Source organism: Chryseobacterium sp. RU33C, from assembly GCF_900156015.1.
Taxonomy (GTDB): Bacteria; Bacteroidota; Bacteroidia; order Flavobacteriales; family Weeksellaceae; genus Chryseobacterium; species Chryseobacterium candidae.
On record NZ_FTMT01000010.1, the window covers coordinates 1 to 115,343 of the forward strand.

The window sequence follows — 115,343 nt, forward strand, 5'->3', positions numbered from 1 at the left end:
CCTACAGATGATGCCGTCATGAAATCAGTGTATCTCGCTTTAAAAGAAGCTACTAAAAAATGGACAATGCCAATTCAAAATTGGGGTATTGTTCTCAACCAATTTATGCTTATTTTTGAAGAAAGGCTCAGATTATAAAATCCAAGCCCTGACTTTTTAACTTACACACTTTGTGGGATAGTGTCCTTTAATCAAAAATCAATCACATGGATTTTATAAATTAAATATCCAAACCCCACCTATCAGGACAAGGATTTCCTGAAGTAGAATCTTAAATTTCAGATTTTGAACTATTAAATAATAAAAGCAAGACTTCATGTAAGTCCTGCTTTTGTTTTATGATCTGTTCCTGAAAATTATTCAGGTTTATAAGAATCTTTCAAAGTTACTGTTCGGTTAAATACCAATGTATCATCTGTAGAATCCTGATCTTTTGTAAAATATCCGATTCTCTGGAACTGTAATGGTTCTCCCACAGCAACGTCTTTCAAGCCTGGCTCAGCAAATCCTTTTACCGTTGTTACAGACTCAGGGTTGATGAAGTTTAAGAAATCTACATCTTTTTCCGCATCAGGCTGTTCCACTGTAAACAGTTGGTTGTAGATTCTTACTTCTACAGGAATAGCATGTTTTGCAGATACCCAGTGTAAAGTTCCTTTTACTTTTCTTAAACTTTCCTCTGTTCCGCTTCCCGATTTACTCTTCTCATCATAAGTAGCATAGATGGTTGTTATCTCACCATTTTCGTCCTTCTCTACTCTTTCAGCTTTGATGATATAGGCAGATTTCAAACGAACTTCTCCACCCAGTTTAAGTCTGAAGAATTTATTGTTAGCTTCTTCTTTGAAGTCTTCACGTTCAATATAGATTTCTCTTGAGAATGGTACTTCTCTTGTTCCTGCATTTTCCTGTTCAGGATTATTCTCAGTTTCCAACCATTCTTCTTTGTCTTCCGGATAGTTTTCGATCACCAATTTCACGGGATCTACAACTGCCATCACACGCTTGGCAACCTTATTCAGGTCTTCACGCACGCAGAAATCAAGCAACTGAATTTCGATAAGGTTTTCTCTTTTTGCTACTCCTACTTTCTCAATAAAGTTTCTGATAGAAGCAGGAGTAAATCCTTTTCTTCTCATCCCTGAAATGGTAGGCATTCTAGGATCATCCCATCCGGTTACAACCCCTTCAGCTACCAGTCTCTGAAGCTTTCTTTTGGAAGTAATCATATAGGAAACATTCATCCTTGCAAATTCTCTCTGCTTGTTTTTAACTCTTCCTTCTTCGTAAACCTGATCTAAATACCAGTTGTACAAAGGTCTGTGGTTTTCAAACTCCAAAGAACATAATGAATGCGAAATTTGTTCGATATAATCAGATTCACCATGAGCCCAGTCGTACATTGGATAAATTTTCCAGGCTGTACCTGTTCTGTGGTGAGGCTTATTCAAAATTCTGTACATCACAGGGTCACGCATATTCATATTGGGCGAAACCATGTCGATTTTTGCACGAAGAGACATTGAACCACTTTCAAATTCTCCGTTTTTCATCCTTTCGAATAAATCCAACGATTCCTCCACAGGACGGTTTCTGTATGGAGATTCAATTCCCGGTTCTGCGGGGTTCTTTCTTTGCTCAGTAATCACTTCAGACGGCTGCTCATCTACGTAAGCTTTTCCTTCTTTAATTAACTGAACTGCCCAATCGTAAAGCTGCTGGAAGTAATCGGATGCGTACAAAACTTTATCCCATTTGAAACCTAACCATTCAACGTCTTTCATGATAGAATCTACGAATTCCTGTTCTTCTTTTTCAGGATTCGTATCGTCAAAACGAAGGTTTACGGGAGCATTGTATTTTTCACCAAGACCGAAGTTGATGCAGATAGCTTTTGTATGCCCTACATGCAGATATCCATTCGGTTCAGGTGGAAAACGGAAACGGATCTGATCTCTTTTCAGACCGTTTGCCAAATCATCTTCTATAATTTGCTCAATAAAATTGAGTGATTTTTTTTCTTCTTCCATTAAAGTAGCTTTTATTTTTTAGCAAAAAAAGTTTCACAAAGTTACGGAAAAATAAGCTTTTGTAAAAGTGATAATTTAAAAGCCTCATTGATTGTAATTCAATACTTTTCACTAACTTGGGAAAGCTAATACCATTTTAACCCATTACCCCTTATGGCCGTTTATATCTTAAGCAACCGGAAAATTATCCGGCATAAAGGCGAAAAAGCAGACTCTTTTTCCAATGAAGAATACTCAATTCCTAATTTCAGAATCGCTAAATGTGATTTTGACAATTATAAAGAACCAAGCGCTCAGGCCAAAAAGAAGAAAGATTACACCAACAGAAATATTTTAAATTACCAACTTTTTTCTGAACCCGAAAAACCTGGTTATGAGGAAGTTTTAGACGTTCTGTTGAGTGAAAAAGGAATTAAAAAATCCGCTCTTACAGCCAATAATCTTGGCGGAACCCAAAGGATGTTTTATGAACTGTACAAAAACATGTCTTCTACCAAAGACAGAAGTGATGTAATGATATTCATCCATGGTTATTTGTATGATTTTGATGATGAATTAAAGGCTATCCTTGATCTTAAGAAAATATTCATTGATAATCCCGCGTCTCCTGTAGAGCATATCTTATTTGTGAGCTGGCCGGCCTCCGGCAGTATCATCCCATTGAGCTATTTTGATGATAAGGCTTCCAGTATCAATTCCGGAACATCTCTGATGAGAATGTTTTATTTCTATACTCAATTTTTAAAAGATATTTTTTCCAACCGGAATCTTACTCCCTGCAATCAAAGAATACATTTAATGGCACACTCTATGGGAAACAGAGTGCTTCAAAGCATGTTATACAGCCTTAAAAGGGAAAATATCCTTCGTGTCATTGACCAGGTTGTACTGCTGAATGCTGATGTGAGCTATAAAGTATTTGAAGATTCAGAGGACTCATTTAATAAACTTCCTTTATTGGCCAACAGGATTTCTATTTACTTGAACAGACAGGATATTATTCTGGGGGCTTCTCAGTTTACAAAAAACATTCTCACCCCAAGACTTGGCAAAAACGGTCCCAGCGGAATTGATCAGTATAAAGATATTGTGTCTGTTATTGATTGTACCTTCGTAAAAGATGATCTTCTGGACAGCTTTAAATATGAAGTGGGAAACCATTGGGGATATCTTTCAAGCTCGCAGGTACAAAATGATATCTTCCAGAATTTATACGGAATTGACAGAAATCTTATCACCAGCAGAACAAAAGATAACGAAAATATTTTCACAATTATTTCTTAACAAATAATTAGAAGAATTCTTAAAAATAAACCCTATGTTAAAATCAGCTCTCAATTACAGTATGGCACAGAGATTGCTAATTCATACATTAGGGAAATATAATTTTTTATTATGGGACAGATTAAAAAAAGGGTTTCTTTTATATTAAATTATTTAAAGAAAGCCATCTTTGTAAAAGATGTGATTTAATTGAGTAAGAACCTTTAAATCAAAAAAATATCCGAACCACAACTACCAGGTCTCCCCTACAGACCGGATAAAAAAAATTTATATATTCTGAACAGGAAGGGATTGCCATGCTAAAAGAATGCAACCAACCAAACTCATATTCAAAACTATTCAAACATTTCAGAGGAATTGTTAAATGTTACTAAATAATTCTCCACATATTGTATAATTAAAAAAAGTTATCGACATTTACTTAACAATCAAATAAAATTATTATCACGAAAAAAGAGGGAGAATTAAAAACCATCAAAGGAGGAAGACCGCCTCTTGGGTGTAACAGCTGGAATCCGTCTGTAATGTGCTGCAGATCATGGCAGCCGGATTATTGTGGGCAGACGACCTGTCCAGATTCACCTGCACCGTTATGTTAATTACTTTTGTTATATTTGAACCATAGCAGCTCATTTCTGAGCTCCAGATCAGATTCAAAATTATTGACAAATAAAGCTCCAGTGCCTAAACCTTGAGGCATTGGATTTTTTTTGGTAAATGTATACTGAGCAATGGCATTCAAGCCGATATTACTCTCCAGAGCTGAGGTAATCCACCAGCCTGTATTCTGATTTTCAGCCAGGGAAATCCACTCATCAGATCCTGAAAAGCCTCCTACCAGGGCAGGTTTTAAAATAATATATTGAGGCTTAATTTTTTCTAAAAGCTGTCTCTTTTTTTCAGGATCAGTAATTCCGATCAGTTCTTCATCCAATGCAATCGGAATAGGCGTTTTTGTACATAACTCTGCCATATCATCCCAATTTCCGGCTTTGACAGGCTGCTCAATGGAGTGGATATGAAGATCGGCAAGCTGATGTAAAATAATTAACGCTTCCTCTTTACTGAATCCTCCGTTAGCATCCACACGAAGTTCCAGCTGATCTTTGGAGAACTTTTCTCTTAGTTTCTGAAGAATAACATGCTCAGATTTCCAATCAACACCAATTTTTAATTTAATGCAATGAAATCCTTTATCCAGCTTCTCCTGAATCTGTTCTTCCATAAATCCCGCATCGCCCATCCATATCAGGCCGTTAATGGTAATGGCAGATTTTCCTTCGGTAAATTCACTTGGAAAATAAAGACTGCCACCATATTTCAAATTCTGAATGGCCTGCTCATAACCAAACCAGATCGAAGGAAACTCTTTCAGTTCCTTCTTCAAAAAAACACTGTCCTGATTGATATTTTCACAAAGCCATTTCAGTTTTTCTTCATAATCAGGCCTGTCATCAAAACTCAGTCCTCTGAAAACAGCACATTCCCCTACTCCTTTTCTTCCTTCTTCGGAAATAGTCAGAATAAAGGTCTCTTTATCAAGCAAAACGCCTCGAGATGTTCCACTCGGGCGTTTAAATTGTAATAAATATTGTAAATACGTTGCTTCCATTTACTTCACGCTGTCAATACGCATAAATTCTTCAGCTTTTTCTACCATTTCAATACTTCCACAGAAGAAAGGAATTCTCTGGTGAAGTTCTGTAGGTTCTACTTCAAGAATTCTTCTGAATCCGTCTGTTGCTTTTCCTCCTGCCTGCTCTGCAAGGAATGCCATTGGATTACATTCGTATAAAAGTCTTAATTTACCATTGGGAGCCTGTGAATAAGATGGATAAATATAAATTCCTCCTTTCAGCATATTTCTGTGGAAGTCTGCAACCAAAGAACCAATATATCTTGAAGTATAAGGACGGTCACCTTCTTCCATCTGGCAGTATTTAAGATAATTTTTTACTCCCTGCGGAAATTTGATATAGTTTCCTTCATTGATAGAATAGATTTTACCTGTTTTTGGGAAAGTCATGTTAGGATGAGAAAGATAATACGTTCCTAAAGATGGATCTAATGTAAATCCGTTTACTCCGTTACCAGTTGTGTAAACAATCATGGTAGATGAACCGTAAATAACATATCCCGCAGCAATCTGATTGACACCTTTTTGTAAAAAGTCTTCAAGCTGCACAGGCGTTCCCGGTTCTGTAACTCTTCTGTAGATGGAGAAAATAGTTCCTACGGAAACATTGACATCAATATTGGAAGATCCATCCAAAGGATCAATTAATACCACATATTTGCTTAAATGTCCGTTTTCACCACATTTAATATCAATAAAATCATCATTTTCCTCAGAAGCAATACCACAAACAACCTCTCTCTGAGATAAAGCCGTAATAAAAATTTCATTAGCGATCACATCCAATTTCTGCTGCTCTTCCCCTTGAACGTTCTGGTTTCCTGCAGCTCCTGTTATATCTACAATTCCGGCTTTATTTACTTCTCTGTTTACCACTTTCGAAGCCAATCTTATTGCACTTAGAAGACGAGAAAATTCACCTGTAGAATACTGAAAATCGTCCTGTTTATCTATAAGAAATTCTCCTAAAGTCTGTAATGGTTGATTTGACATATTTTTCTTTTTACGTTTTGCCCAAATTTCGGAAAATTTATCGCATTAAGAAAATTTAATTAAAAAAGAGATTAACTACTGTATTTCAGGGAGATACAAGCAAAACACAACGTAATATCAGGGTTTTATTGAAAATATGACCTCCAAATTTGCTGCTTAATGTCTGTAAAAAATTCAGATTATTTCATGAATTGTTGATTTTAAGGAAATCTTAATTCTATCTCCGCACATGGCTATTTCATATCTCGTTGTAAATTTATAATTTTGACGTCCGTAAAAAACTCATGTAATTTTTTATCTAACAATTTTATTTTTAACAATTTAATGAAAATTTTCAAGTTTGGTGGAGCATCAGTAAAAGATGCCGACAGTGTAAAAAACGTGTCCATGGTTCTAAAAAGCCAGGGATTTGCCAAATGCTTGCTGGTAATTTCAGCAATGGGTAAAACGACCAATGAGTTGGAAAAAGTTGTAGAACTTTATTTCAAAAAAGATAACTATCAAACTGAGATTGAAAAGATAAAACGAAAACACATTGAGATTGCGGAAGGACTTTTTCCTGAAAATCATGCTGTTTTTACTGAAATCAAAGTCTTTTTTGATGATATTGATTCTTTTTTAAGAAGAAATAAATCGCCAAACTACAACTTCGTATACGATCAGGTGGTAAGCTGCGGCGAAATGATCTCAACAAAAATAGTGAGTGAATACCTGAATGAAATTCAGTTTACAAATCAATGGCTGGATGCCAGAGATTATATAAAAACCGATAATTCTTACAGAGAAGGTACGGTAGACTGGAAAAAAACGGAAGAATTTATTTCTCATCTTAATCCTGAAATATGCTATGTAACTCAGGGATTTATTGGTTCAGACGACAACAATTTTACGGTAACCTTAGGAAGAGAAGGTTCTGACTACTCTGCTGCTATTTTTGCTTACTGCTTAAATGCTGAAGCAATGACAATCTGGAAAGATGTACCGGGAGTAATGACCGGAGATCCGAGAAAGTTTAGTGATGTAACTCTTCTTTCCAATATTTCTTATGAGGAAGCTATTGAAATGGCTTACTATGGTGCAAGTGTTATTCACCCGAAAACCCTGCAGCCACTACAGCAAAAAAACATTCCTTTTTATGTAAAATCTTTCGTAGATCCTACCAAAGAAGGAACAAAAGTAGGTGCTTCCGACAAAAATCAACAGGAAGAATCTTATATTCTAAAAGAAAACCAGGATCTTTTGAAAATCTCTACCAGAGACTTCTCTTTTATTGCAGAAGATCATATGAGCCTGATTTTCGGATATTTATCCAAATATAAGATCAGAGTTTCCCTGATGCAGAATTCTGCGATCTCTCTGGCACTGTGCCTTGAGGATAAATTTAATCATATTGATGAGCTTAACGACGAGCTTCAAAAAATTTTTAAAACCGAAGCAATTAAAAATGTATCTTTATTCACAGTAAGAAATGCGAAGAAGGATCACATTGATAAATTTTACCATGAAAAAAATGTATTATTGGAACAAATCTCCAAGAATACGCTTCAAATGGTAACACAATAATATTAATTGCGACTAAACACACATGAGTTTAATTTCGAAAAACGATCTGATCAAAGCTTCCGGCTTAAATAAAATTGGGTTTCTCAAGAACCCGGTAGCATCTGCTGTGATGAGCATTGCTAAAATAAACGAAGTAAATAAATTATACGACAAACTAAAAGACAAGGAAGGCAAAGACTTTTTCGACTCATTTGTGAGAGAAAGAAACCTAAGCTATGTAGCTTTTGAAGAAGATCTGGCAAAGATTCCGAAAACGGGGCCATTTATTCTGGTTTCCAATCATCCGCTGGGTGCTATTGACGGAATCCTGATGTGCAAGGTTCTCACAGAGGTTCGTCCGGATTTCAAGGTAATGGGTAATTTCCTTTTGGAGAAGATCAAACCGATGGAACCTTATGTGATCGCTGTAAATCCTTTTGAAAACAGAAAAGAAGCTTACAGCAGTTCTTCGGGAATGCGTGAAACACTCAAGCATTTGCAAAACGGAGGCTGTGTAGGTATTTTCCCGGCAGGAGAAGTTTCCAACAAGAATAATCCTTACGGAGAAATTTTAGATAAGGAATGGGAAAAAACGGCACTTAAGCTGATCAGAATGGCTAAAGTGCCGGTAGTTCCTATGTATTTCCATGCCAAGAACAGCAGACTTTTTTATCAGGTGGCTAAGCTTCACCCGAATTTACAGACACTGATGCTTCCTGCGGAAATGATGAATGACAGGGAAAAACCTATCAGAATCAGGATCGGGCGTCCTATTACTGTGAAGGCAATGGATGATATGGAAACAATTGAGGAATTGGGAGAGTTTCTGAAACGTAAGGTTTATATGATGAAATCTTATTATGAAAAAAGAAAATCTCTTGCTCAAAGTATCAATCTTCAGAATTTATCTGTAAAATTTCCTTTATTGAAGGAAGAAAATATTGTTCAGAATATCATTGATGAAACGCCTCTCGAAGATATCATTAAAGATGTCGACAAATTAAGAGGAACTGATAAAATGCTTTTCAGTAATGGGAATTATGAGATCTATTTCACGACTTACGAGGAAATTCCATCTATTATGAGGGAAATCGGACGCCAGAGAGAGCTTACGTTCCGTGCGGTAGGTGAAGGAAGTAATCTTCCGTTTGACCTTGATGAGTATGACAAGCATTACCACCACCTTTTCCTATGGGATAACGGTGAGAAAAAACTGGCTGGTGCTTACAGAATGGCATTGGGTAGAGAAGTGATGAAAAAATATGGTGTCAAAGGCTTTTATACAAGCTCTTTGTTTGAGTTTGAGCAGGACATCCACCCTTTCTTTAAAAAGGTGATTGAAATGGGACGTGCCTACATCTGCCAGGAATATCAGCAGAAACCGCTTCCACTCTTCCTTTTATGGAGAGGGATTGTGCATGTATGTCTGAGAAATTCTGATCATAAATTTCTTATGGGTGGTGTAAGTATCTCTAATAAGTTCTCTGAGTTCTCAAAATCGCTGATGATTGAGTTTATGCGTTCTAATTATTTTGATTCTGCAGTAGCTCAATATATCACTCCGAGAAACGAATACAAGGTAAAGCTTCGCGACAGGGATAAAAACATTTTCTTTGAGGAAATGGAATCTGACCTGAATAAGCTGGACAAGATTATTGATGATCTTGAACCTGAATTGAGACTTCCTGTTCTGATCAAAAAATACATTAAACAAAATGCCAAAGTAATTGCTTTTAACGTTGATCCTAACTTCAATGATGCGATTGACGGATTGATGTATATCAGAATCAGTGATCTTCCGGAAAACACGATCAAACCGGTATTGGAAGAGATGAGTGAGCAGATCAGAAAAGAACAGGAAAATAATCCGGCTGATAATCAGTAGGTTTTTAACTTTACGCAAAAAAAGTATGATGAATACTTGCTTTGTATACTAAAACTTACTACTTTTGCATCACTTTAAAACAACGAAGTAAGTCAAACAAAAATATAATGGTTTCTTAGCTCAGTTGGTAGAGCAATGGATTGAAAATCCATGTGTCCCTGGTTCGATTCCTGGAGAAACCACTTTAAAACCTCTGATTAGTCAGAGGTTTTTTTGTATTTTTGCGTATACCAGGGATCAGGAATGATATGGATTATGGGATATATAATTTCATTTTGTAATACCTTAATAGATAATCATAAATAACCATCTCAAACAAACGCTGATTAGAAACAAACAACCGGTTGATATTCATGTGAAAAATACTACTGAAAAAGCTTTGCAATGATATTCCTAAAGATTGATTTTTATGGTGGTCAATAATATTCCGCAACGCTAAATTACTCTCTTCAATATTAGACATAATCACATTCCGCTCTTCCAAAAAATCTACCGACCTAGTAAAATCTAAATATTTTGGTTTAAACTCCCGATATTTTTTATCCAATTGAGAATTTAATTTTTTATCAGCATTAAATTCCTGTTTAAAAGCTGTATTAAAATCTTTGATCCAATCTAGTTTCTCCTGAACTGAAAGGTTTAGCTTATTCAACATTTCATCAATATAGAAAAGAGAAACAATAATTTTTTCTTCATCATCATAGTGCAGACATTGAAAAGTAAATTCACTGTTTTTGCAAAATAAGGTTTCAGCATCTTCAATGGTATTTTCCCCGTAACGTTCAATTTCTCTATTATAAGTATCAAATATAATGTTTGAAATTTCTCCACTTTCTACAGATTCATATAGGGCTTCATTTATTTTGTCAATAATCTTATTAGAGTTATCAATACTATTTAATTCAAACCTTATTCTTAAATGTGGTTTCGGATCATTATAACGGATAAAAAACCATTTTGAAATAAAATCATTTTCCTGAAAGTATTCTACCAAAGGCTGTGCTGCTTCCTCCAAAATAAGATCTGCTGTTTTCACCCCTGTATAGATTTTCAGATACAGCCATTCAGTTCCCGGAACAAATTTTCTTTTTATCACAACAGTTATTTATTTTTGTGCATGGGGAAAATGAATTCTCTTTTAAATTCATCATTTTCGTTATATAAAAATTCTTCTATAATGATTGACTTTTCACTTTTTACAGCCTGAATAAAAAGCTTTGCCATATCGTAATTCTCCAGATTGATGGTTAAAGTATTATCAAACTTTACCCATTGAATCCACACAGGAGTTTTTCTTTTGCTTCTCCAATTTCTTAGTTTCAGCAAGAAATCTTCTTTATCTGAATTTAATACATCCAAAGAAGAAATATCTTTTTCAGTAATTTTCCATCTGGCTTTTGAAAGAATAATATTATCATATTCTACTCTTGGCAGAAATGTATAAATATGCTCTAATCCACCCCAGCTGAAATAAAGCCCGGATCTGGTATTTTGAGAATACAGATCAGATAAAAAATGATAGACAGGAAGAGTATTTGTATAGTAATTGTGAGCGTTTGTTAAATAAGGAATGATCTTCTTGTTCAATTTCTTTGACCGTAAAACAATTTCATCATTTTTTAAGGAAATATACAAATCCTCAACTTGTATTTGATTTTCTGCAGGCAAAAGCGACTGGGCTAAATAAGGAATTTCATATTGCCTTAAAGTTGGTCTTCTGATTACATTTCCTATTCTTGCTTCTGGTAAATGGATAATTTCTGCCAAAATCACATCAGGATTCAGCTCTTGTTCTTTTTGAGTAATCTTTTTTGTGAGACTCTGAACTTGTGATTTTTCTGAAGAAAATCGCCCCAGAAGATCAGCTGCACTACTTCCGGTACTATTTTTTAATAATAATTTTTCCTGGCTGTTATCAGAAATTATCTCTGTCATTATGGAAATGGTATCCGGCAAATTGTCCCATTTCTCTTCAAAATCTTTGAAATCTTCATCAGATAATGTAATACTATATTGATTATCAGATAAAGCTTCCTGCACCTTTTCATTAAGGATCTGATGAACCGGAGTAAGCTCAATATTCTTGTTTTGATTTTTTTGTAAAACCGGAAAAATCAGATCTTCCAAATAAGGATGAATACCTTTTGAAGAAATATTTTGTTTGTAACCAATACCTATTTCATTGTCCAGAACATACAGCAATGGCAACTCCTGCGTTTCAAATCTTTCACTAAAGGCTCTTTTAAATTTTGAAAATTCATTTTCCCTTTGACTCAAGGTGATTTTATTCAAGATTCTTATTCCCTTTTTTAATTGTCTTTTCCATTCAAAGGGCAAATAAGATAATGCTTTATTATAAACATCAGTCTGGAAGAGATACTTTGGCTCATATTCTATTGCAAAGTATTTTATTAATTCTTCTATTTCAGCATACCTGGCGATTGGATTATTAATGTTCTGGTCTAATTCATTCAATTTATTTTTTATCGAAATTAAAATCTCAGCTTCTTTTTTTATTTCCCTTCTCTCTAAAATAGTAATGATAGTATCCAAAAAATCGTTTCCAGAAACATTAGGTTCCAATTCGCTTACCAATACCTGATTATTGATGAGTTCTTCTACAAATTCCAGGGCCTCGTCTTGTATGATTTTTTCATCAATCAAAATTTCCGCAATTTGCCGTATCGTTTTTCCTTCTTTTGAAAAATTTAATATCTGCTGTAATTCCTCAGAAAGTGGGGCCGAAGAAATAATATACTCCCTTTTTCCTTCGCTGTACTGGTATTCTATATAGCGGATCCTGCTTCCTACTTTATAAATACTGTTATTAGGAAAAAACAAAAGCTTGTTTCTTATTTCCGGTAGCTGCACAAAATGTTGAGCTAAAGAAACAAGAAAGTGCATATCCAATTTGGTATCTCTAATTTTTTCTGAAATTGGAATTGTCATCATGAGCTTGTCGAAGAATCCCAACCCAACCGATGAAAATAAGCCGAATGGAGTACATCGCGTACTTATTCGGCTATAATATTTTAACAGGGTTTGTTTTAGCTTTTGATTTTCTTTTTCTGAATTAATCCATTTAGCCAGCTCATCATGTAAATCTGGCGAGGCTAAATAAACAGCTTCCTGAAATAAGGGATTGATACAGATTTCCTTCAGTTCTGCATCTGTAATTTCATCTTTGCTACTTATTGTCTGTTGAAAGTTTTTGCGTGAAAATAAAGGAGTACGCACTACATATTCATCAAAAAATTGATATGGAAAACGTGACATTTATTTTTTTGTGTTTTCTTTTAGTTGGTAATCTGGATGTCCTAGTTGCCAGAATGCAAAAGCAAAAATATCCGAAAGATTTGAATGCCCATGGGCTACAGTTGTATCATTTCCATGACCTCCCTCATAATCTATTTGAAGTAATACAGGATTTTTTGAAGTATTATTCGACTGTAGTTTAGCAGCAAATTTTGCAGGCTCCCAAACCGGAACTCTAGGATCATTTATCCCTCCGGTTATTAATGTTGCAGGATATTTCACTCCTCTTTTGATATGGTAATAAGCATCCATTTCCAGTAAAGCCTTAAACTCTTTAGGATCTTTTAATGTTCCATATTCATCTACATTGCTACCAATAGTAAGCACATCCCTTAATGTATTGGTTGTTGGCACTTCCAGAATTACAGCTTTAAATAAATCAGGTCTTTCTGTCATGGCCCGTCCTACTGTAATTCCTCCTGCACTGGCGCCCCAAATGGCCACTTTATCTTTTGAGGTATACTTTTCATTAATTAAATATTCTGTACAATCAATTAAATCTCTCCAGGTATTGGGTTTTGTTTCTTTATACCCTCCTAAGCGCCATTTTTCTCCTTTTTCTCCTCCTCCTCGCACATGAGCAATAGCCATTACTCCTCCCTGATTTACCCATAATAAATAGGTTCGGGCAAAGAACGGGCTCTGAGAATATCCGTAAGCACCATATGAATCAATTAGAACCGGATTATTACTATCTAATATAATATTTTTATTGTATATGAGAGATAATGGTATTTCTTCACCGTCCCTTGCTTTTATAGTGATTTCCTTAACTAATATATCTTTAAACTCAGGATAATCTGTGATAGGAGACAAATTTTCAGGAGAAAAAGAATTTGTTTTTATATCATATTTAAAGCGCTGCTCTTCATTCGCCCAACCGGAACAACTTACCCAAATGTCTGAAAAATCTTTTCCTTTTGCTTGCAAACTGATGCTTCCTGAGGAGAAAGGTAGTTTGAGAGGAATACTTTTTCCCTCTTTATATAAGTATAATTTTGCTTCAACTCCGTTTTTTGTAGTTGTGTAATAAATACCATCTTTAGTGAATCTATATTGTCCTATCACCTCATCATTTCTTTCTGGAATAAGAATTTCAGGATTTTTATAATTTGGAGCTATTATATTAGTTTTACAAAGTGTGTAATTTTGAGCGTTATACTGAGATAAAAAATACAAATCATTATCTACCAGCTTTAAAGATCTAACTTTATCTTCTTTCGTATAAAGAGTTTTCCACGTTTTTTTATTTTCTAATAAATCTTGTTTAGGAATTATAAATGTTTGTCTGTAATAATTATTATCAAGTAACATTCCTACGTAATATTTATCATTAGAATCTAAAATAATAGGGGATCTTTTTTCATCTATTTTTAGCTCAGGATTATTTTTAGCAGAAAAAATATCTGTCAATTCTTTTGGATTTGTCCCTATTTTGTATAAAATAGCTTGTGTGTGTTTATAGAAATCCTGAGATTTGGAATCTTTGATTGGAAAATACGTATAGAAAAATCCTGAATTATCATTCAACCACTTTATTCCTCCTACATTTGCGGGCATTGTATTAGTAATTACTTCAGTATGAATATATCTGTTTTTTACATCCATAATAATAACCTCTGCAAGCTCCTTCCCTTTTTCGGCCATTGCAATAGCTACCTTACTTCCAATTAAGTCAGGGCTAATGTGGTTAATTACAAACTCATGATTCTGTTCACTACTCTTATAATTAGCAGGATCATAAAGTAATTCCTCCTTTCCTAAAAACCCTTCCCGATAATAAAGCTTTGCTGCTTTTTCATTACCGTTTTTTTTTAAATAAAAATATTTATCATTATTAGTTATATTTAAATTTGACACAGAATACCCCTGTCTTTTATCAAACTCCAGCCTTTTATCTAAATAAAACTTTCTTTTAGGAATTTGACTAAGAATTAAATTAGTATAATCCGTTTGAGTCTTCATCCATTTCTTTGTTAAAGGACTCTCTAAATTTTCTAAATTTCTGTACTCATCTACGATTTTAGTTTCAAAATATTCATCTGTTGTAGAAACAGATGGAGCAGGATTGCTTTTTTGAGCATTTAAAGGAAGGATACAGAAAGTACTAATAATGATAAATATTAATTGTCTCATTTTTTATCTTCTTATTGATACAGGATTTTGAGGAATTAAAGTTCCTGGTTCATCATTAGCATTATCTAATTGATTATTTCCTCCGTTAATTGTTTTCATTTCACTAATTTTCATTATTTGCATTTTCTTTAATGATAATTTTTTTTCTGATTTAATTGTCTTTTTTTTCATCGATAATAATATTTAAAAATCAAACGCAAATAAAAGAATATTTTCCAAAGCTACAATAAAAATACAATATGGATTTATAAATCCATTATTTCAAAAATAATTTAAAACACTAATTATCAAAAATTTAAATACATTTATTTAAGATTTTTCATGGATTCCTAATTTAATGAATAAAATGTAAATTTGCAGTGTATTTACAAAATGATGAAGTATATATTTCCAATTATAATATTATTGTTTAATAATTTGGCAGGTGCTCAAAACGATAATATTGACAGTTTATCTGAATTCAAATATTCCCAACTGAAAAATAAATTTTATGATTATTATGATCATAATCAATTTCAGCACTCTGAACAAATAGCAAAATATTATCTCCAAAAAGCTAAAAAAGAAAAAAATACACTCGAAATAGCGGAAGGCTATAACCTTATACATTTTAATAAAGATTTTTCCGTCGCTTTAAAGTATGTTGATAGCATAGCTGCAATTACAAAAGATATAAAAGGAAACTTCTATCCTGCCAGAACTTTTTTGATAAAAGGAAATCTATATTACAAGAATGATAATTTAAAAGCAGCATTGGATAGCTATATTTTGGGGCTGAAATATGCAAAAGAGCAAAATGATAAAAGACAAATTGCCTATGCTGACATAAATATTGCTTACATTAACAGCTATATAGGCAAAAATGCAGAAGCGGCAAAAATATTCAGACATTATCTGTATAATAGAAATGACATAACTGATAATTATCAGCACAATCAAATGCGTATAGCACTTATAAGCTGCTATCTTGATATTAATAAATTGGATTCTGCAAATATTCTGATTCAGGAGGGTCAAATATCCGCCAGTATCAGTAAAAATAATTATGATATTAGTTTGTACTCTTTTTTATCAGCAAAATATGACCTAAAACAGAGAAAATATAAAACTGCCATTACAAAACTATCCAAAGTGTATGACGACATAGTAAGAATCAATCCAAACAATGCTAATAATGCACTTTATAATTTAGGAAAAGCTTATGATGGTTTAAAAAACAAAGAAAAAGTTGTAGAAACATACACTAAGTTAGATTCTAAAGTACAAAAGACTGATATTACTTTTCCTGAACTCCGGGAAGTATACACCTATCTTATAGACTATTACAAAGAAAAGAACGATAAAGAAAAACAATTGTATTATATTGATCGTTTTTTAAAAGTTGACAAAAAACTTGATGAGCAGTTTCAATATTTGTCTACAGAACTACCCAAGAAATATGACACTCCTAATCTTTTACAGGAAAAAGAAGAGATTATCAACGATCTAAAAAACAGGAAAATAATTTTATATGCTTCTATTGGTTTTTTATTATTAATTCTTTTATTGGTTCTTTATCTTTATTATAAAGCAAAAAAAACAGCAATAGAACACCGGAAAATTGCCCAGGAACTGATTCATAGTATTGAAAAAAGAAATTCTGAATCTACTACAGATATTAAAAAAGAAATTCCTGAGCTGCCTCAAATTTCTGAACATGCTGAAACAGAAAATACCATAACTAAGACTGCTCCTGAAGAGGTTATCCAATTCATTCTAAAGGAGTTAGAAACTTTTGAAAATAAGCAGCTTTTTCTAAAAAATGGCATTACATTAGCCAGCCTGGCAAAAAATATAAAAACCAATACATCTTATTTGTCTGAAACGATCAATAATCATAAAGGGAAGAATTTCACTTCTTATCTTAATGATCTGCGTATTGATTATGTTTTGGAGAGACTTGTAAAAGATAAAAAATTCAGATCTTATAAATTACCGGCTATTGCGGAAGAAATTGGTTATAATAATGTGCAGGCATTTGCAACTGCATTCAAGAAGAAAACCGGAACTACCCCATCAATTTATATTAAAGAAATCGAAACTCAACAACAATATAATTAACTGATTTTCAATAGATTTAATTTTAATAATTTATAAATTTATAATATGGATTTATAAATCCTGATACCTATTGTTTTTTTTCTGCTCAACTCTTGCCTAAGTTTATCTCAGGTAAAAACACAAATATTTTATTTTTTGTATGTGTACAGTACAAAATATAAATATAATCGCTGATCAGCAAAGCCCCATGTCAGGGATTGTATGACAAAAAAATAATTACTAAATTTAAAATTTATCAAAATGAAAAAATTAAATGTTTCGCAAATGGAAAATTTGAAAGGCGGAGAATTTCGATGGTCTTGTGCTTTAAATGCTGCAGCTATTGGAGCTAGTATTGCATCAGGGCAATGGTACTTAACAGCGGCGGCAGGGGCAATGTTCTTTCAAAATGAATGCCACAAAGATTAATTAGTTCTAATGCATGCTTTTATATCATGCCAATTTTTATTATAAATATAAAATTTTAGTTATTATGAATAAAATTATTAAAGAAACAAAATACAAAACATTCTCAAATTTTATTTTATTAATCGTAATTATCTATCTGATATTTAAGTACTTTTTCTTTGAGATGGAATTTCATTCTATTGAAAAACTAATAGGTTTAGTATTATTTTTTCTGGTAATTTTAATAGAAGTATTGACTAAAAGAAATGATAGTGATAAAATTTGAAAAATATAAAACTGATGCTGTGGCAGTAAGAAAGCTATGTAATTAAACTTAACTAGGAGGAATATCCTCCTAGTTTTAAGATTAGAGTAGGTTAAATTTATAGAAAATATTAAAATAAAACAAAAAACTTGTTAAAAAATAAAAGAAATTATTCTCAATAAAGCAACTTAACTTCTGTTTTCTTAATTTATAATTCTAAAAAATTAATATTTTATTTTTTACACAAATGAAAAACTTTATACTTTTCATAAGTATTATCTTATGTTATTTTCTGCTCTTCTATTTAGACAAAACTTACATTACTACTGAATCAAAAATATTTGATTTTTTGTCAAAAGATTATCCTAATGAATTGGTACAAAACTATATGGAGAGTCAGAAAAAATGGTGGTGGGTAAGCTATGTGGTAACTCCTTTACTTATTGGAATTAAAGTTTTATTAGTTGCTTTTTGTCTTAACTTTATTAAACTCTTTGATTTACCAGGATTAGAAAAAGTAAAATTTTCAAATATAATAACCCTTGTTTTAATAGCAGAATCTGTTTTTATCATCGCAGGCTTTTATAAGTTTGTTAATTTTTATTGGATTGATACGGATTATACGCTGGAAAATCTGCAAACTTATTATCCCATCTCTTTATTGAATATGAAAGAATATATTTCCACAGAAAAATGGCTGGCATACCCTTTACAATTAGTCAACCTGTTTGAACTTTTCTACTGGGGAATTCTTGCCTGGGGCATCTGGGAACTTTCAGACAATAAGATCAGTTTTCCTAAATCATTGGGCTTAACAACAATTACTTATGGAGTTGGGCTTCTGTTTTGGGTAGGTGTGGTTTCATTCTTCATACTCAACGCACAGTATTAACAATATGAAAAACAATAAACTTTTAAAAATATCAGCTGTTGTTATTCCAATGGTACTGGTTGGGATAATGGTATATTTATTTTTAAGCTTCCAGAAAAGGAAAGAAAAAACAGAAGCATTGAAAAATGTCCCTGTATTTAGTCTTACAACTATAAATGGAAGCTCATTCACCCAGCATAATCTGGCTAATGATAAGATTAAAGTAATAGTATATTTCAGCCCTGGCTGTCATTTTTGTCAGGCAGAAGCAGAAGAATTATCCAAAAATTATCAAGATTATCAGAATATCCAATGGATTTGGGTAGCCAGTGAGCCTCTGAATGAGATTAAAGGATTTGCACAACAACACAATTTGAGTAATCAAAATAATATTATTTGGTGCCATGATAAAATGGCAGCACTTTATCGAAAATTAGCAATGAATAGTATCCCATATTTCCTGGTATACAACAAAAATAACCATCTTATAAAAAGAAATTCCGGGGTTATTAAGCTGGAAAAACTAATAAACGCTGCTGATGAAAATAAATAAGCTGATACAAAAAACCTTTGCTCTTCAACAAGATTTGACAGATTGCGGTGTGGGGTGTTTACAGTCTTTAGTTCGATACTATGATGGAGATATCTCATTGGAAACACTCCGCGAAAAAAGTGGAACAAGCAAAACAGGAACTACACTTCTTGGTTTATTCCAGTGCGCCCAAGCTATTGGCTTTGATGCCGAAGGTTGTGAAGCTGATGTTAATGCTCTTATAGAACACGGAGAACCCGTTATTTTACATACTATTATAGATCAAAAATTTGAACATTATGTTATATGTTATTCTTACAATTTTAATGGAGATCGTGAGTTTCTTATCGGAGATCCTGCCAAAGGCTTAGAATATTGGACTAAAGAATATCTGGAAGAAGTATGGCAGTCTAAAACATGTCTTACTTTAAAGCCAAGTGCTCAGTTCCAAAAAAAGAAAAAAACAGATTTGGAGAAGAGACTTTGGCTTAAAAATCTTATTAAGGATGATCAGGAAGCTGTTTATACCATTATTTTACTGGGATTTATATTTACTTTATTGGGAATGTCGATGTCTATTTTTTCACAAAAATTAATCGACGATATTTTACCAAAGAAAAAAACATCACTTCTTTTATTAAGTATTTCTTTTTTGGGGTTTCTACTTTTTGCGAAGGTCATTATTCAGGCATTAAGAGAATTATATATCATCAAACAAAGCAAAGCCTTTAATGAAAGAATCAATAAAAAGTTTTATACTTCTCTTCTTCATCTTCCAAAAATGTTTTTCGACAGCAGGAAAATTGGAGACTTCGTAGCAAGACTTAATGATACTCAGAGAATTCAAATTGTTATAAAACAATTAATCACCAACACAGCCGTAGATATATTAGGTGTTCTGATTTCAATAGGCTTTCTTTTCTTTTACTCATGGAAACTTGCTATAGTCTGTATTATCATCTCGCCAATAATTTTTTACATCATCTTTAGTTTTAATAAGAAAATTATTGAATCTCAAAGAAATGTAATGCAATCTTACAGTTCAAATGAAGCCAATTATATAGACAGCATTAGAGGAATAGAAGTTGTTAAAGGATTTTCCAAACAGGATTTATTCATTAAAAGAAATGAAACCGTTTTCAGCTTTTTTCAAACAAAAATTTTTGAACTGGGAAAACTTAATCTTACTATTTCATTATATTCCGGATTAACTCTGGTTATTTTTCTTTTGTTAATTCTTGGTTTTTCCTCTTATAGTGTTTTAAACGATGAAATTAAGATTGGCGAGCTCATGGCAATTATAGGAATTTCAAGTTCATTACTTTCTTCAATTACCAATCTGGCTCTGGTAACCATCCCAATACAGGAAGCTAAAGTAGCTTTTGACAGGATGTTTGAGTATTCTTCATTAGAAAAAGAAAAGATAGGGGGACTGGAAATTATAGATGTTCAATCTATTGATATAAAAAATATTGATTTCAGATTCAACGGAAGAAGCAGGCTTCTTAATCAAATATCTTTTTCTTTACAGAAAGGGAATGTTACCTGTCTTCTTGGAGAAAGCGGAAGTGGTAAAACTACATTAACAGAGATATTACAAAAAAACTATTTCCCGGAAAAAGGAGAAATTATCATTAATGAAAGCATCAATTTAAAGGATATCTCTATCAATAACTGGCGAAGCTTAACTGGCATTGTTCCGCAAAACATACAGCTATTCAACGGGAATGTCCTGGAAAACATTATCCTTGACGAGCAGGTAAATGAACAAAAATTACACGAATTGATTTCACTTGGCTTTGAGAGGTTTATCAATTCCCTTCCTCAAGGTTTCTTAACGTTGGTAGGAGAAGAGGGAATCAATCTATCCGGTGGTCAAAAGCAATTACTTGGTTGGATGCGCGCTTTATATCATAATCCACAGTTCTTAATTTTGGATGAGCCAACTTCTTCGTTAGATAAGGCAAACAGAAAATTCATTTATGATTTAATACAAAAATTAAAAACAGAAAAAATAATCTTTATAATTAGTCATCATTTGGAAGATCTAAAAGAAGTCTCTGATGAAATATTAACAATAAAAGACACTCAAATTTCTGAATTGATTTATTAAAATTAATACTTATACTGAATTAGTCAATACTTAATCTGACAGTTATAATCAAATTGAATAACTTTAAAACAGATTAAATAATTAAATTTCAATAATATTAAAAAAAAATCCTAAAATTAGGAGATAATTAATATTTATTTCTTTAACAATCCTTGCAGGCCATTTATCTGTTTATTTAATCTGAGCAAAATGGGGTAACTCTTTTTCATCATTTTTACAACTGAAGAATTTGAGGGCAACATTTAAGCGACATTGATAACTTATTTCTTATTTTTAAAAGAATCTACCTTAGAACGTAGTAATAGCTTTGACATATCTATATCCCATTGAGTCTCATTTTTATTAACTATCCATAGTGTTCTGTCATTCAGATCAAATTCTTCAATAAAACAATAGTAAAGCATTCTTGGAAGTCTTTTTTCAAATCGTCCTTCATTCGTACGCAGAGTAAAATAAAGATAAGGAGAATCTGATTTTTTAAACTTCAAAGATAAAATCTGTTCCTCTCCATACAATTCAGCATCAGATTTCCATCCGCTCAAGCGCTTTACCCTACCTTTATCAGATATAACATATTTACCTTCAAATCCAAGTAATGGCTTCCAGCGTTCATCCGGTAAGTCTCTTAAAGATAAATCGAAAATGGCAGGTGGGCTCTTCTTGTTAATGCGTGGTTTACCTACTTTTTCCCAAAGAGAATTATTGAATATTTCTTTGGAATTAAGTACTGTCCTTATCTTAGCAGCATACTGTTTATTTCTTTCAGTAAGGATTTCAGTAACAGACTGTAAGGACAATTTTGAAATATCTAAATCCCATTGTGGATCATTTTTGTTTACGATCACCAGATTCCTGTCTTTAAGATCAAATTCTTCTATAAAACAATAATAAAGTATTCGGGTAATTGCTGTATTATAACTTTTTCCATTACAACTTAACTTAGTATAAAGAAAATATTTTTCACTACCAGACTTTTGTACAAAGAGCGAGGTAATATGCTCTTTCCAAAAAGTTTGGCTTACATTCTGTGTCCAAGTGTTTAACCGTTTTACTCTTCCTTTGTTGGAAATGGCAAAATATTCTTCGAGATCTGGAAACGGCCTCCATCTTTCACCGGAAAGATTTTTCAGCGATAAATTCATGCAGGCTGGAGGATTGCTTTCATCAATAAGCGACTGCCCGAGCCTTTTCCAAAGTTTTGTATTGAGTATCTTTTCCGATTTACTTTTTCTCTCCGGTATGAAATCTTCTTTAGTAGGCTTATATCCTTTCTCAAACCATAAAAATTTTCCTGTCGTAATATTTTTTTTATTGAGTACTGATAGAATATGAGGCGGATAAATCCCCAAAGTTTCACCAGCTGCATAAATGCTTTCGTAAGAAGCAACAAAATTACCATCAACTGTATATTGGCTCACTGCCTGCTGGTAATTTCCTTTCTTTCCCCTACCGGTACTCAGTGACTTACTATGCAGCTTGCTCACTGTTAACTTCTCCAAATTGCTAAAATGTAGATTAAACCGATTATCGTCTTTAAAAGACATAAGAAATGAATGATCATCCATATCAAATTTTTCAACAAAATGATAGTAGACCAAACGGGCTACTGATCTTCCATATGTTTTTCCTTCGACACAGAGATTACATCTCACATTATAAAAATGAGCCTTTAAATGTTTATTAAAATACCTGAAGGTTTGCGGTTTCATAATTCTGTCCAATATTTTTTGCTCTCCTCCGGCAGGAAGTGGAACCCAACGTTCCAAACTCTTAACTCGTCCATGATTAGAAATAGCATAATTTTCAAAACCCTCTATCAACTTCCACTCTTCACCTGGAAGATCTTCCAAGGAAAGATTGGAAAGAACATTGTTTATATATTCATCTCCTAATTCAGTAGGTAATTTCATAAGTCAAAAATTTGTTTTGTAAAATTACTTTGACATAATCCAATAACTAATTTAACACGAAATTTTATAATATCAACGATAGCTCTCGTTTTTCAATTTTTGTCTTATCAGGAACATATAAGGACAATAATTTCAGAATAAAAATCAATTTCAGTAATGAAAATACATTGCCAGAAAACTATTAAAAATAATATTAAAAAAAAGAATCCCTCCAAACAATTGATGAACAGAGCATTGAATATATAAACAGGCTACATCAATACATTTCATCAAAAAAATAACTCAAAAAACTTGCGTAGTATTATAAAATATTATACTTTTGCATCACTTTAAAACAACGAAGTAATAAACAAAAACATAAATGGTTTCTTAGCTCAGTTGGTAGAGCAATGGATTGAAAATCCATGTGTCCCTGGTTCGATTCCTGGAGAAACCACAACATTCAAGAGTAAAAATGCTCAAAGCCCCTTCAATAGGGGCTTTTTTGTTATCCATACCTGACGTCTGTAGTATTCTGATCCATTCTTTTCCCATATTTTTTCCCCCTATAATTCCCCCTGTTCGAAACAAGGGGGAAAAAATTGTAACAAAATGCCTTTTTTTGGATCAAATATGACCCGAAAATTAACTTACGAAAATTTGAAAACTGAAAATTATACGAATTCCCGAATTATCCTATTCCAGAATTTCAATAATTGTGATTCTCCTAGCTTCTTTTTTTGATTAATGTTCAATATGAAAAATTTCCCCCTGTAAAATCCAAGGGGGAATTTTTTCTAACTCTTTGGTTTTAAATACAATATGGGAAAATTCCTATTTTAAGGTACAAATCGCCTATTGTTAAAAACATCTTGATATTATTGACTCATCAATTCGGATTTCCAATTGTGAGGTATAAATCGACATGGAACTTTTATGGATTCTCCCTAATTGTAATTTTTTATTTTCTTCATAAATAACCAACTATTTGATTTTCAGAATTTTAATTTTGATTATTGCTAACAATTATCTACCTTCGCCTCTTTTTTAATTTTTAGGAGAGTTAATGTAAATGAACGCAAGAGAAATTCTTGCAGAATTATTAAAAAATTAAAAAATAAGATTATGAAAAAACAATTTTCAATTTCAATTATCCTAAGAACGGATAAAAAGGGAGTTGACGGAAGATGTCCGCTTAATGTTCAGGTTAGATTACATGATAAAATAGTAAAGCTTCCCGTAAAGCAAAAGGTATATCCTGAAGAGTGGGACAAAAAAACGAAAACCTGCATAGGGAAAGGTTTCGGAGAGATTAATATATTTTTAAAAGAAATTGTTCTGAAACTAGAAAAATTCTGTATGAATAAGGTTAATAATAATCAACTTTTGACGATTGATGTTATTAAAGATTACTACAATGGGGTTAACCTTAACTGCTTTTATACGGTATTCGATAAAATGCTAGAAATAAAGTCCCAAAAAATTAAGGAGCCGACTCTATATAAGTATAATTTGCTCAGGAAATATCTTAAAGAGTTTAAGAAACGTATTGATGTTGCTGAAGTAAATCTAATGTTTATCGAAGATTTTGAAGCTTTTTTAAGAAGAAAAGACGACGGTAAACATGGAATCGCTAATCATCACAAGAATCTGGATGCTATCATTAATCTAGCCATCAAACATAAATTAATGATTGATAATCCTTACATCAATAAGGAATACAAGGAAAAATCCGAATGTTTAGTTTTTCTTACTCCAGACGAGCTTGAAAGTTTTTCTAAAATAAAAGTGAATCCTGATTCTGGACTTAAATTAACCAAAGATAGATTCATATTTGCCTGTTTAACGGGATTAAGGTATTGTGATGTTAATACATTAAGTATGAAAGATATTGATTTCAAAAGTAAATTAATAACCAAAATACAAGTAAAAACGGGTAATCCTGTTACTATACCTTTGAATATGAGAGCTTTTGTAATGGCTAAACAATACGGTAAAGGAAAAGACAAAGATGAGCTTCTATTCCCCACTGTAACCAATCAGAATGATAATTCCAGATTAAAAACCCTTGGGGAAGCTATTGAATTAAATAAAAACCTGACTTTTCATGTTTCAAGACATACGTTCGGAACGATGATGGTTAATTATTATAATACTCCTATAACAATTGTTAAAGAAATGATGGGGCATACCGATATAAGTATTACGGCTAAATACGCCAATGTTAATACTGATATTATGAAAGAAGCTATGAGGAATAAGTTTAAGTTTTAATTGTCTCAGATTTTAATTAGGGTAACTACATCTTTAGAAAATTGAATTTTTATTTTCAGGCGTAGTTACCCTAAAATTTTAGCTATCTTTGTAAAAGATAAAAATATAATTTAAGATACAAAAGCGTAAGCTATCGTATTGGTTACTGAAAACTAGGAATCTTCAAGACAACCAAATCCGATCGATTTACGCTCACGCTAGGCGTGGGCTAAGTCTTTCTGGTTGTCAGGTATCCTAGTACCTCAGTAACGGATTGGCTTCAGTTCCACGCTTTTTCTATGAATTAAAGCGACTGTATGGAACTTTGCGGTCATAAAATAATCATGGGAAACTTCTCTTATCTGATTCAGAAAAAATTTCGAGAGCTGAACTCAGAACAACAAAAACTCTTTATTAGCGAATTTGAAAGACGAAAGAAATCTGTAGGAATATCTTACCTGCTTTGGTTTCTTTTAGGGTGGCATTACGCCTACCTTAAAAAATGGGGTTGGCTGATATTATATATCCTTACCGCAGGAGGATTTTTTATCTGGGCAATTATTGATCTCTTCAGAATTCCTAAAATCGTTGAACAATACAATAATGATCTTGCTTTAGAGATATTACGGGATATTTCGATCATGTTCCCTGATGAAGGTCGTGATTCAGGTGATAAAGATGTTAATAAAAGCACTGTAAATGACCTTTACATCACTCAAAAAACGCAGTCGGGAGAAAGTTATTCATTTTATATAATCGTTGGTATAATCATCCTGTTTAGTGTTTCTGCTTTTTTCTTAAAGCCTGATCGGGCTAAAATGCAGAATGCTATTGTTGATAAAATCTTACTACAAAAACCTCAGATTTTTAAAACGATGAAAAACTTCTTTTTAGGAGAAGAAATGACGGAGAAATATTCCCAAAACTTTATTTCCAATACTATATCTAAAAAAGGGTATTCCAACCTTGGGATATATGAGGAAGATTTTGTTTTGGTAAGAAAACTGGACTATCGTGACGAGGAGTCCAAAGAAAACTTAATCACAGCTTACGGGTTTTTAGGATTTACAAAAGTCGTTTTCAGTGATGAAAATCTGGCAGAAGATAACTTCAGCAACAAACAAAATAAAAATATCAAAGATCACAATACCCAAAGAACTGATATGACAAGGGTTGAGAGCTATAAACCCAGCACGGGATATAATTATTACGAAGAACAAGCTAAAATTAGAGAAAAAAATAAAGTATCCCAGCATTCTGAAACTGAAATTAACGCTCCCAATCAGCAGGGAGATTCAATACAAATCAATTAATCATGAAAAAATTAATAACATTCATTGCATTCATTAGTTATGTTCTGGTTTTTAGTCAGAAAAATATTAATCAGGAACTTGAAGAAGCTGAGAAGTTTGCCAATAAAATAATAGAAAATAATTCCGATAAAATTCTAAGCTATTATAAACTGAATAACGGCACTCTTAAAAGATACCATCCCGATAACGATAATAATGAGGACGACGATAGTGAGATCATGATGTCATACAGAATCATAAAAAAAAATAATAAGATTATTTACATCAGTAAATCTGATAGTTTTTGGGGAATGGGAGACTGGAATAGTTCGCAGGACTTTTATTTTGATGAAAAAGGAGTTCTGCTCGGAGCTGTGAAAAAAGAAGACTGGTTTTTAGATAACAAATGTGCATGGCAGATCAGATACCGTGGTATTTATAGGAATTACGGAAAACCCAAGTTACAAAGGATTGATAAGTTTTACAACGAAAACGATAAAGAGATCAATTTAGATTCTCCCCATTGTAAAAAAAGTAAAAAGGAGGCATTAGAAAATGCTGAAAGAACTGATAAGATCACTTTCAGAAATGTAGAAGGTTTTATGAAAGCTGAGAAAATCAAATATTACAAATAAGGTTTGAAAGGAAAAATAAAACAAGTCGAAAGCAAGTAAAAGCATAATAGATTGGCACTGAAATAATCAAGTAAAAGCATACGTCAGAATACAAGAAGAAGCAAGTAAGGGTATCTGAAAAGGCACTATGAAGCCCGAAAGGAAAAAAACTTTGATAGTAAGGGAAATCCATCTTTTTAAATCTGTAAGAGACTGAGCAATACAAGTAAAAAAGCTTCAGAAATGCCGAAAATTCGCTCTAAAGATAATTTGAGTAGAAAGTTACCGTTTTCGGTTTTTAATTGATTTCTTGCTTATCAGAATTGTTAAAAATATAACACGACGAGTTTTGACGTTATGCCGAAATAGATTTGTAAAAAACTTATACAGATTCTTATTTTCACCAATCGAAGAAAAATTGTAATTTGCGGGAAACACAAAACAAACTAAAATATTACTATTTATGATGAAAAAACTTTACGTTTTTCCCTTATTGTGTTTAAGTATCGTAAGTTTCGGACAAATCCCGAACTTACCCACTATTCAAGCCCCTACCCAAAGTGGGTTAGGTAATTATTCTAATCCGAATTATGGTAGTCCGATGAATGGCAGAAGCCCTCAAAGGAATTATGCTCCGTCAATGCCAAGCTCTTATCAAAAAAACTCAAACTCGGTTCAGCCACACAATATGTATGAATCACAGGGAAGATCACAAAATGATGCTTTGATGCGTGAGATAGAACAGGACATGGCAGAAGTTCGGGAAATGCAATTTCGTAAATGGGTAGAGAATGGCAGAAATATGTCGTATGACTTACCGTCATTATCGGGAAAAGCAGGAACAAAAGCCTATTACGATGCTTTTAACAAGATTTCTGGAATGGACTTGGAAAACTACTCACTAGCTGATGTCAATTTTACCGTAGAAAATGCTTTTTACGATAATAAACAGGATATAACCAAATTCAAAGCAGGAATCCAGAAAACGGCAAAGCAACTTTTGCAAAAAATGAAGGAAAGGAAACAAGATACAGAAAGCAATGTTTCTAAAAATCTGATGTTATTCGAGTATTTTTCTAAGGATATGACTTTAGGAGGAAAAGTTCACAAAGCTTTTGAATATGATTTTAAGGATTATATGGGTGAAAAAGATTACTCTAAGATGTTTGTTTCCAAACTCCTCAAAACAGGCTCAGGGCAATGCCATTCAATGCCTTTATACTATTTGATGTTAGCTGAAGAAATGAATACAGAAGCCTATTTATCATTAGCTCCCAATCATTCCTATATTCGTTTTGTAGGTGATGAGGGAAAATTGAGAAATATAGAGCTTACCAATGGTATGTTTCCTACCGATAATTCATTTTTAGAATCAGGATATATTAAATCAGAAGCCTTGCAGAATAAAATTTATATGGAAAACCTTTCTAAAAAAGAATTATTGGGAATGGCTTATTTTGATTTAGCGAGAGGATATGTACATAAGTTCGGGTATGATGAATTTGTAAATAAGGTAATAGATAAAGCATTGAAGCTTTATCCTAATGGAATTGCTCCTAATATGGAAAAAGCAAATATAGATCGGGCAAGATTAATTTCTGTATTACAACGATTAGGTATTAACCCTGATGATAAAAGAGATTTGGAGAGAACTGGTTATTTTCCAAAAGCTGTTGAACAGTTTAAAGAGCTCAACGAGCAGTTTAATACTATTGGTAATTTAGGATATGCCGAAATGCCTGCATCTGCTTACGAATCATGGTTAGCAGGTTTGAAAACCGAAAAAAACAAACAGGAAAGCGAAGCATTGGCAGAAAGAATGCGTTTGTATCAGCTTCAAAAGCAAAAGGAAAGACAAGAACAGGAAGCTTTGAAAAAAGCGCAGGAAAAGAAAAAGCAGGAACAAAAACCGAGATATTTTCCAATTGATCCTAATAAACTATAAAGAAAAAATGAATAATTTTAAAAATCATAAAAACAAATGACTATGAAAAGAATATTACTGATTGGTTTTGCAGTGATAGCTGGATTCACACAGGCGCAAGTGAAGAAAAAAAATCAAACAACTCAGAAACTCAAAACCGAAAAGAAATGGGTAAATCCTGTAAAGCTGACAAAGGAAGAACGTAGCCGTCCATATATGGATGAAGTTTTGAAAACAAAAGATTCATTAACTCCAAAGGAAGCAGAGAGACGTAGAAAGAATATTGCTATTGGAAATCCTTTTGCTAAATATGGGGTTTATCCGAAGATTGCTACACTGAGTAAAGGAAAGTATCTGGAATTTCACGATACAGATAGTATTGTAGTTATTGGCTCAGTAAGGTTTAATACTAAAAGAAACAATATCATTGAAGTAAGGGAAGTTGATTTATCTGATCCTGATGCACAGCCTATTGGTGATACTCACGGACGTTGGATGTCTCCTGATCCACTTAGTGAGGAGTTTTCAGATTGGACTCCCTATAATTATGCATTTAATAATCCATTAAAGTTTACCGATCCAACAGGAATGGCTCCTGAAACTGACTTTATTGATATTTTTTCAGGTAAAAAAACTCATATTGAAGATGGCAAAGATCAAACAATAGCTGCAACTACCCATGAAATTAATAAGGCTAAAAGTAATTTTGATAACAATAAAACAGCTTATTTTAAGGATCTTGCCAAAAAAGAAAATTCCGAAGCTAATCTAAATCTTACGTCAAAAGAATTTGATTTTTTAGCGCAAACACTGTATGCAGAAAGTACAGGAGGTTTTCAAGAAACATGGGGAATTTTAGACGTTCTTAAAAATAGAGCATCAAATGAGGGAAATAATTTAATGGATCAATTATCAGATGAATCTCCTTATGGAGTTTACGGAGTAAGAAAAACTGATTCTGGTTCACAAAGTGGATATAAATATTCTTACTCTAATGAAACTGGACCCGATGCAGATCTTAAACGTAATAATGTTCATAAAGCTATTGCTTATGGAATTATTAGCAAAGCTGATATTACCAATGGAGGAACCCACTGGGATGGAGTAGATTTTAAATCAGGAGGTGGACATAGAGCCAGATATTTGCAAGGGTATTTATTTACAAACCCTTCACATGATTTATTTGGGCAAGGAAATTATAAAGCAAACGGTGCCTATAAGTTTCAATCTACAAATGCTATAGGAAATACAACTTTTTCAAAATATATAAATCCAGGTAAGAGATGGTACATTTCAAAATAATTATTCAATTCCTATTATTATCAGTTATTGTCATTTGTTGCAATACAAAAAGTATTTCAGAGGAACTACATATTAATCCAAATAATGCATTAAAGATTGAAGAATATGAAAAGCAATTTTGTTTTGGAAAGATATATAGATTGGTTAACAAAAGTCCTTTAAAAAGTACGAAATACTATAAAGTCGATACAATAAAAGTATATGAATTTTTGGAAAATAATAGAAATGAGCAGGCAGTAAGTAAATTTCAAGATTTTGTATCTTATACAACAGATACAAATTTTTATTTATTACTAAATGAAAAACAAAATGTTATAATTGCTATTGGTAAGGCTTCTGGCGCATCTGCTTTAGGTGCTGATTATTGGAACTATTTATGTTATTCAATTCCAGATAAAAAAGAAATAAAATTTGGTTCTTTGATTAATAGCCCTTTTTCTTTATTTTCTTCAAATAACATTCTTAATTATATTGAAGTTATGGATAATATTCCAAGACCTGCAAATGGTGAGATCATTAATTTGAATTATACTCCGCTCATAATTGATTCTTATAATTTAGATAAACAACAACTATCACACATGGAAATGAATTGTAATCAATAATTTGGTATGGATAAAAAATTGAAAGACATTTACATTTTCCTATTTATTTTAACTTCTGCATTTTTAACAGCTCAAGAAAATCACTTTTATACTGATGCTTATCAAACCATTGATAATATGCTCAATGATAAAGAGCCTTACAGTTTCAAAACTGCTGTTTTCATTGTAGAAAATGCTTATTATCAGGGGAAATTAGATACAGAGGAATTAAACCGTAAAATCAAATTTCTGGCTAATTTCTGCAATCAGCTTGTTGCTAACAGAAAGCTCAATTATACTGAAAGAGATCAGGAAAAAGTAAGCAAGTATGCTGCCGTTTATACGGTAATGTGTCAGACTACGCCAGTGATTATAAAAAATGATACGGTAAAATACAAACCCTTCACCTATGATTTTGAAGATGTATTCGGGCATAAAGAACTATCTAACCTGTTTGTATCAAAATTATTAGATACTCAAAAAGGTAATTGTAACTCAATGCCCTATTTATACAAAATCTTAGCAGAAGAAATTGGAGCAGATGCAAATCTGGCGTTAGCACCGAACCACGTTTACATCAAGCATAATATTAAATCAATCGGTTGGTTCAATACAGAGCTTACAAGTGGTATTTTTCCGATCGATGCCTGGCTATCAGCTTCGGGGTTCATTCATTTAGATGCCATTAAAAACGGTGTGTTTATGAAAGCCCTGAACAATAAGGAAAGTCTTGCATTACTATTGGTAGATTTGGCAAATGCCTACAATAGAAGTTTCCCAGATAATGACGGGAATTTCCCGTTGAAATGCGCAGAAAGAGCAATCCAAATTCACCCATATTTGGCAAATGCTTTATTATTACAGGCTGAAACCCATACGAAGCAGTTTCAAAAATTAATGAAAGAACAGAATACAAAAGATATTCAGGCTACATTAAGCAATCCAAAAGCTAAAGAACTGTTTGATCTGATGAATAAGGAATATACTCATATTCACAAAATAGGCTATCGTAGTATGCCTGAAGAAATGTATTTGGATTGGTTAGTATCTTTAAAAACTGAGAGAGCAAAGTATGAGGATACGAGATTTTTAAAGTAGTGTCAAAAGATTTGGAAACACTTTAAAGAAAAGATATGATTAATTAGCTATTGTAGATATCTTGAAGTATTTATTATAAAAACATTAAAAATGGTTACACAACATGATTTTAATAATATAAAAGCAATTAATATGTCGTAGAATCTTTTGTGAATGTCTCAAAATCAATTAAAAAATGATAAGAATATAGTTTCGCTCTGAAAGAATTTTAAATGGTTTTTGCAAGGCGAGATTTAATATGAAATTATTCAAATATTTAAAATTAATAACATAATAACATGCAATTCAGACCAACTACTGTGCTTGGACTTTTTGATAGTTCTCAAAAACATTTTGTAATTCCCGTATATCAAAGAGCTTACTCGTGGGATAAAGAACAATGGAATATTTTTCTGACAGACCTAAAAGAACAAATACACGGGGATAATAATTATTTTTATGGAAATCTTTTGCTTGAGACAATAAAAAAAGATATTCAATACGAGATAATCGATGGGCAGCAGAGACTTACGACACTAACTATTTTCAACCGTTCGATTTTGGATGTCCTCAAAAAAAGAAAAGATTTAGAAATAGAGTTTGATTTTGAATCCAAAGAAAAAATATATTTTAAAAATGGAGGAAACGTAAAACTTCGACCAGTAGAATATGATAGAGCTTGTTTTGAGGCATTAATTATTGATGGCAAGGATAAATTTGAGACCTCGACCCCTTCACAGGAACGAATAAAAGCAGGAAAAAAATTCTTTATTAATGAGCTTGAGAAATTAAAAACCCAGGACTTATTAAGTATAATTGAAAAATTAGAATCTACAGAATTAACCTGCATAGAACTTAACGGGAAAAAAGATTCAGCTTTAATGTTTGAATTACAAAACAACAGAGGTAAAGACTTAACCAACATGGAAAAGATAAAGTCATACTTTATGTATCAAATGTATGTTTACAGCCCTGAAGAAGAAACTGAATCAAACATTGAGTTTGTATCTAATATTTTCAAGCTTATATATTTAATAATTAACGATTTAAAAAGCCTTAACGAAGATAGTGTACTTATATATCATTGCAATGCTTTCATTAAAGGCTATCCCTACAGAACAATCGACGATATTAAAGAAGTTTTTACATCAAGCACTCATAAGGTAAAATGGATAAAGGATTTTGTGACTGAGCTACATACCTCATTTTCAAACATAAAAAAAATGGAATCTTCAAAACTCCCATACTTAAAGGACTTAAGAGAACTTTCTATTCCTGCTTTTGTATATCCTTTTATAATTAAAGGTTATAAATATTTTAATGATGACGAAAATAAACTAAACACACTTTATCATATATTAGAAATAGTTGTATTTAGATACCGTCTGATAAATAGTAGAGCTGATTTCATCAGCCGTTTAAACGAAATATTATTAGGCTTTAATGGTAATCTTGAAAGTCTAAGAAATCATTTTAAAAATAAATTCAATGATGCATGGTATTGGGGAGATTATAGAATAAAAGAATATTTAGATGGGTATATGTATGAAAACAGAGTACTTAATTATTTGTTATGGAAGTATGAAGATTCTATTCAGAATAAAGGTTATAAAGTTGGTAATTGTATAATTGAAAATGAACAAATAGAACATATATCACCACAAAGACCTACAAATGGAAATCCTATTTCAACAGGTTATGATGTTAATGAAAATAATGAATATAATGAAATATTCATCAATCAAAAATTAAATTCAATTGGTAATTTAATGCTAATATCAGGCTCACATAATTCTTCCATTGGCAATAAGCCCTTTAAAGACAAATTATTATCATATAAATCAAATCCACTACTCAAGCAACAAGCTGAAATAGAATCATATTTAGAAGAAGAAAATAAAAAATGGAGGGCAAATGAGATCACAAAAAGACATAATAAAATAGTAAATCAGTTTGCAATCCCTAAATGGAGTTTTGAAAATGTAAAAATTTAATATTAAATGAATGAAATAAAGCAAATTATTAAATGGACAAACGACAATTGTGGCTTTTTATCTTTATTACTATTTTGTGCTACGATTACTTATGGTTGGATTAGCGGATTGTTTAGCTCTCTTATTAAGAAACCTAAGTTAAAAATAAGATTTATTGACAAAATATCTTTCTTTAGTCTTTTTTACACGGGAGAGAAATACTTCAACCAAGAGCTAAATGAGGAGTTTGAACTTCACAAGTCAGCATTTGTTTCGTATATGTCTATCGCCAATATTGGAAATATGGCGACCACAATCGACAAAATATTTTTAGGATATTATAAAAACAAAAAATATAAATTTTGGAATAAAAAAGAGCTTGTTTGGTTAGCTCAATGGCACTCGGTTGAACCTTTTAAAATGAATTTAAAGAATGGTCAAATAATTATAGCACAAAGTTTGAGAATAGCTAATTCAGTTAATGATGTGAATGATCGAAGTCATATAGGTATTGGGAACTCCCTGGTTGGAATTGCTTATTTTGAAGGAATTACAGCTTGGGGAAATTATAATCCGTTATTAAATAAAAATAATAAAATTGATATTAAAATTAAGATAAGAGATATTTATGGAAATAATTTCATTTTTAAAACGGAATTAAAATATCTTGAAATAGAAAAAGCGAGAGGTTTCAATCCGCATTTTGGTTCCATTGAACAAATAAGTACTGTTTTTTAAAATCGCTTATTGAATATTTTCACTGAATATTTCCTATTTTAGGATAAATATGACAAGTGATTTTACGACCATTATCAAATTGAAGAAATAATCTAATAAATTGTATAAAATGAACGAAGAAAAAATAATTAGGTTTAAAACGTCTCCCCGAATTGCTCATAAAAGACATTCAATTTTTCCCGAAAGTAGATATTATAATAAACTTCATAACTTACTAAGGATATTTACCAAATTGAAAAATATGTCAAAAAGTATCAATGATGTAAGGTTACTAGATGATAGAAACCTAAAAATTATAAAGGATGATATAAATGACGTATTTATAAAAACTCAATGTAAATTACATCAATTACCAATAAAGCTTTATGGAAATAAATTTATTGAAACAGATTATTTAGAACCATATTGGGATGAATATAGTATTGAAAAATCACCCAAATATGTTCTAATATCAAAACAATATGTTCTTTTGGAAGTAAATGAGGCATACAATATTATTGAGCTTAAAAACTGGAATTTACATAAAGAGGGCAAAAGAGTAAAAATCCATAAAGTAATACTTCCTCAAGGCTATAAGATAATATATGAGTAATAAATACAGTATAAGTGGATTTATAGGTGATAAAATTTTATAATAACAACTTTCTTCAAATGAATGATTTAAATAATAATTTTGAGTGGATGAAAAAAATATCCTCGATTTATGACAATCCGTTGCAAAAACAGATGGAGTTAATTAATAAATCTATTACAAATAAACTCTATCCAAATTTGGAATGGTTACAGAAAGTTAATAAAATAAATGTGAGTAGCCCGATAAGTGAATTATCCAAAATTACATTTCCAAGCAGTGACTATCAAAGCGCTTTCAGGAAAATAGAGAAAAGCTTAAATCAGAACCCACTAAAAGAATTAATTGATAAGTTGCAAATTTATAGTTATGATTTTGCTGATCTAATAGAAGATTTTAATGATGATGAACCAGAAGAATCTCTAATAATTGAACCTTCTATAAAAAACATAATAATTGATACCAGCTATCAAATTCGAGATATTTTGTTTGAAATTTATTTAAACAATGAAAAGCTCTACAAGATTTCTCCGAGAGAATTTGAAAAAGTTATTGCAGAATTACTTTATAATAATGGTTTTGAAGTTGAGTTAACAAAACAAACGAGAGATAACGGTTTTGATATTTTAGCTTTAAAGCATGTCGATAACTTAAGCCCTATAAAATATTTAGTGGAATGTAAAAGACATAGTCCGCACCGAAAAATTGACGTAGGAATAATAAGAAGCTTTAAAGAAGTTATACAAACTGAACAAGCAAATAAAGGACTAATAGTAACCACATCCTATTTTTCAAGAGATGCCATCAAAAAACAAAAAGAAACTCCATACTTATTAGACTATAAAGACAAAGACGATTTAATAAATTGGGTTAATGAGTATTATAATCAAAAGAATTTGATATAATTGCCGCTTCTAAAAAGCTGATATATAATAGTATAAATAAGTATTTCGACTAAAACAGCAAGATATTCCGATTTTGGGGTACATATCGAAAGGTGATTTTATGATCACCTTTTTTTATGTAAAATTTTTATCACTGATAATTAATGCGTTACATTTTTTGAATAATTTTACAAACATAAAATGGATATTTCCTTTTTTCCAGAGAGTTTATGTTACTGAACATAAAAAATGTATTATGACAGAAAACATAAAACCACTTATCAAGCGCTGTTTACTACTACAAGAACGAATTGAAGAACTGGAAATAACCATTCGAGACATCACATGTAATGATATTATCAGCCATGATGAATTTTTAAAAAAGTACAGCCTTAATAGTAAAACTTTTGCTAAATATAGAAAAGCTGGATTGAAGGCTTACCAACCCGTAAGAAATGGGAAAATATTTGTAAGTTTAAAAGAATTTGAAAAATTCCTAAAAAAGAAATAATAATGCTTGATGTTTTAAAATTCGATATAGATAATGTAAGAATGGATGAAAATATTCTTAAAACAAAATTTAAAAAAAGGGAATACCCAACGTTTACAAAATATAAATATAATTTTTTTGACTCTGAGTTATTTAGTGACAGGAAAAAAAATACTGACGAAGGGGAAGAAGCTGATTCTAATAAATCAAAGTCATACAAACAGAGTCACCATTACATCTATTTTATCATAAAAAATGGAGAAAAGACCGGAAAGTTATACTTTAACCAGAATATCCGAAGAAACTGGATTGATTATAAAAAGGCAGCAGATAAAAAAGGAATTGAATACACCGACATTATTCCTCGCAGACCTTTAATGCCTAGAGTTATGGCTGATTTATCATATTACAATTTTATTAAAATCATAGAATTATATGCTGAAGAGTTGGCGATACCTAAAAATATTTTTTGGGGTGCTAATGTTACTCAGGTTGAGCTTGGGGTAAATTTAAGGTTTCCTACTAACATCAAAACTAAAAACGGCGTTGAAAAAATGAGCTTACAGGGTATGCTTTCCTCCTTTGGAACTTTGAAAAATGTTCCTGAAAAAGATACTTACGGCAGAAGCGGAGTCCGTTTTAAAGCTGATGCTTTTGAAATAAGTATTTATGATAAACTGAAAAGAATAATCTTTACAAAAGAGATTTTTAAAAATAAAAAGGAGAGCGTAAAGGTTAAAAGACGAAAAAAAATCAACGAGATCCATCACTTTATTCGATATGAATTAAGGGTAAAAGAAGTAAGCTCTTTCAGAAGGGAGAGCTTTGCCGGAAAATTAAATACTCTGAAGGATATTAAAGACAATTGGGATCTTCTCTTAACTTCACTTTTTGGTACGACTGAAGATATTGATTTTGTCGATTTTTTATCCCCAGAAATAGAAAATGAACTTATTCTATCTCAATTAGACAGTAAATCTAAAAGTCTTTTTTATGATTATTTAATTTATCAGGGGGTGAAAAAAATTGGCTATACAGAGTTTATCAGGGACATTGTTCCTCTTGTAAATATCAAAACCAGAAGAGAATTTCAGAAAGAGGTGGATGAAATTTATGACGAATTCAGGAATAAAAATCCCTATAATACTTCTTATGAAAAAATGTTCCTGGATACTCTTAACAAAAGACTGGACTCCCTAAAAATAAAACCTTTATTATATAAGACCTCTATCTATACCTTATAATAAGAATATATAGACCTAAAGACTATAAGACTGTAAGACTGTAAGACTATAAGCTACTAAATACTAAAGAAGGTTATATACTTAGGGCGAAATTTTTGTTTTTGGGGAATTGCAGGACTTCTGATTGTTGATTATTGATTGTCTAAATTATAAATCTTTATACCAGAAATACCCGACTATTCTCTAAAAGAAGTCCAATCTGAATGAGCTTGATTAATAAGGCAAATTCCTGCCGTCTTTCGTCTGAAGTATAAATTTACTCCTTCAGAGTTTGAATTGAATTTTGATTCGTAAAAAATCGAATCTGAAAATGGGAGTTTCCCTAAACTTACTATCTCTGAAGTTTTACGAGGACTACTCTCCTATTCTTTCAGAATAATGATAAACCCCGTAAGCTCTTTTGTATAGCTTTGAAAATCGACTATCATTTACTTTTACTAGAAAGTTACCTTTCAGGATTATTAATTGATTTTCGCTTTATTAATCGGGCTTATATTTTTATTTTAAAATAAATCTCGGTAATTATTTCCATCAGTTTGTAAGTATTTAAAAATAAAACTGTTGCAATAGCTATTATAGGTGACAACCATAAGAAAAATTGCATAAGTAATATTCTATCGCTTTGCTTTATTTTTTCTTTTTCAACCTTGCTAAAAGACTTTTCTAATTCTACAATTTTATTCTGTTCAAAAGTTGATTTATACTGAATTATATTATCACTAATAAATCCAATAGAAGACTTTTGATTATTAATAAAGATTTGAATGAAAATACAAAATATTATTAATCCAATTATTAATAAATAATTTTTGACGGAATTTATATTTTCATAATCTAAGGTGGATAGAGTGAAAACCAAAGCAGTAGGAATAGCAATCAGTTTTGTTTGAGAATCATTTATGACAGATTGTAATTTTTGATTAAATTCTAAAGCCTTTGAATCTAGTTCAACCTTCATTTTGTTATATGAAAAATTTCGTAAATAATAGTTATAACTAGATTCCGCTTTATCGTCGTAATCATAAAAATTCTGGATTAAATATGAAAAACGGATATTTTCTTCTTTTGGAATTAGATATTCAACTAAAAAGTTCAAATAAACATTTTTCTTATCCGCAAAAGCATTAGTTTGGAGAAGTGAAACAAACTGTTCTATTCTGTTTGCTACATCAACATTCAAAGATTCTAAATCTTCATAGGAATATTTTAATGGTAGAAATAAAGAAATTTCCTCTCTTAAAATAATTGCGTTCAAAACTTCTGCATCTTCATAAGTATGTTTTGAAAAATTGGATATTTCGGATATTAAATTAACAATTAAGAAATAGTTTTGCTGAAAAGGTAAATCATCCGATAAATAAGAGCTTCTTTCAAAAAGATAAATTTCATCACTAGGAATATTGTAATAATTTTTTCTTAAAAATGATTCTCTAGTTTCAAAAAAACCAATACTAGAAAGTCTTGGGAGAGAAAATTCTAAAGTTATAGAATCTCCTACTGAATAATCATCAATATCAGAATTCTCAATTAATCCTGACTCAAATAGTGTATCTAAAAATGATTTATCGTCAATTACATTTTGGCAAAATAAAACATTATCCTCAATGCTTTTTGAAGATGAAGTATTAATTATATCAACTATTTGATTAAGCATTTTTATTGCTCAATTCTTTAATTTTATCTCTTAATATAGGAGAAATATTTTTGATAGTTAATTTGTTTCCACTACTATCTAAGACAATTGTATTATCTAAAATTAGTTTGGTATCAAACTCAATTTTAAATTCTTTATCAGAATAAGTAATTGTCTTAAGGAACTTCATACGTGCTTTATCTCCACTTATGATTTCACTAACTCTATAATCTTCTTCAGTAGCAAAATCTTGAAAATGCTCAGGATTATCAGGATTTAGAATACTAGAAATTGTCGATAAAAGAATTTCTTTTTTATTATCTATACAATCGTGGCAATAAGTAAATACTTTATTTTTTTTATTAATTTTTGTATTTCTATCCCACTGTTCAATATCAGCGTATGCTTCAATAGCGGTAATTAATCGCTTTGTAGATTCTGTACTTGTGTTTTTATTATCAACATCAATAAATGACATGAAATAATAGCTAACCTCTTTCATTCCTTTAACGAAGGATAAATATGTTTTTCTTTCGGAAGGTAGATTATTTTCAATATTTCCCCATTCTGTTAGATTAATTAGGCAAGCCACATCAACTTTGCTTAAATCCAAATTTTTGATATTATCTAACGTCAGCTTTTTTTCGTCAATAACAAAGCCTTCCTTATTATTAATCATCAAAATCAATAGTAAATCATTGGATGTTATTAAGTTTTGGTATTCACATATAATCATGTAACCACCAGTTGCAGCTACGGTGTTTTCTAATACAATTTTATAATGATTCATTACATTAATTGAAAAATCGTAGAATTCACGATCTCCGTTTATATAATCAATCAAACAGTCTCTAAACTTAGGATTTTCTTCTGCAAAGATTCCATAAATTGGACTAGACTTTTTATGGTAAGATTTATCAAGATTTCCAAGAAATGTCTTTTCTTTTTCTCCAATTGTTAATAGGTTTTCCGCAGCTTTGGGATTAACAAGCCTATTTCCTGCGTCTTTTAATAGTTGATGAATTACAATATTTTTTACCTCTAAATTTTCTCCTATTTTATTAAATTTCTTTGCCATACCCAAAAAAAGCTTCGTATATAATATTTCTGAATTAGTTTCTTCCAAATATACAAACATTATTAAATGTAAGGTTTACGGATTTCCGTAATTTACTTTTTTATTCTTTACTAAAATTCCTAATATAAACCCGATATTCAATTTTACATATTTTTTATTTTTTCATCATTGTTTTTAATTATAATTTAAACTATAAATATTTTAATTTAATTATAAATAATTTAAGTTTACTTTGGTTGAAAAATAAATAAATTTCCCCTATAATTACCCCTATTGGAAATCGACCCACGATAAACCCACTATTTAAAGGAAAGTTTACAAAATCGGTGGGTTCTGGAGAAACCACTTTAAAACCTCTAATTCAGTTTAGAGGTTTTTTTGTTTTTATTCATTCTGATTATGTTCTTCAAAAATTACATTGTCTATTTTGAGGATCAAATCTAATGTTGCTTTTAATAATTGAGAATCTGTAAATAGTTGAATGTTTATATATATTTTTAGGAGCTAGTATTGGTGAAGGAAAATGAGATTGGTTGATTGCATCGGGGAAATTTTGCGTTTCTAAACAAAATGCCTCTCTTTCTTGATATATGTGATTCTCTTTTCCTTTTTCATTCTTAATCCAATTGGCGGTATATAATTGTAAGCCCGGCATAGTGGTAAATACTTCCATTTTTCTTCCCGACTGCGGCTCTATAGCGGTAGCTGCTAACTCTAAATTATGTATACGGTGTTTTAAAACAAAATTATGATCATATCCTTTCCCTATAGCTAACTGCTCGTGATCTGTATCAATTCTGTCTCCAATACATGTTAAGGAGGTAAAATCAAACGGGGTATTTTTTACAGTTAAGATCTCACCTGTAGGTTCATGGCTTTTTGTAAGAGGAGTGTAAAAATCAGCTTCAATCTGCAATTGATGATTATTTATTGTTCCACTGCCTTCTCCCGCCAAATTAAAATAAGAATGATTTACCAGGTTGAGTATAGTTTCCTGATCCGTTGTCCCTGAACAATCTAATTGTAATTCATTATTTTCACTAATAGAATAGGTTACTATTACAGTTACTGTACCCGGATACCCTTCTTCCCCGTCAGGAGAAGTGTATTGAAAAGTCACTTTTGAGGCAGAGGACTCTTTAACATCCCATATTTTTTTATCAAAACCAATCAAACCACCATGCAAATGATTGCCTCCATCGTTAATTGTTAATGAGTATTCTTTTCTGTTTAATGTAAATTTTCCTTTTTTAATACGATTAGCATATCTACCACAAATAGCTCCTTGATAGGATTCATTATTATCAATATATTCTTTTGCTGTATCATATCCCTGCACCACATCTGCCAATTTTCCCTCTTTATCTTTAACATTAATACTAACTATGGTTGCACCATAATTAGTTATTTGTACAATCATCCCATTCTTATTTTTCAAAGTGAATAATTGAACTTTTTGATTGTTGTGAACTGTATTAAAAGCCACTTCATTGATGATACCCATTATTTTAAAAGTCTAATTTAACAGCTCCTTTTTCTCGAATAAATAAAGGATGACAAGAACCGGCACCAAATAAATGATTTAAAGTTGTAGTGTATCTTTCAAGCAAATCTTCAGGTACAAAGGCTTGTATCGTTCCTGCGAATCCTCCTCCATGCACACGCCAGGCTCCAGCACCTTTTAATACTGCTTCGCTATAAGCTAATCCCAATGAAACTGCTTGTTCTTTTATGTTACCTGATACATAAACATTTTGATTGTACATATACGAACTATGTCCTGAATCTATGACCAATTGTAAAAATCCTTTAAAATCATTCTTCTCTAATGCTATTACTTCATCTACTACCCGGTCATTTTCGCACTCAAAGTGAATTGCTCTTAAAATAGCCCGATCTCCCACTTTCTGACGGATAGATGGCGCAATATCCATTACTTTTTCCAAAGTAGTTTCTCTCAGCACACTGCATCCTAAATGGGCTGCAACCTCTTTCATCTCTTTAGGTAAAACAGCATATTCATTATTCAAGTTGGTATGATCCCCTCGGGTATCTGTAATTACAAGAGAAAAACCAGTAGATTCAAAATCAAAATCTACTTTTTTAACAATAGGATTCGCTACATCAGCAAAATCAATGGTCACCAATCCTCCTACCGAACAAGCTACCTGATCCATCAATCCACAAGGCTTTCCAAAGAAAACATTTTCTGCATATTGTCCTATACGAGCATTTAGGATGGGATTTAATGTACCTTCATTAAATAAATGGCTAACAATTACTCCAATTAATACTTCGAATGATGCTGACGAACTTAATCCAGAACCTTTAGGAACGCATCCGTCAATTACGGCGTCGAATCCTCCTATTTTATATCCCAATTCATTTAATCGGGCATTAATCCCACGAACAAGGGCGTTTGGAGTTGAAAATTCATTTTCGTTGGGAATAAGATGACTTAGATCTACTTCGAATGTCTCGTAGCCTGAAGATTCAATCCGGATTATATCTGAATTATTTTTAGCAGCAATGGCAATATTATCCAGGTTTACTGCACCCGCCAATACGCGGCCATGATTATGGTCTGTATGATTACCTCCAATTTCGGTCCGTCCCGGTGAACTGAAAACAGAAACCTCTTTATCCCCAAAAACTTCTTTGAAACGATTTAATGTTTTGGTATATCGGATTGCCTGCTGACGTAATAATTCTGAATTTCTTCCATATAATTCTCTAAAAAGAGGGATATTTCCCTCATTAACTAAAGAATCAATATATTTAATATTTGACATTTACTTGTATCTAAATTTATAAAACAGTCTATCTTTATTAAGAGCTATTCAAATTTTTTAAAAATTAATTCCTTTCCCTATATGAGGCAGCAACTCCATATCATTACCCTATAAAGCCTTAATAATTTTTTGACTTACCCTTTTTAGTAATAAGGTTGTTTAAACTTTTATATTCATTATTTTAGGCACAAAAGTTTTAAACACTTAAGTTTTTCAGAACCAAGCCTTATGCGTAATAAGTACACCTAAGTTTTGTGAAAATCTTTACCTATTGAGCGAAGTCGAAATGTTCGTCTTATGCGAACTTTTCTGCGGTATTACATTCAACTTATTTAAGTGAACTCAAGTGTTTTAAAATGAAACCTTTTGTAACTTCTGTGGTTTTGTAAAATAAAAACAACTTTAATAATAGCTTCGACAGGTTCAGACTGACAACGCTCAAAAATTTCGGTTGGCATTCGACTTTTCACCCTGAGCCTGTCGAAGGGATCTCAATAAGAAAATCTTTGTTAATCATTAATCCCAAGTATTAATTAAAAGGATAAGCCAATAATTTTATTTATTTTTATAATGAATTGTTGAACTTTTTTTAAGAATTTCTGCACTTTGTTCAGGAGTAATATCTCTTTGGGCTTCCGCTAACATTTCGTATCCCACCATAAATTTCTTCACGCTGGCTGAGCGAAGCAACGGAGGATAAAAATGCATATGAAAATGCCATTCTTCATGCGTTTCTAAATCTGTAGGAGCCTGATGTATTCCGGCAGAATAAGGGAAAGAAATGGAGAAAATATTATCGTATTTTGTAGTTAAACCTTTCAACATCTGAGCAAATAAGGCTTGATCCTCATATGAAAAATCCGATAGGCTATTTAAGGGATTTTTACTGATAATCATTGTTTCAAATGGCCAGGTTGCCCAAAATGGAACCAAAGCTACAAAAGCTTTATTTTCTAATATAATCCGCTCATTAATTTCTATTTCTCTTTGAACGTAATCAGACAGAAGCGTTGTTCCGTTTTTATCATAATAGCTCTTCAAGTTTTGCTGTGTTCTGGCCACCTGAGAAGGAATGGATGACTGTGCCCAAATCTGCCCATGAGGATGAGGATTACTACAACCCATTATTGCTCCTTTATTTTCAAAAATTTGAACATGATTAATGTAATCCAGTTTTCCCAGATTCTGATATTCTTCCTTCCAGACAGACACTACTTTTGTAATTGCTTCTACGGACATTTCAGGAAGAGTCAATGAGTGATCTTGTGAAAAGCAAATTACCCGGTTAATTCCTCTTTCGGGTTTAATTTTAAATAATTCATCCCCGGTTTCATCGAAGGTTACTCCTACGCTCAATAAAGCTCCAAAATCATTATCAAATACATATACACCTTCATACCTGGGGTTTTGGACTCCGTTAGCTCTTGAATTTCCCGGGCATAAATAGCATTCGGCGTCATATTGATTTTGAACGCTTGGTAACGGTTCTTCATGTTGTCCCTGCCATGGCCTATTGGCTCTTTGTGGTGATACTAAAACCCATTCATCCAATAAAGGATTATATCTTCTATGGGGATGATTTTTACTGTTAAATGAATTACTCATATTGAGTTTATTTTTATATCAGTTTAACCCATTTTCAGGGTTTAACTTATCCAAAATAGGTTCGGCTAATGTGTTTAATTCTTTAATTATTTTATTATTTTTCTGTTCAATAATTATAATCTCATTATTATCCTTTTTTAAATAGCATCCTGGTAAATACAATGTCTGCTGTGGCCCTACTGACCAATATCTTCCTAAATTAATACCGTTAACAAATACAATTCCCTTTCCAAAAGGTCGCATATCTAAGAAAGTGTCTCCCACTTTGGATACATTAAAATTTCCTTTGTAGATGGTTGGTCTATTCTCTTTTAAATCAGATTTTTGTTTGGCATCAATTACCGGAGCCTTTTCAAAAGGAAGCCCGTACATTTCCCAATCTCCTGTTATTTTTCGGTCATTAATAAATACAGGAGAAATAATTCCTTTTGTATTTTTATTAATAGCAGCTCCATAGTTAATTCTTCCCATGTTTTCTACCAGAATGTCTAGTTTTCCATTGAAGGGTATATTAACTTCACATTCATATTTTTTATAGTAACGATTAAGCTCTCCAACTTTTTCTCCATTCACATAAACAATTGCATAATCTCTTAATCCATCAAGTTTTAAGGCTCCTTTAATGGGCTGATTAAAATTTTTGCTGTACCAAACATAGCCATGCCCTTGATTTAATTGCTCAAAAGTTAAAGGATTGTCATTAATTACAGGTTTTACATTATTTTTTACATTTTCTAAATCAATTGCCTGAGACAATTTAATACCCTGAATCTGAATAACTGGAATTTTTGCAGGAATAGGCGGCGTAGAGGGAGTTTTTAACAATTCTCTTAATTTCAAATACTTTTCGGTTTCCCAGCCTGCTTCAGTAATAGGAGCATCATAATCATAACTGGTCATACTCGGCTGTATATCATGAGTTTTATCGTAATTAGCTCCAGAGGTAAACCCAAAGTTAGTTCCTCCATGTACCATGTAAATATTAAAAGAAATATCATTATTCATGAATTTTTCAATGTGGCTTTTTACTCTTTCCGCGGCTTTAAGAGGGAAAGGTTCTGCCCAATGATCTAACCACCCGGGATAGTATTCTGCTACCATAAAAGGACCTTCTCCATTATGAAATTTCTTGACTTCTTTCTTAATATTGTCTGGATCTTCGTCTCCATTTGCAGTTGGCAACGCTCCAGGCAAAGCACCTCCTTCAAATAACCAGTCTCCATCTGAAGTAAAAAACTCCATTCCTTTGAACCCCGCTTCTTTTAACTGATCAAATACAGATGAACTATATTTTTTATGATCTTCCAGTTTAATGTCTTCTCGTTGACTGACAAAAGACCCAAATTCATTTTCCCCCTGCACCATAACAATAGGGCCTCCATTAACAATCAGATAAGGTTTTACCACTTTGTAAAGCTCTGTGAAATATGCTTTTGTAGAATTTAAAAAAGGAGTATTGTATTCTCTGATTTTCATATCCTTGTCATTTTGCAAAAACCAAGGATAACCACCGAATTCCCATTCTGCACACACATAAGGTCCCGGACGAAGAATGACCATTAAGCCTTCTTCTTTTGCTATTTTCAAAAACTCAGCTAAATTTCGGTTTCCAGTTTGAAAATCCCATTTTCCAGGAGCTATTTCATGATAATTCCAAAATACATAAGTAGCTATTGTATTTAATCCCATCGCTTTAACCATTTTTAAGCGATGCCTCCAATAATCATGAGGAATTCTAGCATAATGAATCTCACCTGAATGCAATTTAACAGCCTGTCCGTTAAATTTAAATTCTCCTCCTTCGATTTTGAAAGATTCGTATTTAATAGGTTTTTGCTGTGCATTTATCGAATTTGCACCTATTAAGGACAAGGCTAAAATTATATTTTTAATAAGTTTCATAGTATGTATTATAGATCTAGTTTAGTTAGTAAAATAAATTTATAAAATTACCCAATGCAATCACACTAGTTCCTACCGGTTTTTGTGAATTTACCACCAGTTTAAAAATTTGGAAATATTTTAATAAGCTCTTACCCAACAACTGCTAAAAAAAAGACAAACCATCTTTCATAAGTAAAGTGTATTGAATAATTTTTTTCAAATGCAAAACTCAAAATTATTTCTATTACCAAAAACGAACATAAATAGCAGTTAGAAGTAATACAATAATGACAATCAGGAATAATGTTCTATTGTCCACTTTGAACATATTTTTGTCTGTGACAAAAGCTTTTGGATTTACTTTTGGCCCAAAAATACTTAAGAGAACCATTATAGCTACAGTAATGAAAAATGACCAACCCATATTGATAAGGAAAGGAATCTCTGTAATGGTTTTTACTACACCATTTTCCAATTTTTCATAGGTGAATGCTGTATAAATCCATGTTTCTTTTCCAAATAGTTCAACTGCAAAGCTGTTAAAGAAAATAGATAATAAAAAACCAAGAATAACTCCAACTATAGCAGCGGTTCCAGTAGTTCTTTTCCAAAACATCCCTAAAATAAACATAGCAAATACACCCGGACTAATAAAACCAGTATATTTTTGTATAAATGTGAAACCGCCTTCTCCACCAATTCCCAAAACATCTGTCCATGTAAATACCAAAGCAATAAGCATCGCCATTATGATTGCCCAACGTCCTGTTCTTACCATCTGCATTTCAGAAGCGTTGGTTCTTAAATATTTTTTATAAATATCCAAAGTAAAAATTGTGGATATACTATTTACTTTTCCAGCAAGTGATGCTACTATTGCAGCTGTTAAGGCAGCAACTGCAAGACCTTTAAGCCCAGATGGAAGCAACCCCAGCATTGCAGAATAAGCACTATCTTTTACCCCATTAAAATTTGACAAATGACCTTTTGTATAGAGTACGTAAGCTGCAATCCCGGGAAGCACAACAATTACAGGCATAAAAAGTTTTAAAAATCCGGCAAATAAAATTCCTGTTCTTGCTGTTTTTAAATCTGCTCCTAATGCTCTTTGGGTAATGTACTGGTTACACCCCCAATAATTAAGCTGTACAATCCATTGTCCGGCAAAATACATTGCTAAACCTGGCAAAGCTATATATTTCTGTGCTGCTAAATTTTCCGGCATTGATAAAGTAGTTGTTGTTATTCGTGGTTTATTCAGAATGAGTTTGAAATGTTCCGGAGCTTCTTTCAAAAGGGTATCAAAACCTGTTAGGGCATTTCCTATAGCAGCCCCATTAATTCTTTGATCCACAACCTGCAATGCCATATAAACTGTAGCAAAGCCACCAATAATAAGAACTGCTACCTGAATAACATCCGTGTAGCCAATGACTTTCATTCCTCCCAATCCAATAAACAACGCCATCAGTAAAAGTGCAATCATAATGATATGCAGATGACCTGCACCCAGCAATGAATCAATAGCCACAGCTCCTAAATAAAGAATGGAAGTAAGATTAACAATTACATACAAAAACAGCCAAAAAACAGCCATAATAAGAGAAACAGACTTATTATATCGTGTTTCCAAAAACTGGGGCATTGTATAAATTTTATTTTTGAGATAAATTGGTATAAACCATACCGCTATAATTATAAGTGCAATGGCAGCCAGCCATTCGTAGGCGGCAACAGCTACTCCTATGAAAAATCCTTCTCCACTCATCCCAATAAATTGTTCTGCCGAAATATTAGAGGCAATCAAACTCGCTCCAATTGCCCACCATGTCAATGAGCCTTCTGCGAGGAAATAATCTTTACTTCCTGCAGTTTTTGATTTTTTCCGCTTGTATATCCATAAGCCGTATAGTGTTACAACCAAAAAATAAATTAGAAATATAACAAAATCAAATGTTGATAGTTTTCCCACGCTTAAAATTTTTATAGTAAGTTTATCATAGATTTCTCTAGTTTTTCAGCACTTTTATGTACTCTAAAGTATTTAATAGTTCAGCACTTCCAATAGATCATTTAAAACAAAACTGAATCTTTTGCGCCAAAACTATACAAAAGGAAACCTTATATTATCAAATGTATAAATTTGGAAAACACTTCCATACTTGTTCCTACCAGTTTTTGTATATTTACTACTAGTTAAAAAAATGGAAATATTATGAAGCTTATTAAAATAATTCCCGATTCGGTTGTCCCTAAATACCAACAGATTATAAATTCCATTGAACAAGCTCTTGCCCAGCAACTGCTGAAAAAAAATGACAAACTACCTTCCATAAATAAAGTGTGCATGGAATTTGGCATTTCCCGAGACACCGTCCTGTATGCTTATGAAACACTGAAAAAGAGAGGTATAGTAAACGCCATTTTAGGTAAGGGATACTATATAAAAAGTACCGATTGGGATTTTGAAGAGCGAATTTTTCTATTATTTGATGAGCTGAATGCTTTCAAGGAAACCCTTTATAATTCATTTTTGGAAGAGCTGCAACAAAGATCTAATATCCACGTTTTTTTCCACTATTTCAATATAGATGTCTTCAAGAAGTTAATTGAAGAAAATAACGGAAACTACACAAAATACATAATAATGCCAGGCAATATGAATGATACGGCACCCATTATCAAGATGCTTCCCAAGAAGGACGTTTACCTATTAGATCAAACCAATTTACATTTAAGAGAATATTCATCAGTACACCAGAATTTCTCAAAAGACATGTATAATGGTCTATCAAAAGCGAAAAAATTGCTTGAAGCCTACCGAAGACTGATTCTTATTTTCCCCGGAAAAAAAGAGCCTATAGGTATGGTAGAAGGATTTACAGGTTTTTGTAAACAGTATAAAATGAAATATGAGATTATCTGTAATTTCACTGATGAGGAAATAATGAACGGAGACGTATTCATAATTCCGGATGACAGGCATTTAGTAAATGTCATTAAGCAATCTAAAAAACAGAAGCTAAAGATTAGAAAGGATTTCGGCATTATCTCCTACAACGAAACACCTCTTAAAGGTATTGTAGAAAATGGTATTACTACAATTTCTACAGATTTCTGGCAAATGGGAAAGATTTTGGCAGAAATGGTTCTCAATACCAAGCAAGGTAGAATTGAAAATGCTTCTGATTTAATTATCAGGAATTCCCTATAATTGATTTGAAATAAATTTATTATCTGAAGTTGTTTCATAAAAATACAAGCCAAAGCTAAAAATGAGGAAACATTCTGAACCCAATGTATGCCTGTTTTTGAAAAAGGCTCAGATTATAAAATCCAAGCCTTGATTTTTTAGCTTACTCATTTCTTGAAATCTTGTCAAGAAAATGTAAATTCTTTCTCCTGCTTTTAATCAATTTTGTTATTAAAAGTCAATAGAATTCAGTGTTTTATCAACCAGCAATCCGTTAGTAGCTTTTATATTAAATGATCCGTTTCGTTTTGCTTTAAATTTAATAATGAATAAATCTGCTGTTCCTTCTAAGGGACTTTTTTGTCCTACATTAACCAGCGTAGGATATAATATCTTCTCTTTGTTGGTATGCAGTCTGTCATAAGTCAGGTTTTCCATCTGGCCGATATTTAATGGTGTTATTCCTATGTATTCCAATTCCTGCTGGTTATATGGAATAGCAAAACTCAATGCATTTACAGATTGCAGATTACTACCTTTTACTACTACTTCAACAATATCATTCTTAGCATATTGCTGTTTTGAAGCAGAGGCTGTAATGCTGCCTTGCAGTGGTTTCAATTCTTCATCGCTTACTCCTCCATCTATTTTTGTAGCGACGTTAGAAATATCAAATGCATCAATGAAGCCGTTCTTATTTATATCCCCATGGCTAATATATCCTTCAAAATCAGAATCTCCTTTTCTCAGACCTGTATAATTCATATATGAAGTAAAGTCATTCCTATCAATTTTCTGATCATTATTGATATCGCCGGGAAGCAAACTTGAAGATCCGGGAACTTTGAATATATATAATTCGTTTCCACTACCAAAGTTTTTGAAAGCACTGCTGACTTCAATCTTCATAAATCGTGTGGTAGGATGGGTGGCGAAGTCTAAAGATTTATTTATGTTATTTCTATCCCATGTAAAAGAGCCAAGTTCTGTCCAGTCTTTTTTATTATCACTATACGAAATTTTACCATTCATCCATACTCCGTTATAGCCGCTGTTTCTAGGGATATATTCTAATTTACTGATGGTGTTGATGGAGCCTAAGTCTAAAATTATCTCAAAAGGAACTTTGCTTTTTTCATAATCCGAATGCCAGCCTATGCTCAGATCCTGATCAAAAAGATTTTCTATGCCTTCTCCTTCCTGACTTGGAATTGTAACGGTAGCTTTTATGCCTTTAATGGCAAATTCGTAAGGGTTTTTACTGGTTCGGGACGAGAAAGAAACCCAATCAGAAGTATTGGTTTTATTTACGGCTCTTAATTTGAAATCATATTTCGTTTCAGGAGCCAATCCTTCAAACAAGAAAGAGGTATCTTTTATATTACTGTATACCATATTGTTACATAATATTTCATAGTAATCAGCATTAGGGATTTTATTCCATGATGGCAATATAGAATATGCAGTGTTTGTATTTTCTGAAGTGATTGGCTTTAAAGCTTCTGCAAATGCTCCGGAGTTATTTTTTAATTGGTTAGAATTGGTAAACTGGTAATCTTTAATGATAAGCTCTACTTTGTTTTTGCTTATATCGGTAATTTCTGTTTTCACCCAAAGTTGTGGATTTCGGGTAATCGAAACTTTTGAAAACTCAGAATCTTTTGTAGAGAAATTATTGAATTCCGGTTTGCTGTTGTAAAAATAAACGTTGGTGGCATTATTAAATTCATCTAAGGTATTTACTGTATTCAGATTTATATTTTTACCTCCAACAGAAAGTTTTACACCGGATGGTTTTTTAGTAACATTAATTATAAATTCTGTCATTTTTTCTTTTTCAAAACCATTAAAGTTACCTTGAGTAGGAGAAATACTTATTGTTGCTGTATTTTTAACTACCCTACTTTCTATAAGGGTGCTTACAGATTCATTTTTCTTATAATTTTCGGTTATGCCATCATCATCATATTCTGTAAAACTGGATTTCTCTGAAGGATACACTTCATAAATTCTTAATTTTTTATTGATTTGATGAACGTTGTTGTTGGGATTTACCATCGGAATAATAGCGCCTGGCTTCACAAATAGAGGAAGTTTCCAAATTGGGGCATCGAAATGATTTAAAATAATCCCTCCCTCATAAGTTTGTCCTGTAAAGTAATCAATCCAATTGCCTTTAGGAAGGTAAATATTATTTCTGATATCATTTCCTTCTTTATCTATTTTTGTGGCCTGATATACTGGAGCTACCAGAAAATAAGGTCCATACTGGTACTGATACTGAGTAGATTTCCCTAAAGTATATTCATTAACCTCATCTAAAAACATTGCTCTGATGATTGGCAATCCATCTACGGCTTCCTTAGCTATACTATACGTATAAGGCAGCAGGGTGGATTTCAATTTTAAATAGTTCCTGTTAATAGAAGCAGCGGATTCACCCAAAGCATGAGGATACTTTTCGTTTGCTCCCCAGCCATCCATGTTGAGCTGCATAGGGGTAAAGGTTTTCCATTGGAAATCCCTTGTATTGATAATCGCGTTTTTCCCGCCAAAAATACCATCCATATCCGAAGTAATGTTAGGCTGGCCAGACAAACCAGAACCTATATAGGTAGGAATATGGAATCTGATATATTCCCATTCGCCACCCGTTTGGTCTCCTGTCCAGATACCGGCATATCGTTGTGAACCAGCCCAACCGTCCAGCGAAATGATAAAAGGACGGCTCCCGTTACCATAGCGTGGTATTATCTGAGCCACATCTGAAATGCCGTTAAGCCCGAATGAGTAGCCAGGGCCTACCCAGGCAACATCCGTTTTTAGGACTCTTACGCCTGCGTCACCCACTTCTTTTATGATATCTCTCTGCAAAAGAGCACTTATTCCTTCTTTTGGATGCAAATCAGACTGTGTCCACAATCCTATTTCTACACCGTTTTTTCTGGCATAATTTCCGAGAGATTTTAAGTTAGCTATATTGCCATCCAAGGTTTCTGTCTGTCCGTATCCTGCACTGTAACCATCATTTGGCAATATCCATCCTAAAGGCATATCTGCATTTTTATAGCGGTCTATAACGGCTCTGGCAGAAAACTGATAATTGTTTTTTTCTCCATTTAAAGATTCTTTAACTCCTCCATTATCTTTTTGGCTTTCTTTATATCTTTTTCCGTCTTCAAATAGGATTCCTTTATCATCTTCTTTCCAATAATCTCTATTGTAGGCATTAAGATGACCTTCATAAAAACCAAACTTAGGTAAAAGTATGGGGTTTCCCGTGAGCTGGTAAAAATCATTCAACAAAGATTTAGGATGATCATCTACCATAAAAAAAACATCCAGGTAATCAGTCTCATGAGCCAGTTTCACTTCATTTTTATTTTGTTTACCAAAATCATAATATCCTTTTTTGAAAGTATGCCACATAAAACCATATCCATTTGTAGACCAGTAATAAGGATTTGGAGAGGCTACGCCACCATCAGTCCAGTTATTTTGATTAACAATTAAAATCGTATTTCCTTTATGAGAAAACCGGCCGTTTTGTACACCGCCTCCATAGAAATATTCATCTTTTCCCTGAGATAAAGTAAGCACTGCTTCTTTGGAATTAAATTCAATGGGAGCCATAAAAGAAAAAGCCTCTTTATTAAGGTTCAGGTTAAACACTTTAAATAAAGAAGTTGTTTTGTCAATTTCTATTTTTATTTTACGAGTAGAAATAGAAATAGTCTGTGGTAAATTGTTGACTGCAATTTCTTGTACTTTTTTTCTGGGCTGATCTACCAAAATCTGAGCGGGAGGTATTGCTTCAAGACTTCTTACTTCTCCACCTTTGGGATCGAAAAATAACCGAAAGATATTTTCTCCATAAAAATCTATTACTATTTTTTTATTGTCAGAAAGCAAAACTTCTACTGAAGTTTCTCCTTTCCCAGCAACATTTTCAATTTTTTGAGCCTGAGTTTTTCCAATGAAGAAAAGAAAAGAACTCAGGAGTAAAATCTTTTGAATTTTTGAATTTAAAACTGCATTCATTTACCTTGATTTTATTTATTAATTTACATTTTATACTACTCTAAGAAATTAAGATTAAAATCAACTTTTAAGATAAAAACCAATTGTAACCCAATGCTATTCAAACACTTTCAAAAGTAGTTTTTTTTGTTAAAAGAGTAGCTCTCTTTTTAAAAACATGGATAACTTATTGAACGATTTCGTTTAAAAAGCTACCCATATTTATTTTAATAACAGACTAATAAAATCTGTGTGCTTGTATAATCACTGTTTAATTTTTAATCAGCCTGGTTTTATAAACCTGACCTTTTTCGTCTTTTACAGAAACAAGGTATATCCCAGAATTGAATGTGCCAAGACTGTTATTGATATTATCATTGAGGGTTTTAATATCTCCTTCAGACTGCAATACTAAAGATCCTGATAATGAATATACAGACATTGTATATTTTCCTTTTGAATCAGCCAGTTCCAGTTTCACGGCATCTGATGATTTCGCAGGATTAGGATAAATCATCAGTTTACTTACTTTATTTACTTCAGGAGCTGCTGAAGTTTTTGCTTTAGAGGCTGCTGAAATTTTTGGATATACCAATATTTTGCTCCCGTTATAGCCTACAGCGTACACTTTAGCTGATCCTGTGGGATATTCTATTATCGTAGTGTGGTTTGTGGTATCTCCAATACCTGCCAATGATATTCTAGCCAAAGCACCATGAGTATCATAAACTTCATATGCTACAACATTTTTCCATACATTAACCTGGTCTACTTTAAGCTGAGGACCTGTAGCAGTGTTTAATAAAGTAACTCCATTTCCGGTGGTTCCTGATAAAGGGAGCTTATCTCTGAATACTTTTACGTTATGTGCATTAATATAATTCATTACCGGAGAGACGGGCTTAGGGTAATTTTTTGCTTTAACTGCTGCAATGGTAGCATCAATCATATTTTGCGTAACGGTAATATTTTGTACTCCATAATCGTTTATGTTTATATTGACAGGTCTTAGGAAACCTGCATCGGTAAAAAAGTCTGTGAGATCTTCTTGTACAGCATCACAAGTATTTTTAACAAATTCCATAGAGAGCTGTCCGTTGGTTAAATTGGCAGCGTCTGTGTTTCTTGATTTTTCTGCTACATTACCATACCAATGTGCATAGTCTACCCCAGATGCAGGTGACGGATGTTCTTCATCTGTAAGGGCAAGCCCTCCTCTGGCTGCGCCAGCCACCTGATAATACAATTCTAATTGCCAGAATGGACGGAAAATAAGAAAGTTATAGTCCTCAATATTTTCAGCAATAGTCCTCAGCACGTTTTTCTTACCTATAAGAGTATAATTTACACTTTTATTTGCTTTACCCCCTTCTAGTTCTGCTCCGGAGTCAGTTGTTTTAAATGGTTCTCTTTCTAATCTTGGTACCCCTTTACTCATTGTATATTCATTCCAAGCAGAGTAAATATTATTAGTTACTTCGCTTAGCCCTATCCAGCTAAGATTCGGTCTAATTTGATTTACGTGTCCTAGTTCGTGCCCCACGCCCCAGTAATCCATATTACTGACAGAGGTACAGCTAGCAGGTCCCCAAGTTAAATCAAAGTGAGCTCCAGGATTATATTGAAACCAGCCTCCTTTGGATTCAGTATATGCAAATTGGCGATTTTTTGGTGATTTACCATATTTAAACAATCCCATTAGTATTCTTTGTTGTCTTATGATATTATCATAAGCGTTGATGAATTCAGCAGGATTATCCGGAACATATGTCCTTAAAGCACTTTTATCAAATACCAGGTGAATATATTGGCCTCTGATATCTAATTTATGGGAAGCATTATTTAGCAATAATGTTTTCCATTCCGCCGCAGTAATAGTTGCCGCAGAATCAAAATAGCCATTTAAGGTGCCTGTAACAATATTAATTTTAACTGGAGGCAAAGCACTGTTATCATTGTAATAACTGATATATCCTAATCCTCCTGTTTCACTCTCAATAATATTTAATCCTGCTTTAAGAGGATATGATTTTTCCGTAAATTTTCCTTCGTTGGCAAAATTGTGTACTTTTAAAAATACAGGACCTGGGGCACTGTCCATAAATAAAACAATTTTAGTATTTGCCTTAAATACAATTCCTGTCATATTCTCAAATGAATCATAAGCATCTGTTTTTAATGCATTCCGGGTAGTCTTTAAGGTAGGATATACTTCATATGATTTTACTCTGTATTTTTTATTATAGGTTTTACTAAAGAGACACTGAGCCAATGCTTTATAAAAAGGGTTGGTAATTCCGTCTATAATTTCCTGGGTAACGCCCGGCTTCAGTTCAGAATAAATGTTATCTGCAAAAATATCTCCATAAGGAAGTACTTTCTTAGGATAAAACGCCATTTCTGCACAGCTCGCAAAATTATTCAAGCCATTTTGGACAACAATTTTAATATTGGCTGGAGTAATAGTAGATGGAAAATGAACATCTGTAATTGCGCCAGTCATACCAAAATCATAATTCATAAGTGGTATGTAAGTGGTATTGCTTATTGTATTATATAAAATTGATACTTTTCCGAAAAAACCATTATTCTGCCCGTCCTGTCTTGGGATATAGCGCAAATAGCCTATAGGCTTTGTCCCATTAAAGTGATAGTTTAACGTAATAGGAAATACATTGGATGTTGGCTCCCACTCAGAGTGATAAAATGTGGAAGTATCTCCATCAAAGCTCATTTTTAAACTATTATTTCCTTTTTTAGTTTCTTTACTGGAAGCAAAAGATCCTGCTGCTATAACGGGTACTTTTACGTTATTGGTTACAGCAGACAGACCACCAATTGGCGGTTTACAATCATCTATGCTATAAACAGGCGGTTGTTGAGATGAATAAAATTTCATTTCAGCACAACTAGAGAAATTACCTCCTCCTTCTGTTATGTAAAGCCTAATAATGTAAGGTTTAGGTATGGGTGATGACGATAGATCTATCGTCTTCTTTTTATTGTTTTCCGCCCACACAACCTGACTTTTCTTTTGAATGAAAGTAGTAGGATTGTCCTGAGTGGAATAATAGACATCTACTTTTGTCCAGATACCATTAGTTTCTGTAGCTCTTGGTATATATTCAAGTTTGTTTATACTTTGTACATCTACAAAGTAAAAATCCAGTTGATCCGGAATACCGTTGGCATTCCATAAGGAGTGGTAGGTTGTTGCGTCATTATCATCAATGCAATTTTCTACTTCTGAACCAGGTTCAGAAGGCTGTAATGATGTTACTTTATAGGCAGTTATTTGGTATTGTGCTTTCGATAAAGAAAACAACATACACAACATAATTAATGTGTAAAACTTTGCTTTCATTTTTATTTTTGGATTAAAATAGCAGACATAGATATTATGTCTGCTAACATATTTATTGATTAATTTTTAATCAGTTTACAGTTATAAATCTGATCTTTTTCACCTTTTACAGAAACAAGATATCTTCCAGAATTGAATGTGCCAAGACTTTTATTGATATTTATTAAGGGACTAATACCTCCTTCAGATTTCAATCATAGAAAATCCTGATAATGAATGTACAGATATCTTAAATGACCTACTTCTAGTTTAAGGTAGCTGATGATGATTTCGCAGGATTAGAGTAAATCATAGTTTACACTTATTTTATTTACCTCAAGAACCTGCTAAAGGAATCGGATATACCCGTATCAGAAGTATCATAAACTTCATACTCATCTTTTATGTATATTAATATCCTTTTGCCGCCTGAGCTTCTTTTAATTTTGGATTTAAATCTACCGCAGTCTGAGGGTAAGGGAATCTGTAAAACTTATCATTCCATACTCTTTTTGCAACCTGTGTATTGGTAATGTCATAAATGGTTTTCATTACATTTGGGGCAATCTTCCATCTTCTGATATCGTAAAATCTGTGTCCTTCATTCGCTAGCTCTATTCTTCTTTCATTTCTGATAATATCCCTCAAAGTTTCCTTGGTCTGTGTTCTGCTAATTGCTGGCATCCCTACTCTAGTTCTGATTTTGTCTAGTGCATCATAAACAGAGGCATCCGGCCCATACAATTCATTTTTTGCTTCAGCATAGGTAAGTAATACCTCTGCATAGCGAATCAGCATAAAATTATTACTCGCATTTAAGTTTTCATCTAATGAGTTATAATCTGCCATTTTTTTGTAGTTATAGCCAATTTTCGATGTATTGTTTCCTCCTTTGCTCCATGTGAACAGCTGGCTTGTTCCAAATCCCTGCAGGTAAGACCAAGGCCCATTGGGGTGCATAATACTTGCATATAAACGGGTATCTCTGTTTTTAAACTCGTCCAGATAGGCATCATTTGGATTTCCATCATTATAGTTTGAAGCTCTTACAGCATCAGAAGGGGGTGTAAATGCCGTTCCATCTTTATTCCAATAGGCATTTACCAAATCAATTGTTGGGGTTATAGAGCTCCATCCACTCTCTTCATTGGGCAATAGGAGAAGGGTCATGGAATTACTGTATGTTCCTTTTGAATCAGGTACATATTGAGCTTCTAAAATTGATTCTATACTGCCCTCATTTTTTGCCCAGAATAACGCCTGATAATTACTTAAGCCTTTGTAAAAATTATCTTTATCTGTGGCAGAAGTAAAGGTAACAAAGCTGTCATAGTCTGTACTTGTGTCTATTGAAGCCATATTAAAAAGACTGTACGTTCCGGAGTTCATTACCGATTGAGCAGCCTCGTAAGCTTCTTTGTATTTTCCTGTGTATAAATATACTCTTGCCTTAAATGCCAATACTGCGCCTTTTGTTATTCTACCCTTATCCTGACCAGAGGTATAGGTAATTGGTAAATCATTTTCTATAGCACTCAATTCACTGGTTACAAAATTATCAATTTCAGCTTCAGAAACAGGGGTAAGGGAGGCATCATCTAATTCACCTGATTTTTGCACGAGTGGAAGCGCTCCAAAATACTGGGATAAATCAAAATAATTGAAAGCTCTTATAAATCTGGCTTCTGCTTTATATCTGCCTGCCAAATTTTTGTCCATGGGAATTTTATCAATATTCTCTAAGAAGGTATTTACCTTCCTAATGGTAGTAAAGTCATATCCGAAATCTTTAGAAGGCAGTATATCTCCTGCAGAAGCATCTACTGCATTTGTTTCCCACGGATATTGAGCATATGAATTATCGGTAAAACTATCGTTGTATAAGCTGCTATAAGCTGCTCCAGACAGGTATGCATAAATGCCGTTTAATGCCATGGTAGCATCTTTTTCAGTTTTCCAAAATGTATCTTCTGATATTTTGTCTTCCGGAAACCTATCTAAATTACAAGAACTAGTCACTACAGCTAGGGAAACTGATAGTAATATAATTTTTATTTTTTTCATTTTTTAGATGTTTATTAAATTAAAAAGTAGCATTTATACCAAACGATATGGTTTTTAAGTTTGGATACGTGGAACGGTCACTTGCCATTTCAGGATCAAAATCTTTTACTCTTTTGTCTCCTCTGAACGTAAAGTAATTTTCTAAGTTGGCATATATTCTGAATTTTTTCAATCCTATACGGCTAATGGTTTCCTGAGGAATGGAATATCCCAAAGTAACAGACTTAATTCTAAAGTAACTGGCATCAAAAAGCCAAAAATCTGAAGCAACACCAATATTCTGAGTTCCACCTCCAGACGGCAAAACCCTATGGTATAATGCATTAGGATCTGGATTCTCAGGAGTCCATCGGTTATCCAGGACATATTGTTTTGCACCTGCCCCATTGAAAAATGCCTGAGAAGATTCTTTATCCAGATATACCTGAACATTCTTTACCCCCTGCCCTACTATGTTAAGATCAAAATTTTTATATCTGCCTCCTATGCTTAGTCCATAGGTAAAACTTGGTACGTCATTTCCTATAACTGTCCTATCATTCTCATCAACAACTCCATCTCCATTAATATCCACATACTTTATATCGCCAGCCTGAGAAGAGCTGTATAACTTAGGATAATTATTATTAATATCCTCCTGGGTTAAGAGACCAGCAGTTTTGTATCCGTAGAAATCGCCAATTGAACCTCCTACTTGTGTTATCCAGTTATCTTTATACAGAGGTTTGCTATTGATAAGTGAAAGAACTTCATTACGGTTTTTAGCAAAATTAGCATTGATATAAAAGTCCCCATTTTCAAAATTCTTATTGTATCCCAAAGTAATTTCTATTCCTTTATTTACCACATCACCCGCATTTATAGGAGGTGTTTGGTTTTTTACCGGATCACTGTCCATAATTACCCCTGTTTCATATGGCAATTGATTGTTCATTAAAGCCCCTTTTGTAAGACGGTTATATACATCTACCGAGAAAGTGAAAGTATTATTGAATAGAGATCCATCCAGACCAATATTTTTGGTAACAATTTTTTCCCAGCCTATACCCGAAAAACCAAGCTTACCTGGTGATACTGAACCAACAATAACATTCCCCAGAACTGTAGAATTACTATCCATATAGGTCTGGCTGTCATAATAACCGATGGTATTGATAGATCCGGCACTACCATAGGAGCCTCTTAATTTTAGTGTATTGATAAAATTCAGGTTTTTAATAAAATTCTCTTTATCTAACCTCCAGGAAGCCATAACTGCAGGAAAATACCCCCACCTGTTTTCCTTAGCAAAACGCGAAGAAGCATCTGCTCTTATAATCCCTTCTAAAAAATATTTTTCCTGATAATTATAATTGATACGTGCGAAAACAGACTGGAAAGCATATTGGCTGGTATTAGATTTCAATTCATCTAAGGTTCCGTCAAGGGTAGAAAGAGCACTTAAAGAATGCAATCCATCTTTTGGTATATTAGATTTTCTACCCTCTATTATTCTACGTGTATAGTCTTCATAAGAAGCCCCTCCCAAGACTTTAAAATAATGTGATGATATTTTTTTTTCATAACCTACCAAAACCTGAGTATTAAGCAATTCATCTGATTCCCATTTTTCATGATAGTTATTAACTGCTCTTGCCGTTGCAGCAATAGGAACTTTAGTTAAAAAATTGTTTACAGGGCTTAGCGTATTTGTAAATTCACCTAAACGATAGTTCCAGTTTGAGTAGCTGATTTGGGCATCTATATTTAATCCTTTTACAGGAGTATAACTGGTGGATAATGCTCCCATAAATTTTTGATCATTTGACTTGGAATCTCCTCCTTCTATGTTATTTCTTATAGGATTGGTATTCGCAAATGTATTATCTACTTTACCTGCATTTATAGATCCCCACCATCCGTTGGATTGCCTTAATGCCATAGTAGGAGTTATTCTTGCCAGTTCTCTAGTATTAATACCACCTCCCTGATCATTGATCATTTGTTTGATAAACGATATATTAGAATTGACGGTAAATTTTTCACTTAATTTAGAGGAGGTATTTGCCCTGAAAGAATATCTGTCCATACCTTTTGTAGGGGATAGAGACTCCTGTTTCAGATATCCTAAACTTGCGAAATAACGAATTTTATCTCCCCCTGATACGTTAATCTCATTATTTAGGAGGTTTGCCATTTTTCTATAAGTGGCTTTATACCAGTCTGTGTTAGGGTATCGATCAGGGTCTGTGCCAGCAGCTGTAAGATCGATTTGTTCTTGCTTGTATTGAGAAAAATGACCGACACTATTATCTGCGTTGAAATATGCTTCATTTTTTAGTTTCATATATTCAACAGCATCTACATACTTGGGTAAATAAGTGGGTGTCTGATAGCCATTATACATATTATAACCTATACTCATCTTCCCTCCGCCGCCTTTTTTGGTCTCGACAAGAATGACACCATAGCCAGCTCTTGTACCATAGATTGCTGCTGCTGCATCTTTTAATATGCTTATGTTTTCAACATCAGCCGGACTCAGCCTGGAAAAGTCTGCAGCACTAGAAAGAATACCATCTATAATATAAAGTGGCGAATTACCCGCAACACTTCTTCCCCTTACATTTAATGCGGGTACAGAACCTACATCTCCTAAAGAAGATTTAATTGTAACTCCGGGTAATGCACCTTGTATACTCGCTGTTAAGCTTGTTGTTGGGCGGTCCTGCAGTATCTTTTTATCAACAGAAGCTATAGATCCGGAAACAGTTCCTTTTTTCTGTTTTCCATATCCTACCAAAACAATTTCTTCCACATCTTTTACTTTTTTAGTGATAGAGTCTGAAGGTTTGTTTTTAGTTTTCTGTGCATCCACTAATGTTATAGATGACATTAGAAGTGCACTCAAAATAATAGTTTTTTTCTTCATGTTTTATTAAGTTTATTAAAATGTTATTCTATTTAAGGGTAGTTGGCTTCTTACCAATCTTTTTTATAAATAAGATATGATAAGAAAAATCTAAAGGTTTTATATTACTCTTTGCTCTTCAAATTCTATAGAAACAAATGACTATTTCAGTACTGTTTTCACATTTAAACAATTGTTTCTATTTTTTCGTTTGTTCCAGCATAATTGGAAAATATGGAAAAGGAAACCTCCTGATGATCCACAAATACTCTATCTATTTTCTTCTTATTTTGTTTGATTGCAAGTCTTGTTTGAGTGTGAACTAACTATTGCTATAACATTAACTCTATGTTACTCAAATGTAGAGTTTTACCTCATATCTCCATACTGGTAGCCACCAGTTTTTGTCACTTTACCACCAGTTTGAAAAGTATTTGAGTAGGTTTAATCCTATTGATTGGGTTATGGTTTTCAGACTTTAGTTCATTCTTTTCTTCTTTTTGAGAAAAAAAGCCGTTTAGCTTATTGATTTTTTAAAGCATAAAATAATAATGGGCGGAAAAAATCCACCCATGACCGCCTTCTGTACTGGTCAAAAAAATTATATCAGTAAAGAAATTAAATATATATTAAATTTGATTTAGAGATTTGTATTTGTGAAGAATTACGTCCTGTCAAAGCATAAACAGAATGTAAAAAATTTAAAGTACAATTACCGAACAACTTTGCAAACAGCCCAAAACATCTGCTATGTATTGTTGAAATACAGGCATAATACTTCCTTCACAAACCTTTAGGAAGTGAATTTCTTCTACAGAATTTACTGCATATAAAAAACTTTGAGCTTTTTGTTTACGCTGTTTATTGCTAAATTCAGAACTTGCTGTATACGAATATCAAAAGGTCTGCCTGGGTTTCATATTTTCCCTATACCTACCTAAGCAAAGTTAAAACATTCTTTTTGTGTGATTTATAAAACTTCAACGCTGTCTTTTATTGTGAGAAAATATATTTTTTGATTAAGAAAACTGTTTTATTTTTTAGAATTCCCACCTTACAAAAGCTTCCATGGCAGCATAAGTGGCAAGTCCCATTTTATGATAAGTCTCTGCTGTTTCCCTGTTTCTTTCTTCTGCTCTTTGCCAGAATTCTCTCATATCTGTTCCCTGAAATACGACTCCATCTTTTTGAGATTGATGCTTGAAAATCCCATAGCGCTTTTCCAAAATTTGGTCCGGGCTTAGGGGTACTGCCATTTCTATTTCTTCTATAGACCACTCTTTCCATGCTCCTCTATACAACCATAACCAACAATCTTTCATGTATTCCTTCGGTTTTAAACTTTTAACAGATTCAAAAATAGCATCTAAACATACTTTGTGCGTTCCATGAGGATCTGCTAAATCACCAGCTGCATATATTTGATGGGGTTTTACTTTGTCTATTATGTCTGTTACAATTTCTATGTCCTCTTTGCTCAATGGTTTTTTTTCTATTCTGCCTGTTTCATAGAAGGGCATTTCCAAAAAATGAATCCGGCTGTCTGGTATTCCCACAAAATAGCAGGTAGATCTTGCTTCTCCTTTTCTTATTAAGCCCTTTATATGTCTTACTTCAGGAATGTCTATATCGCTATTTTTCTTATTCTGTAAAAATCTGACTGCTTTTTCAAAAATCTTTTTCGCTTCACCATTTTCTATACCAAACATTTCATTGTAATCACACACAAAATTCGCAAAACGCAATGCTTCAGAATCTGCTACAGCTATATTTCCAGAGGTTTGATAGGCTACATGAACTTCATGCCCCTGCTGATGTAGTCTTATGAAAGTTCCGCCCATACTGATAATATCATCATCCGGATGCGGACTGAATATAAGAACTCTTTTCTTAGCCGGGGTTTTTCTCTCCGGTCTATTAGTATCATCTGCTCCTGGCTTACCTCCAGGCCAGCCAGTTATGGTATGTTGTAATTTATTAAAAATTTGGATATTGATATCGTAGGCAGGTCCTTTGTCTGCAAGCAAATCGCTCATTCCGTTTTCTATATAATCAGAATCGGTGAGCTTTAATATAGGTTTTTTTATTTTCTGGGCTAGTCCTAAAACGGCTTTTCGGGTCAATGCCTCCGTCCATTCTATTTTTTCTACCAGCCATGGAGTATTAATCCGGGTAAGTTTATGAGCTGCTCCCTGATCCAGTACAAAAGCAGCGTTTTTATGTTCCTGCAGATAGGAAGCCGGCACCAGGTTGGTAACAGGCCCTTCTACAGACTCTTTTATAATATTTGATTTAGATTCACCCCATGCTAATAGTATGACTCTTTTCGCTTCCATTATTTTCTTTACTCCCAATGTAATAGCTGTTCTGGGAGTATTTGACAGTCCTAAAAACTCATTGCTTGCAGCTACTCTTGTGATATGATCTAATGCTACAAGACGGGTTTTGGAGTTTTGTAAGGAGCCTGATTCATTAAACCCGATATGACCATTACCGCCAATGCCTAAAATCTGCAGATCTATCCCGCCTAAAGCTTCTATTTTAAGTTCATATTCAGTACAATAGCCTGCTATTTCTTCTTTGGATAATGTTCCGTCAGGAATGTGACAGTTTTCAGGCAGAATATCTACTTTATCAAACAATAATTCTTTCATAAAGCGGACATAACTATGTATAGAATCCGGTTCCATAGGATAATATTCATCAAGGTTGAAAGTAACTACATTTTTGAAGCTCAAGCCTTCCTCTCTGTGCATACGTACCAATTCGGCATATAAACTCTTGGGAGAGGAACCTGTTGCCAGCCCTAAAATACAAGGTTGTTTTTGAGACTGCTTTACCCGTATAAGATCTGAGATCTCTTTTGCCACAGATTTTGAAGCTGAAAGCGAATCCGTGAAAATAACTGTTTCTATTTTTTCAAATCTTTTCTCAAATCCTGTAGAGGAATCTATTGTGCTTTTTAACATATTAGTTTGGTTTTGGATAGTGCTAAAATTAAATTTATATATAGAATTTGTATTTCTAAATTTTTAATTAACTTTTTCAGTTAGAAAATTAGATTATTCCCATAAATTCTCTGGATAAAGCTTCTTCATTCTTAATTCTGAAATATTTTTTTGTATAATTTTTTTATCTTCAGGATAGGTAACTCCAAACCACTTGTTGTTAGATTTCAGTAATCTCACGTTAACTTTTCCAGATGCTATACTGTCGGCAACCAAAGTTGGCAAATAGTATTCTGCTTTTAAACTCTGCTTGTTTTCTTCCAAAAAACGCTTAAAAGAATCACTGCCAAATTCAAAACATTTTGGTGTAAATCCCCAAAAATTCATTGATACGGTTACATCCTCTTCAATTGCTGTAAAGCTCTCATTTTCTTCTTTATACCTTAATCCGTTTTCATTTTTCTCGATATGTGTTCTTTCTGTGACGTTTAATAAGTTTCCATTAAAATCTACATCACATATTCCTCGGGAGACATAGCCATGGTCTGAAACCGTATTTTTCAATAAATAACCTATCATACTAAAATTATAAGAATTGATATCTGTTTCTTTTAGAAAATCATACATCGTCATAAAGGCATCTCTTCCATAAAAATCATCGGCATTAATAATGGCAAAATTTTCGTGCACCACATCTTTAGTAAGTAATAATGCCTGCCCAGTACCCCATGGTTTGGTACGTTCTTTATTAAGGTATTTTTCTGGAACAGTATCTATTTCCTGAAATACATATTCTATTTCGGCTTTACTTTTTATTTTTTTCTCAAACATCTCTTTAAATTCCTGTTCAAAATTCTTACGAATAATGAAAACAAATTTCTTAAAACCTGCTTGCAATGCATCATATAAAGAAAAATCTATAATAGTATCTCCCTGTGGAGTAAATGTGTCTATCTGTTTGAGACTTCCGTATCTACTGCCCATTCCGGCTGCTAAAACTATTAGTGTAGGTTGGTGATTTGTATTCATTTTTTTTAATGATGTTATTTAAAATTCCTTAGTTTTTATAAAATTCCTTCGCAGGTATTACCTTAAAAACAGTGTAATTGAAACCTTTACAAGCCCGATATTTTTATATCAAAACGATTGAATATAGAACGAAAGCAGAAATTCTCATTTTGGGGTTGGAAGATTGTGTACTCTTCCACTTTCTATTACAGCTTTCTCAAGTATTTAGACATCTTTACCGGAAACCCTTCTTTTGTCAAAATTAAGAATTAAAACAACTGTACAAACCTGTACCTACCTGTTTCTGAATGTTCACTACCAGTTGATTTGTTTTGTCCTGAAATAGATTTATTAAACGACTAAAAAATCAATGTTTCGCTTAGTTCCGCTACCGGACAAAAGATCATTAATGATCTGGGTAATGCTTTTAAAAAAATTACGGATAAAAAATCGTATCCAATCGGGACAAAAATAACTTCTCCGGATCAGACGCTAGAAGTATTTCTTCGAATTTTTTTAGCTTTCCTGAGAAGACTGTAAAAGTCCTTTGGCTTCTGATTCCGGAGAATTATTCGATTTTGAATCCGGGATTGTTTGGCAATCCAAAAATATAATGTGTTCCTATTGAAATCGCCTTTCTTACAGGGTTTATTTTTAAATTTCTTTTAATTTTTTTGTCATTTCTATTTTATTAACAAAGCTATTTCCAGACAAGTCAACTGGTAGTGAATATTTAAAAACAGGTAGGGATTAGTTTGTTAAATTACTTAAATTCTTAATTTTGAAAGAAGGCTTTCAATATAAATGTACCACAAACTAAAAACAGGAATGCAATGAGAGTATTGCCTGTAAAAAAGCCTTTTTGAGGATAAAGTTTTGAGCTATTAAAGTATTTTTTACCGTTACCGTAAATAGTATACAACTAATGTTCGGGAAGATGATTGAATACAACTATTATCCAAAAACAAGTCAAAGCTGGATGCATCCAGTGGAGATTTAAATGGCAGCTATACTCCTGTAACATATTCATACCTTGTCATTTTATTATTTTTTTAATCAAAAATTTACACCAAATGAAAAACAATTATTTTATTCTTTTATTTCTGTTCTTCTTACAGACAGTTTATGCACAGCAATATAAGATGCCCGTAGCTTATGCAAATTCGTTACAGCCTGCACAAGCCGGACAGGAAGCCGGACAGAGTATTGATAATAATGTGAATACACTTTATCATTCTCAGTATAATTTGAGCACAGCACTTCCGGACCAGTTAAATTTCAGATTTTCCAACCGGGTAAAAAGTGTAAAAAGGTTAGTATACAAGCCTAGAACAACAGGTCCTAACGGAATCTGGACGAGTGTGAAAATTTCTTATTCTACACAATCCGATCCTACAGTCTTTACAACAGCAACCGGAGTTATTTCCTGGGCAGCGGATAATACCGCTAAAACAATAGACTTACCCACAGCAATTGTTCATCCGGGTGTTATCAGGGTTGATGTTCTGAGTGCTCAAAATAATTTTTCAAGTTGTGCCGAGATGGAGTTTTATTCTACAGAGCAGGTGGATCCTGTACAGACAGAATGTACACTGCCAACCAATGAGTTTTCAGCTTATGCAGATATCCCGGTATTGCCTCAGGCGGCAGGATCTTCGGCTTCAAGTTTTCAACCGGGAGAAAATATTGAAAATTCCTTTGATGGCGACGTAAGTACGTTATATCATTGTGATTGGAATGCTACCGCAGCCACTTTTCCTATTTCTCTGATTTATAAGTTTGATGGGCAGACAGCTATGAATTATTTAAGGTATATACCAAGACAGGATGGTGGGCCAAACGGACTTTTCGGAAATATAAAAATAAGTTATAATACCATTTCTAATCCTGCTTACGTTACTATTTCTACTCAGAATTTCGGGCAGACCTCTGCCATAAAAACCGTAAACTTCCCTTCCGCAATTACACCTTTAAATATAAAAATTGAAATTCTTGATGGTAAAAATAACTTTGCGAGCTGTGCCGAAATGGAATTTTTTCAGACCAGTTCCAATATTTTTAATCCATCAGCTTATTCAAACATTTTTAATGATCCTATTCTAAGCACCTTAAAACCAACTGTAACCCAGCAGGATATTGATGCCATTTCCTCACCTTTCATGAAAGGATTAGCTCAGTGTTTATTTAATAATACCTACAACAGAAAATACAGAGTTCAGACTTTCACGCCATATAAAACAACTGAATCTATAAACACCCAATATAAAACAGGGAATTATAACGGATATGAAAACCCAACAGGAATAGCATTTCAGCCTAATACCACTGCTATTGTTTTTGCTAAAGATATTACGGCAGCAAACAAAGTTTACTTAAAAATAAGAGATTTTGCTACTGAAGGGTCATCTCCTGAAAAAACATATGAACTAAAAAATGGAATAAATATCCTTGCTGTTAACAATGCAGGGTTAGGGTATATTTCATATTACACTGATGATGTAAACGCTGCACCTGTAACTATAAATATTACAGCAGGTATTGTAAATGGTATTTATAAAAAAGGTACAACGTCTGCAGAATGGGCAGAAATGCTTACGAATGATGTCTATCCGAAAATTGATATAGAGGGTTATTATACAAAACTGGTTACCAATAAGTCTGCGGTAAGCAATTTCCATTTCACCACCGCTCAGCCTCTGATAGATAAGTACGATGCAATTGCCAAGTCTGAGAGAGAAATGATGGGCTTCTTTAAATTCAATAAAAACTTTAAAAACAGGCAGCTTGTTTATATGGAATCTACAGGAGGATGGTTTGCAGGAGGTTTGGGAGTTCATTTAGACCTTACCTGGGGACTGTCCAATTCAACCTCAGCACCAGGGCTGGATATCTGGGGTGTGGCACATGAATTAGGTCATATCAATCAGGTAAGACCAGGATTAAATTGGGTTGGAACAACAGAAATCACTAACAATTTATACTCATTATGGGCCTATTATAATATGTACTCACCAACAGGCAGCAACAGGTTTACGAGGCTGGAAGGTGAAATTGCCGATAAAACGGTATTTCCTAAAGTGGCAGGAAACAGATTTGGAGAAATTATTATTCAGACACAAATTAACGGGAAGAGTATTATGGATCAGTTCAGAACTGATTATGTGAATCCTGCTGACGCGAATTTCAGAAGCCTTATTCCGTTTTGGCAATTAGAATTATATTATCAGTTGGCGGGAGCTTCAAAAAATGCTTCACCCCTTGCATTTGATTCAGATATGTCTGATGAAGACACCCCTGTGGTTACCCCTGCAGTTCCAGGAGTAGATTATGCACATTGGTTTGCTACAGTAGCTGAGAAAGTAAGAAATACAAATGAAACGCAGCTCACACAAGGACAATTGCTGATGAATTTTGTAAAAAACACCTGTGATGCCGTGCAGGAGGACCTTACAGATTTCTTCACAAGCACCGGTTTTTTAAAGCCAATCAATGCAACAATATCAGATTATACCAATAATCAAATGACAATTACGCAAAGCATGATTGATGATGTGAAAAGCTATGTCCTTGCAAAAGGATATGCCAAACCTGTATCTCCGGTGATCAATTATCTTTCAGCGAATAGTGTAAATGCATTCAGGAATATGCAGCCGGTTTCCGGGGTTACGGGTGTGGGTGCACAAATTACAACCAATGCGCAAGGACAGTTTTTATTGGTTGATAATTCTAAATGGAATAATGCTGTTGCCTTTGAAACCTATAATGCAAGTAATCAGCTAATCAGTGTTTCTATTGTAGGAACAGGAGATACTACACTGGCAAATACTTATGTAGATTATCCTGCCAGTGCTCTAAACGTGTATGCTGTGGGATATAATGGACAAAAAATACTGGTTTATCCAGCATTTACGTTAGCCACTGATCATATTAAAATAAATAACAATGAATTTAGTATATATCCGAATCCTTTAAAAAATGGACAAAAATTAGTTATTGATATTAAAAATTCAAGAGAAAATTTAAAAGCGGAATTATATGATATGACAGGAAAGTTATTTATTTCAGCAAAAGGCTCTTTAAATGATATTAATAAAGAAATTAATAATAAAATCCAAGATTTGAAAACCGGAATTTATATTATTTCAATAAATAAAGGAACCAATACCTATCAATCTAAGATTATTAAAGAATAATACCTGTATAAGTGTGACAGTCCCGAAAAAGGCTGACTAGTTTAATCATTCAAATATATTTATATCAGAATAGGAAAATTCCTATTCTGATTTTTTGTCTATTTTTAATTTCACGCTATTTTTCAATACAATGATTAAAAATAATCTTTGCTTGATATAATTAGAAAAAATTTAAATGAATATTTTTAAGACGTAATCAGCTGTTCAGCCAGTTCAGGCATTCGGCAATCTGCATTTTACTGATAAAAATTTCTGCATTCACTTCGGGTTCGGGCGAGAGCCTAAGTTCTACTTTCTGACTGGAGTGTTTGATAATCTCAGAAACAGCTTCTTTATTAATGATAAACTTACGGTTTATTTTAAAGAAGATCTCAGGGTTAAGCTTCTGAATAATATCTTTAATGGTATCATCATAAATATAGGTCTGATGATCTTTTGTAGTAAGGAAAAGATATTTTCCTGAGGCAAAAAAATAAGCCGTGTTATGTTCATCTATTGATTTAAGTTTATTTCCTTCTCTTACCATAAATCGTTTCATGATCTCTTCCTCTGCCTGGCGCAGTGATGAAATGGATTTAAGAACCGGTTCAGGATCAAAATTGTTTCTTATGGAGATAAATTTCTGTAACGCTTTATGCAGATCTTCTTCTTCAAAGGGCTTCAGAAGATAATCAATGGTAAAATGCCTGAAAACCCTCATGGCATATTCATCAAATGCAGTAATGAAAATAATGGGGGTAAAAAGTTCTACCTGCTCGAAAATTTCCAGGCTCATTCCATCGCCAAGATGAATATCCATAAAAATAAGATCTGCTGAATCTTTTTCAAAGAAATCAATTGCCTGTTTTTTGGAACGAAGAATAACAGTCTCTGTAACAGGGACTATGCTCTGTGTATCCAAAAGATTTTTCAGATAATTCACAGCCAGCAGCTCATCTTCTATAATGGCAATTTTCATAACGATGCAAAAGTACAAAAAAACCGCTGAAACAATTAAGTTCAAGCGGTTTCCTCTGTATTGAATTTGATATGAAGTTCTATAGATTAGGGTTATTCTTCTTCGCACTCATTGGATATTCAATGGTATATCGCGGATCATTCTGCTGAAGAATATACTCTTTGCCACTGATGGTGTGGCTTATTTTTTTCTGATTTGCTCTTCTTAAGTCGAACCATCTTTGTCCTTCTAAAGCAAATTCTCTGAATCTCTCATCCAGAATAAAGTTCATAAATGCTGTAGAATCCATTGAGTTCACCGCATTTTGTACTGAAGTATATCCGTCCGGAGTATATCTGTTTTTTAAGACTTTCAGAAGTGTTTCTTTGGCTTCAGTAAGTTTATTCAACTTTAACAATGCTTCAGATTTTATAAAGTACTGTTCTGCTGTTCTGAAAGACACTTTGAATTCTAAACTTCCTCCTTTGGTGATTTTATACTTACTGCCATTTTTTTCAAAATACATGCCAAACCTTTTATCTGCAGTATTATTATAGGAAGAAATAAGTTCCGGAGATGCAAAAGATAAGTTCTTTATAGAATTATCCCATGTATTGTCCAGGGCCATGATAGATTCCGGGGATGCGTAATGGTTGGGTGGCGTATTTACAGTATTCAGATTACTTAAATCACCTTTTACCGCCAGTACCTGATCTGCATAGCTTAATGCTTTGGTCCAGTCTCCTTCATATAGGGCTGTTCTTGCTTCAAAAGCCAGCAATGCTGTTTTTGAGAACCTGTAGTTAACTCCTAACGCCTGTTTTGGCTCAACCATAAGATCTTCTGCTTTTTTAAGATCTGCATGAACCTGATTGTACACTTCCTGTACAGAAGATGGTTTCAGTACCTGTTCAAGATCAATTTCAAGATTGATTGGAACTCCTCTGTCACCAGAAGCGGCAGCACTGTTGTAGGGTTTTCCGTACAGATTTACCATGTCAAAATACAAATACGCACGAAGCGCATAGGCTTCTGCTAAAATCTGATTTTTCTCCGGAGAATCCTGCATGGTTTTGCTTCCTTCATTAATGATCTGATTCAGGTAGAAGTTCACAGAATAAAAACTCACCCATGGAAATTCTGTAGATGCCGGATCATTGTTAGCATCTTTCCACATTGCCATTTCACGGTAGGAAATGAAATCTGTAGAATTATCATCAATATTCACCTCATCTGTACGAAGAGCCACCAGTGATTTGTGAACAGGATATTTTGAATAGGCGGATGTAAGTACTTTCCTGTAATCTTCAGTAGTAGTAGGAATAACTTTTCCTTCAGGCTGAATATCTAAAAATCTGTCGCATCCGATACTGCTAAAGCTGATTGCTGCAAGTGCTATGATTGCTGTAATTTTTCTCATTTTTCTCAAGTTTTAAAAAGAAACATTAAATCCTACGGTCACTGATTTAGTGATAGGCTGTGCATAAATATTACCATACGTTTCCGGATCAAAATATCCTTTATATCCGTTACTGAATACAAACAGGTTACGCCCTTCAACACTTAGTCTCAGACTCGAAATCCCCATAGGATTTGTAAATTCTTTAGGAAGTGTATATCCCAAACGGATACTGCTGATTCTGATGTAGCTGATCTCCTTCGCCCATACATCCAGTAAACTGTATGCATTGGAACGGTTTCCGGCAAACCATTTATTCGCCATCCATCCATCCGGATTAGCATCCATATCCGGACTGGTAATTCCCGGAAGTGCCCCTCCTGCTTCGTAGATATCTCTTGTATAGTTTCTTCCTCTGTCCAGCTCCATTCCACGGTAAGAAGGTGTTCTCATTACCGTCTGCTTGAGGTTGAATGTTGCAGAGATGGTAAGGTCAAAATTACTTACTTTAAAGGTGTTGATAATCCCTCCTGTAAATTTCGGGTCTCTGTCTCCTACATACGTAAAAAGGCTTCTCAGCTCAGCATTTGAAAGTTTGGTGTCTACAAACTGTCCCGGAAGGAAATCTGCATATACATCATATAACTTAAAGAATTCTGCTGCTGAAATCTTCTGATCGCCTTTCCAGAATAATGGATTGCCGTGTTCATCCATTCCTGCTGTTTTTAAAGCAAATACAGCATTTACAGGAAGTCCTTCTCTTGATGGAAGCAATGAATTATCACGTGGCTGCTCACTTAATACTCTACTCTTGTTATGGGCAAAGTTGATGGTAGTGGTCCATTTGAAATTATCATGATTGATGTTTCTGGTGGATATTGCCAATTCAAAACCTTTGTTGGTAAGGCTTCCCCAGTTCATCATTGTATATTCGAATCCTGTTTCAAGAGGAGTTTCTTTCATACTGATCATGTCTGTCCCTTTTCTGCTGTAAACATCAGCGGTAAGGCTTACACGGTTATTGAACAATCCTAAATCAAGACCGAAATTGGTATTGGTTGTTTTTTCCCATCTCAGTTTATCGTTCGGAGGGCTGATAACATTGATGATGGGTTCTTTTCCTCCCGGAAGAATCGTTGCATCGTTATATTCACCGATAAAGAAAGGCGATGTATTTCTGTCTATATTTCCCTGAAGACCGTAAGATGCTCTCAGTCTAAGGTTGGATATGGCAGAAATATTTTTCATAAAGTCTTCCTTTGTTACCAGCCATGATCCTGAAACTGCCCAGATGGGAAGGTATTTATATTTTTTATTGACCCCAAACAGGTTGGTTCCGTCATATCTCACACTTCCGAAGAATGTATATTTCTGATCATAGGTATATGATGCTGTTGCAAACATGGAAGCATAAGCATTCTCTATAGGAGCTGCTTCACGATATGTTTCATATCTTTTATCAGCTGCAAAACTCGAATTCGGGAAAACAATAGCCGTAGCTCTTCTTGTTTTTGGATCATACCCGAAAGCTCTTGTGATAGTAGTATTATCTTCTGTTTTACGGATTTCCGTACCGGCCATCAAATCAATCTCATGTTTATTGATCTTTGTGCTGTACGCTGCCTGCAATTTCCAGTTGTACTGAAAAAAGTTATTATCCCAGTTTTGTTTCACAGCTCCAGCCGGTAGAAAGTAATTGTATTTCCCGTCTTTGTAGTAACGGGTATTTTCTCTCATTTTTCTGGTGAAGTAGGTATTCTCTGCTGCAAATTTTTCTGTTTTATTAGCATCATACTGAAGTCCCAACTGAGAAGTAAATCTTAAACTTTTTGAAGCTTTATATTCTAAATCTAAAATCGCTTTCAAAGAGTTATTTTTCAGTGAATAGTTGGTATTTTCTCTTTCTTCAAGAAAGTTGAAAGGAATATAACGGTCTTCAAAACCATCCATATCTCTATCATAATTATAGCTTCCATCTGCATTGAAAGGCTTCATGTAAGGATTGGCATTTCTTGAATAATTCACAGGGTTGATTGAGGCATCAGCATCCGTTACAAAAGATTCGCGTTCACTTTGCGTTCCGAAAATAGAGATTCCTGCATTTAACTTATCGCTTAATTTATAATTGTTTTTTAAAGTCAGGTTATAACGTTTAAAACCTGTCCCGATAGTTGTTCCTTCTTCATCATAGTATCCCAGGGAGAAATAGTAGTCTGCACGGTCACTTCCTCCGGAAACACTTAATCCGTATTGTTTGTTGATAGCATTTCTGTACAACAGTTTGCCCCAGTCTGTATTGTTATTTCTTAAACCGTTAATCTGTTGGCGTGTGAATGAGTTCAACGCATCAAAACCTCCGTTTCTGAAAGCATCAAGCTGGTTGTTCTGAGTCAGAATTCTCATCACTTCTCCTTTATCTGCACGGTAAGTAAGATCTGCACGCTTGGCAAGCATCAGTTCTAAGTCTACTTTTTCAGAAGCATTTAAAAGGTTCAGTTTATCAAAATCAGGGCGTGATGTTACAAAAGTATCTGCTGAAAAGTTCAGTTTCAGACTTCCTTTTTTTCCTTTTTTGGTGGTAATGGAGATCACTCCGTTTGCTGCTCTTGCTCCGTAAATAGCGGTTGCAGCGGCATCTTTAAGGATGGTGATATCTTCAATATCATTAGGATTCAATCCTGCAATAGAGAAGTTCTGAAGCTGGTCAATATTGTCTTTATCCGTGAAGTTCGGCACGTCATTTCCTTCTAACGGCAATCCGTCGATTACCCATAGCGGATCCTGAGGACCGGAAAGAGAAGCTGTTCCTCTGATTCTGATCTTCGCCGGGCTTCCCGGAGCACCCGTTTCAGGAGTTACTGCCACACCGGCAATCTGTCCTGCCAGCATCTGGTCTACACTGGCCACACCAGCCTGGCTGATGTTGTCCATTTTTACGGTAGAAACCGCTGAGGTCTGTTTACGTTTTTCAATTTTCTGATATCCGGTGATGATGACTTCCTGGATTTTATTTTTGTCTGAAACCTCAGAAGTCAGTCGGATGGTATAGTTGGTCTGTCCTTCATTCAACTGAATCACTCTGGATTCATAACCAGGATAACTTACCAAGACTGTTTTTGTATCGGCAGGGATTTCCAGGATGAATTTTCCGTCCTTATCAGTTACCGTACCTACTGACACACTTTCGATAATTCCTTCTAATTCCGTTTTTGTAGAGACAGACTGTGTCTCGATTTTTATAGATGCCCCCGTAATAACGTGAGAAGTATTTCCGTCTTCTATTTTTCCGGTGATGGTTTTCTTTTGCTGGGCCATTGCTATATTAGCAGCCAAAAGAGGTAAAAGTATTAGAGTTTTTTTCATTGCCGTTTATTTGTTTAAAGCCTCTTGAATACGAATAATTAAATCTGTGTAATGTGCTCTGGAAGCATCATCACCTCTGTATCTTGTTCTGTTCAGTAAGTCCAGAACCTTCTGAAGTTCTGCTCTCTTGTAGGTAGTGACTTCAGATACTCTTTTCATGGAAGAATAATTAATGTTTCTCAAGCCGTGATCATCTTCATGAAAATTACAGATGGTTGGGATATTCAGCGTGTTATCTGCTTTCAATCCTTTCACTGCTGTTTTTTCAAATAATTTGTTCACAGAGACAATCAAAGCATCCACATAATTTTTCTGAGTCATTTTCTCAAGCATTGTAAGGCTTCCTTTCTTACTGAAAATAGCGGTTCTTAACTGCTCAAATAAGTTCTCTACAGTGTAGATTTCTTCTTTTGATCCTGAAACCTGATGTTTTAACTCATTTTCAAGTAACCTCAACAAACGGTCGTCCATCAACAGAGAATAGATATTTGCGTACTGCATTCCTCTTGCCATAGTGTATGGTGTCTGCTCGAATGGTCCCATCGGCGAGTTTTTAACAGGATAGGTTTTTTCTGTAATCGGATTAAAGAATAACCATTCCGGAAGGTTGATCGCATTTTTAACAAGATAATCAACTGCTCTCCTCTGAATTTCTGCCGGAACAGCCTCGTAAGCTTTTTTCTTATTTCCAAAAACAGTATTGTTCAGGTAGATTCCTCCAACATTTGCCATTACGTGACCTGTATACAGATCCCATTGCCCGATCACTCCCAGATACAGTTTTCCGGCATCGGTGTATTCTTTACCGTCTTCATACGTCCATTTCAGGAGATTATTGATCACAACTTTCAGGTTTTTCATTCCGTACTCGCTGGCTTTCATCGCATCATCACCTAAATCTTCAGACTGCGAACGCGGATCAATGGTTTCCAGATAGCTTTGCTGCTCCCCATAGAAATACATCGGGTCATCTTCGTGCTTTTCAATTAAATTTTTCAGCGCTTTTTTCTCTACGAATTCATCCGGATACCAACGGTAACCCCACTCTATGGCATATTTATCGTAAAGACCAATTTTCGGAGTAATTGCTGTAACGCCATCTTCCGGCTGAGCTACGTAATTGTAACGTGCATAATCCATAATGGAAGGTGCTGTACCGCCCATTTTATCCGTAAATTCTTTGGAACGAAGCGACTCTACAGGGAATGCAAAGGATGCTCCCATATTGTGCTTCAGTCCGAAAGTGTGTCCTACTTCATGAGATGAAACAAAACGGATAGCTTCACCCATATGTTCATCACTGAATCTATTTCCTCTTGCTTTAGGATCAATAGGTCCCGTCTGAATTCTCATCCAGTCATGAAGAGAAGTCATTACATTATGCCACCAGATGATATCTGCTTCGATAATTTCACCACTTCTCGGATCTACTACGGATGGTCCCATTGCATTTGACTTTGGCGAAGCGGCGTAAGTAATCACAGAATATCTTACATCATCAATATCAAAATCTTCATCTTTTTCATCCGGCATTTTCGCAATCACTGCATTTTTGAATCCTGCCTGCTCAAACGCCGCCTGCCAGTCATGTACTCCGGCAATGATTTTCTCACGCCATTGTTTTGGAGTTGCCGGATCGATATAATAAACAATCGGTTTCTTAGGCTCTACCAGCTCTCCTCTTAAATATTTTTCTTTATCTTCATCTTTAGGTTCAAGATTCCATTTGGTAATGAAGAATTTTTCATCCATTTTCTGCTGATTGTCATTAAACGACCAGTGTTTTTCGGAGAAAAATCCTACTCTTGAATCCGCTACTCTTGGTTTCATCGGTATTTTGGAAAGTAAAACCAGATTGGTAGTAACGCCTAATGTTACCGGCAGATCTACTCCACCTTCATTGACAGAAGTAGACAATTGAGACTTCACCACAAGGTTCTTAGGAAATGTCTTCACTCCTTCTATATAAGAAAGACTTGATTTCACAGATCCTCCCAATCCTACATTGGCCAACACGTCATTAAAACTCTTTTGGTTTCCGTCAAAAACTTTGTTGACTTTAATTGCCACAGCTGTAGAATCACTGTTTTGTGCCTCAATATCAAAGACCTCAATTACAGATTCTGAGAAGTTATCTTTCACAGATTTTGTAATGGCATCATTCTTTGGGGATGACACTTTAGGAACCACCGTTTTTACCCATACTTTTTTAGCTACAGGATCGCGGTGAAAAGAGATGACCTTATTTTCATAGTTCATTCCTTTGTTCAAACCTGCCTCATTAACCTGCATGGGTACCTGAGAAAGTTTGTTCACCACCAAAAACTGACGTCCCATTAAGCTGTCAGGAATCTCAAAATAAATATCCGTTTTTACCTGAATGGTATTAAAAAGTCCCTTTTTATAAGTTCCTTTTTTGATCAGGTCTTCAATTTTTTTTGTTTTTTTTGACGAGGATGTCTCTGTCTTATCCGTTTTTTCTTTGTTGACCTTTACCGTATCTTTATCTTTTTTCTGTGCTATTGCCATTGGTGAAGCCATAGCAAGACCGAGATACAGTGCCAGCCTGTAATTCTTCATTAAAATAGTCCGATTCATTCCAAATAGTAAATATCTTAGTTTCAGTAAGCAAAGCTATAGGTATCGTGAATCATATATATAATATTAGGGAGTGAATGGTGATATTTTGGGAGTGAATGGATTTTTATTTTTAATTCAATAATGGCAAAAAACATATGAAATATTCACCATCTACAGAAATATGAAGAAGATTATTCTTAAAATACCCATAAACCTGATTCAAATATTCAATCCCGAATTTCTCTCCCTGCACCGGTTCAGTTTTAGGCTGCCAGGTGTTCTTTACCGTGATCCCATCCTTATCAACGGTAATGATGATTTCCAGAGGCTGATCTATCGTTGCAATATTGTGTTTGGTTGCATTTTCAGTGACAATCTGAAGGCATAAATAGGGAATTCTTTTTTTTAGACTTTCAGGAGCATTTATAATCAGTTCAAATTTCAATTCTTCATCAAACCTGCTTTTCAGAAGTTCCATATATTGCTGTATAAATTTAATTTCCTGCGAAACCGGAACAATATTATCTTTTGGAGGCACTATCAGATATCTGTAAATCCTGGAAAGATTCATGGTAAACTTCTGTGCGTTTTCTTTGTTAATCCCGATCAGCATATAAAGGGAGTTCAATGAATTGAAAAGAAAATGTGGATTGATATTATTTTTAAGCTGCTGAAGCTGGTTGATCACTTCTGCTTTGTGCATCTTTTCATTCTCTATCAACAGTAAATTCTTCTCAGACTGTATTTTCTCTTTTTCCTGATAAGCCAGGCTGGTGGCTCTCTGAAACAATATAAATACCGTTACAATAAGAAACAATGCTGCCAGAAAAATATAAACAGTATAAGTTTTTATTTTACTGATATTCTCATCAATAATAAAATTCACATGATTCACCACTGTATAGCCATCAAAATTATCGGTCTTCAACGGTTTTATGAAGCGGGTTACTTCAACTCCAAGATATTCTGAAACCGCTGTCCCTTTGGTATATCCCGTTTCGGTTTTGCTGGTTAACGTGTCATTCGGTTTAATATCTGTAAAACCGAAGATATTTTTTCCGATATATTTTTTTTCAGGATGGGTGATGCAAATTCCTTCTTTGGTAAAGACATAAGCATAGGTATTGGAGCTTTTGTCAACATTGATAAAATATTGATGAAGATCATCCAGACTTACCGTAGAGCCGTAGTATAATTTGTTTTTATCAGGCAGTACCAGAGAATCATAGCTCATCCAGTACATACTGTCTTTTTTAGCAATCAAAACATCTTTGAAATGCCCCGGACCGTTGTTTTTTATCACAATAGAATTCTCTTTACGATCTGTCTTCGTGAAAATACCGGATAAAGGATTATTGCTCTCAGATTTCCCTGAACTGGTGTTTTCATAATAATACCAGCTGTAAGGCAGCAGGTTTCTTTTCTTATTTAAGTCATTTAAAACCAAAGAATAATCCTTGTAATTCTTCAGACCGTCTTTCTGAATCAGGGCACGAAGCAGATACTGATAATCCTCAATATTTCTGAATTCATGTTCTATTGATTCATACTTTCGGAAAAATGTCTTCTTTGCAAAATCATCGGTATTTTTACGGCTGTCTTCTGTAATCAGAAGACTCAGAACAGCAAATGCTGCCACGGCAATCAGGCAGGCAGACAAAGCAGTAATATAAATGGACTTTTTGGATAAAGCGTGCTTAAAGTTAATAATCAAATTTTCAAAATTGTAGGTTCCTCAACATATAAATTATTCGTTTGCAAAGATATAACAAAGATCTCAGGACTGGAAAGTGAATTAAATTTAGATTTCAATTTTTTAAAACCAGATGCTTTATATGGGAAATAAATCAATAATAAAAGCGTCTGAGTACTTTTATATTTTTAAACTAAAAAACAAAAACCCAGATAAGCTGAAGTCTTAAAGTTCGTTAATATCGTCATTCAGACCACAGATTCAGCATGCTATATTTTGAAAATTAATTATCTTCGCCTACAAATCTTATTTGAAAATGAAGAAGATCATCTCCGGGATATCTATTTTTTGTGCTATCGCGACCTCTGCTCAGGAAGCCATCCAGTTTCAGGAGCTTCCATACAAAGATATTATTGCAAAAGCCAAGAAAGAAAAGAAATTGGTTTTTATTGATGCCTATGCTTCCTGGTGTGGCCCATGTAAAATGATGGAGAAAAATGTTTTCACTCAGAAATCTGTGAGTGATTATTACAACACCAACTTCATTAATGCAAGATTTGACATGGAAAAAGGAGAAGGCAGAGACATCGCTTCGAAATTCGGTGTACGCTCCTATCCTACTTATCTTTTCCTGAATGGAGAAGGAGAGCTTGTTTCCAGAAATACAGGGTACATGGAAGAAAGCCTGTTTGTGGCTATGGCCCAGGACATCAACTCACCCGGAAATAAAAAAGGATCGCTGAAAGATCGTTTTGCCGGTGGTGAAAAAGATCCGGAATTTCTGATCAACATCATGAAACTTAATGCCAACTCAGATTATGAATTTGCAAAAAAAGCTTCAGAAAGATACTTCCAGAACAAAAAGAAAACCGAAGAACTGACAAAAGATGAAATTGGATTTCTTCTTTACTTCGTAAAATCATCGGAAGATACCAACTACAATGTCTTTGCGTCCAGAAAAGCAGAGATTATTAAATATCTTCCTGAAGAAACTTACAATGAATTTGATGCCCAGTTGAAGTTAGGAAAAATAGTAGAACAGTCTATTGATGATAAAAATAAAAAAATCAACGATGACTATTTCATGAAAGCTGCCGAACCATTGGTAGGAAAAGAAGCTGCTGTTAAAAAACTGAATCAGACGAAGCTCAGCTATTATGAACAGAACAGTAATTTTCCTGAATACGAAAAAGCAGCTTTAGAATATTATAAAAATTCTGATGCCTTTGATCCGAATGAGCTCCTGAGAGCAGCCTGGATCTTCGCCGATCATGTGAAAACCCCATCTTCCTTAAAGAAAGCTACCGAGTGGGCAGAAAAATCTGTTATGAGAAGTGAAACTTCAGAAAACACTTATATTCTTGCCAGACTCTATCACCTTACAGGAAACAAAGAAATGGCAAAAAACTATGCTGAAATGTCTAAAAACATGGCTGTTCAGAGCAATAAGGATTCTCAACTGGCAGATGAATTATTAAAGCAAATAAAATAAACATTACATATAGATGAAATATAAATTATTAGCAGCAGGCATTTTAGCTTTCCTGTCGTTGGGTACGTTGAGTGCTCAGGAACAGGAACAAGGAGGACAGGAGAACGGTTTATACATAAAAGGGAATGCTTTATTTGCTCCGATAGGTATTTTAAATCTGGGAATAGAAAAACAGATCAGTCCAAAATATACCCTTCAGGGAGATGTTTTTATTTCACCATGGAAGTCTTTCGCAGGACATAAACTACAGTTTTACTCAGTATCTGCAGAAGGAAGATACTACTTTACTGAAGCTTTCAAACATTGGTATATAGGTGCAAACGTAGCTTTTGCAGCTTACAATGCCTCAAAATGGAACTATTGGAATGACGATACAAGTGAAAACTGGAACGGCGAAATTCTTGTTAATTCCAATCTTTACCAAAAAGGATTCTCTGTAATGTTGGGTGTTACAGCAGGATATCAGTTCCAATTGTCTGAACGATGGAATCTTGATCTGTATGCCACTGTAGGAACCTCGCAAGGATTTTATAAAGGGTATGACAAGTCTACGGGAAGACGCTATGATTCTGCTGAGAAATTTAATAAAAGTGGTGAAATTATTCCGTACAGAGGAGGTGTCATGATTTCCTATAAATTAAAATAATACAATGAAGCTATTCGGAAAAAATCATATTATCATTTCAGTGATCACTTTTGTGATTCTTTTTTTAATGAATTATATCGGGAATGATCTTCCTGATAAATTACAAAGAGCATTAATGACTGCCTTTGCCGGAGTTGTCGGGCTTACTGTGGGACTTTTTATATTAAATAAGGGCAGAAATGATAAAAATCCGCCCCAGAATTTTGATTAATTAATTTTCATATATCACATATCGGGTTCTGATCTTTTCGAAACTTTCCAGATCTTTTTTCCATGAAACTTTAATTTCCTGAATTGATTTTCCTGCGATGATCTGTTTTCTCAATTCATCAGTTCCGGATAAAGTATCAAACCAAAAATTTTTCCCGGAAGCAGGCTTTAGGAAAAAGTCTAGTTCAGAATTTTTATAATTCTGATACGCTTTGATGACCCACTCAAGATTCAATTCTCGTAGATCTTTAGGATAACTGGAAAGGTTTTCACCATAACACAGCTTGCCGTTCAGAAAGGGATCTTTAGCCCCATAACTCGGTTTTGGAGTAAACTGATAAGGCAAATTTTCCGTCCATGGAGACCCATAAATCTGAAAAGGAAAATCTGTTCCTCTTCCTACAGAAACCTGAGTGCCTTCAAAAAAACAAAGGCTTGGATATAAATTGATGGCTTTATCATTGGGTAAATTAGGTGAAGGTTTATCAAGCATAGGATAACGCTGCTTTTTATGATAATTTTTCATCGGAACAAGCGTATATTGAGCCTGAACTCCATTTTTCAGCCATTTTTCACCATTAACCATCTTTCCGTACTCTCCTATTGTCAGCCCATAGACTACAGGAACTTCGTGTAGTCCAACAAAACTGGTCCATTTTTTTCTCAATACAGGTCCGTCAGTATATCCGTCATGGGGATTGGGACGATCCAAAACCATGATCTCCACATTATTTTCAGCACCTGCTTCCATCAGGTAAGACAAAGTTGAAATATAAGTGTAGAACCTCACGCCGACATCCTGAATATCAAAAACAACAATGTCAATTCCGGATAGTTGTTCCGGTTTTGGCTTTTTATTATTACCATATAGAGAAACAATAGGAATTCCTGTTTTCACATCTACTCCGTTTTTTACCTTTGCACCTGCATCAGCATCTCCTCTGAAACCATGTTCCGGAGCAAAAATAGACTTGATTTTAATCCCGTTTTTTACCAGAAAATCAACCAGGTGGGTTTTATCACTCATTAAACCTGTCTGATTGGTCACCACTCCTATCGTTTTATTTTTTAACAGTGGCAGGTAGATTTCAGGCTGGTCGGCACCCGTTTTAAAATCCGGTTGAACTTGAGTCTGAGAATAATATTGATTGAATACTCCTAAAAAAATTAGGCAAATCAGAAGTAAATTTTTAATTTTGAAATCTAAATTCATAAGCTTGAAGTTTCCTTTATATTTCTCCAGAAAAATAGCATTTTCCAAAGATAACAAAAATAACCTTTCAAGGGTTATCATCTTCATTGGCAGACTTTCCGTAGCGTTAGGAATAATTGTTTCCTTAATTACCGTAGCCACCGGTTTTGGTTCCAAAAAAGCGATCAAAGAGAGACTGGCTGATTTCAGCGGACATATTACCGTAAGATCCACCCGTTCGAATTCTTCATACAATACTTCTGTACTGGATAATCAGGGACTGAATATTTCCAAAATAAAAGAGCTTCCCGATGTGGAAAGCACTCAAAAATATGTTACGGTTACCGGAATTATGCGTAATGAGCATAATTTTGCCGGAATTATATTTAAAGGAATAGGAAAAGATTTTGACAGTTTAAGATTTAAAAAATTTCTTATTGCCGGAACAACCCCAAAAGTAACAGAAAATGGCTTCAACAATGACGTTGCCATTTCTCAGAAAGTTGCCAAAGACCTCCATCTTAAACTGAATGACAGCATTGTTACTGTATTTTTAAAAGCAGATCAAAAACCAATTTACCGTAAATTCAGGATTATTGGTATCTATAGAACAGACATTAAGCTGATTGACGAACAGTTTGTTATTGGCAGTATTAACCATGCCAGAAAAATTCAGGATATGAAGCCTGATGAAATTGGCGGAATTGATATCTTCCTTAAAAATGTAAACGACATTGATAAAGATTTTCCTGATATTGAAAAACTGATCGGTTACAAAAATTATGCAGAAAAAGCAACAGAAAAATTCCCGCAGATTACAGACTGGATCAGCATTTTTGACACCAATATAGCACTGATCATCATCATCATGCTGATTGTAGTAGTCATCAATATCATTATGGTTCTTCTGATCCTTATTATCGAAAGAACCAATTCTATTGGTCTTCTGAAAACATTGGGAGCAAGCAATTCACAGATAAGGGCAACTTTCATCAATTATACCCTGATTATTATGATTCCGGGACTTTTGTATGGAAATGCCATAGGATTGGGATTGATTTTAATCCAGAAATTCTTTGGAATCATTAAACTTAATCCTGAAAATTACTATGTAAGTACAGTTCCGGTAGATCTTAATCCAATTGCCATTATTTCTATCTCAGTAGGAATTCTTATTATCTCAGGACTGGCTCTGATTATTCCGAGCTACCTGATCAGTAAGATTTCTCCGGTGAAAGCGATTAAGTACAACTAACAGGATAATTGATAATTGATAATTGATAATTGAAAGTTATTAACTGTAATTCAATTAGTTTAAGTGTTATTCACAACTTATCCACACGTTATCCACAGTGCAGATAATTTTAAAAGCCTTATCTTTGCGCCGCTTATAGAACATTTATGAAATACGCAAAAAATATCCTTGAAACGATAGGTAACACACCGCTGGTAAAGCTTAACAAAGTATTAGGTGAAGATTTTCCGGCATTAGTATTAGCAAAAGTAGAGACCTTCAATCCCGGAAACTCAGTAAAGGACAGAATGGCTCTTAAGATGATAGAAGATGCTGAAAAAGACGGCAGATTAAAACCTGGAGGAACGATTATCGAAGGAACTTCCGGAAATACAGGAATGGGACTGGCACTGGCGGCCATCATCAAAGGGTACAAATGTATCTTTGTAACCAATTCAAAACAGTCTAAAGAAAAATGTGATATTCTTCGTGCTGTAGGGGCTGAAGTAATTGTTTGTCCTACTGACGTAAAACCTACCGATCCGCGTTCTTATTATTCAGTTTCCAAAAGACTGGCAAAAGAAACAGAAAACGGATGGTATGTGAACCAATACGACAATTTATCCAACAGAGCAGCTCATTATGAGTCTACCGCTCCGGAAATCTGGGAACAGACTGAAGGAAAGCTGACTCATTTTGTGGCAGGAGCCGGAACAGGAGGTACAATTACGGGATGTGGAACATTTTTCAAAGAAAAAAATTCAGACATCAAAGTAATCGGAGTGGATACTTATGGTTCTATTCTGAAGGAATTCCACGAAACAGGGGAACTACATTACGACCACGCATATACATACATTACAGAAGGAATCGGGGAAGATATCATTCCTGAAAACTATGATATGTCTGTGATTGATCACTTTGAAAAAGTAACGGATAAAGATGGAGCTGTCTATGCCAGAAAACTGGCTAAAGAAGAAGGTATTTTCTGCGGATATTCTGCAGGAAGCGCTATTGCATCATTGATCCAAATGAAAGATCAGTTCACTAAAGATGATGTCATTGTTGTGTTACTTCACGACCATGGTTCAAGATATGTAGGGAAAATCTACAATGACGAGTGGATGAAGGAAATGGGCTGGCTGGAAGAAAGCAAATAAGCTAATTTGTAAATAATAAAAAAACGGAGCAAAATTATTTTGCTCCGTTTTTTGTTTTTATTGATCGATTTTCACTTTATCTTTTAGTGTATTCTTGAGAAAACTGTACTCTTTTTCACTCATCGCCTTTCTGGGAAACATATAGCTGTATTTTCCTTCAAGAGAAATAAACTCGTTATTGCTTTCAGTATATTCAAAATCTTTCCATTCGCTGGTTTCTTTTTCACCATCAATATTCACTGTGAAAAAGTTATTATCAAATCTTATTTCGTATAGTTTACATCTTTCAAGCGTACTCAGATAATGATTCACCTGCTTTTTCCATCTTGACACTTTATTAACGCTTACAGACAAAAAAACAGCACAAAGCAAAAATATAAAGCTTAAAAAGTATAAAATTCCCACACTTTCTTTACTTAAAAGATCTTTGAAAAGAAAAACAACGAAAACAATTACCGCTGCTGCAATGGTGGCAATAGTTTTACCTTTTGTAGTGGGTGAAAAAAGCAGACTTCCCTGATTACCGCTAAAATAAATATCTTCAAAAATTTTTCTGTCTGGTTTTAGTGTAATCACCTTTTCTTCATTCATAATTATAGAGTTGGCTTTAAAAAGCTACAAAACTAAACTAAATATCTTCATATTGATCACTTATGGCAGAAAGTTTATTCATCAGTTCTCTGTTTCTTCGGTTCAGAGCATCCAGTTTTTTCAGCATATTATGAATCACTTCAAGACCAGGCAGATTTATTTCAAGATCATAATGCCAGTTGGCAAATTTTTCCAGATTGGGCAAGTCTTCATACATCAGATAGTGAATATTGTTTTCAATCTGAATATTCAGCAAACCATAATCTACAAGCTCATCAAAAAAAGTGATTTCTATATTATAGATTTTTACGAGTTCTTCCCGTGATATTCTTTCACTCATAGCTTAGGAATTTTTTAGTTGTTCAAAAAGTTCTTTCTGCTTCTCGGTAAGGTTGGTTGGCAGTTTTACTTCATAGGTTACAAAAAGATCGCCGTGTTCTCCTTCTTTTTTATAGACAGGAAAACCTTTTCCTTTGAGTCTCACCGTCATTCCGGTTTGGGTTTCCGGTTTCACTTTAAGGTTCACACTTCCATTGAGAGTATGTACTTTTACTTCTCCGCCCAGAACCGCTGTATACAGATCAATAGTGACTTTGGTTTTCAGATCATCACCGATTCTTTCAAAATCCGGATCTGCCGGAATATTGAAGGTGATGTACAAATCTCCGTTTGGACCGCCATTTATACCGGGATTTCCATGCCCTTTTAACTTGATCTGCTGCCCGTCATACACCCCTGCAGGAATAGTGATTCTTACTTTTTTACCATTGATTTCAAAAGTTTGCGGATGAGTGGTTGCAGCATCTCTTAAATTGAGATTCAATTCGGCGGTTATATCCTGTCCTTTGAATTTACCGGAAGCCCTTCCTCTCGAACTTTTACCAAATCCGCCGCCTGCTCCGCCAAACATGTTCTGGAAGAAATCTGAAAAATCTTCCCCTTCACCAAAGTCTGCTCCGGAATATCCTCCGTTGTAACTCTGCTGTTGATACTGTCTTTGCTGCTGTTGCTGGGCTTTTTCGTATTCTTCGCCGTGTTTCCAGTGTTCGCCGTACTTGTCATATTTTGACCTGTTTTCCGGATTACTCAGCACTTCATTAGCTTCATTCAGTTCTTTGAATTTCTTTTCTGCTTCTTTGTCTCCGGGATTGAGATCGGGATGATGTTTTCGGGCCTGTTTCCGGTAGGCTTTTTTGATATCATCCTGTGTTGCGTTTTTATCTACGCCTAAAATTTTATAGTAATCTATATAAGCCATAGAAATGTAGTTTACTCAAATTTATGAATTTTAGGTCTGAAAATTGTATAACAGAATGTTAAAAATAAACCTATCTTTGATAAAAAGCCATACATGAAAGATGTATTGAAAAACTACTCCGGAATCATATTTTTACTTTTGGGAATCACTATTGGAAGCATCATAGGAATTGTTGCTCCCGGTTTTGTGGAATACATTAAACCTTTGGGAGATATTTTCCTTAATCTTCTTTTTGTGAGTGTAGTACCATTGGTATTTTTTGCTGTTTCCAATTCTATTGCTTCTTTGGAGCAACAGTCTAAATTCGGAAGAATTATTCTTGTAATGGCCTTTACTTTTTTATTCTTTATTCTTACTGCTGCCATTTTTACCATCTGTGCAGTATATCTTTTCCCTGTTTCCGGGGTCTCAGGAAGTTCTGAGATAATTGCAGAAGCAGCTAATGAAGACACATGGGGTAACCGGATTGTAAGTTTCTTTACCGTGGGAGAATTCACGGAGCTTTTCTCAAGAAGAAATATGCTGGCTCTTCTGGCATTTGCTTTTCTGACAGGATTTGCAGCCCGAAAAACAGGAGAAAAAGGGCAGCCTTTCAGGGTTTTTATTGCTTCGGGATATGAAGTGATGAAAGAACTTCTTCTATTGGTGATGAAACTTGCTCCTATAGGTTTAGGCGCTTACTTTGCTTATCAGGTCTCCACTTTAGGACCTCAGCTTTTTGGATTTTATGCTAAACCTTTAGGGTTATATTATATTGCGGGTGTTATTTATTTCCTGGTGTTTTTTTCTATCTATGCGTTCATGGCGAATGGGCAAAAAGGAGTCAAAAGTTTCTGGACGAATGCCATTTACCCAACTTTAACAGCCATAAGTACATGCAGCAGTTTTGCAACAATGCCTGCTAATTTACAAGCTGCTTCCAAAATCGGGATTCCGAATTCTATTGCCAATCTGGTGATTCCTATCGGGACCACGCTGCATAAAAACGGATCTTCCATGTCTTCAATCATCAAGATTTATGTAGCATTCTTAATCATTGGAAAGGACTTCTTTGATCCTGCCAACCTGCTTTTGGCATTGGGAATTACTGTATTTGTCAGCATTGTGGCTGGTGGTATTCCTAATGGTGGGTATATCGGAGAGATGCTGATGATCTCTGTTTATAAACTCCCTCAGGAAGCGATTCCTGCGGTGATGATCATCGGGACTTTGGTAGATCCTCTCGCTACCGTTCTGAATGCTGTAGGAGATATCGTTGCAGCGATGTTTGTCAACCGGTTTGTAAAAGTCTGAATTGTTTTTTGTTACACCCCACTATTCACTGCGCTTTATCGGTTCCAGATTTTCATATTCTTCCGGAGTGAAAAGTCTGTAGTGAACCTTAAATGTCTTTCCCAAAGGAGTTTCCAGCGAGAAACCTCCCGGTCCGAAACCATCCGTAACGTCGAGTGTAAAATGGGAATATTTCCAGTATTCAAAAAGGTCGCGGTCTATCCAGAACTCATGTCCATTAATAGTACCGATCATGGCATCGTTCATTCTGGGAAAGAAGCCTCCTTTTTCAAAGCATTGCGGCTGAGTTCCTTCACAGCATCCTCCTGCCTGATAAAACATCAGAGGGCCATATTGTTCTTCCAACCTGTTAATTACTTCAAGGGCTTGTTCTGTTGCGGAAAGTCTTGATATTTTTGTTTCCATTATTTTTATTTTAGCTTACAACACACCTTATGTTGATAAAAGATCCCGGTAAAATACATTCTAACCGGGATCAGCAACACATCATCAAATTAATTTGAGCCGGCAATATCCAAAACGATTCTGCCGTCAATTTGTCCTTTTTTCATTTTATCAAAAACATCATTGATGTCTTCCAGCTTTGCCGCAGTAACTGTAGCTTTTACCAATCCTTCATTGGCAAAATCCAATGCTTCCTGCAAATCTTTTCTTGTTCCTACAATGGAACCTCTTACTGTGATTCTTTTTAAAACCGTTTCAAAAATAGGAAGTTCGAAAGATCCGGGAGGGAGTCCATTGAGAGCAATTGTTCCTTTTCTTCTCAACACATCTATTCCCTGCTTGAAAGCAATTGGTGAAACTGCTGTAATCAATGCACCATGCATTCCGCCGACTTCTTTATGTAAATATTCTCCGGGATCTGTGTTTTTTGCATTGACTACAAGGTCTGCTCCTAATTTTTTCGCCAGCTCAAGCTTATCGTCGGCTACATCAATAGCGGCTACATGCATTCCCATTGCTTTAGCATACTGAACGGCTACATGTCCCAGTCCTCCGATTCCTGAAATGGCCACCCATTCTCCGGGTTTTGTTTCTGTTTCTTTCAATCCTTTGTAAACAGTTACTCCGGCACATAAAATTGGGGCAATCTCCAGAAAATTGACATCAGATTTCAAATGCCCCACATATCTTGAATCTGCAATAACGTATTCTGCAAATCCTCCATCTACACTGTATCCTCCGTTTTTCTGTGCTTCACAAAGGGTTTCCCATCCTGTGATACAATAATCGCAGCATCCACATGCACTGTACAGCCATGGAACTCCTACTGCATCTCCTTCTTTTACAAAAGCTTCCGGTCCGCAGGCTACTACAATACCTACTCCTTCATGTCCCGGAATAAGAGGCATTTTGGGCTTTGCAGGCCAGTCACCATCTACCGCATGTAAATCTGTGTGGCAAACTCCGCAGGCGATAACCTTGACAAGCACTTCATATCTTCCGGGTTCTCTTACAGGTACTTCTTCTATTTTCAAAGGTTGACCATAGCCCTGAACTACTGCCGCTTTCATTGTTTTTGGAATCATATTTTATTTTTGGAATTGAGTTATTTTGATTGATTAGTTTCATCTCTGAACAGATAAGTTCTTTGCGTGAGGGATAGGAAGGGCGGCGAGGAACGAGCCGGTGCGCAATGTAATGAAGCACCGAAACGAAGTGCAGCCCTGGATAGCCCGACCGTATTGCCCTGGATAAAGCCAAGGCAATCGGGCACGTCCTGAATAATATTAAAAGAAACCTAGCTTATTCTTGTTATAAGAAATCAGCATGTTTTTGGTTTGGCGGTAATGATCGAGCATCATTTTATGGTTTTCTCTTCCGATTCCTGATTGTTTGTACCCTCCAAAAGGTGCTCCGGCCGGATACGAGTGATATTGGTTCACCCATACTCTTCCTGCTTCAATCTGACGTGGGATATTGTACAGCTGGTGGGCATCTCTCGTCCAGACTCCTGCTCCAAGTCCATAGATGGTATCATTGGCAATTTTCACGGCTTCTTTTTCGTCTTTGAAAGTGGTAAACGCCAGCACCGGACCGAAAATCTCTTCCTGAAAAATTCTCATTCTGTTGTTTCCTTTGAAGATCGTAGGCTGAATGTAGTATCCGCCTTCAAGATCTTCACCTAGGTCGTTTACAGCTCCTCCTACAAGCACTTCTGCTCCTTCTTCTATTCCCAACTGAATGTAAGAGAGGATTTTATCTTTCTGAATCTGTGAAGCCTGCGCTCCCATCATCACGGTTTTATCCAGTGGATTTCCTACTTTGATGGCTTTTACTCTTTCGATGACTCTTTCGATAAAGGCATCTGCAATATCTTCCTGAACAAGGAGCCTTGAAGGACATGTACATATCTCTCCCTGATTCAGGGCAAAAAGAACCGCACCTTCAATTGCTTTGTCTAAGAATTCATCATCTGCGTCCATTACAGAATTGAAGAAAACGTTCGGGGATTTTCCTCCCAGTTCCAATGTTACCGGAATAATATTTTCTGTGGCATACTGCATAACCAGTCTTCCTGTAGCGGTAGAACCGGTAAATGCTGCTTTTGCTACTTTCGGATTGGTTACCAAAGCTCTTCCCAGCTCTGCCCCGAATCCGTTGACAATATTAATAACTCCTGCCGGTAAAAGGTCACCAATCAATTCCATTAAAACCATAATGGAAACAGGAGTGCTTTCTGCCGGTTTCAAAACGACGCAGTTTCCTGCTGCCAACGCGGGAGCCAGTTTCCATACTGCCATCAGGATCGGGAAGTTCCATGGAATGATCTGTGCAATGACTCCAAGAGGTTCGTGAACGATTAAGGAAACAGTATCTTTATCTAATTCGTTATGCGATCCTTCATCAGCACGGATCACTGAGGCGAAGTATCTGAAATGATCAATGGCTAAAGGCATATCTGCTGCCAGCGTTTCTCTCACTGCTTTTCCGTTATCTATTGTTTCTACTGTAGCAAGGTATTCTAAATTCTGTTCTATTTTGTCTGCAATCTTATTCAGGATAATGCTTCTTTCTGTGGGGGAAGTATTCTTCCATGTCTGAAATGCTTTTTCAGCTGCGTCTACCGCTAACTCCAAATCTTCTTTGGACGAGTGTGCTACCTGAGTAAATTTTTTTCCATCAACCGGGGAAACGACATCAAAATATTGTCCCTTAACAGGCGGAGTGAATTTTCCATCAATATAGTTATCGTATCTGTTTTTAAATTCCGGACGCTGTAAAAGTGTGGTTGATCTTGGTTCTGTAATAGTGCTCATATTAGTATTGTTTTTATTTTTTCGATAACGCCAAATTACACTGAGAAGCCCAAAAGAGTATAGCACAATCGTATTAAAAAAGTGGAAAATAGTGCAGGGGGTTCAATTTTAGTATTTTATTAACAGCAACATACTCTCAAATTTTCTATATTTGAGTTACCTCCGATTCAAAAAAATTTAGAAATGAATAACAATAGTAAGATTTTATTAAATACTCCTGAATTACGTAAGGAAAACCAACTATTGAGTCTTGTTGAAAACCAGACGAAATTCAATCTAAACAATTGTGAATTCAGCATTTATGAGACTCATAAAGCAGCTTTTGATGTAAAGCTTCATTTCGAGAACATTGCATTTACAGCGATGCTGAGAGGTAAAAAACATATGAAACTGGATAAGAAGACCAGTTATTTTGATTACTATCCGGGGGAAAGTATTCTGGTAGCACCGGGAGAAACAATGGTCATTGATTTTCCGGAAGCAGATGAAACGCCTACGCAATGTATTTCGTTGAGCCTTAATCCTGATTTTATTGAAGATTCTCTCAATTATCTCAATTATCATCTTCCTAAAGTGGATGAAACTTCGCAATGGAACATTCAGCTGGATGAGTATTTTCTGTTTAATAATAAAGCGCTGGCTTCGGCTACCAACAATATCATGAGAATTGCCATGGATGATAACTCACAAAAGGATATCATGGCCGATTTTGCTTTGAAAGAGCTTCTGATCAGGCTGATGCAGACCCAGGCAAGAGGCATGGTAGAAAAAAATATTGTTAAGAATAAATCCAGAATAGGTTTTGTGGTAGATTATATTAAAAGAAATCTGCACCAGAAATTGTCTATTGACAGTATCGCCAAACTGGCTTATGTAAGCAAGTCTAATTTCTTTAAAATGTTCAAAGATGAGCTGGGAACTTCCCCTAATGATTTTATTTTGCAGGAGCGAATTAACCGGGCAAAAGAATTGCTTGCCAGCCAGACCAGCATTAAGGAAACTGCTTTTCAGACAGGTTTTTCTGATACCAATTATTTCACAAGGGTATTTAAGCAGCTGGAAGGAGTGACTCCGAAAAGTTATCAGGACAGGATGCTTCTACGATAGCTTTACAACAAAAAAGAGTCCCATTTCCGGGACTCTTCTTAAAAAATATATTAAAATTAAATCTTAATATTTGTCATTCTGCTGGATATTCGGGTTTGCCTGAATAGCAGTAATAGGAATTGGCCACTGCCATTTGAAGCTTCCGGCTGCAAGAGTCTGCGCAACAGCAGGGGTACCTGTACCGTCAAAAAGATCTCCTTTACCTGATCTCTGAACAGGAAGGTTTAATCTCTTCAATGTATACCATCTGTCATTTTCAAATGCAAGCTCTAATCTTCTTTGTTTCAGGATCGCATCTAAAAGAGCCTGTCCTGTTTCTGTACCAGGAGTAAATACAGTATATCTTTCAGCTCTTAATTTATTTAAAAGAACTAAAGCCTGTGCTCCATTACCTGTTCTGTAATATGCTTCAGCAACGTTTAGTAATACTTCAGCTCCTCTTAAATATTTAATTGAAACAATATTAGCAGGCCCTCCGTTTCCTGAATATTTTGTTACATGATTATAGTTTTGTTTGCTATATACACTGGTAGTGAAATAAACAGGTTTTCTCACATCATTATCTGTATATGAGGTATACAGATCATAATCTACAACAAACTCTGATCTTAAGGCAGGGACTGATTGATTATATGCAACACCTACTGTATTTTGTTCTGATGCCGCATTTAACACCTGGAATAAAATTCCGTCCACATTCTTAGCATTATTTTCTTCTTTCCACAGAGAAGTAAAATTTTTCTTTTCAGTGATGCCTGGCGACATTCCTAATGCAAGCTCTCCATATTCTATAGTTTTAGCATAGTCTCCTTTGTATAGGTATACTCTTGATAACAATCCATAGATGGCAGCTTTGCTCAGTCTTCCTTTATCTGCATCATTTTGTGTAATATTATCAGCACCAAATAATAAATCAGCTATAATCTTATCATAAACCTGCTCAACAGTTAAATTTCTAGATCCTGTATTGTTAAGAGGCTCATATTTTTCAGCGTAATAAATCCCCACACTGGATTTTGCATCTGCAGATTGAGTCGGGATCTTAGAATACGCTCTTACAATATCAAAATGAGCTATTGCTCTTAATGCTCTTGCTTCAGCTTCCAAATTCGTTTTCTGTGTTCCGGATAATACACCATTGTTGATATATTTCAAAACAAAGTTAGCTCGGCTGATTACAAGATAGGCAGCACTATACAATCCTGTTGTTTGTGAATTATCTGATGAAAACTCGAAGTTTGATGCCGCAAAATTGGTATTTCTTCCTGTAGTTACACGAACAAGGTTATCTGTAGTAAGATCTCCCATGATAAGTTGATTCCCTGTATCACCAGTATAATACCCAGCTCCTTTAAGAGCTGTATAGGCTCCATCCATAGCCTGTCTGAAGGTTTCAGGTCTGGTCATTGCCTGCTCCTGATCTTCATTGATTGATGAAATTTGATCTAGATTTCTGTCGCAAGACGTTAACGTAACAAACATGGTTAACGCAGCTAAACTTATTTTTATTATATTCTTTTTCATAAAGCTATTCAATATTAAAATTCTAATTGCAGTCCTACCAAGATTGTTCTTACAGCAGGGTAAGTATAAAGGTTATATGCTCCTGGAACAAACAATGCTGTAGATTCACCGGATCCTACTGAAACCTCAGGTTCTCCGTGGAATTTAGTCACTGTAAATAAGTTTTGTCCCTGTACATATGCTCTAAGCTTATTAATTGGTGATCCTTCTCCAAGGAATGCTTTATCAAATGTATATCCTAATGTAAGTGATCTTAATCTTAAGTAATCTGATTTTTCAATCCACTGATCAGAATCACGCATACCGTTTGAGTCAACTTTCTGGAATACTCCTGTATCTCCAAGGTTTTGCCAAACCTGAGCAGCCGCCTGAGCCATATTTCTACCTGCAACAGCCAACGTTGGATCCACAGCAGCAGCATACATGTTGTTATAAGTATATCCACCTAGCTTAAATGCGAAATCAGCACTGAAATCAAGTCCTTTATATTGAACTGTAGTTCCGAATCCACCAAAACTTTTTGGGAATGGAGATTTATCGGTAAGAGGAACTGCATTGGAAGCACTGTAAACATCAGTAATATTTCCTGCTTTATCATAATATAATGCTTTTCCATTGCTTGGATCTACTCCGGCAAATCTAACATTATAGAATACATATGGAGTTTCTCCCACTTTAAGATAAGTATCTCCTAAATTTCTTTCCGACTGACCATCTGCTAACTTGTCAAGAACAGACTTCTGGAAAGAAATATTAGCATGTAGATTCCATTGGAAATCTTTCTGCTTGATTACATCTACACTCAATTCAACTTCAAGACCTTTTTGAGACATATCTCCTGCATTGATATACTGGTAGTATCCACCTTCCTGTTTATCCAAAGGCACAAGCTGTACGAAATCTTTTCTCTTGTTCTGATATACTTCTACGGATCCACGAACTCTTCTGTTCCACATTGTGAAATCAACCCCTAAGTTGGTAATCGCATTAGACTCCCATTTAAGATTGCTGTTCCCAATAATAAAATTACCTTGTGAAAGCGTACTAGGATATGAAGTACCGTTAGTACCATATAAACCGTAGCTGATATTATTGACATTATAGTAATCAGGCAAAGTACCATCGTTACCTGTTGTACCGTAAGATCCTCTAAGCTTTAAATCATTAATAAACCCACCTTTCATGAAGTCTTCCTTCGCAATATTCCAAGCTGCACTTGCAGACCAGAAAATACCACTTTGGTTATTGGCACCAAATCTTGATGAAGCATCTCTTCTCAATGATCCTGTTACCAAATATCTTCCTTCATAATCATAGTTTAGTAAACCTGCTAAACTGAATAAAGTATTTCTTACCTTAACTCCGGTAAATGTATTTCTGTCAGAAGGTGTTGTAATAGATGGAACATTAATTACAGGAGATTTCAATCCGTAAGCCCCACCATTCATTGTTTCGTTGTAGTTATCGTTATATTCGATAAATCCTAAGAAATCAAAGTTGTGGCCTCCATATGATTTTTTATAGTTAATGGAGTTATTCCAAGTGTAGTTAAATGTATAGAATGAATTTTTGTTCAATGAACCTGTAGGAACTTTGTTCACTGTGATATCCAGATTTGAACCTTTTTTCAACCACTGAGTTCCCATGTACCAATCAAAAAGTCCGTTAAAGTTTGTTTTAAACTTCAGACCATCGATAATTTTATATTCTGCGAATAAAGTAACCGGAATTCTCAGTCTCTGATCATCTAATCTATAGTTACGGATCTGCTCAACAACGTTAGAACCAGCTCTCATTGTCTGATTATAACTTCCATCCGCGTTATAAACCGGCTCATAGGGAGCATATTTATACATGGCTCCAAATGGGTTCTGCGTATTGTTTCTGTCTCTGAAATTCTGAGTTTCCTGATACTGAACACCTAGGTTAATCCCTACGTTTAGTTTTTCACTCAGTTTATTGGTAAATCCAAAGTTACCTGTATATCTCTTAAGTCCGTCGATATCTCTGATAATCCCGTTATCAGAATCATATCCTAAAGAGTAATAGAAAGTACTTTCTCTGGATCCTCCCTGTGCGCTGAATAAGTAAGATTGAATGCTTGAAGGCTTTAACAGATCTTTTTGCCAGTTGTGATCATAGGCAGCAAGTGCATCCATTTCTTGTTGAGTTCTTGGTTTAAATCCAAGGTACCCTAATTGATTCTGGAAATCCATCAACTCCCTGGAATTCATCATGGTGTAATTTTTGTCTCTCAGCTTTTCACTGAAACCAAACTTAGTTTCAAATGAATAGTGAGTTTTCCCAGCTTTTCCGGCTTTAGTAGTTACTACTACTACTCCATTTGCTCCTCTCGCACCATACTGTGCTGTCGCAGCAGCATCCTTAAGAATTGAAATAGACTCTACGTCTGCAGGGTTGATTGCACTGAACTGTCTTGCAGTCATATACATACCGTTTACTACATAAGTAGGCTCTGAAGAACCACCAACACCGGCAATACCTCTTACCTGAATGGTAGCAGCAGCACCTGGCTGCCCGGTAGTACTTTGTACAAATACCCCTGAAGCTCTACCCTGTAAAGAGTTACCAATAGATGTAGTAGGAGAGTTTCTTCTGATTTCGTCACCCCCAACAACAGCCTGAGCCTGGGTAATTTCATCTGCTTTTTTCTTCTGGTATCCAGTAACGATTACCTCATCGATCTTATTCTCCTTCAGAACAGAATCATTCTTAGATTTTTGTGCAAAAGCAGCTTGTCCTAAAAAAAACAAAGCTCCTGCACTTAATACATGTAACTTCACATTCATATTAACAGATTTTAATATATTCAAGCGACAAATATGTCGATAAATATCTATAACATCAATTCGTTGAATGCTGAAAACACGCTTCAAGAACGGAGAGATTCACATTCATCTTAAAAAAACGATAAAGAATCATTCTGAATATATTTAAAAAATTAACAAAAAATAAGTCAATTTATATATTAACAGAATTTTAATAAATTTTAAAATTTAAATCAATTTACATTGATTTTAAAAAAATGATTAAAAAAATAAACTTTAAACATCATTTATTAAGTAAAATTTACACTAAAATAATTTACCAATTTGAAGAAAATGGAGCAAAAAACAGCTTATTTTCTTAAATTTTATATAAAAAACAGTATTCTACAAGCTGAGAATTCCTTTTCCATGATCTGTTATTCATCATAACAATTAAAATTTACAGGGGTTTCATTGATAAAAAAAAGTAAAGCATCCCAAAGTATGATGAGATGCTTTTATATAATTTTATTGAATACACTTATTTCTGAAACCCATAATATCTGGCTCCTATTAAAACCGGATTTTCTGTTTCAATAGAGACAAGTCCAAAGCCTTTGTAATTTTTATTTACAGAATCTTTCAACTGTTTTCTGTGAAGTTTTTCATAGGTTTCAAAGTTTACAGCAGTTCTTTGGTTCAAACTTTCAAACAAATTCCATTTCTCTACTACTTTTTTCCAGTTCCCGGCAACTGTTCCAGCAAATACTTTTGATTTTGAACCACTTCCATACCCTACGAAACCAATTTCTTTTCCGGAGAGTTCTTCATTTTCGTTAAAAGATGTCTGTAATGCTGAAAGAAGCGCCATAAATATGGAAGCTGTGTACATATTTCCTATTTCTGAAGAGGCTCTCTGGGTCTTTTCTATCTTATCATTAATTAATTTCAGATAGTTTTCTGATTTAGCCACTGCTTTTTGTTCATCTGCTGTTTCATAGGAAAGGCCGTTCTCAAGGCTGTAGATTTCCGTAAAAACCCTTTTCCCATGGAACGCATAAGGAAGGTGGAAAATAATATACTGCCAGTTTTCATACGGTTTTTCCTGCCCGGTTATTTCTTTATAATGATAATAAGCTTCTTTTATTCTATCCTGATAGCACTGGTTAGAATATTGTCCGTCAAAAACTGGTTCGTCTGTAAAAATTTCAATCTTTTCAGGAAATGTTTCCGGAGCTCCATTCAAGTCTTCTTTTTTATATGATCTTCTCGGTTTAAAAAAATCAAAGACACTTTCTGAGGCTACTCCCCAATTATTTTCTATTTCAAGAAGATCCGGTTTTGAGGAAATCAAAAAAGCCACAGCACCGCCTCCTTGTGTATATTCTCCTGATGATGCCAATTCATATTTTGCATAATCACTGGCAATTACTACTGCTTTTTTATCAGGATTTACTCTTACAAAGTCCAGAGCGTTATGTAAAGCATCTACTCCCCCTACACAGGCAAAAGTCATATCAAGTACGTCACAGTTTCTGAAACATCTTGTTCCAAATTCTTCTTCCAATACTTTTTCTACCATCTGTACAGCATAGGAAGCTGTAGGTTTTGCAGCATCCACTGCGCTTTCTGTCCCAAGGTATACTCTTGCTATTTCTTCAGGATTGATTTGATAGTCTTTTATAAGCTTCAGTAATGCTTCTGCTGCAAAAGTGGCAGCATCTTCGTGAACGTCAGAAAGTCCCATTTTATGAAGACCTAAGCCTTTTTCCAATTTCGCTGGTTCTATTCCTCTTTTATCTGCTAAATCCTTAATCTCCAAATATAAACCAGGTACATAATACCCCGCTGCTTCAATTCCAAAACTCATAATTGTCTAAATTTTAAACGAATTTATGAAAGATAACACAAAAAACAGTGGTAAAAAATGCTAATTTTTGCAATATCATTAAAAATCAATGTATTTAAAAATATAATCCTGCAGTTTATATACATCTTCATCATACAAAGAAAGCCAGCAAATCTGCCGGCTTTATCTGTTTATTTATAGTTTTCAATTGCTTTATTAATGACATCAATCTGCTTATTGATACTTGCTGCGTTTTGTGGATTCTGTTTGAGCAGTTCCATTTTTTTACTCAAACCATCTTTCAGCATCTGAACCATCATCATTTTAGCCTGCGGATTGTCTGCCATTTGGTTTTTGGCATATCCTGCTATTTTTGTTATGCTTTCTGTTGCTTTCAGGTTGTCGGAAGTCATGATCCAGTTGAAACCATCTTCTGCGGCTTTTCCCAATTCCGGATTCTGGAATTTAATGAAGGGATAAAAAGTAGCAAGAGGTGCAATATTTTCGATCTGCGAAGTAATCTTGTTCTTAACAATAATCGGGAGCAATTGTGCCTGCAACGCATCAGAAGCTCCTTTCATATCAATTTTATCAGCCAGGCTGTTTGCTCTTGACGGATCAATAGAAAGAAGGGCACTCATTGAACTTCCTTTCACTGCATTCGAAACTGCATTCACTCCTTTTTCAAATAACGGAAGATATTTTTTATCTTTTGTCTTTCCTAAAGCCGTAATAGCTGCCGCCTGCACCAATGTTTTAGGATCATTGGAAGCCAGTTTTTCAACTTCGGCACCCATCGCCTTCATTTGTTCAGGATTAGTAAGGTCTATTACATTCAAAGCCTTTATTCTTACCCTGAAGAAAGGATCTTTCAATGCTGCTGCCAATAATTTTACAGCTGCAGGGCTTTTCCCGGTCTGATCTTTAATTCCGTTTAAAGCCAGATATCTGCTTTTGAACTCCTTAGAGTTGGTAAACTGCATCAGATTCTGTTCCGGAGTTTTAGTATCGGTAATATCAGCCAGTAAGACTCCGTCTGCATTGATATTAACAAGATCCGGTGCTTTAGAAACATCAAAACTGAATGTATTTTTTGCTTCTGCATTTACCCAGACATTGTATCTTTTAGGTTTTCCGTTGTCATAGATATCAATGGCCAGAGGAAATTCAAAGGGTTTTTCCTGAGTTTGATTAATGGTTACAGCCACCTGTTTTTTTACCGGCTCAAAGGTGGATGAGTAATTAATTTTAGGATTTCCGCTTCCGAAATACCATTGGTTAAAGAACCAGTTTAAGTCTTTACCCGATACTTTTTCAAAAGAAAGTCTTAACTGGTGTGCTTCTGCGTTCTGATATTCGTTGGTTTTCAGATAATCATTCATTCCTGCAAAGAAGGCATCATCTCCAAGATAATTTCTCAGCATGTTTAAAATCCCGCCACCTTTCTGATATGTTACGAGGTCAAAAACATCTTCCCTGGATTCGTAGTTGAATCTTACAAGATTTTTATTAAAATCTGAAGGATTATGGATATACTGATTTACGTCTGTCATGAGGTGATAATCGGCCTGATCTTTTCCGTACTTGTATTCATTCCAAAGGTATTCGGAATAATTGGCGAAAGATTCATTAACGGTAAGATTACTCCAGCTTTCTGCAGTTACCAGATCTCCAAACCAATGGTGAAAGAGTTCATGAGCAATAGTATCTTCCCACGTATTCTCATCGATGAGCTGTCCCGGCTTCTGAAGAATATCACTTCCATGAAGAGTGGCTGTGGTATTTTCCATTGCACCACTTACATAATCTCTTCCGGAAATCTGAGCATATTTCGCCCAGGGATAGTCATAATTCAGTTTTTTAGAGAAAAAGTCGATCATTTCCGGTGTATTTCCGTAGATCTGTTTAGCATAAGGCTCGTATTCCTTTTCAATATAATAATCAACCGGAATGTTTTTCCATTTGTCTTTTACAACGGCATATTCTCCCACTCCCATAAAGAAAAGATAGGTAGAATGTCTTTTATCCATCACCCAATGATCTGTTCTGAGTCCGTTGGATTCTTTTTGAGAATCTTTCATAATACCATTGGATAATGTTACATATTTATCAGGAACTGTCATATAGATTTCCTGGGTTGTCTTTTGGTTGGGTTTATCAATAGTAGGAAACCATGCAGAAGAAGATTCCGTTTCTCCCTGTGTCCAGATTTGGGTTGGCATATCCGGATCTGTTCCCTGAGCATTGATGAAATACAGCCCTTTTGCATCATTGATTGCCATGCTTCCCTGTTGCTTCACTTCATTCGGGCGGGATGTATATTTGATATACACTGTATACTCCTGATTTTTCTGATAGGTTTTATCGAGAGTAATTTTTAGAATGTCGTCTTTGTATTCGTATTTTAAAGGAGACTTTTTGCCGTTGTTATCAAGAGCCACTTCATGAATCAGCATTCCTTTTGCATCAAGGATAAGCTCATTGGTGGCATAGAAGTAAGGTGAAGCGGTAAGCCATTCTTCCCCATTCATCTGTTCTTTCTGATAATCAAAATTCACTTTCAGTTTTGTGTGCTTAAGCTCCGTTACTTTCGTGTGAGTAGCTCTGTATATTTTTTCTCTTCCTGAAGTTTCGGTTTGTGCTGATACATTTGTGGAAAATAAAATTCCAAGTATAGCAATTGATAAAATGGCCTTTCTCATCGGTCTGCTTTATTATTTTTTAGAATTATTTTTTTATGATGATGTCGAAAATGTCATTGACTAAAGTTTCATAGTCACCTTTTTTAAGCTGTTCTTTTGTTTTTGCAAAGGCTTTTTTGAGTTCACTTTCAGGATTTTCGTCATCCACTATTTCTGCTGATGCTACACCTTTCAACTGAAGTACTGCATTTTTCAGTACTTCAACATCTGCATTGTCTTCTATATTAATTTTTAAATACTTCATAATTTATTCTTAAGTATTTGATATTTATGATTTCCTGTCTGCCAACGGATCCCTTTACAAAAAGAATCCAACGAACCGGAATTGTTCATTCAAATGTAAGAAACAATTGCCAAAAGAAAGTGTAATAAAGGATTTATATTCCGATTCCTTAGTTTATGACCGCAGATAATGGCATCTATTAATAAAAAAATAGACGTAAATTTAAAAAATAAAGCGATATAAGAATATTAAATGGCTACAGGAGCTTTGATCCCCGGATGCGGATCATAATTTTCTAAAGTAAAGTCCTCGAAATCGAAATCAAAGATATTTTTAATTTCAGGGTTTAATTTCATTGCCGGAAGTGCTCTTGGTTCTCTTCCAAGCTGTCTGTTTACCTGCTCAAAGTGGTTATTATAGATATGAACATCTCCAAAACTGTGAACATAATCACCTACTTCAAGATCACAAACCTGCGCTACCATCATCAAAAGTAGTGCATAACTTGCAATATTGAAAGGTACTCCAAGGAAAACATCAGCACTTCTCTGATACAGCTGTAAGGATAATTTACCATCCGCTACGTAAAACTGGAACAGGGCATGACAGGGAGCCAAAGCCATGTTTGGAATTTCTGCAACATTCCATGCTGATACGATAAGTCTTCTGGAATCCGGGTTTTTCTTGATCTGATCGATCACTTCTGTAATCTGATCTACAATTTTTCCGTCTGCTCCATTCCAGCTTCTCCATTGTGCTCCGTAAACAGGTCCCAGATCTCCATTTTCATTCGCCCATTCATCCCAGATGCTTACTCCGTTATCTTTAAGATACTTAATATTGGTATCTCCTTTCAGAAACCAAAGCAACTCATAGATAATGGATTTTAAATGCACTTTCTTTGTGGTTACCAAAGGAAATCCTTTTGACAGATCATATCTCAGCTGATATCCGAAAACACTTCTTGTTCCAGTGCCGGTTCTGTCGGTTTTATCAGTTCCGTTGTCTAAAATATGCTGTAAAAGGTCCAGGTAGTTTTGCATTTTGAATGAGATTTTAAGTTTCAAATTTAGTAAAAACCATTAAAAAAAGCACTCACTTTTATGAATGCATTTTATAGCGGTGATGTTTATTTTCTATTAAACAGCTGTATATCTGCCATCTAACAGAAATTAATTTCACCATATATTTTCAATGGTCTGATGAATGGTATTCACAGTAAATGTTTCTCCTGTTTTTTTTCCGTGCATAACTTTCACTAAGGGTGATTCTGCAGAAACGGTCATGATTTTCTCGTTCTCAAAAACAATTTCTCCCATGGAAGCAGCAATATAGAACAATCCTTTATCGGTTTTTACCAATGCTCCATTCTGAACTTTTTCTGAATGATCCGAAGTTATTTTCTGCAAAACAGCCTGTTGGCTCAACACTTCGTTAAGCTGTCTCTGCAGATTATTGATTTCCTGCTGAAGCATTTCTCTTCCGGTTTCGTATTTGTCCCCCATTGAGCTTTTGGTATCATTGTTGGATGCCCGTGTTTCTGCGATCAGGTTTTCAAAATACCGGATTTTGTCTGCTGTTTTTGCTTTAATGATATTGATTATTTCCTGTTTGTTCATTTCAATGGACGTTTTTTTATGGTGAGCGGTAAAAACCACCCCGTCAAAATCATAGATTTTGACACCCCTCCAGCGGAGGGGAATTAAGTACTGCTTAGTGGCTATTCATTAAGATAAAGCCAAAGATCTAAATATTATTTTTCAAATACGGCAAAATCAGATACCTTGAAACTGAAATCTTTTCCATTGCTGAAATCTCTTTTGGTTTTATCAAAAACATTTCTGAATGTTCCCGACAGATGTTCGTCTTCAATAGAAAAGTTAACCGGTTCTTTTGACATGTTCAGAACAACCAAAACTTCATCATTGCCGTTTTTTCTTACATAAGCCAGAATTTTATCATTTGCTGTTGTATTAAGAAGGTAAGTTGTAACGTTGGTATCTCCTCCTCTTAAAGCCGGATTCGAAGCTCTCAAATCCAATACTGTTTTATAGAAATCAGCAACCTGATAGGTATTCGTCCATTTGATGGCATCTTTTTCGAAAAACTCCAGTCTCTTCATATTCGGAAGCTCCTGCCCTGAGTATAATAACGGAACACCATTCCATGTGGCGGAGAATACAGCCATTGGTTTTGTGATGACGCCATATTTTTCATATTCGGTTCCGTTCCACGAGTTTTCGTCGTGGTTTGTGGTAAACCAGGCTCTCATGGAGGCGTCTCCAATATTAGAATACTGTCTCAACAGATCCTTGAGCTCCTGAAGAGGTTCATTTTTTTTATAATAGTCGGCAGATTTGTGCATCCATTTCCAGGAATAGCTGGCATCAAAAACTTTTCCGTATTCCGGGCTTTCCAGCTCATCAAATTCTCCCAGCCAGAAAAGAGGTTTTATTTTTTCTACTTCAGGACGTGCCTGTTCCCAGAAGTCTACTTCTACCCATGAAGCAAGATCACATCGGAAACCATCAATATCGGTTTCCTGCACCCAGAATCTCATGGCATCTATCATAGCCTGACGCATTTCCTGATTTTTATAGTCCAGCTCAATAATATCGTCCATTCCGGAAGATATATGGAATTTTCCATCCGGATCTTTAAGATAAAATTCAGGATGTGTTTTTGTCCACACATGATCCCAGCCTGTATGATTGGCCACCCAGTCTATGATTACTTTAAATCCCAGTCTGTGTGCCTCATTCACCATATCTTTAAAATCCTGCAGTGTTCCGAATTCAGGATTGATGGAAGTGTAATCTGCAGCGGCATAAGGACTTCCCAGACTTCCCTTTTTATTCTGCTGGGCAATTGGGGTAATGGGCATGAACCAAAGTGTTTTTACGCCCATAGATTTCAGCCGGGGCATTTCTTTTGCAAATGCTTTGAAAGTTCCTTCCTGAGTATATTGTCTTATGTTTACTTCGTAGATATTTGTATTATGTTTCCAATCTTTTGGCAGTTCTGTCATCTTCCGTGTATTTTTTTGAGTGGTACAGGAAACAATTCCCAGACCAATTACAGCTAACAAAAGTAATTTTTTCATTAAACTATTTTTAACAAAAGTAAGGATTGTTTTTGGAGGGAAGCGGGAAAAGAACAAAATTGTAAAGGTAAAAAGGCAAAATTACTAAATGGTAAATTTATGAAAAGCTTATTTATGGAAAGGCAGAGGAAATCCGTTTACTTATTTACCAGTTTATTATTTTAATCGTTATGCATTTGCCATAAAAAAGCCCCGGATCAAAATCCAGGGCAGTATATTGTTGTTGACTATCTTTCGTCATCATTATCATCTTCATCATCAAAGACATCATCATTGTAGTCTTCTTCCTCATCATCATCGAAGCTGTCATCATCTTCATCTGCAAAATTTCCTCCTGCTCCAAAATCATCATCGAAGCCGAATTCATCATCTACCAATGGCATTGCTGATTTCTTTTTGCCACCTGCACTTCCGTTTTTGCCAGGAGCTTTCAACGGAACATTTCCAAATCTGTATACCGTGATTGGATAGTTCACGCCTTTTGTTTCTTCAATTACTTCAATAAGCTCACAGAAAAATTCCCAAAGATCAAGAAGCCCATACTGGAACTGTGCTTTGTCTCCTACATTTTCAAAAGCCTCATCAATGTAAACATCTGACATAATTTCGCCGTCACCATCATCACTCATATCTTCCAATGGGACACTTTTTACGATCGTTCCGTCGTCTTCCAACAGATTAAAGGTAGAAAGCTCATCTCCCTGCAGACTGAATGCACTTTTAATTCCTAAATGTAAGTTCCATAACGTTTGTTTTCCCTTAACTTCAATATCACGGAAAATATCCTCTTTCGCATCTAATATTACGCGGATTTTGTAAACCATATCAGTTTCTTAAATTACTTTTTTGCCTTTATAATTATGATAAATCTCTGTTGCAAATATATAATAAATGACATGTGACAAAAAAATATTTCAGGATTTTTTAAAATATTTTTTTTTCTTACATTTTGCCGGAATTATTTACTTTTCTCAAGCATAAAACTAAACTTTGTGCCTTCAAGGTAAACGCTTTCTACGGTAATATTTTCGTTATGAGCTTCAAGGATGTGTTTTACAATAGCCAGGCCAAGCCCGGAGCCGCCTTCTCTTCTGCTTCTGCTGGTTTCCACACGATAAAATCTTTCGAAGATTCTTGGAAGAATTTCGGATTTGATCCCCATTCCGTTGTCTATGACCTCTATCAGCACCTTATTTTTCAGGATACTGGTTTTTACAATCACTTTTGCTTCCTGTCTGTTAGCATAATGAATGGCATTGGAGATGAGATTAATAAAAACCTGAGAAATCTTCTGTTTATCAGCTTCTACAAAAATCTGTGGATGAAGGGTCTGAATCTGTAAAGTTGTATTTCGTTTTTCAGCTTCAAGATCAAGGAGGTCAAAAATCTCTTTGATCAGAAGGTTGACATCAAATTTTGAAACGGTAAGGTTGATTTCGCCAGCTTCCAGCCTATTGATCATATCAAGATCGGTTACAATAGCAATAAGTCTTTCTACCGATTTATCAATTCTTTCCAGATATTTATCCCGGATCGTAAGATTGTCTACTCCGCCTTCTCTTAGGGTTTCTACATATCCCTGAATAGAAAATAAAGGGGTTTTCAGTTCATGGGAAACATTTCCGATATATTCTTTACGGTAGCTTTCCATCTCTTTCATCATATCAATTTCAGATACCTGCTGCTGATTGAGATCTGAAAATCTTTCACCTAACTCTTTGATGGTGATATTTTCATCATGATTCTGTACTATTTCCTGCGGAAGAAATCCTGAAAGACCTTTTACCTGTTTTCTGCTGTAGTAATTGAAAAGGAGTTCCAGTACTACACAGTTGATCAGGAAGATCAGGACAATACAGATGAAAAGACCCGTTTTGAACAAAGGGGTCTTATAGTAGATATCTTTCAGCGAATCGAATACGACACCTAAAAGGAGCATTACCAGTGTCAGCAGACAGGAGGCAACGAGGGTAAGTCTGTAAAATTTCAATTTTACAACGTTTTAATGATTGAACGTAAAGTTAAGATTTTTAAATAATTAAACGATCAGTTTATATCCAATCCCTTTTAATGTCTGAATGGTATTGATCCCTAATTTTTCTCTTAGTCTTCTGATGTGAACATCAATGGTTCTTTCTCCTACAATCACATCATTACCCCAAACTTTTTCCAGAATCTCTTCTCTTTTGAAAACCTTTTCAGTATTGGAGGCCAAAAGGTAAAGCAAATCAAATTCTTTTTTGGGAAGAAGAAACTGCTGTCCGCTTTTGGAAACTCTGAAGTTATCTTTGTCGATAACAAGGTCTCCGATTTCGATGAGTTTAGCATTGTCAGAAACCTGAGAGGTTAGCTGCAATAATGCATTTACCTTAGAGATAAGGATTTTCGGTTTGATCAGTTTTACGACATAGTCATTAGCACCCGCCTGAAAACCTGCTAATTGAGAAAATTCTTCGCTTCTTGCAGAAAGGAACACAATAAGTGTTTTTTGCAGTTCTTTCACTTTACGAAGTTCCTGACAGGTTTCTATACCATCTTTTTCAGGCATCATGACATCTAATAAGATAAGGTCCGGAACAATTTCCTTTGCTTTCTCTATACCTTCATTACCATTGGTAGCGGTATAGATATCGTACCCTTCCTTTTCCAAATTGTAAGACAGAATCTCTAAAATGTCCAGTTCATCGTCTATTAAAAGAATTTTTTTGCTCATCTTCTAGTTTAAGAATTCCCACAAAATTAATTATTTCAATTGATTTCATCTATCCGCCAAATGTTAACTAATTATTAAAAAACAACATTTTAAACACAAATTACAAAATCAATAAAAAAAACAATAAATAAATATATAAAAATCAAATATAAGGAATAATATTCAATATTAAAACAAAAATTATAATTATATAAACAAAACATCGATAACTATAAAATCCATTCATTCGTTAATACAAACTTCATAATTAATTAAGATTCTCCTAAAGTTTTCTTAAAAACTTAGCCCTTATTTTGCCCTTGAAAAAGAAGTAAAAGAAGTAATAATGAAAAAACAACTCCACAAGAGCATCATGCTACTTGCCTTGTTTTCTGCTGGCTATGCTTTTGCACAAAGTCAGATTTTGGAAGGTAGGGTATTGGACGAGAAAGATAATACTCCTATAGAAGGTGTAAAAGTAAAGGTAAACGGTCAGGAAGTAACCACTGACATTTCCGGATACTACTCTATCAACCTTTCTCCCGGTGCCAATTACATTGTAACGGTAAGCTCCAATGGGTATAACAGAAAAGAGATCAGTGAGGTGATTATCAAAAATGAAGGTAATACTCACCTTGATATTGTTCTGGATAAGCCATCTACCAAAGAAAAAGAAATTGAGGGTGTTGTCATAAAATCAAATGCAAGAAAAGAAACCATAGCCTCTACCATCGGTTTACAAAAGAATGCGGGTGTAGTTTCTCAGGTTATTGGTGTTGAAGCTATTAAAAGAAGTCCGGACAGAAATACGGGTGAAGTTCTGAAAAGAGTCTCCGGGGTGAGTTTGTTTGATGGAAAATATATTGTAGTAAGAGGTTTATCAGACCGTTACAATCAGGCCATGCTGAACGGCATCCAGTTATCCAGTACGGAACCAGACAGAAAGACTTTCTCTTTTGACCTTTTCCCTGCTAACGTTATCGAAACCCTTGTGATCAACAAAACTTTCATTCCTGAATATACAGGTGAATGGGGAGGTGCATTGATTCAGGTAAATACTAAAGATATTCCTAATAAAAATTTCTTCAATGTACAGGTAGGCGTAGGAGGAAACACCGCTACTATGGGGCAGGAATTCCATATGCAGAAAGGAGGAAAATGGGACTTTTTAGGAATTGATGACGGTTACCGAAAACTTCCTACCAATATGCCTGCAAAAAACGCTTTCAGTATTCTGACTGAAGCACAGAAAACAGAGATCGGCAAAGGATATACAAAGAATCTTGGATACAACAGTATCGGTTACCCTGAAAACTTAAGTTTACAGTTAGACGGAGGTTTCAACACGAAGTTATTCGGAAAAGATTTAGGAGTAATTGCTGTTTTAAACTACAGTAATAACAAAAGAAGAACTGAATCTACCAACCGTTTCTTTACCATCAACAATCAGCTTGCTGATACCAACTTCGATTATTTTACAGAAAAATACAGCAATGATATTATTTTGGGAGGGATGTTGAACCTTTCTTTAAAGCTGAACAGCAACAATAAAATTTCCCTGAAGAATATCATCACCAACAATACAGTAAATCACATGTCCTTCAGAACTGGAAAGGACTTTGAATTTGATCCTATTAACGGAACAAACATCATGGCAAGGGAAATTGGATTTAAAGAAACTACTTTCTATAACTCTACCCTTTCCGGTAACCATAAACTTGATATTCTTGGCGGTCTTACCGTAAACTGGTACGGAAGCTTCGGGATTCTTGATCAATACATCCCTTTGCTACAGCGTTTGCAGTATAACCAATATACGAACATGCCGGGAAGCCCTTATTTAGCTTTGATTTCTAATGGTCTTTCTCAAAAATCAGGAAGTGTATTCTACTCTACGCTAAGTGACTATTTATATAATGCAGGAGGTGATGTATCCAAAACATTTACGATGTTCGGACAAAAACAAACGATCAAAGGTGGATATTTATTCCAGGTAAAAGACAGAATATACAACTCAAGACCGTTCTCTGTAAGACTTGAAAACTTCAATCAGGGATTGCTTTCTCAGCCTTTTGAAACGATCTTCAATCCTGGTAATTTTGGAACTAACGGAGGATTTACATTTGATGAAATTGCAGGAAACCAATACCGATATATTGCCAATACGATCCTTAACGCAGGATATTTACAGTTTGACAACAACTTCACACCATGGTTAAGAGCAGTCTGGGGATTAAGAGTTGAAAACTTTGACCAGCTGGTAGGAAGCACAAAAAAGAGTGATGACCGTTTTGTCAATACAAGAGTGACAGACTTTTTACCTGCTGTGAACTTGACATTCAAGGTAAATCCTAAAATGAATATCCGTCTTGCAGGTTCACAAACTGTTGTAAGACCGGAATTCAGAGAGGTTTCTCCTTTGGCTTATTATGATTTTGACCTTGGAGCAACTGTAATCGGTAACAAATCTATTGAAAGAACTAAAATCACGAGTGCTGACCTTCGTTGGGAATTCTATCCAAGAAACGGAGAAATTATATCCGTGGCAGGTTTCTATAAAAACTTCAAAAAACCGATCGAATTATACTTCAACCAATCAGGGGTAGGAACCAGTAACACTTTCAACTACCTTAACGTAGATAAAGCTGATGCTTATGGATTAGAAGTGGAAGCGAGAAAAAAACTGGATTTTGTAAGTGCTCTTAAAAACTTTACGCTGGGTGGAAACGTAGCATTAATTAAAAACAGAGTAACGGACGAAGCTACCAACATAGACAGACCAATGCAGGGACAGTCTCCTTACACGGTTAACTTAAGTCTTCAGTACGATACTGAAAAATCAGGTTGGTCTTCTACTCTATTATTCAACATGATCGGAAGAAGAATCTTATATGTAGGAAACGATCAGGTTCCACCAATCTGGGAAGCACCCAGACCTCTTTTAGACTTCCAGCTTGCTAAAAAATTATGGAGCAACAAAGGAGAAATCAAGCTGAATGTTTCAGATATCCTGAACCGTCGTGCTAAATTCTACCATGACCTGAACGACAATGGTAAGTATGACAGCAAAGATGCTCTTGCTATTGAAAGACTTACAGGAACCAATATCAGTTTAACACTGGGATACAATTTTTAATTCACTCAACAAATAATCTAATAAATAATTTAATTCTTTATAACATGAAAAAGTTCGTTTTATATTCTTTAATGCTTGGCGCTCTAGTATCAACTACCGCTTGTAGAAATATAGAAGAAGATGGACCTACCATTATTCAAAATGGAGGTAACGGAAACGGAGAAACTGAAAACCTTATTCTTTCAGGAAAAATCACTTCCAATACTACACTTAAAGCCAATAAAATCTATAAGCTGAGAGGACTGGTATATGTAACTAACGGAGCTACTTTAACTATTGAGCCAGGTACAAAGATTGTAGGTGAAGCTGATAAAAACGGAGCTTTGATCATTACAAGAGGGAGCAAAATCATGGCGGAAGGAACTGCTGCCAACCCTATTATCTTCACTTCAGAGAAACCAAGTCCTAAAAGAGGAGACTGGGCAGGGGTAGTAATCTTAGGAAACGCTCCTACTAATGCATCTTTCGGAGGAGCAAACGGAGTTGGAGAAATTGAAGGAGGTATTAACAACTCTGAAGGTCTTGGACTTTATGGCGGAACCAACGCTGCTGACAACAGTGGTGTATTAAAATATGTAAGAATAGAATATGCAGGATATGCATTCTTACCGGATAAAGAGATCAACGGACTTACGTTCGGGGGTGTAGGTAGCGGAACTACAGTAGACTATGTAGAAGTTGCTTATGCTAATGATGACAGTTTTGAGTGGTTCGGAGGAACGGTAAACTGTTCTCACCTTATTTCTTACAAAGGTCTTGATGACGATTTTGATACAGATAACGGTTTCTCAGGAAAGGTACAGTTTGGTATCGCAGTAAGAGATTCTCAGGTAGCAGACGTTTCTGGTTCTAACGCATTTGAATCTGATAATGATGCTAACGGTTCTACTTTAAATCCTCAGACATCTGCTACATTCTCTAATATGACGATTATCGGGCCAATCAACTCTGCGGCTTCTGGGTCTATCAACGCATTATTCCAGAATGCATTACAAATCAGAAGAAATTCTTCTATCTCTGTTTTCAACTCTGTATTCACAGGATTCCCTGTTGGATTATTCATTGATGCTACAAAAGGATCTCCAACAGATAACAATATTGTAGGTAATAAACTATTCTTTGAAAACAACGTTTTAGCAGGAATGCAAACTCCTTTAAAGTTCGGACCATCTACCTCTACTCCAACAACGTATACGTTAGCAGATCTTACAACCTGGTTTAATGCCAAAGGAAACACAATCCTTGCTTCTACTGCTGATGTAAAGCTTGCCAACGCATGGGCTCCTGCAGGAACTACACCAAACTTCGCTCCTGGCTCAGGTTCTCCATTATTAACAGGAGGTGCATTTACTAACCCTAAATTAGCGACTTGGTTTACACAGGTTACTTACAAAGGTGCTGTAAAAGATGCGAACGATACCTGGTATGCAGGATGGACAAACTTTAACTTATAACATCATCATATAAGTACCTAGATTTAATTTCAAATAGAAGGCCTCCGGAAGTATTTCCGGGGGCTTTTTTTATCGTTATTATGAGATATTACCAATATTAGGAATTTTGAATATGAATAGATGTTCACATTGTAAAAATACCGGATTGCAATTTGAACAATTATTTTTATGTTTAGACACATACCCTTCCTTGATAAGTTTTGGCTAAAGCCGGAGGAATATCTTTTTCCATTCAAACGGGCTAAAGCCCGTTCCTATTGAATATAAACAATCTCGAAATTCACCATCTGAAACTCTGATCCGGAAAATAAAAACCAGGATCACGAAAAGTCTAAACCCGCACTCCGGAACCCATTCAAAAAAAGCCACCCGAAAAGCTTCCGATGGCATTACAAAAAACAAGTGTATAAATATATATACTTCTGATTAGTTTCTCCAGAATAAATATCCATCTTCGCAGCTTCTTTCAAATAAGGTACGGAATCTGTATAGAAAACACCATGCTGTGGAAAGGCTACCAGCTCAGCTCCAAAGCTTTTCTTTTTATTTTCTAACGCTTTTTGCAAATTTTTTAATGACTGAAGTTTGGAAGTCGGTTCAATATTCACGTGGCTTCTTGCATAGGAAGTTCCCTTCGATTGTAATAGCTCGATCAGTTTTTCAGCTTTGAATGTTGATTTTTCAGCATCTCAGGAAGCATTTTCTGCTCCAGTTCTATCATTCCTTTTACTCCTCCGGCTCTTTTTTTAACGGACTGCCACTGATCTCCATAAAAGGTTTTATCAAGGTGAATATGCATATCTTTAAATGCAGGAAGCATCAATAGTCCTTTTGCATCTACAGCTTTAGCATTGGGTTGATTGGGTGTGATCTTTGTGATTTTTCCTTTTTCAACTTCTACATAAAACAGATCTGTTTTGGTAGAAGCTACTTCTCCATCCTGGTATTCAAACCTTGTTTCCAGACGAACATTTTTAAGGCTCATTTTTCCTTTTACTGAAAGATTTTTCTCATCGAAAGGCGATGCAGTCATGATATTGGGTATTAAAGTGAGCCCCGCTACAGCCAACGCTGAGTTTCGGATGAAATCTTTACGGGGGATCTTATTGTCTGAGGTCTTCATTTCCAATCTATTTAAGACAAAATTAAAAAGAAGTACTCTGAACGAAGTGTATGGTTTATTACAAAATCTGTATGATTTATGCTTTGTGTTGATTCCTTAGGGGAATGCTTTATGATCTACTTAATTTATCCACAACGCTTGTCATTACGCAGGAATCCAGATTATGATGTTTTTACGCTGTTGAGACTCCTACGGAGTGACAGAGATTGCGTTGATTTTTTTTTCAATCTAAACTTTCTTTTCCATAAAAAAACCGGATTTAAAATCCGGTTTCATTATTATTTATTTGAATATTCAAATTTTCTTACTGCTTCCAGTGTCATATCAATCTCTTTATCCTTGATGGCATCGCTGATGAAGTAAGTTTCATAACCGCTTGGCGGAAGATAGACTCCATTCTTAAGCATCTGGTGGAAGAAATTATTAAACAAAGAATGATTTGCTTCCTGTGCTTCATCAAAGTTGGAAACGCTTTTAATATGGAAGAATACAGACATCATAGAACCTTTTCTGTTGATTCTGTGAGCGATTCCTTTTTCATTTAAGATTTTTCCGATCTCAAAATCCAATGTTTCTGTTGTTTTCTCCAATCTGCTGAAAAACTCAGAATCATTTTTAATAAGCTGAAGAGTTTTTAATCCGGCTCTCATTGCTAAAGGATTTCCACTTAATGTTCCCGCCTGATAAACACCGCCTTTTGGTGCAAGATGATCCATGATTTCATTTCTACCAGCGAAAGCTCCTACCGGAAGCCCTCCTCCGATTACTTTTCCGTAAGT

The 115,343-nt window shown here is 34.5% G+C and carries 77 protein-coding genes, 2 tRNA genes and 2 pseudogenes (1 of these 81 running past the window's edge); 35 read left to right on the forward strand and 46 right to left on the reverse strand.

Features of this window, described 5'->3' with window-relative positions; all coding sequences use genetic code 11:
* A pseudogene (locus tag BW946_RS21180) lies at positions 1–138 on the forward strand (IS256 family transposase); the annotation flags it as partial.
* Positions 139–356: 218 nt separating this feature from the next.
* On the opposite strand, the gene BW946_RS09985 reads toward BW946_RS21180, so the two are convergent.
* Positions 357–2,030 (reverse strand): glutamine--tRNA ligase/YqeY domain fusion protein, encoded by a 1,674-nt coding sequence (locus BW946_RS09985; RefSeq protein ID WP_076596044.1) that lies wholly within the window; start codon positions 2,028–2,030, stop codon positions 357–359.
* A gap of 153 nt (positions 2,031–2,183) precedes the next feature.
* Between BW946_RS09985 and BW946_RS09990 the strand changes: the two genes are divergently transcribed.
* Positions 2,184–3,314 (forward strand): alpha/beta hydrolase, encoded by a 1,131-nt coding sequence (locus tag BW946_RS09990; protein ID WP_076596045.1) that lies wholly within the window; start codon positions 2,184–2,186, stop codon positions 3,312–3,314.
* Positions 3,315–3,909: 595 nt separating this feature from the next.
* On the opposite strand, the gene BW946_RS09995 is transcribed toward BW946_RS09990, so the two are convergent.
* Entirely contained in the window at positions 3,910–4,926 is a 1,017-nt protein-coding gene (locus BW946_RS09995) for an o-succinylbenzoate synthase (protein WP_076596046.1), read from the reverse strand.
* On the reverse strand, positions 4,927–5,943 hold the full coding sequence (gene fbp, locus BW946_RS10000) for a class 1 fructose-bisphosphatase (protein ID WP_076596047.1): 1,017 nt from the start codon (positions 5,941–5,943) through the stop codon (positions 4,927–4,929).
* A gap of 324 nt (positions 5,944–6,267) precedes the next feature.
* On the opposite strand from fbp, the gene BW946_RS10005 reads away from it, so the two are divergent.
* From BW946_RS10005 to BW946_RS10015, 3 genes are all read left to right on the forward strand, one after another.
* The gene (locus BW946_RS10005; protein ID WP_076596048.1) at positions 6,268–7,506 is read left to right on the forward strand and encodes an aspartate kinase; all 1,239 of its coding nucleotides are present in this window, start codon (positions 6,268–6,270) and stop codon (positions 7,504–7,506) included.
* Positions 7,507–7,528: 22 nt separating this feature from the next.
* Entirely contained in the window at positions 7,529–9,370 is a 1,842-nt protein-coding gene (locus tag BW946_RS10010) for a lysophospholipid acyltransferase family protein (RefSeq protein WP_076596049.1), read from the forward strand.
* 109 nt (positions 9,371–9,479) lie between these two features.
* A tRNA-Phe gene (locus tag BW946_RS10015) sits at positions 9,480–9,552 on the forward strand.
* Between the two features lie 71 nt (positions 9,553–9,623).
* Here BW946_RS10015 and BW946_RS10020 read toward each other — a convergent pair.
* From BW946_RS10020 to BW946_RS21400, 4 genes are read right to left on the reverse strand one after another with little or no spacing between them, the layout of a single operon-like run.
* Positions 9,624–10,466 carry a thiopeptide-type bacteriocin biosynthesis protein gene (locus BW946_RS10020; RefSeq protein ID WP_228402525.1) on the reverse strand — a complete coding sequence of 281 codons (843 nt, stop codon included), beginning with the start codon at positions 10,464–10,466 and terminating at the stop codon, positions 9,624–9,626.
* Positions 10,467–10,471: 5 nt separating this feature from the next.
* Positions 10,472–12,646, reverse strand: coding sequence for a lantibiotic dehydratase family protein (locus tag BW946_RS10025; RefSeq protein WP_076596051.1), 2,175 nt, complete (start codon positions 12,644–12,646; stop codon positions 10,472–10,474).
* Positions 12,647–14,821: a prolyl oligopeptidase family serine peptidase gene (locus BW946_RS10030; protein ID WP_076596052.1), complete on the reverse strand. Its 2,175-nt coding sequence runs from the start codon at positions 14,819–14,821 to the stop codon at positions 12,647–12,649.
* A 3-nt stretch (positions 14,822–14,824) separates the two neighbouring features.
* Positions 14,825–14,992: a hypothetical protein gene (locus BW946_RS21400; RefSeq protein WP_165790577.1), complete on the reverse strand. Its 168-nt coding sequence runs from the start codon at positions 14,990–14,992 to the stop codon at positions 14,825–14,827.
* 201 nt (positions 14,993–15,193) lie between these two features.
* On the opposite strand from BW946_RS21400, the gene BW946_RS10035 reads away from it, so the two are divergent.
* The 5 genes from BW946_RS10035 to BW946_RS10055 all read left to right on the forward strand — a co-directional run bounded on the left by BW946_RS10035 (position 15,194) and on the right by BW946_RS10055 (position 21,089).
* Positions 15,194–16,921, forward strand: coding sequence for a helix-turn-helix domain-containing protein (locus BW946_RS10035; protein WP_083688845.1), 1,728 nt, complete (start codon positions 15,194–15,196; stop codon positions 16,919–16,921).
* 240 nt (positions 16,922–17,161) lie between these two features.
* Positions 17,162–17,329, forward strand: coding sequence for a hypothetical protein (locus BW946_RS21405; RefSeq protein WP_170872071.1), 168 nt, complete (start codon positions 17,162–17,164; stop codon positions 17,327–17,329).
* A 593-nt stretch (positions 17,330–17,922) separates the two neighbouring features.
* Complete coding sequence (locus tag BW946_RS10045) at positions 17,923–18,465, forward strand: hypothetical protein (RefSeq protein WP_139325993.1); 543 nt, start codon at positions 17,923–17,925, stop codon at positions 18,463–18,465.
* 4 nt (positions 18,466–18,469) lie between these two features.
* Positions 18,470–18,997: a peroxiredoxin family protein gene (locus BW946_RS10050; protein WP_076596056.1), complete on the forward strand. Its 528-nt coding sequence runs from the start codon at positions 18,470–18,472 to the stop codon at positions 18,995–18,997.
* The gene (locus tag BW946_RS10055; RefSeq protein ID WP_076596057.1) at positions 18,984–21,089 is read left to right on the forward strand and encodes a peptidase domain-containing ABC transporter; all 2,106 of its coding nucleotides are present in this window, start codon (positions 18,984–18,986) and stop codon (positions 21,087–21,089) included. The genes BW946_RS10050 and BW946_RS10055 overlap by 14 nt, the downstream gene beginning before the upstream one ends.
* A gap of 260 nt (positions 21,090–21,349) precedes the next feature.
* On the opposite strand, the gene BW946_RS10060 is transcribed toward BW946_RS10055, so the two are convergent.
* Positions 21,350–22,999 carry an NUMOD4 domain-containing protein gene (locus tag BW946_RS10060; protein ID WP_076596058.1) on the reverse strand — a complete coding sequence of 550 codons (1,650 nt, stop codon included), beginning with the start codon at positions 22,997–22,999 and terminating at the stop codon, positions 21,350–21,352.
* A 363-nt stretch (positions 23,000–23,362) separates the two neighbouring features.
* On the opposite strand from BW946_RS10060, the gene BW946_RS10065 reads away from it, so the two are divergent.
* The 14 genes from BW946_RS10065 (at position 23,363) to BW946_RS10130 (ending at position 37,924) form a co-directional block, all read left to right on the forward strand.
* A tRNA-Phe gene (locus BW946_RS10065) sits at positions 23,363–23,435 on the forward strand.
* A 668-nt stretch (positions 23,436–24,103) separates the two neighbouring features.
* Positions 24,104–25,252, forward strand: a complete 1,149-nt coding sequence (locus BW946_RS10070; protein ID WP_076596059.1) for a site-specific integrase — start codon at positions 24,104–24,106, stop codon at positions 25,250–25,252.
* Positions 25,253–25,575: 323 nt separating this feature from the next.
* Complete coding sequence (locus BW946_RS21590) at positions 25,576–26,544, forward strand: TM2 domain-containing protein (protein ID WP_076596060.1); 969 nt, start codon at positions 25,576–25,578, stop codon at positions 26,542–26,544.
* A 2-nt stretch (positions 26,545–26,546) separates the two neighbouring features.
* A complete protein-coding gene (locus tag BW946_RS10080) occupies positions 26,547–27,158 on the forward strand; it encodes a hypothetical protein (RefSeq protein ID WP_076596061.1) in 612 nt (203 codons plus the stop codon).
* Between the two features lie 442 nt (positions 27,159–27,600).
* On the forward strand, positions 27,601–29,082 hold the full coding sequence (locus tag BW946_RS10085; protein ID WP_076596062.1) for a hypothetical protein: 1,482 nt from the start codon (positions 27,601–27,603) through the stop codon (positions 29,080–29,082).
* A gap of 42 nt (positions 29,083–29,124) precedes the next feature.
* Complete coding sequence (locus BW946_RS21595; RefSeq protein ID WP_185116526.1) at positions 29,125–30,363, forward strand: cell well associated RhsD protein; 1,239 nt, start codon at positions 29,125–29,127, stop codon at positions 30,361–30,363.
* Positions 30,345–30,968, forward strand: coding sequence for a hypothetical protein (locus tag BW946_RS10095; RefSeq protein WP_076596063.1), 624 nt, complete (start codon positions 30,345–30,347; stop codon positions 30,966–30,968). Before BW946_RS21595 ends, BW946_RS10095 begins: the two co-directional genes overlap by 19 nt.
* A 6-nt stretch (positions 30,969–30,974) precedes the next feature.
* Positions 30,975–32,045, forward strand: a complete 1,071-nt coding sequence (locus BW946_RS10100) for a hypothetical protein (RefSeq protein ID WP_076596064.1) — start codon at positions 30,975–30,977, stop codon at positions 32,043–32,045.
* A gap of 278 nt (positions 32,046–32,323) precedes the next feature.
* Entirely contained in the window at positions 32,324–34,018 is a 1,695-nt protein-coding gene (locus tag BW946_RS10105; RefSeq protein WP_076596065.1) for a DUF262 domain-containing protein, read from the forward strand.
* A gap of 6 nt (positions 34,019–34,024) precedes the next feature.
* Positions 34,025–34,735, forward strand: coding sequence for a hypothetical protein (locus tag BW946_RS10110; RefSeq protein ID WP_076596066.1), 711 nt, complete (start codon positions 34,025–34,027; stop codon positions 34,733–34,735).
* Between the two features lie 109 nt (positions 34,736–34,844).
* A complete protein-coding gene (locus BW946_RS10115; protein WP_076596067.1) occupies positions 34,845–35,327 on the forward strand; it encodes a hypothetical protein in 483 nt (160 codons plus the stop codon).
* Between the two features lie 59 nt (positions 35,328–35,386).
* A complete protein-coding gene (locus BW946_RS10120) occupies positions 35,387–36,211 on the forward strand; it encodes a restriction endonuclease (RefSeq protein WP_076596068.1) in 825 nt (274 codons plus the stop codon).
* Between the two features lie 235 nt (positions 36,212–36,446).
* A complete protein-coding gene (locus tag BW946_RS10125; protein ID WP_139325994.1) occupies positions 36,447–36,701 on the forward strand; it encodes a hypothetical protein in 255 nt (84 codons plus the stop codon).
* Positions 36,702–36,703: 2 nt separating this feature from the next.
* Positions 36,704–37,924, forward strand: a complete 1,221-nt coding sequence (locus tag BW946_RS10130; RefSeq protein ID WP_076596070.1) for a hypothetical protein — start codon at positions 36,704–36,706, stop codon at positions 37,922–37,924.
* A 490-nt stretch (positions 37,925–38,414) separates the two neighbouring features.
* Here BW946_RS10130 and BW946_RS10135 read toward each other — a convergent pair whose 3' ends face one another.
* The 7 genes from BW946_RS10135 to BW946_RS10165 form a co-directional block, all read right to left on the reverse strand.
* The gene (locus tag BW946_RS10135; RefSeq protein ID WP_076596071.1) at positions 38,415–39,578 is read right to left on the reverse strand and encodes a hypothetical protein; all 1,164 of its coding nucleotides are present in this window, start codon (positions 39,576–39,578) and stop codon (positions 38,415–38,417) included.
* Positions 39,571–40,635, reverse strand: coding sequence for a nucleoid-associated protein (locus BW946_RS10140; protein WP_170872072.1), 1,065 nt, complete (start codon positions 40,633–40,635; stop codon positions 39,571–39,573). Before BW946_RS10140 ends, BW946_RS10135 begins: the two co-directional genes overlap by 8 nt.
* Before the next feature lie 406 nt (positions 40,636–41,041).
* A complete protein-coding gene (locus BW946_RS10145; RefSeq protein WP_076596073.1) occupies positions 41,042–42,139 on the reverse strand; it encodes an aldose epimerase family protein in 1,098 nt (365 codons plus the stop codon).
* A 4-nt stretch (positions 42,140–42,143) separates the two neighbouring features.
* A complete protein-coding gene (locus BW946_RS10150; protein WP_076596074.1) occupies positions 42,144–43,427 on the reverse strand; it encodes a galactokinase in 1,284 nt (427 codons plus the stop codon).
* Between the two features lie 555 nt (positions 43,428–43,982).
* On the reverse strand, positions 43,983–45,032 hold the full coding sequence (locus tag BW946_RS10155) for a UDP-glucose--hexose-1-phosphate uridylyltransferase (protein WP_076596075.1): 1,050 nt from the start codon (positions 45,030–45,032) through the stop codon (positions 43,983–43,985).
* Between the two features lie 18 nt (positions 45,033–45,050).
* Positions 45,051–46,934 carry a beta-galactosidase gene (locus tag BW946_RS10160; protein ID WP_076596076.1) on the reverse strand — a complete coding sequence of 628 codons (1,884 nt, stop codon included), beginning with the start codon at positions 46,932–46,934 and terminating at the stop codon, positions 45,051–45,053.
* A gap of 226 nt (positions 46,935–47,160) precedes the next feature.
* Complete coding sequence (locus BW946_RS10165) at positions 47,161–48,888, reverse strand: sodium:solute symporter family transporter (RefSeq protein ID WP_076596077.1); 1,728 nt, start codon at positions 48,886–48,888, stop codon at positions 47,161–47,163.
* Positions 48,889–49,131: 243 nt separating this feature from the next.
* Here BW946_RS10165 and BW946_RS10170 point away from each other — a divergent pair, with 243 nt between their 5' ends.
* Positions 49,132–50,130 (forward strand): GntR family transcriptional regulator, encoded by a 999-nt coding sequence (locus BW946_RS10170; protein ID WP_076596078.1) that lies wholly within the window; start codon positions 49,132–49,134, stop codon positions 50,128–50,130.
* A 210-nt stretch (positions 50,131–50,340) separates the two neighbouring features.
* On the opposite strand, the gene BW946_RS10175 is transcribed toward BW946_RS10170, so the two are convergent.
* The 6 genes from BW946_RS10175 to BW946_RS10200 all read right to left on the reverse strand — a co-directional run bounded on the left by BW946_RS10175 (position 50,341) and on the right by BW946_RS10200 (position 66,403).
* A complete protein-coding gene (locus BW946_RS10175) occupies positions 50,341–54,150 on the reverse strand; it encodes a TIM-barrel domain-containing protein (protein ID WP_076596079.1) in 3,810 nt (1,269 codons plus the stop codon).
* A 250-nt stretch (positions 54,151–54,400) separates the two neighbouring features.
* Positions 54,401–57,493 (reverse strand): M60 family metallopeptidase, encoded by a 3,093-nt coding sequence (locus BW946_RS10180; RefSeq protein ID WP_083688847.1) that lies wholly within the window; start codon positions 57,491–57,493, stop codon positions 54,401–54,403.
* Positions 57,494–57,883: 390 nt separating this feature from the next.
* Positions 57,884–59,536 (reverse strand): RagB/SusD family nutrient uptake outer membrane protein, encoded by a 1,653-nt coding sequence (locus tag BW946_RS10185; RefSeq protein WP_076596081.1) that lies wholly within the window; start codon positions 59,534–59,536, stop codon positions 57,884–57,886.
* Positions 59,537–59,555: 19 nt separating this feature from the next.
* Positions 59,556–62,447, reverse strand: coding sequence for a SusC/RagA family TonB-linked outer membrane protein (locus BW946_RS10190; protein ID WP_083688848.1), 2,892 nt, complete (start codon positions 62,445–62,447; stop codon positions 59,556–59,558).
* Positions 62,448–63,466: 1,019 nt separating this feature from the next.
* Positions 63,467–65,395, reverse strand: coding sequence for a glucosamine-6-phosphate deaminase (nagB, locus tag BW946_RS10195; RefSeq protein WP_076596082.1), 1,929 nt, complete (start codon positions 65,393–65,395; stop codon positions 63,467–63,469).
* A 93-nt stretch (positions 65,396–65,488) separates the two neighbouring features.
* Positions 65,489–66,403: a nucleotidyltransferase family protein gene (locus tag BW946_RS10200; protein WP_076596083.1), complete on the reverse strand. Its 915-nt coding sequence runs from the start codon at positions 66,401–66,403 to the stop codon at positions 65,489–65,491.
* 1,052 nt (positions 66,404–67,455) lie between these two features.
* On the opposite strand from BW946_RS10200, the gene BW946_RS10205 reads away from it, so the two are divergent.
* A complete protein-coding gene (locus tag BW946_RS10205; RefSeq protein ID WP_076596084.1) occupies positions 67,456–70,575 on the forward strand; it encodes a M60 family metallopeptidase in 3,120 nt (1,039 codons plus the stop codon).
* 196 nt (positions 70,576–70,771) lie between these two features.
* On the opposite strand, the gene BW946_RS10210 is transcribed toward BW946_RS10205, so the two are convergent.
* The 5 genes from BW946_RS10210 to BW946_RS10230 form a co-directional block, all read right to left on the reverse strand.
* Positions 70,772–71,533, reverse strand: coding sequence for a LytR/AlgR family response regulator transcription factor (locus BW946_RS10210; protein WP_076596085.1), 762 nt, complete (start codon positions 71,531–71,533; stop codon positions 70,772–70,774).
* A gap of 79 nt (positions 71,534–71,612) precedes the next feature.
* Positions 71,613–72,932, reverse strand: coding sequence for a RagB/SusD family nutrient uptake outer membrane protein (locus tag BW946_RS10215; RefSeq protein WP_076596086.1), 1,320 nt, complete (start codon positions 72,930–72,932; stop codon positions 71,613–71,615).
* A 12-nt stretch (positions 72,933–72,944) separates the two neighbouring features.
* On the reverse strand, positions 72,945–76,274 hold the full coding sequence (locus BW946_RS10220) for a SusC/RagA family TonB-linked outer membrane protein (RefSeq protein ID WP_076596087.1): 3,330 nt from the start codon (positions 76,272–76,274) through the stop codon (positions 72,945–72,947).
* A gap of 6 nt (positions 76,275–76,280) precedes the next feature.
* A complete protein-coding gene (locus BW946_RS10225; RefSeq protein WP_228402527.1) occupies positions 76,281–78,854 on the reverse strand; it encodes a zinc-dependent metalloprotease in 2,574 nt (857 codons plus the stop codon).
* Between the two features lie 130 nt (positions 78,855–78,984).
* The gene (locus tag BW946_RS10230; protein ID WP_076596089.1) at positions 78,985–80,568 is read right to left on the reverse strand and encodes a histidine kinase; all 1,584 of its coding nucleotides are present in this window, start codon (positions 80,566–80,568) and stop codon (positions 78,985–78,987) included.
* A 295-nt stretch (positions 80,569–80,863) separates the two neighbouring features.
* On the opposite strand from BW946_RS10230, the gene BW946_RS10235 reads away from it, so the two are divergent.
* Genes BW946_RS10235 through BW946_RS10245 form a run of 3 tightly spaced genes read left to right on the forward strand, consistent with a single transcriptional unit; the run spans position 80,864 to position 82,896 of the window.
* Positions 80,864–82,039, forward strand: a complete 1,176-nt coding sequence (locus BW946_RS10235; RefSeq protein ID WP_076596090.1) for a thioredoxin family protein — start codon at positions 80,864–80,866, stop codon at positions 82,037–82,039.
* A 13-nt stretch (positions 82,040–82,052) separates the two neighbouring features.
* Positions 82,053–82,685, forward strand: a complete 633-nt coding sequence (locus BW946_RS10240) for a DUF3575 domain-containing protein (protein ID WP_076596091.1) — start codon at positions 82,053–82,055, stop codon at positions 82,683–82,685.
* 4 nt (positions 82,686–82,689) lie between these two features.
* Complete coding sequence (locus BW946_RS10245) at positions 82,690–82,896, forward strand: hypothetical protein (protein ID WP_076596092.1); 207 nt, start codon at positions 82,690–82,692, stop codon at positions 82,894–82,896.
* Here BW946_RS10245 and BW946_RS10250 read toward each other — a convergent pair whose 3' ends face one another.
* Positions 82,897–84,108: an exo-beta-N-acetylmuramidase NamZ family protein gene (locus BW946_RS10250; RefSeq protein WP_076596160.1), complete on the reverse strand. Its 1,212-nt coding sequence runs from the start codon at positions 84,106–84,108 to the stop codon at positions 82,897–82,899. It abuts the gene before it with no gap.
* Between the two features lie 4 nt (positions 84,109–84,112).
* Here BW946_RS10250 and BW946_RS10255 point away from each other — a divergent pair, with 4 nt between their 5' ends.
* Both BW946_RS10255 and BW946_RS10260 read left to right on the forward strand, forming a co-directional pair.
* Positions 84,113–85,342, forward strand: coding sequence for an ABC transporter permease (locus tag BW946_RS10255; protein WP_076596093.1), 1,230 nt, complete (start codon positions 84,113–84,115; stop codon positions 85,340–85,342).
* Between the two features lie 146 nt (positions 85,343–85,488).
* On the forward strand, positions 85,489–86,481 hold the full coding sequence (locus tag BW946_RS10260) for a PLP-dependent cysteine synthase family protein (RefSeq protein WP_076596094.1): 993 nt from the start codon (positions 85,489–85,491) through the stop codon (positions 86,479–86,481).
* A 57-nt stretch (positions 86,482–86,538) separates the two neighbouring features.
* Here the strand turns inward: BW946_RS10260 and BW946_RS10265 are convergent, their stop codons facing one another.
* The 3 genes from BW946_RS10265 to BW946_RS10275 are packed head-to-tail and all read right to left on the reverse strand — an operon-like array spanning position 86,539 to position 88,330.
* A complete protein-coding gene (locus tag BW946_RS10265) occupies positions 86,539–87,072 on the reverse strand; it encodes a hypothetical protein (RefSeq protein ID WP_076596095.1) in 534 nt (177 codons plus the stop codon).
* Positions 87,073–87,109: 37 nt separating this feature from the next.
* Entirely contained in the window at positions 87,110–87,412 is a 303-nt protein-coding gene (locus tag BW946_RS10270; RefSeq protein WP_076596096.1) for a chaperone modulator CbpM, read from the reverse strand.
* Between the two features lie 3 nt (positions 87,413–87,415).
* Positions 87,416–88,330: a DnaJ C-terminal domain-containing protein gene (locus BW946_RS10275; protein WP_076596097.1), complete on the reverse strand. Its 915-nt coding sequence runs from the start codon at positions 88,328–88,330 to the stop codon at positions 87,416–87,418.
* A 93-nt stretch (positions 88,331–88,423) separates the two neighbouring features.
* Here BW946_RS10275 and BW946_RS10280 point away from each other — a divergent pair, with 93 nt between their 5' ends.
* Positions 88,424–89,623: a dicarboxylate/amino acid:cation symporter gene (locus BW946_RS10280; protein ID WP_076596098.1), complete on the forward strand. Its 1,200-nt coding sequence runs from the start codon at positions 88,424–88,426 to the stop codon at positions 89,621–89,623.
* A 21-nt stretch (positions 89,624–89,644) separates the two neighbouring features.
* Here BW946_RS10280 and BW946_RS10285 read toward each other — a convergent pair whose 3' ends face one another.
* The 3 genes from BW946_RS10285 to BW946_RS10295 form a co-directional block, all read right to left on the reverse strand.
* Positions 89,645–90,028, reverse strand: coding sequence for a DUF779 domain-containing protein (locus BW946_RS10285; protein WP_076596099.1), 384 nt, complete (start codon positions 90,026–90,028; stop codon positions 89,645–89,647).
* A gap of 89 nt (positions 90,029–90,117) precedes the next feature.
* The gene (gene adhP, locus BW946_RS10290; protein ID WP_076596100.1) at positions 90,118–91,152 is read right to left on the reverse strand and encodes an alcohol dehydrogenase AdhP; all 1,035 of its coding nucleotides are present in this window, start codon (positions 91,150–91,152) and stop codon (positions 90,118–90,120) included.
* 201 nt (positions 91,153–91,353) lie between these two features.
* Entirely contained in the window at positions 91,354–92,883 is a 1,530-nt protein-coding gene (locus BW946_RS10295; protein WP_076596101.1) for an aldehyde dehydrogenase family protein, read from the reverse strand.
* 183 nt (positions 92,884–93,066) lie between these two features.
* On the opposite strand from BW946_RS10295, the gene BW946_RS10300 reads away from it, so the two are divergent.
* The gene (locus BW946_RS10300) at positions 93,067–93,990 is read left to right on the forward strand and encodes an AraC family transcriptional regulator (RefSeq protein WP_076596102.1); all 924 of its coding nucleotides are present in this window, start codon (positions 93,067–93,069) and stop codon (positions 93,988–93,990) included.
* Between the two features lie 63 nt (positions 93,991–94,053).
* Here BW946_RS10300 and BW946_RS10305 read toward each other — a convergent pair whose 3' ends face one another.
* The 11 genes from BW946_RS10305 to BW946_RS10355 form a co-directional block, all read right to left on the reverse strand.
* On the reverse strand, positions 94,054–95,514 hold the full coding sequence (locus BW946_RS10305) for a RagB/SusD family nutrient uptake outer membrane protein (protein WP_076596103.1): 1,461 nt from the start codon (positions 95,512–95,514) through the stop codon (positions 94,054–94,056).
* 14 nt (positions 95,515–95,528) lie between these two features.
* Positions 95,529–98,324, reverse strand: a complete 2,796-nt coding sequence (locus BW946_RS10310) for a SusC/RagA family TonB-linked outer membrane protein (protein ID WP_076596104.1) — start codon at positions 98,322–98,324, stop codon at positions 95,529–95,531.
* Positions 98,325–98,823: 499 nt separating this feature from the next.
* Positions 98,824–100,152, reverse strand: a complete 1,329-nt coding sequence (locus BW946_RS10315) for a hydroxymethylglutaryl-CoA synthase family protein (protein ID WP_076596105.1) — start codon at positions 100,150–100,152, stop codon at positions 98,824–98,826.
* Positions 100,153–100,322: 170 nt separating this feature from the next.
* Positions 100,323–102,833: a M1 family metallopeptidase gene (locus BW946_RS10320; RefSeq protein WP_076596106.1), complete on the reverse strand. Its 2,511-nt coding sequence runs from the start codon at positions 102,831–102,833 to the stop codon at positions 100,323–100,325.
* A 25-nt stretch (positions 102,834–102,858) separates the two neighbouring features.
* Positions 102,859–103,077, reverse strand: coding sequence for a hypothetical protein (locus tag BW946_RS10325; RefSeq protein ID WP_076596107.1), 219 nt, complete (start codon positions 103,075–103,077; stop codon positions 102,859–102,861).
* Positions 103,078–103,304: 227 nt separating this feature from the next.
* On the reverse strand, positions 103,305–104,099 hold the full coding sequence (locus BW946_RS10330) for a thymidylate synthase (RefSeq protein ID WP_076596108.1): 795 nt from the start codon (positions 104,097–104,099) through the stop codon (positions 103,305–103,307).
* A 135-nt stretch (positions 104,100–104,234) separates the two neighbouring features.
* Positions 104,235–104,675, reverse strand: coding sequence for a hypothetical protein (locus BW946_RS10335; protein ID WP_076596109.1), 441 nt, complete (start codon positions 104,673–104,675; stop codon positions 104,235–104,237).
* Between the two features lie 134 nt (positions 104,676–104,809).
* On the reverse strand, positions 104,810–106,159 hold the full coding sequence (locus BW946_RS10340) for an alpha-amylase family glycosyl hydrolase (protein WP_076596110.1): 1,350 nt from the start codon (positions 106,157–106,159) through the stop codon (positions 104,810–104,812).
* A 227-nt stretch (positions 106,160–106,386) separates the two neighbouring features.
* The gene (locus BW946_RS10345; RefSeq protein WP_076596111.1) at positions 106,387–106,983 is read right to left on the reverse strand and encodes an IS1096 element passenger TnpR family protein; all 597 of its coding nucleotides are present in this window, start codon (positions 106,981–106,983) and stop codon (positions 106,387–106,389) included.
* Positions 106,984–107,117: 134 nt separating this feature from the next.
* Positions 107,118–108,149, reverse strand: coding sequence for a sensor histidine kinase (locus BW946_RS10350; RefSeq protein WP_076596112.1), 1,032 nt, complete (start codon positions 108,147–108,149; stop codon positions 107,118–107,120).
* A 48-nt stretch (positions 108,150–108,197) separates the two neighbouring features.
* Positions 108,198–108,872, reverse strand: a complete 675-nt coding sequence (locus BW946_RS10355; RefSeq protein ID WP_076596113.1) for a response regulator — start codon at positions 108,870–108,872, stop codon at positions 108,198–108,200.
* A 325-nt stretch (positions 108,873–109,197) separates the two neighbouring features.
* Here BW946_RS10355 and BW946_RS10360 point away from each other — a divergent pair, with 325 nt between their 5' ends.
* Together BW946_RS10360 and BW946_RS10365 are read left to right on the forward strand one after the other, a co-directional pair.
* Positions 109,198–111,987, forward strand: coding sequence for a TonB-dependent receptor (locus BW946_RS10360; protein WP_076596114.1), 2,790 nt, complete (start codon positions 109,198–109,200; stop codon positions 111,985–111,987).
* 44 nt (positions 111,988–112,031) lie between these two features.
* A complete protein-coding gene (locus tag BW946_RS10365; RefSeq protein WP_076596115.1) occupies positions 112,032–113,441 on the forward strand; it encodes a hypothetical protein in 1,410 nt (469 codons plus the stop codon).
* 443 nt (positions 113,442–113,884) lie between these two features.
* Here the strand turns inward: BW946_RS10365 and BW946_RS10375 are convergent.
* Positions 113,885–114,564, reverse strand: a pseudogene (locus BW946_RS10375) (amidohydrolase family protein); the annotation flags it as partial.
* A gap of 278 nt (positions 114,565–114,842) precedes the next feature.
* On the reverse strand, positions 114,843–115,343 hold the 3' end of the coding sequence (gene hemL, locus BW946_RS10380; protein WP_076596117.1) for a glutamate-1-semialdehyde 2,1-aminomutase. 789 nt of this gene lie beyond the right edge of the window; the window shows 501 of its 1,290 coding nt (coding positions 790–1,290); its start codon lies beyond the right edge, outside the window; its stop codon occupies positions 114,843–114,845.

What these genes read in the sequence shown, in the direction of transcription:
- BW946_RS09985 (WP_076596044.1), bottom strand. Translation starts at nt 2,030, where the DNA reads ATGGAAGAAGAAAAAAAATCACTCAATTTTATTGAGCAAATTATAGAA.
- BW946_RS09990 (WP_076596045.1), top strand. Translation starts at nt 2,184, where the DNA reads ATGGCCGTTTATATCTTAAGCAACCGGAAAATTATCCGGCATAAAGGC.
- BW946_RS09995 (WP_076596046.1), bottom strand. Translation starts at nt 4,926, where the DNA reads ATGGAAGCAACGTATTTACAATATTTATTACAATTTAAACGCCCGAGT.
- fbp (WP_076596047.1), bottom strand. Translation starts at nt 5,943, where the DNA reads ATGTCAAATCAACCATTACAGACTTTAGGAGAATTTCTTATAGATAAA.
- BW946_RS10005 (WP_076596048.1), top strand. Translation starts at nt 6,268, where the DNA reads ATGAAAATTTTCAAGTTTGGTGGAGCATCAGTAAAAGATGCCGACAGT.
- BW946_RS10010 (WP_076596049.1), top strand. Translation starts at nt 7,529, where the DNA reads ATGAGTTTAATTTCGAAAAACGATCTGATCAAAGCTTCCGGCTTAAAT.
- BW946_RS10025 (WP_076596051.1), bottom strand. Translation starts at nt 12,646, where the DNA reads ATGTCACGTTTTCCATATCAATTTTTTGATGAATATGTAGTGCGTACT.
- BW946_RS10030 (WP_076596052.1), bottom strand. Translation starts at nt 14,821, where the DNA reads ATGAGACAATTAATATTTATCATTATTAGTACTTTCTGTATCCTTCCT.
- BW946_RS21400 (WP_165790577.1), bottom strand. Translation starts at nt 14,992, where the DNA reads ATGAAAAAAAAGACAATTAAATCAGAAAAAAAATTATCATTAAAGAAA.
- BW946_RS10035 (WP_083688845.1), top strand. Translation starts at nt 15,194, where the DNA reads ATGATGAAGTATATATTTCCAATTATAATATTATTGTTTAATAATTTG.
- BW946_RS21405 (WP_170872071.1), top strand. Translation starts at nt 17,162, where the DNA reads ATGAAAAAATTAAATGTTTCGCAAATGGAAAATTTGAAAGGCGGAGAA.
- BW946_RS10050 (WP_076596056.1), top strand. Translation starts at nt 18,470, where the DNA reads ATGAAAAACAATAAACTTTTAAAAATATCAGCTGTTGTTATTCCAATG.
- BW946_RS10055 (WP_076596057.1), top strand. Translation starts at nt 18,984, where the DNA reads ATGAAAATAAATAAGCTGATACAAAAAACCTTTGCTCTTCAACAAGAT.
- BW946_RS10060 (WP_076596058.1), bottom strand. Translation starts at nt 22,999, where the DNA reads ATGAAATTACCTACTGAATTAGGAGATGAATATATAAACAATGTTCTT.
- BW946_RS10070 (WP_076596059.1), top strand. Translation starts at nt 24,104, where the DNA reads ATGAAAAAACAATTTTCAATTTCAATTATCCTAAGAACGGATAAAAAG.
- BW946_RS21590 (WP_076596060.1), top strand. Translation starts at nt 25,576, where the DNA reads ATGGGAAACTTCTCTTATCTGATTCAGAAAAAATTTCGAGAGCTGAAC.
- BW946_RS10080 (WP_076596061.1), top strand. Translation starts at nt 26,547, where the DNA reads ATGAAAAAATTAATAACATTCATTGCATTCATTAGTTATGTTCTGGTT.
- BW946_RS10085 (WP_076596062.1), top strand. Translation starts at nt 27,601, where the DNA reads ATGATGAAAAAACTTTACGTTTTTCCCTTATTGTGTTTAAGTATCGTA.
- BW946_RS21595 (WP_185116526.1), top strand. Translation starts at nt 29,125, where the DNA reads ATGAAAAGAATATTACTGATTGGTTTTGCAGTGATAGCTGGATTCACA.
- BW946_RS10095 (WP_076596063.1), top strand. Translation starts at nt 30,345, where the DNA reads ATGGTACATTTCAAAATAATTATTCAATTCCTATTATTATCAGTTATT.
- BW946_RS10100 (WP_076596064.1), top strand. Translation starts at nt 30,975, where the DNA reads ATGGATAAAAAATTGAAAGACATTTACATTTTCCTATTTATTTTAACT.
- BW946_RS10105 (WP_076596065.1), top strand. Translation starts at nt 32,324, where the DNA reads ATGCAATTCAGACCAACTACTGTGCTTGGACTTTTTGATAGTTCTCAA.
- BW946_RS10110 (WP_076596066.1), top strand. Translation starts at nt 34,025, where the DNA reads ATGAATGAAATAAAGCAAATTATTAAATGGACAAACGACAATTGTGGC.
- BW946_RS10115 (WP_076596067.1), top strand. Translation starts at nt 34,845, where the DNA reads ATGAACGAAGAAAAAATAATTAGGTTTAAAACGTCTCCCCGAATTGCT.
- BW946_RS10120 (WP_076596068.1), top strand. Translation starts at nt 35,387, where the DNA reads ATGAATGATTTAAATAATAATTTTGAGTGGATGAAAAAAATATCCTCG.
- BW946_RS10125 (WP_139325994.1), top strand. Translation starts at nt 36,447, where the DNA reads ATGACAGAAAACATAAAACCACTTATCAAGCGCTGTTTACTACTACAA.
- BW946_RS10130 (WP_076596070.1), top strand. Translation starts at nt 36,704, where the DNA reads ATGCTTGATGTTTTAAAATTCGATATAGATAATGTAAGAATGGATGAA.
- BW946_RS10135 (WP_076596071.1), bottom strand. Translation starts at nt 39,578, where the DNA reads ATGCTTAATCAAATAGTTGATATAATTAATACTTCATCTTCAAAAAGC.
- BW946_RS10140 (WP_170872072.1), bottom strand. Translation starts at nt 40,635, where the DNA reads ATGGCAAAGAAATTTAATAAAATAGGAGAAAATTTAGAGGTAAAAAAT.
- BW946_RS10145 (WP_076596073.1), bottom strand. Translation starts at nt 42,139, where the DNA reads ATGGGTATCATCAATGAAGTGGCTTTTAATACAGTTCACAACAATCAA.
- BW946_RS10150 (WP_076596074.1), bottom strand. Translation starts at nt 43,427, where the DNA reads ATGTCAAATATTAAATATATTGATTCTTTAGTTAATGAGGGAAATATC.
- BW946_RS10155 (WP_076596075.1), bottom strand. Translation starts at nt 45,032, where the DNA reads ATGAGTAATTCATTTAACAGTAAAAATCATCCCCATAGAAGATATAAT.
- BW946_RS10160 (WP_076596076.1), bottom strand. Translation starts at nt 46,934, where the DNA reads ATGAAACTTATTAAAAATATAATTTTAGCCTTGTCCTTAATAGGTGCA.
- BW946_RS10170 (WP_076596078.1), top strand. Translation starts at nt 49,132, where the DNA reads ATGAAGCTTATTAAAATAATTCCCGATTCGGTTGTCCCTAAATACCAA.
- BW946_RS10175 (WP_076596079.1), bottom strand. Translation starts at nt 54,150, where the DNA reads ATGAATGCAGTTTTAAATTCAAAAATTCAAAAGATTTTACTCCTGAGT.
- BW946_RS10180 (WP_083688847.1), bottom strand. Translation starts at nt 57,493, where the DNA reads ATGAAAGCAAAGTTTTACACATTAATTATGTTGTGTATGTTGTTTTCT.
- BW946_RS10185 (WP_076596081.1), bottom strand. Translation starts at nt 59,536, where the DNA reads ATGAAAAAAATAAAAATTATATTACTATCAGTTTCCCTAGCTGTAGTG.
- BW946_RS10190 (WP_083688848.1), bottom strand. Translation starts at nt 62,447, where the DNA reads ATGAAGAAAAAAACTATTATTTTGAGTGCACTTCTAATGTCATCTATA.
- nagB (WP_076596082.1), bottom strand. Translation starts at nt 65,395, where the DNA reads ATGTTAAAAAGCACAATAGATTCCTCTACAGGATTTGAGAAAAGATTT.
- BW946_RS10200 (WP_076596083.1), bottom strand. Translation starts at nt 66,403, where the DNA reads ATGAATACAAATCACCAACCTACACTAATAGTTTTAGCAGCCGGAATG.
- BW946_RS10205 (WP_076596084.1), top strand. Translation starts at nt 67,456, where the DNA reads ATGAAAAACAATTATTTTATTCTTTTATTTCTGTTCTTCTTACAGACA.
- BW946_RS10210 (WP_076596085.1), bottom strand. Translation starts at nt 71,533, where the DNA reads ATGAAAATTGCCATTATAGAAGATGAGCTGCTGGCTGTGAATTATCTG.
- BW946_RS10215 (WP_076596086.1), bottom strand. Translation starts at nt 72,932, where the DNA reads ATGAGAAAAATTACAGCAATCATAGCACTTGCAGCAATCAGCTTTAGC.
- BW946_RS10220 (WP_076596087.1), bottom strand. Translation starts at nt 76,274, where the DNA reads ATGAAAAAAACTCTAATACTTTTACCTCTTTTGGCTGCTAATATAGCA.
- BW946_RS10225 (WP_228402527.1), bottom strand. Translation starts at nt 78,854, where the DNA reads ATGAAGAATTACAGGCTGGCACTGTATCTCGGTCTTGCTATGGCTTCA.
- BW946_RS10235 (WP_076596090.1), top strand. Translation starts at nt 80,864, where the DNA reads ATGAAGAAGATCATCTCCGGGATATCTATTTTTTGTGCTATCGCGACC.
- BW946_RS10240 (WP_076596091.1), top strand. Translation starts at nt 82,053, where the DNA reads ATGAAATATAAATTATTAGCAGCAGGCATTTTAGCTTTCCTGTCGTTG.
- BW946_RS10245 (WP_076596092.1), top strand. Translation starts at nt 82,690, where the DNA reads ATGAAGCTATTCGGAAAAAATCATATTATCATTTCAGTGATCACTTTT.
- BW946_RS10250 (WP_076596160.1), bottom strand. Translation starts at nt 84,108, where the DNA reads ATGAATTTAGATTTCAAAATTAAAAATTTACTTCTGATTTGCCTAATT.
- BW946_RS10260 (WP_076596094.1), top strand. Translation starts at nt 85,489, where the DNA reads ATGAAATACGCAAAAAATATCCTTGAAACGATAGGTAACACACCGCTG.
- BW946_RS10265 (WP_076596095.1), bottom strand. Translation starts at nt 87,072, where the DNA reads ATGAATGAAGAAAAGGTGATTACACTAAAACCAGACAGAAAAATTTTT.
- BW946_RS10270 (WP_076596096.1), bottom strand. Translation starts at nt 87,412, where the DNA reads ATGAGTGAAAGAATATCACGGGAAGAACTCGTAAAAATCTATAATATA.
- BW946_RS10275 (WP_076596097.1), bottom strand. Translation starts at nt 88,330, where the DNA reads ATGGCTTATATAGATTACTATAAAATTTTAGGCGTAGATAAAAACGCA.
- BW946_RS10280 (WP_076596098.1), top strand. Translation starts at nt 88,424, where the DNA reads ATGAAAGATGTATTGAAAAACTACTCCGGAATCATATTTTTACTTTTG.
- BW946_RS10285 (WP_076596099.1), bottom strand. Translation starts at nt 90,028, where the DNA reads ATGGAAACAAAAATATCAAGACTTTCCGCAACAGAACAAGCCCTTGAA.
- adhP (WP_076596100.1), bottom strand. Translation starts at nt 91,152, where the DNA reads ATGATTCCAAAAACAATGAAAGCGGCAGTAGTTCAGGGCTATGGTCAA.
- BW946_RS10295 (WP_076596101.1), bottom strand. Translation starts at nt 92,883, where the DNA reads ATGAGCACTATTACAGAACCAAGATCAACCACACTTTTACAGCGTCCG.
- BW946_RS10300 (WP_076596102.1), top strand. Translation starts at nt 93,067, where the DNA reads ATGAATAACAATAGTAAGATTTTATTAAATACTCCTGAATTACGTAAG.
- BW946_RS10305 (WP_076596103.1), bottom strand. Translation starts at nt 95,514, where the DNA reads ATGAAAAAGAATATAATAAAAATAAGTTTAGCTGCGTTAACCATGTTT.
- BW946_RS10310 (WP_076596104.1), bottom strand. Translation starts at nt 98,324, where the DNA reads ATGAATGTGAAGTTACATGTATTAAGTGCAGGAGCTTTGTTTTTTTTA.
- BW946_RS10315 (WP_076596105.1), bottom strand. Translation starts at nt 100,152, where the DNA reads ATGAGTTTTGGAATTGAAGCAGCGGGGTATTATGTACCTGGTTTATAT.
- BW946_RS10320 (WP_076596106.1), bottom strand. Translation starts at nt 102,833, where the DNA reads ATGAGAAAGGCCATTTTATCAATTGCTATACTTGGAATTTTATTTTCC.
- BW946_RS10325 (WP_076596107.1), bottom strand. Translation starts at nt 103,077, where the DNA reads ATGAAGTATTTAAAAATTAATATAGAAGACAATGCAGATGTTGAAGTA.
- BW946_RS10330 (WP_076596108.1), bottom strand. Translation starts at nt 104,099, where the DNA reads ATGCAAAACTACCTGGACCTTTTACAGCATATTTTAGACAACGGAACT.
- BW946_RS10335 (WP_076596109.1), bottom strand. Translation starts at nt 104,675, where the DNA reads ATGAACAAACAGGAAATAATCAATATCATTAAAGCAAAAACAGCAGAC.
- BW946_RS10340 (WP_076596110.1), bottom strand. Translation starts at nt 106,159, where the DNA reads ATGAAAAAATTACTTTTGTTAGCTGTAATTGGTCTGGGAATTGTTTCC.
- BW946_RS10345 (WP_076596111.1), bottom strand. Translation starts at nt 106,983, where the DNA reads ATGGTTTACAAAATCCGCGTAATATTAGATGCGAAAGAGGATATTTTC.
- BW946_RS10355 (WP_076596113.1), bottom strand. Translation starts at nt 108,872, where the DNA reads ATGAGCAAAAAAATTCTTTTAATAGACGATGAACTGGACATTTTAGAG.
- BW946_RS10360 (WP_076596114.1), top strand. Translation starts at nt 109,198, where the DNA reads ATGAAAAAACAACTCCACAAGAGCATCATGCTACTTGCCTTGTTTTCT.
- BW946_RS10365 (WP_076596115.1), top strand. Translation starts at nt 112,032, where the DNA reads ATGAAAAAGTTCGTTTTATATTCTTTAATGCTTGGCGCTCTAGTATCA.